The sequence below is a fragment of the Streptomyces sp. NPDC015125 genome, from assembly GCF_043080045.1.
In the GTDB taxonomy this organism is placed as follows: domain Bacteria; phylum Actinomycetota; class Actinomycetes; order Streptomycetales; family Streptomycetaceae; genus Streptomyces.
Genome location: NZ_JBIBVF010000001.1, coordinates 1 through 106,844 on the forward strand (window position 1 = coordinate 1; position 106,844 = coordinate 106,844).

The window sequence follows — 106,844 nt, forward strand, 5'->3', positions numbered from 1 at the left end:
ACCAGACGGAATAAGTCCGGTCGTTCACAGCGTCCTCGCTGTGTGTGCCACCCCGACCGCAGGGGCCGTGGTGGACTTTCAAAGGAACCTCATCCCCCGGAAGTTTCCGGTGGACAGGGTATCAACATATCTGGCGTTGACTTTTGGCACGCTGTTGAGTTCTCAAGGAACGGACGCTTCCTTTGTTCCTGTTTCACCAGGATCTCCGGGCGCTTCCCTTCGGTCTTGCGTTTCCGACTCTATCAGATCCTTGCGGGCCCGATTTTCGCCGGTGCGTTTCCGCCTTTCGGCTTCTTCGCGTTTCCAACCTTACCAGATCCGTTTCCGTCTCTGGCCCCCTGTTGGAGCGGGTCGGCCGTTCGGCTTTCGCTTTCCGGCCCTTCCGACTCTAGCAGATCCGATTTCGTTCCGTTGCCGGTTCTTATTCGGTCCGATTTCCCGTCGGAGGGGGTTTGCCTTTCGGCTGATCCGACTTTATCAGATTGCTCTGGGCCGGAATTCCCTCCGGTTTCGCGGGGCGCTCCGTACGCATGGGCGTGCGGTGCTTCCCGTTCAGGAGGAGACGTAAACGTACTGGAGCGGGGCGCCCGGATGCAAATCCGGGCGCCCCGCTCCTACTTGAGTACCTGCGTACGGCCCTGGGCGTCAGACCTCGACGACCACGGGAAGGATCATCGGTCGACGCCGGTAGTTGTCCGACACCCACTTGCCGACCGAGCGGCGGATCAGCTGCTGGAGCTGGTGCGCGTCCGCAACGCCGTCCTGGGCCGCCTTGGCCAAGGCCTCATCGATCTTGGGGGCCACGCCCGACAGGGCGGAGTCCTCGATGCCGGAACCGCGCGCATGCAGGTCCGGGCCTCCGACGATCTTTCCGGTGCTGCTGTCCACGACCACGAAGACCGAGATGATGCCCTCGTCGCCCAGGATGCGGCGGTCCTTCAGATGGGTTTCCGTGACATCGCCGACCGAGAGGCCGTCGACGTAGACATAGCCCGCCTGGACCTTGCCGACGATCTTGGCGACACCGCCGACCAGGTCGACCACGACACCGTCTTCGGCGATGACGATCCGTTCCTTCGGGACACCGGTCAGTGCCCCCAGTTCGGCGTTGGCGCGCAGATGGCGCCATTCGCCGTGGACCGGCATGAGGTTCTTCGGCTTACAGATGTTGTAGAAGTACAGCAGCTCGCCGGCCGAGGCGTGGCCCGAGACATGGACCTTGGCATTGCCCTTGTGGACGACGTCCGCGCCCCATCGGGTGAGGCCGTTGATCACGCGGTAGACCGCGTTCTCGTTGCCCGGGATGAGGGAGGACGCCAGGATCACGGTGTCGCCCTGGACGATCCGGATCTGGTGATCGCGGTTGGCCATCCGGGAGAGGGCGGCCATCGGCTCGCCCTGGGATCCCGTGCAGACCAGCACGACCTCGTCGTCGGGGAGATCGTCGAGCGTCTTGACGTCGACGACCAGGCCGGCGGGGACCTTCAGATAGCCCAGCTCGCGGGCGATGCCCATGTTCCGGACCATCGAACGGCCCACGAAGGCGACCCGGCGGCCGTACTCGTGCGCCGCGTCCAGAATCTGCTGGATGCGGTGCACATGGCTGGCGAAGCTGGCGACGATGATGCGCTTCTGGGCGTTCGCGAAGACCGTGCGCAGGACGTTGGAGATGTCCCGCTCGGGGGGCACGAAGCCCGGGACCTCGGCGTTCGTGGAGTCGGAGAGGAGAAGGTCGATGCCTTCCTCGCCGAGTCGCGCGAAGGCGGGGAGGTCGGTGAGCCGGCGGTCCAGCGGGAGCTGGTCCATCTTGAAGTCGCCGGTGTGGACGACCATGCCCGCGGGGGTGCGGATGGCGACGGCCAGGGCGTCGGGGATGGAGTGGTTGACCGCGACGAACTCGCAGTCGAAGGAGCCGATCCGCTCCGTGTGCCCTTCCTTCACCTCAAGGGTGTAGGGGCGGATGCGGTGCTCCTGAAGCTTGGCCTCGATCAGCGCGAGGGTCAGCTTCGAACCGATGAGGGGGATGTCCGGCTTCTCCCGCAGGAGGTAGGGGACACCACCGATGTGGTCCTCGTGGCCGTGGGTCAGCACGATGCCGTCGATGTCGTCGAGGCGATCCCTGATGGACGTGAAGTCCGGCAGGATCAGGTCGATTCCGGGCTGCTCCTCCTCGGGGAAAAGCACTCCGCAGTCGACGATCAGCAGTCGGCCGCCGTATTCGAAGACCGTCATGTTGCGGCCGATTTCACCCAGGCCGCCGAGGGGGGTGACGCGCAGGCCACCCTTGGGAAGCTTCGGCGGGGCGCCGAGCTCAGGATGCGGATGACTCAAAAGACTCTCCTCACCACACACGCCACGCTGCCGTCGAGGGCACGTGGCGCGCATGACATTCGTGCACTTGCTATGAGGCGGTTGTTGGTCCGTATTCAGTTGTGAAGTCTGTGATCAGAGCTGTACCCCGCCGGCGGCGAGATCGCGCGTGAGCTGTTCGGTCTCCTCGGGGGAGAGCTCCACGAGCGGCAGCCGCAGCGGACCGGCGGGCAGGCCCTGGAGGCCGAGGGCGGCCTTGGTCGTGATGACGCCCTGGGTGCGGAACATGCCGGTGAAGACGGGCAGCAGCTTCTGGTGGATCTCGGTGGCCTTGGTGACATCGCCGTTGAGGTGGGCGTCCAGCAGGGCGCGCAGCTCGGGGGTGACGACATGGCCGACCACGGAGACGAAACCGATGGCGCCGACCGAGAGCAGCGGGAGGTTGAGCATGTCGTCACCGCTGTACCAGGCGAGGCTGGAACGGGCGATGGCCCAGCTGGCGCGGCCGAGGTCTCCCTTGGCGTCCTTGTTGGCGACGATCCGGGGGTGCTCGGCGAGCCGGACGATGGTCTCGGTGTTGATCGGGACACCGCTGCGGCCGGGGATGTCGTAGAGCATGACCGGCAGGTCGGTGGCGTCCGCGATGGCCGTGAAGTGCCGGAGCAGGCCCTCCTGCGGGGGCTTGCTGTAGTACGGCGTCACCGCGAGCAGACCATGGGCGCCGGCGTCCTGGGCGGCGCGGGCCAGCTCCAGGCTGTGGCGGGTGTCGTTGGTGCCGGCTCCGGCGACGACAAAGGCGCGATCGCCCACCGCATCGACCACGGCGCGGACCAGCTGGGCTTTCTCCGCATCGCTGGTGGTCGGGGACTCTCCGGTGGTGCCGTTGACGACGAGGCCGTCATTGCCGGCGTCCACCAGGTGGGCTGCCAGCCGCTGAGCGCCGTCGAGATCGAGAGCGCCATCCGGCGTGAACGGCGTGACCATGGCGGTCAGCACCCGCCCGAAGGGGGTCTGCGGTGTGGAAGTCGGAGCCATGGGTCCCACGCTACTCGTAGCTCACCGCGGGATGCGCCTCTGGGGAGCAGGGATGTGGACTCCGGCACTGCCTGCTCGGGGGTTCAAGCAGTGCCGGGTCCGTCTGTTCAGCGTAGATGAACTTCTCAAAATGCCGCAATCCGGACACTTCGCACTTCTGTCCTGCGTGCTCCGGTATCCGGCCCGCAACCTGGGCCTTACGGGGCGATCCGGCCGTTCGCATTGAATGCGCCGTACGTGAGCGGCATGAGCTCGGCCCAGTGGGCCTCCATCTGCTCGCCGACCATTTCGATCTCGCGCTGCGGGAAGGAGGGCACCTTCGCCTGCTCGTGCTGGGTGCGCAGACCGAGGAAGTGCATCAGGGAGCGGGCGTTGCAGGTGGCGTACATGGAGGAGAACAGGCCGACCGGGAGCACCGCCCGGGCGACCTCGCGGGCGACGCCGGCGGCGAGCATCTCCTGGTACGCCTCGTAGGCCCGGCGGTAGGAGTCCTCCATGACGCGGCCGGTGAGCTCCTGCTGCGCCTGGGTGCCCTCGACGAATTCGTACTTCCCGGGGCGGCCCTGCTGGACGAGCTTGCGGGACTCACCGGGGACGTAGAAGACCGGATCCAGCTGGCGGTAGCGACCCGACTCCTCGTTGTACGACCAGCCGACGCGGTGCCGCATGAACTCGCGGAAGACGAAGATCGGCGCGCTGATGAAGAACGTCATGGAGTTGTGCTCGAAGGGGCTGCCGTGCCGGTCCCGCATCAGGTAGTTGATCAGGCCCTTGGAGCGCTCCGGGTCCTTCTGCAGCTCCTCCAGGGACTGCTCACCGGCCGTGGAGACCCGGGCCGCCCACAGTACGTCGCTGTCCGCGGCGCTGTGCTTGACCAGCTCGACCGTCACCTCGCTCCGGAAGCTGACGGCTGCACTGTCGGGGCTCTCAGTGCTCTCGGCGGGGGTCTGGGACACCGGCGGTTCCTTCCAATCGATCCTCGTGCGCGACCACCCTACGGCCCGCCACCGACAGTCCGGGAAACACCGTGTGATGCCGCGTTAGCCGCAAAACGGGCGCGCCGTAGCAGCGCGCGGAGCGGCCGTTGATATTTTTCACAGAAGTCCCTGAAAACGGGCACCAACTGCACGCCGCAGACGTCTAACCCTGTGACAGTGCCCACTTCGAGGTTCCTAGGAGAGCCCGCTCATGTTCCGCCGGCGAGAGCCCGTCCCGTTCGCCTTCGTTGCCGAGGCAGACCGGTTCCGCAGCAATGTCACTCCCCCGCCGCGGCAGCGCGCCTCGCGCGCGCAGCTCCTCGGCCAGTCTCTCATCACGCTGACAGTCGTGGGCGGCCTGGCCGGCGCCCTGCTGTTCGGCGTTCCCGCGCTACAGCAGGACAGCTCCGGGTCCAGCCGGGTGCATCAGTCCGAGGCGGCCCATCGCTGAACGGGCGGGCGGGGCGTGCCGCGAAGTGGTTCCGCTCCGCCGGTCCCGATAGCCTCACCGGTCACAGCTTCAGTCAGCGTGCCCATGAGTGAGGATCAGCCGTGCCCCTGCCCTTCCTGACGGCCGACCGCGACCTCGATCTCGACACCCGTGCCGCGGATTCGGCCGCGCTTGCGCATGACGAGCCCGACCACTGGCGCCGTCCCTACCGCCCCGGACCGTGGCGGGTAGGGGCGGCGGCGGTGTTTTTGCTGCTCGCCTCGTTCGTGCTGATCTCCGCATTGATCATCGCGATGGCCGGCTCGCTGCCCGGCGCCGCCGCCTGCGCGGTGGTGGGGGCGGCGATGATCACTCTGGCCCTGCGGCTGCTGCGGGTCGGGGTGTGGGTCAGTGCGCACGGGCTGCGGCAGGTGAATCTGCTGCGTACGACGACCGAGCCGTGGAGCGCGGTCGCCTCCGTGCGGACGCGCCAGCAGCCGGTGCGCTGGCTGGGGCTGCCGCGGACCGTGCAGGGACAGGCGCTGATCGTCGAGCGGGCGCAGGGCGATCCGCTGCGGGCCCTGCTCACGGACCACAACGGCGACTTTCTGTCCCGCCCGGAGGCGTTCGAGCGGGCCGCGGATGTGCTGGAGGCCTGGGCGGCGGAGTACCGCGCCTGAGGCCCGGCGCGGCGGCCCCGCCCGCCGCGCCGACCTCGTAGAACCGGATCCCGTCCCCATAGAACCGGATCCGGCCCCGTAGAACCGGATCCGGCCCCGTAAAGCCGGATAGCCGACCGGCCCGGAGCGGCTGTACCGGCCCCGCGGCCCTAGGCGGCCGGTACGGGCTTGTCGTCGTGCAGGGCGATGGCGCGCTGCATCGCCTTCCGGGCGCGCGGGGTGTCCCGGGCGTCGTGGTAGGCGACCGCGAGCCGGAACCACGTACGCCAGTCGCCGGGCGCATCCTCCGTCTCGGCCTGCCGCCGGGCGAAGACCGCGTCGGCGGCGTCCCGGTCGATCCGGCCGCCGGGGGTCCGCGCCGGCTCGTCGGCCGGCCGGCCGCCCTCGGCCTCCAGGGCGTGCGCCAGCCGGTGGGCGTCACGCGCGAAGCGGGTGTTGTGCCAGAGGAACCAGGCGCCGATGCACGGCAGCACGAAGGCCACCGCGCCCATGCCCATGGCAGCCGGCTCGCCGGTCATCAGGAGGAGTACGCCCTCCAGCGCCACCACACCGAAGACGAGGACCAGCACGGTGGCGAGGAAGAAGTAGGTGATCTTTCCGCCCATACCCGTCAGCCCAGGTCGAGGAAGTTTTCCAGGCCCACGGTCAGGCCCGGAGTGGTGACCACGCGACGCACCCCGAGCAGGATGCCCGGCATGAAGCTGCTGTGGTGGAGGGAGTCGTGGCGGATGGTGAGGGTCTCGCCCTCTCCGCCGAGGAGCACCTCCTGGTGCGCCAGCAGACCGCGCAGCCGTACGGAGTGCACGGGGATGCCGTCCACGTCCGCGCCACGGGCGCCGTCCAGCGCAGTGGTGGTGGCGTCCGGCTGCGGGGTGCAGCCAGCCTCCTCCCGGGCCTTGGCGATCAGCTGGGCGGTGCGGGCGGCGGTGCCGGACGGCGCGTCCGCCTTCTTCGGGTGGTGCAGCTCGACGATCTCGGCCGACTCGAAGAAGCGGGCCGCCTGCTGGGCGAACCGCATGGTCAGCACCGCGCCGATGGAGAAGTTCGGGGCGATGAGCACGCCCGCCCCGGGCGCGGCGGCGAGCGAGGTGCGCAGCTGCGCGAGGCGCTCATCGGTCCAGCCGGTCGTCCCCACCACCGCGTGGATGCCGTGCCGCACACAGAAGTCGAGGTTGCCCATCACGGCACCGGGGTTGGTCAGCTCGACCACGACCTGGGCGCCGGCCTCGACCAGCGTCTCCAGCTTGTCGCCCCGGCCGAGCCCGGCCACCAGTTCCATGTCGTCGGCGGCCTCGACGGCCCGTACGGCCTCGGAGCCGATGCGTCCCTGGGCTCCCAGTACGGCCACGCGCAGCTTGCTCATCGTTTCCCGTCTCTCTCTCGGTGGTGTCGCGGCAGGGCCTGGACGAGTAAGTCCTGTGCCGCTTCGGGCCAGAAACGACATCAGACTTACTCGTCTAGGCGACGATGTCGTCCAGCCGGGCCGCCTGCCGGTCCTTCAGGGGGCCGATGACGGACAGCGAAGGCCGGGTGCCCAGCACCTCGCGGGCCACCTCGCGCACCTCGTCCGGGGTGACGGCCGCGATCCGCGTGAGCATCTCGTCGACCGACATCTGTTCGCCCCAGCACAGCTCGCTCTTGCCGAGGCGGTGCATCAGCGCTCCGCTGTCCTCCAGGCCGAGGACGGTGGACCCGCGCAGCTGTCCGACCGCACGGCGGATCTCGTCGTCGGTGAGGCCGTGGGACGCCACCTGGTCGAGTTCGTCGCGGCAGATCTTGAGGACGTCCTGCACCTGGCTCGGACGGCAGCCGGCGTAGACGCCGAACAGCCCGCAGTCGGCGAAGCCGGAGGTGTACGAGTACACGCTGTAGGCCAGGCCGCGCTTCTCGCGGACCTCCTGGAAGAGGCGCGAGCTCATCCCGCCGCCCAGGGCGGTGTTCAGTACGCCCATGGCCCAGCGCCGGTCGTCGGTGCGCGCCAGCCCCGGCATCCCGAGGATCACATGGGCCTGCTCGGTCTTGCGGTTGTGCAGTTCGACGCGGCCGGTGGTCTTGATGGCGCGGGCGCCGGAGCGCGGAGCGATCGGGACGGCGTCCGTGCGGTCCAGGGCCCCGGCCTGCTCGAAGGCGCGGCGGACCAGGCGGACGACCTTGGCGTGGTCGAGGTTGCCGGCGGCCGTGACGACGAGGTGCGTGGGGTCGTAGTGCTTCTTGTAGAAGCGGCGGATGCGCTCGGGGGTGAGGGCGTTGACGGTGTCGACGGTGCCCAGGACCGGGCGGCCGAGCGGGGTGTCACCGAGCATGGTGTGCGCGAACAGGTCGTGCACACAGTCGCCCGGGTCGTCCTCGGTCATCGCGATCTCTTCGAGGATGACCCCGCGCTCGGCGTCCACGTCCTCGGCCTCGACCAGCGAGCCGGTGAGCATGTCGCACACCACGTCGATGGCGAGCGGCAGATCGCTGTCCAGCACCCGCGCGTAGTAGCAGGTGTACTCCTTCGCGGTGAAGGCGTTCATCTCGCCGCCGACCTCGTCTATGGCGGCGGAGATGTCCAGTGCGCTGCGCCGCTCGGTGCCCTTGAAGAGCAGGTGCTCGAGGTAGTGCGTGGCGCCGTTGAGTGTCGGGGTCTCGTCGCGGGAGCCGACGTGCGCCCAGATCCCGAAGGTGACGGAGCGGACCGTCGGCAGCGTCTCGGTGACGATCCGCAGGCCGCCGGGGAGGGTGGTCCGGCGGACCGTGCCGGCGCCCGCGGTGCCCTTGAGAAGCGTTTGGGTACGGGCGACGGCCCGCCCCTCCGAAGAGGTGCGGGCCGTCGTCGCGTGCGTACGGGACGTCACTTGGCGGCGTCGTCCTTCTCGTCCTCGGCCTTGTCCTCGTCCTCGATCACGGGGATGAGGGAGAGCTTGCCGCGCTGGTCGATCTCGGCGATCTCGACCTGGACCTTGGCGCCCACACCGAGCACGTCCTCGACGTTCTCCACGCGCTTGCCACCGGCGAGCTTGCGGATCTGCGAGATGTGCAGCAGGCCGTCCTTGCCCGGGAGCAGGGAGACGAACGCACCGAAGGTGGTGGTCTTGACGACCGTGCCCAGGTAGCGCTCGCCGACCTCCGGCATGGTCGGGTTGGCGATGCCGTTGATCGTGGCGCGGGCGGCCTCGGCGGCCGGACCGTCGGCGGCACCGATGTAGATCGTGCCGTCGTCCTCGATCGTGATGTCGGCGCCGGTGTCCTCCTGGATCTGGTTGATCATCTTGCCCTTGGGGCCGATGACCTCACCGATCTTGTCCACCGGGATCTTGACGGTGATGATCCGCGGGGCGTTCGGGGACATCTCGTCCGGAACGTCGATGGCCTCGTTCATGACGTCCAGGATGTGCAGACGCGCGTCACGGGCCTGCTTCAGCGCGGCGGCCAGGACCGAGGCGGGGATGCCGTCGAGCTTGGTGTCGAGCTGCAGCGCGGTCACGAACTGCTTGGTGCCGGCGACCTTGAAGTCCATGTCACCGAAGGCGTCCTCCGCACCGAGGATGTCGGTGAGGGCGACGTAGTGGGTCTGGCCGTCGATCTCCTGGGAGATCAGGCCCATGGCGATACCGGCGACCGGGGCCTTGAGGGGCACACCGGCGTTCAGCAGCGACATGGTCGAGGCGCAGACCGAGCCCATGGACGTCGAGCCGTTGGAGCCCAGCGCCTCGGAGACCTGGCGGATCGCGTAGGGGAACTCCTCGCGGGTCGGCAGCACCGGCACGATGGCGCGCTCGGCGAGCGCACCGTGGCCGATCTCACGGCGCTTGGGCGCACCCACGCGGCCGGTCTCACCGACGGAGTACGGCGGGAAGTTGTAGTTGTGCATGTAGCGCTTGCGGGTCACCGGGGAGAGGGTGTCCAGCTGCTGCTCCATGCGGAGCATGTTGAGGGTGGTGACGCCCAGGATCTGGGTCTCGCCACGCTCGAACAGTGCGGAGCCGTGCACCCGCGGGATGGCCTCGACCTCGGCGGCGAGCGTACGGATGTCCGTGACGCCGCGGCCGTCGATGCGCTTCTTCTCCTTGATGACGCGCTCGCGGACCAGGTTCTTGGTCAGCGAACGGTATGCGGCGGAGATCTCCTTCTCGCGGCCCTCGAACTGCGGGAGCAGCTTCTCGGCGGCGACGCCCTTGACGCGGTCCAGCTCGGCCTCGCGCTCCTGCTTGCCGGCGATGGTCAGCGCCCGGGAGAGCTCGTCCTTGACCGCGGCGGTGAGCGCCTCCAGGACGTCGTCCTGGTAGTCGAGGAAGACCGGGAACTCGCCGACGGGCTTGGCGGCCTTGGCGGCGAGGTCCGACTGGGCCTTGCACAGGACCTTGATGAAGGGCTTGGCGGCCTCGAGACCGGCGGCGACGACCTCTTCGGTCGGGGCCTCGGCGCCGTCCTTGACGAGCTGGATGGTCTTCTCGGTGGCCTCGGCCTCGACCATCATGATCGCGACGTCGCCGTCCGGGAGGACGCGGCCGGCCACGACCATGTCGAAGACGGCGTCCTCGAGCTCGGTGTGGGTCGGGAATGCCACCCACTGGCCGTTGATCAGGGCGACACGGGTGCCGCCGACCGGGCCGGAGAAGGGCAGGCCGGCGAGCTGCGTGGAGCAGGAGGCGGCGTTGATGGCGACCACGTCGTAGAGGTGGTCGGGGTTGAGCGCCATGACCGTCTCGACGATCTGGATCTCGTTGCGCAGGCCCTTCTTGAAGGAGGGGCGCAGCGGCCGGTCGATCAGCCGGCAGGTGAGGATCGCGTCCTCGGAGGGACGGCCCTCACGGCGGAAGAAGGAACCGGGGATCTTCCCGGCTGCGTACATCCGCTCCTCGACGTCGACGGTCAGCGGGAAGAAGTCCAGCTGGTCCTTCGGCGTCTTGGAAGCGGAGGTGGCCGACAGCACCATGGTGTCGTCGTCCAGGTACGCCACGGCGGAGCCGGCGGCCTGCTTGGCCAGGCGGCCCGTCTCGAAGCGGATGGTGCGGGTGCCGAAGGAGCCGTTGTCGATCACGGCTTCGGCGTAGTGGGTCTCGTTCTCCACCAGGAATATCTCCTCGTCTGCGTCTGCTGCCCGTGTGGCAGCAGACCGTCGTCGGTGGAGCGCCGGTACGGGCCGGTCTTCGATCGAAGCACCCGGAGTGATGACGCATGCCGTGCATGGATCGTCCGGGGGCCACTACCGAGGACCGGCGGCCAGGAGGCGCTCCTACCGCGTTCAGTTTTGCGATACGGCACCAGACTACAAAGGTTCCGTCCACCATGAGACGGCGTGAGTGTCCGGTGCATATGGCAAAGGGAGCGGCCCCCGGTAGGAACCGCTCCCTCTAAGGCGTCTTACTTGGCGCCCGCCGCGCCGCGGCGGATGCCCAGGCGCTCGACCAGCGCACGGAAGCGCGTGATGTCCTTCTTCGCCAGGTACTGCAGCAGGCGCCGGCGCTGGCCGACGAGCAGCAGCAGACCACGGCGGGAGTGGTGGTCGTGCTTGTGGGTCTTGAGGTGCTCGGTCAGGTCCGAGATGCGGCGGGAGAGCATCGCGACCTGGACCTCGGGGGAGCCGGTGTCACCCTCCTTGGTGGCGAACTCGGCCATGATCTGCTTCTTCGTAGCGGCGTCGAGCGACACGCGGTACTCCTCAGGGTTCCGGCCGGTGAGCGCCCCTGGTTTACCTCACAGGGAATCTTGGATGACTCGTCCGGGCCGTCACACAGCGTACCAGTTGAAAACGGCCCCCCGACCGGGTGGTCGGGGGGCCGCGGAGCAGGCCGGTGAGCGGGTGCCTCAGCTGCTGGTGAGGCCGCGCACCTTGCCGTACACGTCCAGGACCGCAAGGCACAGCGGCACCAGGGACAGCAGGACCAGGCCGTCGAAGATGTCGAAGATCCGGCCCCAGAAGGGGGTGACACCCTTCTGGGGGACGATCAGTCCGACGCCGACCAGGAGGGCGGCGCCCGCCGCGATGCTGCCGGAGAACCAGACGGTACGGATGTTCAGCGGACCGGAGTCCTGGTAGCGGGCCAGATCGACGAAGATCTCCGTCGGCGGGTTCAGCGCGATGCCCAGGATGAGCAGGACGATCGTGAGGATGCCGGCGATGGTCAGGCAGGCGACCTGCGCGGTGTAGTCGAAGAGCCGGGCGCGGAGCATGATCGTGATACCGGCGGTCAGTGCCAGCAGCTGGGCCCACACGCTGTCCGAGAAGCCGAGGACCACACCGGCCGAGCCGACGGTCAGGGCGGCGCAGCCGGCGACGAGGCCGAGCAGCAGCTCGTGCCCGCGCTTGGCCTGGTTGCCGATCTTGACGAAGTCGACGGACTCGGTCTCGCCGCCGTTGTCGTAGGAGCCCTTGGCGATCTGGTCGGGCGACTTGTAGCCGATGGGCAGCCGGGCGAAGCGCGCGGAGAGGCCGGGCAGCCAGGCGACCAGGGCGATGGAGACGACGGCGGTGACGGCGGCGACCTCACGGGGCGCGGCGTCGGTGAGGATCGCGGCGAAGACCGCGAGGGTTCCCATGGCGGACAGGAACGCGGCGGCGACGAAGGGCGCGTCACCGCGCGGCAGCAGGACCACCAGCAGCACGGAGGCGATCAGTACGGTCACACAGCCGACGAGGAGGTGCAGCCGGCCGGGGCTGTCGCCGGCGTCGACGGGGAAGATGCCGGAGCCGGCGAGCAGAAGATGCGGAAGCGAGGCCAGGCCCAGCGCGATGGAGGAGCCGTGGTCGTCGTAGACGCGGGCGCGGACGCCGGCCAGCGCGACCAGCACGATGCCGACGACACCGGCGATGATGCCGGGCAGGCGGTGCATGTCGCGGTGCTCGGGGTTGGAGATCCACAGGGCGAACGCCATCATGACGAGCAGCAGCACACCCGCGGGGAGGCCGACGACGCGCATGAGGTCGTCGCTCCAGCGACTGCGGTTGCGCTTGACCGCGGAGGCGACGGCGTCGGAGACGTCGTCGAAGACCGGGAGCGGCAGCGACTCGGCGAACGGCTTCAGCAGAAGAAGGTCGCCGTCCAGAATCTGCTGCTGCGCCAGCGACTGTCCGGCGTCAAGAACCGTGCCGTCGCGGCGCACTAGGTGATAGCCGGTCGGAGCACCCTCCGCCTGCGACTGACCGGAGAGCCTCAGGATCTCCGGATAAATGTCGACGAGTGCGACGTCCTCCGGCAGAGCCACGTCAATCCGTGCATCGGGCGCGGCGACTGTGACCCGGCAAAAGCCGGTGCCAGTACTCGTGCTCACCTGGCGGTTCCCCCTATCCGTTGGGCGTTTTGTCGCGTCGCGCACCTTCTATAGAGAGCCGTCACTTCGGGGCTGTGGGCACGCTCGCGAGGCGTCAGCGTACCGTCCAATTCAGCGGTCGCCCCACCCACCCCGAGACTTGACGGTTAACAGTAGGATCAACGCCTGGTTCGGGCCAAGCACTTGGTCCGGGGGGACCGTCGAATCCAACGGGGGCGGTCCGAGACTGCGAGATGCATGAAGGACTGATGCCTCGGTGAGCGTTGTCATCGTCAAGCGCCCGCCCCGCGCGCTGCCGCCCGAAGTTCCCTCCGAGGAGGTGACACTCGAGGCACCCCCGGAGCTTCCGCGTGAGGGCGAATCAGAAAACATGCTGATGACCCTTATGCCCATGATGGGTATGGCGTCTTCGGCGGGATTCTTGTTCATGGGCAACCAGCCGTTCATGAAAATCATGGGCGGCTTTATGGTGGCGTCCACCCTGGCAATGGCGATCGTGCAGATCGTCAAAGCCCGCCAAGGGCCTTCCGGGCAAATGCTCCAGGAACGCCAGGATTACCTCAAGTACCTTACGCAGAAGCGGAAAGAGGTACGGCGCACCGCACGCAAGCAGCGGGATGCCCAGTTGTTCACCCACCCCGATCCGAGCCAATTGTGGTCGGTCGTGGCCGAGGGCAAACGGGTATGGGAGCGCCGGGCGAGCGATCCGGACTTCGGGCAGGTACGACTGGGGCTGGGGCCGCAGCAGCTGGCCACTCCCCTGCGGGCCCCGGAGACCGCTCCGGTCGACGAGCTGGAGCCGCTCACCGCGCATGCGATGAAGGAGTTCCTCGACAAGCACGGGCAGTTGGACGATCTGCCGCTGGCGGTCTCGCTGCGCGCCTTCTACCACCTGACCGTCTCCGGCGAACCGGACACGGTCTACGGCGCCTCGCGCGCCATCATCGCCCAGCTGTGCACCCTGCACTCGCCCGAGGACCTGGTGGTGGCCGTCGTCGCCGCGCCCGGTGCGCAGGCGGAGTGGGAGTGGACCAAGTGGCTGCCGCACGTGCAGGACAAGACGACGGACGGCGCGGGCAACCGCCGGCTGGTCGTCGGTGACCTCGGTGAGATCGAGGAGCTGCTGGCGGACGAGCTGGAGGGCCGCGGCCGGTTCAACCCGCAGGGCACTCCGGTGACCGACACCCCGCATGTGCTCGTCGTGCTGGACGGCGGCGACGTGCCGATGGATTCGGTGATCGCCGGGGCCGAGGGCCTGCAGGGCGTCACCATCCTGGAGGTCGTCCCGGGCGATCTGGACGAGATCCGCGGCGGTCTGGCCGTACAGGTGTGGCCGGGCAAGCTGGTGCTGGAGTCGGCCGGCGGTGCGGTCTACCACGGTGTCTGCGACACCCTGTCGATCGCCGAGTCGGAGTCGCTGGCGCGCCAGCTGGCACCGCTGCGGGCGGGTTCCGGCGCGGACGGCGAGGAGCCGCTGCTGTCGAACCTGGACTTCACCGACCTGCTGAACCTCGGTGACGCCGGTTCCGTCGATGTGTCGCGTACCTGGCGGCCGCGCACGCTCCACGAGCGGCTGCGGGTGCCGATCGGTGTCGACAAGGACGGCCAGCCCGTCATGCTCGACATCAAGGAGGCCTCGCAGGAGGGCATGGGCCCGCACGGTCTGTGTGTCGGTGCGACCGGTTCCGGTAAGTCCGAGGTGCTGCGCACCCTGGTGCTGGCGCTCGCGGTCACCCACTCCTCGGAGACCCTCAACTTCATCCTCGCGGACTTCAAGGGTGGCGCCACCTTCACCGGTATGTCGGAGATGCCGCACGTCGCGGCGGTCATCACCAACCTCGGTGAGGACGTCACGCTGATCGACCGCATGCGCGACTCGATCACCGGTGAACTCCAGCGCCGTCAGGAGCTGCTGCGTTCGGCGGGCAACTACGCCAACATCACCGACTACGAGAAGGCGCGTGCCGCGGGTGCCCCGCTGGACCCGCTGCCGTCGCTGGTGATGGTGCTCGACGAGTTCTCCGAGCTGCTGACCGCCAAGCCCGACTTCATCGACATGTTCATCCAGATCGGCCGTATCGGCCGGTCGATGGGTGTGCACATGCTGCTCGCCTCGCAGCGTCTGGAAGAGGGCAAGCTGCGCGGCCTGGACACCTTCCTCTCCTACCGGCTGGGTCTGCGGACCTTCTCCGCGGCGGAGTCGCGGACCGCGATCGGTGTGCCGGACGCCTACCACCTGCCGAACGTCCCGGGTTCCGGCATCCTCAAGTACGACACCGAGACGATGGTCCAGTTCAAGGCCGCGTATGTCTCGGGCCCGTACCGCGGTCCCGGTGCCGGCGGCGGCCCCGGCGGCAGCCGGACGAACCGGCTGCCGGTGCCGTTCACGGCGGCCCCGGTCGTCGAGCAGATCATCGAGGACCCCACGCCGGTCGCGCCGGCCGAGCCGGAGCAGGACGACGCGCTGGCCGACACCGTGCTCGACGTCATCGTCCAGCGCATGCAGGGCCAGGGTCCGCCGGCGCACCAGGTGTGGCTGCCGCCGCTGGACGAGGCGCCCACGGTCAACCAGCTGCTGCCGACGCTCGCGGTCACACCCGAACGGGGTGTGCACGCGCCGGAGTACACCGCGCTCGGCAAGCTCGTGGTGCCGGTCGCGCTGGTGGACAAGCCGTTCGAGCAGCGGCGTGACGTGATGTACCTGGACTTCTCCGCCGGCGCCGGTCACGGGCTGGTCGTGGGTGGTCCGCAGTCCGGTAAGTCCACGCTGATCCGGTCCACCATCGCCTCGTTCGCACTCACCCACACCCCGGCCGAGGTGCAGTTCTACTGCCTCGACTTCGGTGGCGGCGGCATGCTGACCATGGAGGGCCTGCCGCACATCGGTGGTGTCGCCTCGCGTCTGGACGCGGAGAAGGTGCGCCGTACGGTCTCCGAGGTCGTCGGCATCCTCAACGAGCGGGAGGAGTTCTTCCGCGCCAACAGCATCGACTCGATCGGGACCTACCGCCAGCGGCGGGCCTCGGGCGCCTACCCCGACCAGAAGTGGGGCGACGTCTTCCTGGTCATCGACGGCTGGGCGACGTTCAAGACCGACTACGAGCAGATGGACCCGGTGATCCTGGACATCGCCGCCCGGGGTCTCGGTTTCGGTGTCCACCTGATCATCGCCGGTGCGCGCTACACCGAGGTGCGGCCCGCGTTGCGCGACCAGCTCCTCAACCGCGTCGAGCTGCGCCTGGGCGACCCGATGGAGTCGGAGTTCGACCGCAAGCGCGCGGAGAACGTCCCGATGGGCAAGCCCGGTCGCGGTATGTCCCCCGAGAAGCTCGACTTCCTGGCGGCGCTGCCGCGGCTGGACGGGATGAGCGACCCGGAGACGCTCAGCGACGGCATCGCGAATCTGGTGTCGACGGTCAGCGAGCACTGGCAGGGCGAGCCCGCCCCCGCGGTGCGGATGCTGCCGACGCTGCTCAACGTCAACGAGCTGCCCAAGGGCAACGACTACCCGGAGCACGGCATCGCGATCGGTGTCGACGAGACCACGCTGTCGCCGGCGTTCATCGACTTCGAGACCGACCCGCTGCTGGTCATCTACGGCGAGAGCGAGTCCGGAAAGTCCTCGCTGCTGCGCCTGCTGACCAAGCAGATCGCCGAGCGGTACCCCTCCGACAAGGCGCTGATGGTGGTTTCCGACTACCGTCGTGCGCTGCTCGGCGAGGTCCCCGAGAGCCATCTGTACAAGTACTGCGCCGCCGGGCCGCAGTTGCAGGAGGTCATCAGCGGTCTGGCCGGTTCGCTGGGCCGGCGGATGCCGGGCCCGGACGTCACGCCGGAGCAGCTGCGCAACCGCAGCTGGTACGACCTGCCGGACGCGTTCGTGATCGTGGACGACTACGACCTGGTGGCGACCAGCAGCGGCAACCCGCTGCAGCCGCTGCTGGAGTACCTGCCGTTCGCCCGTGACCTGGGTCTGCGCCTGATCATCGCGCGCAGCTCCTCGGGCGCCGGACGCTCCTCGTTCGAGCCGGTGATGCAGCGTACGAAGGAGCTCGGTGCGCAGGGGCTGATCCTGTCCGCCGACCCGTCCGAGGGCCCGCTGATGGGCAACGTCAAGGGCCAGAGCCTGACGCCCGGCCGGGCGACGTTCTTCACGCGTAAGCGCGGTGCGCAGCTGGTCCAGACGGGCTGGCTGCCGGCGAACAGCCGCTGAGGCGGTCCGTACGCCACAACGGCGGTGGGGCGTCCCTCCTGGGGGGCGCCCCACCGCCGTTTCGTCTGTGCGCCCGGTACGTCCGCGATACGTCTGCAGTACGTCCGCGATACGTCTGCGGTAGGTGAGGTACGTGAGCGGTACGTGCGCGCCGAGCGTGCCGGGCCGTAGGTGTCAGCCGAAGGCCCCGTGTCGGGTGATGTCGGGTCCGGGCCGGCCGGGTGCCTCGCCGTCGGGCGCCACGGGGGCCGCCTGGGGCTCGGGGGCGTCGGACGGGGCGGCGGGGGCTGCGTCCGGGGCGGCGGGGACCGCCGTTTCCTTCTTCTGCGGCCCGGTCTTCACGTCCCGTTCATGGCCCGGCTCCGGCTCCGTGCCGGGCGGCCGGCTCCGTACGCCCTTGGCGATGCCCTCGCCGCCCCGCGTCGTGGCCTTGCCGTCCCGCGTCGAGGCCTCGCCGTCCGGCGCCGGGCCGAACGGGTCGGGCCCCTGTGCCGCCGTGGAGGTGGCCCATTCGTGCCGCAGGGCCGGCCGCGAGCCCTGGCCGCCGCCACCACCGCGCTTGCCGAACGCGCCGCCGAGGCCGCCTGCAAGCTGGCCGAGCGCCATGAAGCCGTAGGCGATCTCGGGGCCGGACGACGACTGCGCGCCGTCGGCGGAGTGGTGCACCGGTGGTGCGCCGTGGTCCTTCTCGCCCTGGTCGTCGGCGGGCTGCGCGGCGGCGGTCTCCAGGTCGGCGGCGGCCAGTTCGAAGACCGGCAGGGATGCGTCGACGGACCGCTTGAGGCGGTGCCACTCCCCCGCGAACGCCTCACCCGCCGGGCCGTGCCAGTTGGCCGCGGCCGCGGTGCCGACGTGCCGGTCCAGATCGCGGACCAGGCCGTCGAGGTGCTTGCCCATCTCCCGCCAGCCGGCCGCCGCTTCGTGCAGGGCCTCGGGATTGCCTCGCTCGCTCACTGGACGCTCCGCATCATCTCGGCCAGCTCTTCCTCGGCCGCCTGCGCATTCGCGACGGTCTCCTTGATCCCTCCGCCGACCTCCGCGAGGCGCTGCTGCAGCTGGACGAGTGCCTGCTCGGCCTGCTCGTACAGCTCGCGGTAGGGACGGGCGGCCTCGTCGCTGCCGAATCCCTCCCGCAGGGCCTCGGCATCCGCCCGCCGCCTGAATGCGGCAAGCTGCCGGCTCAGTTCTTCCGCTCGTATCTCGAAGGTCGCACCGAGTCCCTGCAACTCCTCGGTACTGAGCCGGACTTCATCGGACATCATTTCTCCCCGAATTGCATGACGGCTACCTGCCGGCATCGCTTCAGGTCTAGCACACCCGCAATAGGCCCGAAGCCCTCTGCGGAGCGGGCGGGCGGGCGGCAAACCATGAATTCACCGTGGCGCAATATCCGGCAATACCGACAACCCCGCCTTGACGACCCGTTCACACCCGTCATTAGACTCGGGACGCCGGTGCCGCACACGCGGCCTGTGCCATCACGTTCAAGGGGGCAGACATGAGCAATGAGCGGCAGATCCAGGACGAAGACCTGATGGACGTCGCCCAGGATCCCGAGCAGGCGCACCGGCTGCGCAAGGCGCTGAAGGTCCTGGCGGACAACCCCAATGTCGGCGGCAAGCTCCAGGAGATGGCGCGGGAGGTGCTCTCCGGGCGTATCGGCATGAAGGACGCCATCGCGACGCCGGGGTACATGGACGCTCTGGGCGACCGGATGAACGAGATCCGGCGGGCCGCGGAGAACCAGACCATGGCCGAGCGCGAGGAGTCCCACGAGAAGTTCGCCGCGTGGCAGAAGGAGCAGGAAGCCAAGGAGGACGAGGAGCGCGCCGAGCGTGACGGCCCTTCCGGCAGCATCGTGACCGCCCCGCGGCGCGGTGGCCGGAGCGGCGGACACCGGAACTGACCAGGGCACCGCGCGGGCGGTCCGCGGTGCTCACCCCGGCGGCTCGGTAGTGCGGCAGGGCGGCAGGGCGGCAGGGCGGCAGGGCGGCAGTTGGGCAGCTCGGCAACGGTTCGCTCTTTCCTCCCGCCGAAATCCGTTCCCACCGCCCGGAAAGCCGCTGCGGAAGAAAGCAGATCGACCACATGATCATTCGTGCGGATCTGCTTTCTTTCCGCACACGGTGATCTCGTTTTCTCCACATCGGGCCCCTGGGACAACTCACTTCACTCTCCCCCCACCCGTCCTCCGGTACGACCACTGCACACCGGCCCCGGCCTGCCTGTTCCAGTTCCGGCACAGCCCACCCCGCACCATCCCCCGCGTACGGCACGGATCATAGGATCGAGCCGGAACACGCAGGAATCCACAAAGGTGGAGGCGGGATTGATGGGGGACGAGGAAGCCATGAGCGCCTCAGGCGAAGGAAAAGCCGCAGCGGCCGGATATGCACCGCATCCCTACGTCGGCGGCCGCACCGCTGTGCTCCGCGCGCTCGCGGCCTGGCGTATGCGGTGGCCGGGCGCGCCGCGCGTCATCGTGCTCACCGGCAACCCGGGCAGCGGGCGTTCGCGCCTGGTCACCGGCTTCCTGATGATGTGCGACCCCGGCTACCGCAAGCAGCTGCCGCTGGACGATCTGGACCCGGCCACGGTGCCCCCCGATCTCCCGGCGCCCGCCGTGCCGAGCCCCGCGGGGCGCACCGCGGCGCAGCTGTTGTGGCTCATCTCCGATCATTTCGGGCTGGCCGCCGACCGCGACGACGAGATCTTCACCGAACTCGCCGCTCGTGAAGAGCCGGTGACCCTTGTGGTGCCCGATGTCGACCGGGCCGGTCCGGTACGCGCCGCGAACGAGTCCGCGCGCGTCGTCCGGGACGTCCTCAAGCCGCTCGCCACCACCGAAACGGTGCAACTGCTCGCCGATGTGCCGCGCGAACTGGCCGCGGAGCTGGCCGGGGCGCTGCCGCCCGGCCAGGCGCAGATCATCGATCTCGACGCGCCCGAGTGGGCCGACCCCAAGGGCCTGGTACTGCACGCCGAGACCGCGCTCACCCCCGACGCGGGGGCGCAGGAACTCCCGTACGCCACCGACCCGTCCGCGCGCCGGGCGCTCGCCGAGGCCCTCGCGGCGCGCGCGGACGGCAGCCGGCTGACCGTCCAGCTCGCCGTGCAGTCGCTGATCGTGCAGCCCGAGGGCTTCGACCCGGCGGACGCCTCCCTGCTGCCCGGCAGCGTCGGGGAGGTGCTCGATCTGCATGCGCGCCGACTGGGCGCCGATCCGCAGACCCTGCGGCTGATGCTGGCGCCGCTCGCGTTCGCCGAGGGCGAGGGGCTGCCCGTCCAGCTGTGGGGTGCGCTGGCGAGCGCCGTCGCCGGACGGGACATGAGCCAGGACCTCGCCGACGGGATGCTGCTGGCCGCGCCGTTTATCGAGCCGGTCGAGCCGTCCCGGGGCACCGACGGCGACGGGAGCGGGGAGGGGAATGGGACGGGCGACGACGGGGCCGGCTCCGGGGCCGGCGACGGCCGTACGCTGCTGCGCCTGATGCACCCCGGCATCGCCGAGGCGATCCGCTCCGGCCTGCCCGACGTCCGCGACGCCCAGACCAAGATCGCCATGGCACTGCTGGAAGCGGTGCCGCAGCAGGACTGGGCGCAGGCCGATCCGTACATCCGCGACCATCTGGCGGCGCACACCCTGGAGGCCGGTCTCCTCCCCCAACTCCTCACCGACCCCGGCCTGTTCGCCCACGCCGACCCTTTGACGATGCGCGCCGCCATCGAAGCCGTACCGCTGGAGCAGCTGGGTGCGCCGGCCCGTACGTATCTGCGCATCGCCCCGCTGCTCACCCGCTCCCAGGCGCCGGCCGAATTGCGGGCGGCGTTCCTGGAATCCGCGTTCGTCGAGGACGGGCTGGCGCCGTACGCGGACGCGCTGCACACGCTCGGCTTCACCCTGCCGTGGCGGACGCTGTGGAGCGTGCCGTTGGTCGGCGTCCGCGCCGTGACCACGGGTTCTCTGCCCCCGCAGAGCGGGGACGGTGCGACGGCGGACCCGGCCGGGGACCCGGACGGGGACCCGGACGGGGACCCGGCGGAGACGGCCATCGGCTCCGGCGGCGCGGCGGCCCCGGCCCCCGACGGCAGTGCCGGGCCGGTACCGGTGTCCCCCGCCGCCGTTCCCCGCCCCGTGGCCGCATTCCTCGTCCCCGAGGGGACCCCCGGCTCCCGGACGGTTGCCGGCCCGGACGGCGACATCTCCGAGGCGGGCGGCCGGGCGCTCCTCGTCCACGATCTGCTGCGTCCGGGGTATATCGACGCCGATCCGGCGCAGGTGCAGCTGCCCTCGGCACAGGCCCTGGAGGCGGCGCCCTTCGGGCTCAGCCGCGGCGCCGACTATCTACGGGTATGGGCCCGCGCCGACGAGGAAGTGGTGGCCGCGCTGCTCTCCGACACCCCGTTCACCGGCGCCGACCTCTCGCCGGACGGTGTACTGGTCGTCGCCACCGCGCGCGGTGTGACCGCCCGGCAGATCCTCGCCGCGGCTCCCGCGCCCGCCCCCACCGTGCCGGCCCAGCGCACCGGCACCGCCGACTCCCTTTCGTCCGACGGCCTCGAAGGAGACCACTCGTGATCACCCAGGCGCAGGCCCACGCCACCGCGGCCCGCTGGCTCAACCCCGAGGGGCATCAGGGCCCGCCGCGGGAGGTGGCCATGCAGGAGTTCGACCTCGGCTGGGTGGTGTGGGCCGTACCGCCGGCCCCGGAGACCGACCCGCACACCGGTCGGCGCCGCCCGCCGGCCGAGGTCGGCGCCGCCTGCGGTGTGGTCGACCGGGCGTCCGGCGAACTGACGGTGTGGCCGTCGGTGCCGGTCGACGAGGTCGTACGGATGTACCGGCAGAAGCACGCCACAGGTGACACAGCGGCCCCGCCCGCCCCCGCCGAACGGCCGGTCACCGGCCCCGGCAACACCGCCGTCGCGACCTACAACGACCCGTCGACCGGCGAGGAGACCAGCCTCGCCCGGGTCTCGTCCCCCGGTCAGCCGCCCGCCGAATATCAGCTCCACGACGAGTTGCAACGGCTGGGCGTCAACCCCGCGGACATCCGCGCGGTCCACACCGACCTGCGGTCCGCCCTGCTCCCCGGCGGCTACCCCGGTGACTTCATCCTCCGCACCTTCCCGAACGCCACGTTCTCCTGCACCGAGGGCTACGGCATGCACGCCGAGGAGCGTGCCGAGGGCGTCGCCGGGCTGGTGCGGCACGTCGCAATGATGCACCAGCTTGCGGGCCGGCCCGCACCGCCGCGGCCGCACCGGCTGCCGGTGCCACAGCGGGTCGAGGCCGCGCCACAGATGCGGGACGTGGCCCTCGGCAAGCACCTCGTGGAGGTTTTCGGGCCCCAGGGCGTATACCGTCCGGACGCCGACGATCTCGCCGCGACCCAGCTCCCCGAGACGACGAAGAACACCCTGGTCTGGGCCGGACTGCCGGCCCGGGTCCCGTACTTCTTCACCGCCGACCGGCCCGACGCGCCGCCCGCCGGCGGACTGTTCACGGACGTGGCGGCCCACCTGAGGGAAACCGGCACCGAGGCCCGCGAGCAGAACCTGGCCACCCTCGCCGGCTATGTCCGGATCGGCACCGACGGGCTCTACACACTCGCCGTTCAGTGCACCGCTCCGGAGCAGAATCAGAGCCTGGTCGGCACCGTCTGGGCGGTCCAGCCGTCGTCGGGCGGCGGCCGGTTCGTCAACCGCACCGCGTCCGCATACCTGCGCTCGCTCGCCCTGCTGGTCACCACACGCCGGCAGATGCAGGGCATGGACCCGTACGCGGCAGGTGCGGCGGTCGCCGCCTTCCAGGAACAGATCGCGGCGATCGACTCCTGGGCGCTGGACGACGACGGCAACTGGTGGTCCCTGGTCATCGAGCAGATGTGGCACGGGTTGTTCTGAGGGCAGGGGGCAGCCCTCGGGGGGCGGGCCGACTCGGGGGGGGGTGTCTGTGGGGCTGCTCGTGGGAGGGCTGTGTGGGGGGGCTGTGCATGGGGGGCATAGGGGCATGGGGATGCGTGGGGGCTGTTTCCGGTGGAGCTACTTCCGGTGGAGCTACTTCCGGTTCGCCCGCTTCCCGGCGGTGATCCGAGGGACCGGGCGGCCTCACCACCGAAGGCTCACTGAAGCAATACGCCCGGCGCCCGCCCCTACCCCACCCTTAAGCAACCCTCAGGGCAGCAGCAGCCAGTCAGCCGCCAGTGCGGCCGCCAACCCGATGCCCAGCAACCAGGTGCCAAGGCGGGTGCGCCCGTTCCGGCTGAGTTCGATCACCACGCCACAGAGCACCAGCGCGGCCCCGTACACCCCGACCACCAGCACCGACGTGCGCGACGCCAGGCGCACCACGAGCACCCCCGCCATCGCGGCCATCAACACCGAGGCCAGGACGATGCGTATTCGCCTGGCCTGACGGGGCGTCAGCCCCACTCGGTTCTCGGGGAGGGGCTCTTCGGTGCCGGCTGCGTCCATGAGCGGGAATGCTACGGGACGAGTGATCGCCGGGCCGCCCCGCTCCCCCTGAGCAGCGCCAACGACCACTCAGCCGGGCTGATTCGGCTGCCGACCAGCGGCTGCCGACTGCCGACTGCCGACTGCCGACTGCCGACTGCCGACTGCCGACTGCCCGAACCCTCCCTCGACGCCCGACGGTCGACGCCCGATGGTCAACGGTCGAATTCCCTGCGTCCACACACGCCGGTCGCATTCCCTGCGTCCACGCACTCCCGACCATCAACATGCCAGGCCCACCCGTACGGCCCATTCCACAAGCCGCCCGATTGACGCCCCGTCACCTGTCATTGACGGCAATGCCACCTTTCGGCAACCACCGAGGCCAGCCCGGCCCCGCCCCCCGACCCCGGCACCCCCACCTCCACCTCCACCTCCAGGGCCAGAATGATTGACCGACCAGCGCACCCATACTTAACCTGCCCTTTCCATACACCGACCGGGAACATCCCCGCGCACCCCCTCACACAAGATTGGCCACTGCCGAAGGTGGGTCAATTCCAGTGAATCCGAACGCGGTTGAGACGCAGGATGCCCACGTTCCCTCCACACACCTCGCCTTGACATGCCTGCGCTCAGATCACCTAATGTGTGGTTCGTTGAGGATGCGACAAGTATCTGCGGGCGACGCACGACGGGGGCAAGGGTGGCAGGCAAGGCATTTGACGTCGATCCGGATGTGCTGCGCAAGCAGGGCGACGCATTCGTCCACATCGGCAGCGATTTCTCCAAGGCCTCGAAGAAGCTTCAAGACGATCTTGAAAGCCTCGGCAGCCCCTGGGAAAACTGCGACTTCGGCGACATCTTCGAAACGATCTACACACCCATCAGGGATGGCATGTTCGAATCGATGGACTCCCTGGGCGAGCGCCTCGAAGGCATCGGCGACAAGCTCCAGAACATGGCCGGCTCGTACACCGAATCCGACGAGCAGGGAATCCACACCATCAGCGCCGTCGGCCGCCCCGCCATCTGACGACCGGTGGACATCCCGGCCATGAACCCGGGCGCCGGGACACCTGAAAACCCCACCCGAGGCCCTTCCCGGGCGCATTCCCGCAGCGCCTCGAAGGCGAGGCCGCACAGCGGCGGGTCCTCCCCGGGGGCCACCGCCGCCACCCCTCTCACGCTTTCCTTCACCGACGCCATTGCACTCCACAATCGGCTACCACTGCACGGGGGACGATCACTGTGTCATTGACGCTGCCAAGCGAGGTTGCTTGGGTCCTGGATTTGCTCGGCTACAACTGGCCGGATGCCGACGAGGACAAGCTTCACGAGTGCGCCCAGACCTGGCGCAACTTCGCCGAGGCGGTCAATCAAGCGTCCTCCAAGGGCTCTTCGGCAGCCAATGAGGTCGTCTCCGCCAACTCCGGAGAGGCGATCGAGGGCTTTTCCCACGAATGGGGTTCCTATTCCGGCGGCGGGGACGGCGGCGACAACTACCTTCGTGATGCCGCCGCGGCGGCCGAGGTAATCGCCGTCGCCTTCGATGCTGCCGCCCTCGCCGTTCTCGCCGGCAAGATCGCCGTCATTGTCCAGCTCGTCATGCTGGCCACCGAGATCATCGCGGCACAGGCCGCTGCACCCTTCACCCTGGGCCTGTCCGAGCTCGGTGCCGCAGGCGCCACCCAGGCCACCCGCCTGATCGTCCGCCAGATCCTCGACAAGATCAAACGCGAGGTCATGGAGGCGGCCACCAAGGCCATGGAACACGCCACCATGGATGCCATCAAAAAGATGGCGAAGAAGGCCGTCTCGAAGGAAGCCCGCAAAATCGCGGCGGACTACGTCAAGAAGACGGTCAAGGAAACCGTCAAGGACAAGGTCATCGATCAGGCGAAGGAAATCGCCAAGGACAAGATCGTCGAAGAGGGCAAGGCAAAGGCCCAAGAGGCCGCCACGGAGATGGCCCAGAACGTCGCCCAGCAGGGCATCGAAAGCCACTTCGGCGCCCAAGACGGAATCGACTGGGGCGAAACCGCCGACATCGGCAAGGATAAAGCCGGCGAATACGTCGACGGCATCAAGGAAGGCGCCCAGGAGTACAAGGACGGCGTCACCAGCCTCGCCGACCCCACCACCTATGTCGACCACGCCAAGGAAGACCTCACCAACCGGGGCCTGGACCACGCACAGCGCCATGTCGACCGCCGCACGGGCGGCGCGGCCACCCGCCACCAGGACGTCACGGACGAGGTCCGCTCGGTCTTCGGCTGAGCCGGCACCGCACTGTCACAGCAAAGAACTGGGCCCACAGCCTCCTCGGCTGTGGGCCCAATCCACTTCCCCTGAACTGCAACTGCACAGTGGCGTGGCCGGTGGCTACACCAGGCGCATGCATCCCGCGCTGGACGAGCAACGCGCCCCGGGTGAAAAAGCTGCGCTCCGGCACCTACTCGCCACCTGGCATCTCTTCACGGGATGGCGCGCGACCTCACTGCCCCGGAGGCTGAGTGGGAGGTGCCGGCGGGTAGGCACCAGGGTTCCCCGGCTGCTGGTAGTAGCCGAACTGATGCTGCGGCGGAACTCCAGCTCCGCTACCCGGACCGCCGAAACCAGTGCCACCTGGAGGCGGACCGTTGCGGCGCTTCTTGTTGGCAAGGACCACACCCACGACAATCCCCAGAACGACCACCACGCCGAGAGCGATTCCGGCGACTGCAATGGGGCTCAGGCCGCTGCTCTTCCCCTCGCTCGCGCTCCCTGGAGCTTCACCGGCCGGAGCATCCGCACCAGCACCGGCAGAAGGCTCAGAATCCTTCGGCATGGTGAGCGGCCCGTTCTTCGATCCGGCAGGGATCTTCTCCGAGAGGGCCCGGTACGGACGAATCACTCCGTAGCCGTACTTGGGGTCAGGGGAAGAGATGCCCGTCTTGCCATCGGGGGTGATTGCCGTCTTCGTGAGCCGATTGGCCACCTGCCCCGCGGTGAGATCCGGGTACTTCGAGCGAACGAGGGCGGCGGCGGCCGATACGTAAGCCGTTGAGTCGGAGGTGCCCGTGGCCTGCCGATACTTCATGGAGGTACCAGCGGAGTAGATCTTCTCACCGGGAGCGATCAAACGGATGTGGGGGCCGTAGTTTGACTCGCCAAGGACGTTGCCGTCCTCGGCGACCGCGCCGACCGCCAACACACCGGGCGCTGCAGCTGGATAGGACGGCTTACTGGTGCCGTCGTTACCGGAACCAGCAACCAGCAACACGTCCTTCTTCACGGCATAGCTGATCGCGCTTTTTTCCTTGTCGGTCAGCGCGTAAGGCCCCGCAAAGGACATGTTGATGACCTTTGCACCGTGATCAACCGCGTACCGAATGGGACCGTCGACGTTGTTCGCGTCTCCACCGATCGATTCATTCCTCTTGATCGGAAGGATCTTCGCGTCTGGTGCCAGACCCATGATGCCGTCAGCGTGGCGGGCACCGTGCCCATGCCCCGCGATCAAGGCCGCCATTGCCGTGCCGTGGTCATCGCCAGATTCATGATCTGCTGTACCGCCCCCGTCGGCGAAGCTCTTCCCCGGGAGGACATTCCCCTTGAGGTCGACGTGATCCCCGTTCACACCGGAGTCAATGACCGCCACAGTGACGTTTTTACCGGTCGACTCTTTCCACACCTTCTGCGGATTGAACGCGTCAAGCGCCCACTGTCCGTCCCGGATGTAGTCTGCCGAAGCGGTCGGCGCGGCGGTGAAGAGCAGTGCCCCTGCCGCCGCCACGCTACCCACCGCACGCAGCGTCCGCGTGAAGCTCATGCTGTAAACGCCTCTCCTCAACAGGTTGCGGCCCGCAGCCCTAAGGCTGCGGGCCCCACTCGTTTCCGCCGCCGTCACACCCGAAGGCTAGCTACTCGATCACCTTCGGAGCCACATCTCGCTCGGGTGTCCAGGTCTCCTCATCCTCAACAAGGTAGTCCGGCCGCTCACCGTTCTGCCCCTTGTCATTCTTGCCCTTGGCACCATGGGCACCATGCATCCCGGGCATCCCTGCCGGACGCCGACTCCCGGATGCCCCGGAACCAGCCTGGGCACCACCACGGCTGCGGTGCAGACCCGAGCCCCCCTGGGAGCCACCGGCTCCCTTGCCTTCGGCAGCGCCGCCGACGAGGCCCCCCTTCTGGCGGGCGAGGGCACCGCCGCGACCTGCTGCACCAGCACCCTTGGCGCCGCCCTTGGCGCCCGCCGCGCCGGCACCGCCCATACCCGGCATGCCCGGACGGCCGGCACCGCGACCGGCTGCCCCGCCGCCGGTGGTCGCACCACCAGGGCGAGCACCAATGGTCCCGCCGGTACGTGCACCGGGCGTGCCTCGCCCGGCCATGCCGCCCGGCATGCCGGGAACGCCACCCGGGCCGCCACCGATGCCGCTGGGACCGCCACCACCACTCAGGCCCCCGGTACCAGGACCGCCACCGGTACCACCGGGGACACCGACGCCGCCGCCCGGACCACTGGGCGCTTGTGGCGGAGTGAAGCTGTCGAGGCCGGTACCCACGCTCGGCGGCGTGAAGGATCCCTTGCCCGGCATCGTGTTGCCGACACCGCCATTGATCCCCGGTGTCTTCAGGCCGTCGCTCGAGGCCCCCGGCCCCTGACCCAAGGGCTTCATCGACCCCCTACGCGTCCCCTTGGGCTTGGTGATGCTCCCCGGAAGGGGGTAGTGAACCGGCGGGATTCCCGGGTTGTCCGGCGGCGGGATGTTGTTCGGGTCGTCGACGTTCGGGGGCGTCGGCTTCCCGATCGCTGCCGCATTCGTCCGGTACGCAGCGCCCAGATATTCCATGGTCGCCGCAGCCTTCAGCTGCGTCTCCTTCTGCGCGGACAGGTCGTCTTCGTTGTCCTCAACGACCTGAGTCGCGCTCTTTCCGCCCGCCAGCTGCGCGTCGGCGTTCTTGTCCTGGCGGTCGATGTGGTCCGTCGCCCAGTCCCAGGCCCGGTCGCCCCAGTCGGGCATCTCCATGCCGTCGAGATGCTGCTTGTACGAGCTCAGAGCCTCGTGCGCGCGGCCCATGCCTGCGCTCACGTTCTTGGCATACAGAGCACCGTTCCCGATGCTCTCGCTGATCTTCTTGGCTCGCTCACGGAACGCCTTCGCCGCATCGCCGTCCCAGTGCTGCAAGACCTCCTCGATGGCCTTGTCGAAGTAGGCCCGGATGCCACCGCCACTGTCGACCACCATCGTGTCGTGCACCTGTTTCCAGGCGTGGGAGACGCCGGCGACCGTCTCCGGCTTCGCATCGGCCACCATGGCCTTCAGCGCCGTGAAGTCGATCTTGTAGAACTTCGTGGTGTTCTCGATGGCATAGCACTTGTCCTGTGGTGCGTACTTGTTGTCCGCGTAACTACCCACGCCCCTGCCCCCTTTTCCTCTGCGAGCTCGATGCCATCGTTCAGGAGTAGTTCTTGTGCGCCGAAGGCTGGCCGCTCTTCAACGCATTGCTCGTGCTCTGCTCCTGGTCCTGATAGGCACCATGAGTCTTCGTGGTCTTCTTCTGGAGATCATCGATCAAGTCCTCAAGCTTTTTGAGCACGTATTTCTCGATGAACTCCTTCATATCGCCATGCGTCTGCCGAAGTTCGCGCTCTTCCTCGAAGTCCTTGCCCAGCGCACCTTCCGGCAGATGCGTCCCGCTCTTGGCCTTGCCGGATGCGCCCTGCATGTCCTTGAGGACATTGTTGAGCTTCTTGACGACCTCATCGAGTCTGTCAAGATCAACGCGATAGGAGTTGTTGGCCATACGTCGTCTCCCCGTGTCTACTATGCGTTCTTCCGTCGCCAGTCGCGGAGCGCGATGGCCGAACCAACTACCGCAGCGACGACAAGAAGTCCGCCCCCGACAATGTAGATGGAGATGCGGGCGCGCCGATCTTCGGCGGATTCGCCGATGGTGACGGCGGCCGGCTGGATGTTGGAGCCGTCAGCCGTATTTTTCGGCGCGTCCGGCTTGGGTGAGGCGGTGGGCCTGGTGTCGTCGTTGAGGGCGGCCACCGGGTCGACGACACCCCAGCCGATGTTCTGGTCCGCCTTCGGGCGCACGCGCTCCGCGGTCTGTTCCAGATGCCAGATGACCTGCTCCGGGGTCCACTTCGGGACCTCGTTCTGGTGCTTCGCGATCAAGAGGGCAGCGGCGCCCGCGGCGTAGGGCGCGGCGAAGCTGGTGCCCTGGTCGACACAGTTGCCGCCGTCGGGGACGGTGGAGACCATGTTCACGCCTGGCGCGGCGATGTCGACCCAGTCGCCCGGCTGGGAGAAGGGGGCGCGCTCGTTGTTGCGGTCCGAGGCGGCAACGGACAGGACATTGTCGAATTCCTGGAACGCGGCCGGGTACATCTTCTTTTCCTTACCGCTCGCGCCGTCGTTTCCGGCCGACGCGACGATGAGGATGTCTTGTTGGGCGGCTCGCTGGATCGCCGCCTTCAGGGGGCCCAGCTTTTCCTCGCCGGCGTCCGTGCCCTGGGAGATGTTGATGATGTTGACCTTCAGCTGCACCGCGTAATTGATGGCGGCGGCGAGGCTGTCGGAGGTGCCGGCCTTCTCCTCGGTGGTCTGCTGCAGCGGAATGACCTTCGCCTCGGGGGCGATTCCATAGAAGCCGGAACCCGACTTCGGGTGGGCGGCGATGATGCCCGCCACTTTGGTGCCGTGGCCGACCTGATCGACGGTCGGCTTACCGGGGCCGGGGACGAACTTCTTGCCGCCGCTTCCGATGTTGGGCTTGATCTGCGAGTTGCCCTCGTCGATGCCGGTGTCGATGACGGCGACGCGGACGCCCTTCCCCCGGGTGTCAGCCCACATCTGGTTGGTCAGGAGGCGCTGCAGCGACCAGGGGGTCTCTTTGATGTCGTTGGTGCCGAACTTGCACTCACCACTGTTGAGCGGCACGTTCGGGTCCGCGACCGCCGGTGCGGCGGTGACACTCGACAGGCCGACGATGCACACCGCCGTGACCAGTGCACCCGCCGCTCGGCGACGGTGCCCGGCTCGGTGACCAATGGCGCGAGATCCCACGGGCTTTCTGCTCTCCATGTGTGGCGAAATGGGAAGGAACGAAGTGTGAGAGGAGGGAGACGAAAAAGTGAAGGAGTGGTGGACGGCAGAAGGGCGAGCGCACTGATGCAGCGCGCTCGCCCTCATGGACCACTGTGCGAGCAGCCGGGCTGCTCAGATCTAGCCGTCTCCGGCTCGACCGACCGGAGGTCAGCCTGCCCAGATGCCGGAGTTCTTGTGCTCGGTGGCCTGGTAGTTCTGGGCGGCCTGGTCCAGCGCCTTGGCGATGGCCTCAAGCGTCGAGTGCAGGGAGGCCGCGCGCTGGTCCCACTCGCGCTGGCGGGCCTGGTAGCCCTCCTGCGCGGCACCTTCCCAGCTGGCGGCGATCTTCTTGACGCCCGCCTCGAGGTCGTCGAGCTGCTGGCGGATGTTGTTGGCCGTACCGCGCACGTCGGAACTGGCCTGCGAGATCGTCGCGAAATTAACGAGGATCTGGCCTGACATGGTGTCTCCTCAGGAGTTGATAAAGCCTGGTCGATGCACGTGCCACGGTGGGCCGGCGGGGACTGCCCGGCCGGCCCGAGCCGAGGCCGCTGAGCCGCTGCGCCGCGGAATGCGACGCGGCTCCATCATCCGAACGGGGAAGCCGAGGCGGAGATGTGCGAGATCGACTGGGCCTGCTCCTCTTCGGAGGCCGAGTAGTTCTTCGTGGTCGCGTCGATCGCTTCCTTGATCTCACCCAGAAGCTGGTTGAGACGGGTGGCGTCCTCGTTCACCTGGGACTGGAGCTGGTTGTACGAGGAGGCCGCAGCACCCTTCCAACCAGACGTGATGGTGTCGACGACCGTGTTCAGGCGCGAGATCTCGCCCCGGATCGACTGGTTGACCGAGGAGATCTTGCCGCTGAACGCGACCATCTCCTCCTCGGTGGTTGTGTACTGCTGACCAGCCATAGTCAACGTCCCCCATGAGACTCGTACGTCGTACCGCACCGGGCAGCCACAGGCGCTCGCGCGGCAGGCATCTCCTGCTGACGCCTTTGGCTACTTTAACCACTCGATATGGCTGTCCCCAACAGGGGGCGGGCTGTTGTGACGGGATCACAACAATGTCAACTACCCGTTGGTGAAACGTTGTTCACAAGAAACGGACAGATGTACCACTATCGGTCATCCCCCAGCGGGTCGGACCGGCGAAGATCACACAAAGAAGGTTCTCGCGGCACCGGAGGAAATGCGGCGGCAGCGGAATCCCGGGTACACCGAAGGCCGCGCCGGAATGCCCGTTTTCCGGGACCCGGTACGGCCTTCGCTCACCCTCAGGACGACTGCGGCTTCTTGGCGCTCTGAATGTCCAGCGACGGGCCGGCCGAGAGGAGTTCGGACCAGGCCTTCAGGATCAGCGGCGGATGCGCGCCCTCGTAGCCGAGGTGGATCTTCGCCTTGTCCTGTTCGTCGTCGGCCTTGCCGGACTTGCCGTCGCTGTCGTTGTTCCTCGGCAGCGGATAACGCAGTCCGGTGTCGGTGATCAGGAACTGGCTGCCGGTCTTGTCCTGGGGAGTGCGCACCTGCGTGTAGAGCAGACCGCTGCCGGGCGTGACATACGAGTTGGCGCCGGTGGCGATTTTGACCGGGTAGTCCTTGCCGACCCACGTCTGCATGTCCGGCACACCGTTCGGGAAGTTGAGCTGCCTCTCCTCACCGCCCGGGAGCTTGATGTTCTTGCCGTTGTAGACGCTGCAGGACACCCCGTTTTGGGTGGGGCTGGTCAGTCCGCCGGTCTGGGAGCCCTCCGCGAAATTGTTGGCGACCGAGAGGCTCTCGGAGGGCCACGGGGAGGGGAACGCGCCGAACTGCCCCATGAACTTCGTCGGGTTCCCCGAGTCGTCCTTCTTCGGGGGGACGGCGTCGACGGCGATGGGTTCGGGCTTGATCGGCGTACCGTCGCCGTTCACCTTGTCCGCGTTCGCACCCTCCTCCAGGAGGTTCGCGACGAAGTCCGACACCTCCTCGACGCCGTCCTGCTCGACGACGAACTTCTGGCCGTGGCTGTCCTGGAGGATCGAGCCGATCTTCTTGGCCCGCGCCGGGATCTTCGGGTCGGTGCTCTGCCCGCCCGCCCCGGTGACCACGGGCATGCTGATGCCGACCTGGCGCGGGAGGACGATGAGGGTGTCCATGAACTGCTGCGACACCTGCTGCGGCCGGGCGGAGGAGAAGATGATGCGGCGCAGCCTGTCGTTGACCGCTTCACTCCCGCCGTTGAACGCGAAGGCCTTGCCCTCGCTGTCGACCAGCCAACGCTTCTTCTGGGGGTCCTCGACGTACAGCGCCTGGCGGAGGTCGAGCTTGCCCTTGTCCTCGACGGCCTGCTTGTCCTTGCCGCCCAGGACGAACACGGACTGCTGGGGCTTGCTGTTGAGGCCGCTGCCGGGGCGGTTGCACACCGCCCAGGTCTTCGGCTTGTCGGCGTCCTCCGAGGCGGGCAGCCGGTCGGGGGCGTAAGGAATACCAATGGCCGGTCCGTGTGGAATCTTTCCGTCCAGCTCGGATTCCTTGACCTTGACCACCTTGAAGTTCGGGTCGATAAGCAGCCGGGCGGAGGCAAGGTTAAGGATGGGATACAGCAGCTTCTCGCCGTGCTTGCCGTTGTTCAGGACGATATAGCGCGTGGTGGATTTATCCCCGACGATGACATTCTTCCCGGGATCGTCCCAGCCCTGCGGAGCAACCGGCTTGAGAATGCCGCAGGCACCGAATCCCACGAGGGCGATGACACCCATCATCACGCTGGGCACCACCGCCTTGAGCGGCTTGGGGGCACTCTCGATCGATCCGTTCGGCAGCGGCTTCAGAAATGCCGCATTCGTGCGCTTTCGAGCAAACGAATACGCATTCAGCTCGTCCCGACGTGATGCCATTGTTGCTTTCTCTCCCCGCCTGTTGGATCCACATCGACCGCCCCCGGCACTCACGCCGTAGCGCCCTCTACTATGCCGTGTGTCGATCGACCCGTACGGTACGGGTGCCACCTTCCAACGCACCAGTCTCAGCGGGCGACCGACGCGTCCAGAGGCCACACCACCAGTAGAGGAGCAGGCCGGGGGATGTCCAGCGCCACCAGGGCTCGACGCCGCAATGGGCGGCAACAGCAGCAACAGCCTTCCGCTGCCCCGCAATACGCGGGAAATGCTGACCAAAACGGTACAGCTTCGGGCAACAGAGGAAATGGCGGCGGGGATTCCGCGGCCCGTCCGGCCGGTCCGGTGGCACCGCGGCTGCGCCAACAGGCCGGCACCATCGGCGGGGTCCGCGTCCAGCAGCTGGCCATCATCGAACTCGCCGCGGCACTGGTGCTGGTGGGCTGGACGATCCACCCGGCCGCCCTGACCGCGGCCATCGTGATCGCGGCCCTTCTGGTCATTTTCGCGCTCGGCCGGCGGCGGAAGATTCCGCTGCCGGAATGGATCACGACCGTGCGCGCCATGAAGCGCCGCGGCAAGGACAGCAACTCCGCGCTCGCGGCGACGCAGGGCGTGGACCCCGCGTTCGCGCCGGTGGTGGAGTGCGAACCGGCGCTGCAGACCTACGAATTCACCACCGAATCGGACCAGCGCGCCATCGGGTTCGTCGGCGACGGGACGTTTCTGACGGCCCTCGTCCAGGTGGACGCCCGTGACGAGCCGCTGCGGCCGCAGCGCGGCAGCCACATGCTGCCGCTCGATGTGCTGCACACCGCGCTCGACGTCGAGGACATCCACCTCGAATCGGTGCAGTTCGTCCAGTACACCCAGCCCGCGCCGGCGCCGCACCTCCCCGAGCAGGCCGTTGCGGCCCGTTCGTACGAGCCGCTGCAGGCCCAGTCGCAGACGCCGGCGCTGCAGCTGACGTGGATCGCCCTCAAGCTCGACCCCGAGCTGTGCTCGGAGGCGATCGAGGCCCGCGGCGGCGGGATGGAGGGTGCCAAGCGTTCGCTGCTGCGCGCCGCCGACCAGCTCGTCAGCCGGCTGACCGCACACGGCGTACGGGCCAAGGTGCTCGCCGAGCGGGAGGTCGTGGCCGCGATCGGTACCGCGGTGTGCGTCAGCCCGCGGGCCGCCAACGGGGCGATGGGGCGCGACGGCCGGGCGGCCCGCCGCACCCAGGAGACGACCCGGGCCATGCGCTGCGACGACCGCTGGCACACCACGTACTGGATCGGCCGGTGGCCCCAACTGGGGCAGGGCGGTGCCCCGTTGGCGGCCATCACCCAGCTGCTGACCAGCACCAGGGCGATGGCCAGCACCTTCACCCTGACCGCCACGCACGGCGGTGGCCGCGCCCCGGCCATCTCGGGTTACGTCCGTCTTTCCACCCGCAGTGAGAACGAACTCTCCGCCGCACAGAGCGAGTTGGAGCGTCGTTCCGGTTCCGCGAAGGTCGGGCTCGTACGGCTCGACCGGGAACAGCTGCCCGGCCTGCTGGCCACGCTTCCCCTCGGAGGTACCCGCTGATGGCCTCTCCCACCTATCAGCCCCGCGTCAACACCAGCGGCAACGGCTGGCGCAATCCCCCCGTAGGGGGCGGCGGCACCGGCGGCCGCCTCTCGCACCAGCCACGCCCGGACGAGGGGCAGTCGGGTCCGAACGGCCCGAAGCCCCGGCCCGGTTTCGGCCTGCGCGGCCCGCGGCGGAGCCCGCACATCCTGACCGCGGAGTCGCTCGCCTCGCTGACCCTGCCGGTCGGTGACGACGGCGTGATCATCGGCATCGACCCGCAGAACCAGCCCGCCGTGCTGAGCCTGCTGCGACCGGCGCCCATGGAGATCGCGCTGGTCGGCAGCATGTGGATGGCGCAGGTGCTGGCGCTGCGTACGGTCGCCACCGGCGCGCGGGTCGCGGTCGAGACGGCGCGGCCGCCGGCCTGGGGGCAGATGGCGCAGGCCGCGGGCGGCGGGCAGCAGTGCGTCTCCGTCCACGATGTGCGTCAGATCGCGCCCCAGGGACCGTCGGTTTCCAGCCCGGTGCTGGTCGTACGGGACATGGGTGCACGACCGCCGCGCAATCAGCTCGCCCCGAGCCCCTGGCAGTCGGTGCTGACCGTGCTGCCGTTCCTGGGGCCGCGGTCGCCGCAGATGCTCGGCCGTGCCGATCTGGTCGGTCTGCAGCGGCTTTCGCCCGAGGAGGCGGAGGTTGTGACGCGAATCATGCGGCTGCCGGAGCAGGTCGGCGCGGTGCTGCCGACGCTCAGCGACAACGCCATGCTGTGGTGCTCGCGCGACGGCCACCAGTTCGTCATGACCCAGCCCACGGAAGCGGAGACCAACCTGCTCGGCGGCCCGCGCCGTATGGACTGACCACCCCTGCGGGCCGGTTGCCCCGCGGGGGGTCGCGCACGGCGCGTACTCCACCGGCCGCAGGCACCGTGTGACGGGCGCACCCACGGGTGCGCCCGTCAGCGTGCCCAGGGGCGGCCCTCCTAGGGACAGACATCCCCTAGGGACAGACACTCCCTAGGGGCTCGAAGACGATATGGCACCGACTGCCGCTAAGGGCCGAGTCTTGATTAGGCTGTGCAGGAGAGCCGCAGGAGCACAGCACGACGGCAGTCGATACGGGGACGGAGACAGTTAGTGTTGGCGCAACCCCGGGTGGTGTGTTCCGACTTCCGCTACATCCGATCGATCCGCCTGTATCCGGTCCTGCCGTTCAGGTGCGTTGCAGTACACCAGGAGGCACAGTGAACGAGCAGGAGGCTTTCCGTCCGGACGGAAACGATCCTGACGACGACCAGTCCGAGTTCGACCTGACCGGTGAGTTCAAGATCGATTTCGCCGCACCGGCCTGGTACGCGAGCAACGACACCAGTGGTGGGGGCACGAGTGCCGCCTCCCCCGCGACTCCTCCTGCGTCTTCGCCCACCACTCCGCCCGCCGCCGCCCAGCCCCCGCTCGGCCCGCCCACCGGCCAGCCGCTGCCCGGGCCCGCCCAGGGGGCGCCCGGAATGCCGCCGCAGCAGGGTGCGCCCGGGATTCCACAGCAGGGTGCACCGACGGCTCCGCCGCCCGTAGAGGCCGCACCGCCGAGCTTCCCCACCCTGCGCCCGCAGGACAGCGGCAATGACGTACCGGCCGCCGCACCGCCCGGCCCCGAGCCGACCGCGGAGGCCGCACCGGCCACGGACGACGGTGCGGACACCGGTGCGGACGCCGGCAATCGCCGCTCGGGCACGGGTGTCGACCCGTCGGTTTCCCTCTGGGGCGACGACGAGGACGACGAGCCGGAGGCAGCGAGTGCGTCCGAGCCCGAGCCCGAGGCCGCGCCCGCGGTGGTGCCGGAGACCGCACCCACCGCGGTGCCGCAGCCCGAGGCCGCACAGACGCCGCACGCCGCCGAGGGCGGAGCTCCGGCCCCTGAGGCCGTCACGCCCGTCACGCCCGTCACGCCCGTCCCGTCCGCCCCCGAGACCGCGGCGCAGGGCGGACAGCCCGCACCGGGCGGGCAGCAGCCGTACCAGGGCGCGCCCGAGCAGGGCGCGCCGCAGCAGGGCGTTCCCCAGCAAGGTGTGCCGCAGCAGGGTGTCCCCCAGCAGATGCCCCCGCAGGGCGCCCCCCAGCAGGGAATTCCTCAGCAGGGTGCTCCTCAGCAGGGCCTTCCCCAGCAGGGTGCTCCTTGGGGTGCCGCGGCGGAGGGGCAGCAGCAGGGTGTGCCGGGGCAGGGCGCACTGCCGCCGCTACCGGCGGAGTTCCAGCCGGCGGACCCGCGGACGGCTCAGGCCCAGGCCGGTCAACAGCCGCAGCAGGGGCAGCAGCAGACACCTGCCCCGCAGCAACAGCAGGCGCAGCCGTCACAGCAGCCCCAGCAGCCGCAGGTCGGCTATCCGCAGGGACAGCCCGCTCAGCAGGGTGGCTACCCGCAACAGCACCAGGGCGCGCCCGGGCAGCAGCAACAGCCCGCCTACGGCTACCCGCAGCCCGCGTACGGCTACCCCCAGCAGGGCCGGCAGCAGACGCCGCAGCAGCCGTACGCGGCCACTCAACAGCCCGCGTACGGCTATCCGCAGACGGGCGCACAGGGCTATCCGCAGCAGGGCCAGCAGGCCCCACACCCCCAGCAGGCCCAGCCCGGCTACGACCAGCAGCAGGCCGCCGCCCAGCAGGCGGCGCAGGCCCAGGCCGCTCAGGCTCAGGCGGCGCAGGCCCAAGCGGCACAGGCCCAAGCGGCACGGGCGCAACAAGCCCAGCAAGCTCAGCAGGCCCAGCAAGCGCAGCAAGCTCAACAGGCCCAGCAGGCTCAACAACCCCAGCAGGGCTACCAGCCGCTCCCCGGCCAGCAGGCCGGCGACCCGAACGCGGCGGCGAACTACGCGTCGTACTCGCAGCCGGGTCAGCAGCAGCCGCAGCAGCGGGCCGCTCCCGGCGCGCCGCTCGGCTACAGCGCCGCGGTGGAGCTGACCTCCGACCGGCTGCTGCGCAACCAGCCCAAGAAGCGCAAGCCGGGTGCCAATGCCCAGCCGTCCAAGTTCAAGCTGGGTGCCAAGAAGGAGGAGGCGGAGCGCCAGCGCAAGCTGGAGCTGATCCGTACGCCGGTGATGTCCTGTTACCGGATCGCGGTGATCAGCCTCAAGGGCGGTGTCGGCAAGACCACCACGACCACCGCACTGGGCTCCACCCTCGCGTCCGAGCGGCAGGACAAGATCCTGGCGATCGACGCCAACCCGGACGCCGGCACGCTCGGCCGACGGGTGCGGCGCGAGACCGGTGCGACCATCCGTGACCTGGTGGGCGCGATCCCGCATCTGCACAGCTACATGGACATCCGCCGGTTCACCTCGCAGGCCCCTTCTGGCCTGGAGATCCTCGCCAACGACGTGGACCCCGCGGTCTCCACGACGTTCAACGACGAGGACTACCGACGGGCGATCGACATCCTCGGCAAGCAGTACCCGATCATCCTCACCGACTCGGGTACGGGTCTGCTCTACAGCGCGATGCGCGGAGTGCTCGACCTCGCCGACCAGTTGATCATCATCTCCACCCCGTCCGTGGACGGTGCGAGCAGCGCGAGCACCACCCTGGACTGGCTGTCCGCGCACGGCTACGCCGACCTGGTGCAGCGGGGTATCACGGTCATCTCGGGTGTCCGCGAGACCGGCAAGATGATCAAGATCGATGACATCGTGTCGCACTTCGAGACCCGCTGCCGCGGTGTGGTGGTCGTCCCCTTCGACGAGCATCTCGCCGCCGGTGCCGAGGTCGACCTGGACATGATGCGGCCCAAGACCCGTGAGGCGTACTTCAACCTCTCCGCCCTGGTGGCCGAGGACTTCACGCGGGCACAGCAGGCGGCGGGGATGTACCCCCAGCAGCAGATGGGCGGCGACCCCTACGCCCAGCAGCAGTACGCCCAGCAGGGCCAGCCTCAACAGGGCCAGCCCGCACCGGCGCAGCCCCAACAGCAGCCGCAGCAGGGCCAGCCGCCGGCCGGTTACCCGCCCCAGCAGGGCGGCTGGACCCAGCAGCCCGCCCAGCCGCCGGCCCACTGGCAGCAGCAACAGCCCGCTCCGGACGCACCGCAGCCGGAACACCCGGGCCTGGCGCCGGGATGGCAGCAGCCGCCGCCTCCGCAGTGAGGCGGGCATAACGGCACGGCACAGCGCACTATGGGGCGGGGCCCGGCATCTCACACTGATGCCGGGCCCCGCCCCATAGCACGTCACCCCTCGGACGAGTGAACCGCTTTCGGCCGAACTCCGCCTGGAATCGGCCGAGTTGGCGATACCGCACCTCTACACCCGCCCACCCCCCGAAGGGGGGTGGGCGGCGGGGAAAAACATATGCGGGTAAGGCCGGAACAACCGGGAGGGGAAGAGCCGGTACCGCTGGAGGCGGGGCCGGTAACCGCTGGAGGGAAAGCACCGGTAACCGCGGGAGAGGGAGCACCGGTAACCGCGGGAGGTCTGGGCCGGCAAGCGCGAAAGGGGTAAGCCCGGGGAAAAACGGGAGCGGGCGGGGAAGGACCGGAAAATCGGAAGGGCAGGCAGAAGGCCGGGGAATCCGGAACAGCAGGAAGGCCGGGAAACCGGAACCGGAGGGCCCGGCGGCGGCGCTCAACCCCCGACCGACGGCGATCAACTCCAACCGGCGGCGATCAACCCGCCTCCGCGACCAGCCCCCGAGCCAGCTTCACATCGACCGCCATCCGCTCCAGCAACGCGTCGAGCGTGTCGAACTTCTCCTGGCCGCGAATGTAGGCGACAAAGTCCACCCCGACGTGCAGACCGTACAGATCCAGGCCCACCCGGTCGATGGCATATGCCTCGACGGTCCGCGCCGTGCCGTCGAACTGCGGGTTGGTGCCGACCGAGATGGCCGCCGGCATCGCCTCACCCTCGACCTGCAGCAGGCCGGCGTAAACGCCGTCGGCCGGGATCGCGGTGTGCGGCAGGGTCTCCACATTGGCCGTCGGGAAGCCCAGTTCACGGCCGCGCTGGGCACCGCGTACGACGACGCCCTCGACACGGTGCGGCCGTCCGAGGACCTCCATCGCGCCGGCCACATCGCCCTCGGCGACCAGGCGGCGGGTGAGCGTGGAGGAGAACGGCTCGCCGCCGCCCGCCGCCCCGCGCTCGTAGAGGTCGATGACCTCCACGGTGTAGTCGTAGGTGGTCCCGAGCTGCGCAAGGGTCTCGACATTGCCGGTCGCCTTGTGCCCGAAGCGGAAGTTGGGGCCCTCGACGACGACCTGGGCCTGCAGCTTGTCGACCAGCACCTTGACCACGAAGTCGGCCGGCGCCAGCTTCGAGAACTCCTTGGTGAACGGGAGAATCAGCACCGCGTCCACCCCCAGACCGGCCATCAGCTCCGCACGCCGGTCGTGCGGCGCCAGCAGCGGCGGGTGGGTGCCGGGCCGCACGACCTCGCTCGGGTGCGGGTCGAAGGTGACGACCACCGCGGGGACCCCCAGCTCACGGGCGCGCGCGACGGCCTTGCCGATGATCAGTTGGTGGCCGCGGTGCACTCCGTCGTAGGAGCCGATGGTGACGACGCTGCGTCCCCAGCCCTCGGGGATGTCCTCCAAGCCACGCCAGCGCTGCACAGTGCCCGCTCCTCGCCCGAACCCTTGTCCGTCCATTGCGCCAATTCGGCATGGCGCAGGTCTAAGACTGCCATGCCGCGGGTGATGCTCCGCGCGAAGGGTGGCTCGGGGCACCTGTCCGAGCGCCTGTCCCACCCTGATCGCATGGACGGTTTCGCGGTCGCGGAGGACGCTGCCCGGCCCGGACCGCGCCGGCCCCCGTCCGGCCCGCGCTGTTGTGCTGCGGCGGGCCCACCACAGCGCAACGACACTCCCCCGGGACGCGTTGGCAGCCCCCGAAGCCCCCAGAGCCCCCGGAGCCCCCGGAGAGCCCCGGCGGCCCTTTGGCTCGCCCCACAAGCCCCTGGTGCGCCTCGGCAGCCCCCGCCGGTCAGCCGGTCAGCTGTGACACCCGGCGAGCGTGGCACGGGCGCCGGGGCCCACCACTGCCGCCCACTCCCCCGGCTCATCCGTCACCCAGTCCTGCACCCGGCGGGCGAACCCGGGCACCCGCCGCCCCAGTTCCACCAGCCGACGGTCGAAGCAGGCCGCGCCCGCCGGCGTGCGCACCAGCAGCGTCCCGGTACGGTGCACCAGCTCCCTGGTGCGCTCCGCCGGCCGCCGCTCCGCGCCCTCGGCGGCGGCCTCCAAGAGCGCCTCCAGCACACGGGTGTCCCGGACCCCGCTCTCCTGGTAGGCGCGGTTCGGCGCCGCATACGTGGTCTCCTGCGCCAGCAGCGCATCGAGCAGTTCGCGGCGCAGCGCCACCGAATCGCCACGCCCCGTCTCGGCCACCACGGCCGCAAGCGCGCACCGGACCGACACGGGGGAACCGGTCAGCAGCTCCACGGCGAGCGGGCGGAGCGCGGCACGGGCGGCCGGGCCGCGTTCGAGGCGGCGGTCGATGAACTCCGCGACCGGCCGGGCGGCACGCTCCGGGCAGTGCCGGGCGCAGTCACGGACGAGGTCGGCGACGCGGGCGAGGAGGTCCGGTGCATCGGCGCGGGCGAGCATGCGCAGCAGGGCGGCCGCCACCGGCGGCCCCGCGCCGCCGATCAGCCGGGCCCGGAAGGCGGTCAGCACCGGGTCGGGGTGGTCGGCGAGGGCGGCCGTGAACACCGTGGGCGGCAGCTGCGGGTCCCCCGCGACAAAGCGGGCCAGCGCCCGGTCCAGGAAGCGGGAGCGGGTGGCCGGATCGCCCATCAGCAGGGCCAGCGCGGAGCCGTGGTGGGCGCTGTCGGCGCTCCGGGCGAGAAGACAGAGGGCCGCATAGCGCAGCAGGGCGCGGTCGGCTCCGGCGGTCACGTGCCGGGCGGCCCGCAGACCGTACGACACGGCGGCGGCCCGCCGCTCGGGACACTCGTCGTGCGCCCACCGGTCCACGGCCCGGCACACCGCGCCCGGCTCGTCCTCGGCGAGCGCGTCCATCAGCTCGTCGCCCTTGGGGTGCGCGGCCTGCACCAGCGCCTCCGTGAGGGCGTCGAGCGCCCGGTGACGGAAGGTGTGCAGCAGCGCCTGCGCGGCGGTGGCCACGGTGATCTCGCCGGGCACCACCTCTACGGGGCGGGCCGGACCGCCGTCCTCCGCGCCGGGGCGTTGCAGCGGGCGGGTGTCGTCGAACCAGGCGCACAGCAACGGCTGCATCCGCTCCGGATCCGCGCACAGCAGTGCGGCCGCGGCGTCGAGAAACCGTAGCGAACGTGGCGCGGCGGGCCGGGTCCCGGATGCGGCGGCGGCTGCGGACGCGCTGCCGCCGGTGTCCGCCCGGGCGGGGGTGGAGCGCGGGCCACCGGTGGCGTCCGGCCGGCCGGCGCCGTCCCGGTCGGACGCCGGGTCGTCGGCGGGGTGGACGCGTACCCGCGGCGGCGGGGCGAAGCGGTGGCCGGCACGCGGACCGTCGGCGGACACGACGGTGGACGACGGATCACCCGGCGCGGGATCGTCCGGCCCGGGCGGCGGCAACGGGTCGGACCACGAGGACGGAGCGGACGGCGACAACCGGTCGGGCAGCGCGGACGGACCGGACGACGACGGCCACGCGGGCCGTGACGGCCACACGGACCGTGACGGCGCACCGGACGGCGCACCTCCCGTGGCCCCTGCCCCCGCCCCCGCCTTCGCGTACCGCTTCGCGCCGACCGTCCCCGGCCCCGCCCCGCACGGGGGCCCATCGGCCGGCAACAGGCGGCGCAGCAGATCCATCCGGTCCTCGTCGGACAGTGCCAACCGCTCCCAGAACCACGGCCCGAAGGCCTCCAGCCCCGTATGCACGAAGCCGCCCGCCCGGAGGGAGCGTTCCGTGATCCGGTCGGCGAGCAGCCGCAAGACGCCCGTGTACGGCCTCGCGTCGGGGACCCGGAGCAGCACACCGGACAGCAGATGAGCGGCCCACCAGCGGCCGTCCACGGCGTGGGCGGCCGGTGAGCCGGCCGGGGCGGTCGCCATCGGCACCAACTCCGCCAGCCGGAAGGTCAGTTGTACCGTTCCCTCGCGTCTGCCGAGCAGCAGCAGCGCCTGGACGGCCGGCCCGACGCGGTGTCCGGGGACGGGCAGCAGGTCGAGGTCGACATGGGCGCCCTGCAGCCACTCCCCGAACTCCTCGTGGGCGAAGCGGAATCCGGTGCCGGCCGGGACCAGCAGCCCCTCGGCCAGCACCGCACGGGCCCAGCCGGGCTCCCGCGGGAACACCTCCTCGAAGGACGTACGGTCCAGCGCGCCCGGTCCGGGGCCGAGGCAGCGGCGGGCCGCCTCGTGCACCTGGCCGGCGACCTGGGCGGCCAGCCGGCGCACGGCGGTGCCGCGCAGCGCGGGCCGGTGGCCGGACGCGAGCCGTACGGCGATGCGCAGGCACACCAGGTCCAGGTAGGCGTCGAAGATCTGGTGGCGGTCGGGTGTGCCGAGGCCGGGCGGCTCGTCGGTACACCGCCCGGGCCCGTTCCCCTTGGGGAGCGCCGCGCCGACCTCCGCGAGCAGGCGCAGGGCCAGCGGATGGCGGGCGTCCGGCGTGGCCGGTGCGCCGGGCGGCAGGCCGTAGTGGCCACGGGCCCGCTCCGCCTCCTCTTCGGTGAGGTCGCCGAGCTCTACGCAGGCGGGCAGCGCGGGTGCCGGACGCAGCGGCCGGTGCAGCAGGCCGGGCGGGAAGAGCGCACCGGCCCGCTCCCAGTACTCGGGGCGGCAGGCGACCACCAGCCGCACACCGGCGGTACGCAGCCAGTCGGCCGTCGCCGCGGTCCACCCGGCCAGCCGCTCCCCCTGTGCCAGGGCCGGCGGCATCTCCTCCGGTCCGTCGAGGAGCACCAGCAGCGGACGGCCGGCCGCGGCCGCCGCCCGTGCGACGCCCTGGGAGGTGGTGTCCGCCGGGTCACCGGCCGTACGGCCCTCCCCGGCGACGATCCGGCCGGCGGATCGCAGCGCGCGCTCGACGGCGGTGCGTACCCCGTCGTCGTCGGGCCGCAGTTCCGCGCCGCGCAGCCAGATGGTCGCAGCGGGGCCGGGGCCCTGTGCCCGGCGTGCCGCGAGCCCGGCCAGTTCCGTGCTCCGGCCGCACCCCGGCTGCCCCACCAGCCCCAGCACGCATGCCTGTGTCGTCCCGTGGCCCTCCTCGAAGCGCGCGAACTCAGCGGCCGCCTCCGGCCGTTCGACCGGCTCCCGCCACAGCCGCAGCCGCTCGGCGGAGCCCATCGACAGCTCGGCAAGATGCCGCGCGCCGGCCGGGTTCAACTCGCTGCCGTAGGCCGGAACGGTTGCCGCATTGCGCTCCAGCAGCGCGGCCAGCGCGCCCTGTGGTGCGGCTTCGGCGACCGCGCGCAGCGGAATCGCGAAGCCGCCCGCCCGGCGCCCGAAGGGGCTCTCCCCCGGGCGGCCGCGGCCGGCAGCCTGGGGGTGCAGTGCGGTGCCGAGGACGCCGAGCACCGCACCGGTCCGGGCGTCCAGCACCGGCCCGCCGACCGCCAGGCCACGCAGCCGCAGCGCCTCCCGGCCCCCGGCGCAGAGGGCGAGCTCCAGCGTGTCGTCGAGGAGGTGGACGCGTTCGGTGGCCGTGTACATCACCCCTGAGCCCGGCCCGACGACCGTGCCGTCCAGCCAGCCGCCGGCCCAGAGCCGGGCGGCGGTGCCCGCGGCCGGCCGGGCCGCGGCGATGGGCAGCGGTGTGAGCCGGTGCGGTCCGAAGCCGCCGGCCCGTACGAGGGCCAGCCCGGCCTCCGGTAGGGGTGTCAGCGCATCGGCCGCCACCACGCACGTCCATCCGCCGCCCCCGGCCGCGCCGCCCCCGGCGCCGTCCGCCATGGGCTGCAGGACCAGTTGTGCGGCCCCGTCCACCACTTCGTGGCTGGTGATCACGGTGCCGTCGTGGTCCGCGAGAAACCCCGTGCCACGTGTCCGACCTGCCAGATCGCGGATCCGCACCAGTGCCGTGTCCGCATCGGCATCCAGCAATGCCATCGCCGGTCCTCTCACCCTGTGCCGTCCCCCGAACGGTAAGCAGGCGGTGATCGTCCCGACAGTGTCCCGTGGCAACGCGCCCCCGTCCGCGCCTTGATTCACTTCGAGCGCCTCACCGAATGAGTGAATAGCCGCCGGAGAACCGGAGAGACCGCAGGCGAGGAGGGTGCAGCAGGGGGTCCGCGCTCCGTGCCTGTCAGGGCGGCCAGGGCAACCAGGGCCGCCGGGGATCCCGCCGCCTCCCCCGGGGGGCCGCCGACAACCGCATGCGGGCGCGCAAAAGGCCGGGCCCGGAGCGCGTATGCGCGCCTCCGGGCCCGGCCCTACGGGTGCCTGATCACCGCACCGGCCCCTGGTGCTGCAACTGCGGCTCTAGACCGCGAACACCGCCAGACTCTTCGCCTTCCCGCCCTGGTTCTCCACCAGCGCGAGGAACCGGTCGTCCGGTCCGAACGCCGCGATCGGGCCGTTGCCCTCGAACAGCGGCATCGGGATCCGTGCGCCGTTGAGCAGCAGCCGGGCCTGCGGCTCGGCCACATCCCAGCGGGTGAAGGCCGCGGCGGCCGCGTCCCCGAGCGGCATGACCGGCAGGCCCTCCCCCTCGGTGTCGTCCACGGCGGCCTGGAGCTGTTCGAGGGTGCGTGCCCGGTCCAGCTTGTACGGGCCGACACGGGTACGGCGCAGCGCCGTCAGATGGCCGCCGACGCCGAGCCCCTCCCCCAGGTCGCGGGCCAGGGCGCGGATGTACGTACCGGACGAACACTCGACGGAGACCAGCAGATCGGTCACCGGGGTGCCGTCCTCGGCCTCGGCCTCGTGCGCGGAGTGCACCACGAACGAGGAGACCGTGACCGGCCGGGCCGGGATCTCCACGTCCTCACCGTCGCGGACCCGCGAGTACGACCGCTTGCCGTTGATCTTGATGGCGCTGACCTTCGACGGGACCTGCATGATCGCGCCGGACAGCCGGCCGACCCCCGCGTCGATGTCCTCGCGGGCAAGGCCGTGCGCCGCCTTCGACGCGGTGATCTCGCCCTCGGCGTCATCGGTGATCGTCGTCTGGCCGAGCCGGATCGTGCCGACGTACTCCTTCTCCGTCAGCGCGAGATGGCCGAGCAGCTTGGTGGCCCGCTCGAGACCCAGGACGAGCACGCCCGTCGCCATCGGGTCGAGCGTGCCGGCGTGCCCGACCCGGCGGGTACGCGCCATGCCGCGCATCTTCGCCACCACGTCGTGCGAAGTGAAGCCGGACGGCTTGTCGACGATGACAAGACCGCCCGGCTTGTTGCTCTCACGCTTCATTCTGCCGCGGTGCCCTCGTCGTCGTCTTCGTCTTCGCCCGGCTTGCGGTACGGATCGGCCTCACCGGCGTACTGGGCGCCGGAGGAGACCTCGCGCACCTTGGCGTCCGAGGCCCGTGCCTTGTCGAGCAGGTCGTCGATCGTCTTGGCGTTCTCCGGCAGGGCGTCCGGCACGAAGGCCAGGGTCGGCGTGAACTTCGTCCCCGCCGCAGCCCCGACCGCGGAGCGCAGGATGCCCTTGGCGCTCTCCAGCCCGGCGGCGGCGCTGGCACGCTCCTCGTCATCGCCGTAGACCGTGTAGAAGACCGTAGCCTCCCGCAGGTCGCCGGTGACCCGGGTGTCCGTGATGGTCACATGCGAACCGAGCCGCGGGTCCTTGATACCGCGCTGCAGCTTCTGGGCGACCACCTCCCGGATGAGGTCCGCCAGCTTCTTCGCCCGCGCATTGTCGGCCACTGGTCCGTCTCCTTCTTTCTTCCACAATTGTGCTTCCACCGGCGGCGGCCTGCCCGGTTCCCGGGTCAGTCGTCGTCGCCGTGCAGCCGTCGGCGTACCGACAGCAGCTCCACTTCGGGCCGTGCGGCGACCAGGCGCTCGCAGCGGTCCATGACATCGGTGAGATGTCCCGTGTCCCCGGAGACCACCGCCAGGCCGATGGTGGCCCTGCGGTGCAGATCCTGGTCCCCGACCTCCGCGACGCTCACCGCGAATTTGCGGTGCAGCTCGGCGACGATCGGGCGGACGACGGAGCGCTTCTCCTTCAGCGACCGTACGTCGCCGAGAAGCAGGTCGAAGGACAGCGTCCCTACGTACATGCAAGACGGGCTGAGCCACCCGTGGGGCCTTAGGTGTCCGTGTCATTTCGAACCGTACACGGAACGGCCGGGGCCGATCGACGGAAATACCTTCCGCCGACCGGCCCCGGCCGGTCGCCCGCCCGTCGCCCGACCACCACACCGGGTGGACCGCGCTACGCGCGGGCTACTGCACGATCAGCCGCGCGGCTTCTCGCGCATCTCGTACGTCGCGATGACGTCGTCGATCTTGATGTCGTTGAAGTTTCCGAGGTTGATACCGCCCTCGAAGCCTTCGCGGATCTCGGTGACGTCGTCCTTGAAGCGGCGCAGACCCTGGATGTTGAGGTCCTCGGCCACGACCTTGCCGTCGCGGACCAGGCGCGCCTTGGTGTTGCGCTTGACCTCGCCGGAGCGGATGAGCACACCCGCGATGTTGCCGAGCTTGGACGAGCGGAAGATCTCGCGGATCTCCGCGGTACCGAGCTCGACCTCCTCGTACTCCGGCTTCAGCATGCCCTTCAGGGCCGCCTCGATCTCCTCGATCGCCTGGTAGATGACCGAGTAGTACCGGACGTCGACGCCCTCGCGGTCGGCCATCTGCGTGGCACGGCCTTCGGCGCGCACGTTGAAGCCGATGACGATCGCGTCGGAGCCGGACGCCAGGTTGATGTCGGACTCCGTGACCGCACCGACGCCGCGGTGCAGCACCCGGATGTCGACCTCTTCGCCGACGTCGAGCTGGAGCAGCGAGGACTCCAGGGCCTCGACGGAACCAGAAGCGTCACCCTTGATGATGAGGTTGAGCTGCTGGACCTCGCCGGCCTTGAGCACCTTGTCCAGGTCCTCGAGGGACACCCGGCGGGTGCGCTTGGCGAAGGCCGCGTTGCGCTCGCGTGCCGCGCGCTTCTCGGCGATCTGACGGGCCGTACGGTCCTCGTCGACCACCAGGAAGTTGTCGCCGGCACCCGGGACGTTGGTCAGACCCAGGACCAGGACCGGGGTCGAAGGACCGGCCTCCTCGACGTGGTTGCCCTTGTCGTCGAGCATGGCCCGGACCCGGCCGTACGCGTCGCCGACCACCATCGTCTCGCCGACGCGGAGCGTGCCGCGCTGGACCAGGACGGTCGCCACGGCGCCGCGGCCACGGTCGAGGTGCGCCTCGATCGCGATGCCCTGCGCGTCCTGCTCCGCGTTGGCGCGCAGGTCGAGCGAGGCGTCCGCGGTCAGGACCACGGCCTCGAGCAGCTGCTCGATGTTCAGACCCTCACGGGCGGAGATGTCGACGAACATGGTGTCGCCGCCGTACTCCTCGGCCACCAGACCGAACTCGGTGAGCTGGCCGCGCACCTTGGTCGGGTCGGCGCCCTCGACGTCGATCTTGTTGACCGCGACCACGATCGGCACATCGGCCGCCTTGGCGTGGTTCAGCGCCTCGATCGTCTGCGGCATGACACCGTCGTTGGCCGCCACCACGAGGATCGCGATGTCGGTCGACTTGGCACCACGGGCACGCATGGCGGTGAACGCCTCGTGACCCGGGGTGTCGATGAAGGTGATCCGACGCTCTTCGTCGTTGACCTCGGTCGCGACCTGGTAGGCACCGATGTGCTGGGTGATGCCGCCGGCCTCGCCCGCGATGACGTTCGTCTTGCGGATCGCGTCCAGCAGTCGCGTCTTACCGTGGTCGACGTGACCCATGACGGTCACCACCGGCGGACGCGCGACGAGCATGTCCTCGCCGCCCTCGTTCTCACCGAAGTCGATGTCGAAGGACTCGAGAAGCTCGCGGTCCTCCTCCTCCGGGCTGACGATCTCGACGACGTAGTTCATCTCGTCGGCGAGCAGCTGCAGCGTCTCGTCGGTGACCGACTGGGTCGCGGTGACCATCTCGCCCAGGTTCAGCATGACCTGGACCAGCGACGCCGGGTTGGCGTTGATCTTCTCGGCGAAGTCCGTCAGCGAGGCACCGCGCGACAGGCGAACCGTCGCACCGTTGCCACGGGGCAGCATGATGCCGCCCACCGACGGGGCCTGCATGGCCTCGTACTCCTGACGCCTCTGCCGCTTCGACTTGCGGCCACGACGCGCCGGACCGCCGGGACGGCCGAACGCACCCTGCGTGCCACCACGGCCGCCGGGACCGCCGGGACGGCCACCGAAGCCGGGACGACCGCCGAAGCCGCCGCCACCACCGGGACCGCCGCCACCGGGACGACCGGCGAAACCGCCGCCGCCACCCGGACGACCGCCGCCGCCACCGCCACCGGGACGACCGGCGAAACCGCCGCCGCCACCCGGGCGACCGCCGCCGCCACCGGGACGACCGGCACCGCCGGGACCGCGACCGCCGCCACCGCCGGGGCCCGGACGCGGGCCGGCAGCGGGACGCTGCGGCATCATGCCCGGGTTCGGGCGGTTACCGCCGCCACCGCCGGGACGCGGGGCGCCACCGGGAGCGGCACCCTGCGGACGGGGCATACCACCGGGGGTGGGACGCGCACCGCCCTGGCCGCCCTGGGGACGGGGACCGCCCTGGCCGCCGCCCTGCGGACGCGGACCGCCGGGACCACCCTGGCCGCCGGGACGCGGGGCGCCACCGGGACGGGGGGCCTGCGGACGGGCCATGCCCGTGGAGCCACCGGACGTGAAGGGGTTGTTGCCCGGACGGGGGCCGGACGGACGGCCACCGGGACGCGGGGCCGGACGCTCGCCACCGGGACGCGGAGCGTTACCGCGGCCCTGACCGCCCTGACCACCCTGGCCGCCCTGGCCGCCCTGGCCGGACGCCGGACGGGCCGGACGCGGGCCGGGGGCACCGGGACGGGGAGCCGACTGGCCGGCGGCGGGAGCGGCCGGCGCGGACGGCGGAGCCTGGAACTCGGGCTGCGCGGGGGCGGCCGGAGCGGGCTTGGGTGCCGGAGCCTTCGGGGCCGGCGTGGGCCGCGGTCCCGGGGTGGGGCCGGCGGCGGGAGTGCTCTTGGGAGTCACCGGGGCCTCGGGGGCCTTCGGTGCCTCGGGGGCCTTCGGCGCCTCGGGGGCTGCCGGAGCCGCGGGGCCCGGCTTGGGGGCGCCCGGCTTCGGGGCAGCAGGACGCTCCCCCGCTGCCTTGGCGGCAGGGGTACTGCCGCCGGCCTGCGCCGGAGACGGCGCGGACGGCTTCGCGGGGGCCGACTTGCGCGGCGCCGCGGGCTTGCCGGAGGCGCGGCCGTTGCCGCCGCCTGCCTGGAAAGCGTCGGTCAACTTGCGAACAACCGGCGCCTCGATCGTCGAGGACGCCGAACGGACGAATTCACCAAGTTCTTGGAGCTTGGCCATGACGACCTTGCTCTCAACGCCGAACTCCTTGGCGAGTTCGTATACCCGGACCTTAGCCACTTCGCTCCTTCTAGGTCCGGGTTTGTCCACCGGACCGTCGCTACTTCATGGGCGTACTCATCGCGTACTCATCGAGTGCTCATCGCAATCTCGACCTACTTCCGACTCGCGAGGTACCTGACCGCACGGTTTTCCGTGCGCTGTGCGTTTCGTGCTGCTGTGCGTTACTGCAACGGCGCCTGCTCGACGGGCGTCCGCTCGATGAACCGACGCAGCTCCGTCGTCTCGAACGGTCCCCGGGCCCGGTAGGCCCGGTTGAACGCCCGGCGGCGAACCGCCAGGTCGAGGCAGACCGGTGTCGGGTGCACGTAAGCACCCCGGCCGGGCAGCGTACCGCGAGGATCGGGGACACACTCACCCTCGATCTCCACGATGCGCAGCAAATCGCCCTTGGCCGCTCGCTCCCGGCATCCCAGACAGGTGCGCTCAGGGCATGCGCGGGCATGCGTCCGGCCAGACACTGCTTAAGTCTACCTCCCCGCGCCGGCCCGACCCCTATGGGGTAAAGGCGGAACGGCTGCTCAGAATTCCGGTCGGAGCGCCGCGGCGCCAGCGATTTTCGCCGGGCCGCGGCGTCACCGTCCGTAGTGGACGGTCTCAGTCCTGCGGTGCGGGCTGCTCGGTGTCCGGACGGATGTCGATCCGCCAGCCCGTGAGACGGGCGGCGAGCCGGGCATTCTGCCCTTCCTTGCCGATGGCCAGTGACAGCTGGTAGTCGGGAACGGTGACCCGGGCGGAGCGTGCCGCCAGGTCCACGACCTCGACCTTGCTGACCCGGGCCGGCGACAGCGCGTTCGCCACCAGTTCGGCCGGGTCGTCCGACCAGTCCACGATGTCGATCTTCTCGCCGTGCAGCTCGGCCATCACCGCGCGCACCCGGCCGCCCATCGGGCCGATGCAGGCCCCCTTGGCGTTCAGGCCGGAGCGGGTGGACCGTACGGCGATCTTGGTGCGGTGGCCGGCCTCGCGGGCGATGGCGGAGATCTCCACCGAGCCGTCCGCGATCTCCGGGACCTCCATGGCGAAGAGCTTCTTCACCAGATTGGGGTGGGTGCGCGACAGCGTCACGGACGGGCCGCGCACGCCCTTGGCCACCCGTACGACGTACGAACGCAGCCGGGTGCCGTGCGCGTAGTCCTCGCCGGGGACCTGCTCCTGCACCGGCAGCATGGCCTCCATCGGGCCGATGTCCACCAGCACGTTCTTGGGGTCCTTGCCCTGCTGGACGACGCCGGTGATGACATCGCCCTCACGCCCGGCGAACTCGCCGAAGGTGATCTCCTCCTCGGCGTCCCGCAGCCGCTGCAGGATGACCTGCTTGGCGGTGGTCGCCGCGATCCGCCCGAAACCGGAGGGGGTGTCGTCGAAGTCGCGGGGCTCGGCGCCCTCCTCCAGGTCCTCCGGATCCTCCTTCGCCCACACCGTCACATGGCCGGTGTTGCGGTCCAGCTCCACCCGCGCCCGCCGGCGGCTGCCGTCGGTGCGGTGGTAGGCAATGAGGAGGGCCGACTCGATCGCCTCGACCAGCAGGTCGAACGAGATCTCCTTCTCCCGCACCAGTCCCCGCAGGGCACTCATGTCGATATCCACGGCTACGCCTCCTCCTTGTTCTCGTCGATCTTGTTCTCGTCGATCTTCTCGTCGTGCTGCGCGTCGCGCTTGTCTGCCTTGTCGGCCTTGTCGGCCTTGCGGTTGAACTCCAGCTCGACACGCGCCTTGGCGATCTCGTCGAAGGAGAGCCGGCGGGCGGTCGGCTTGCGGCCCTTGACGCCCGGCACCTCAAGATCCAGACCGTCCTCGTCCACGGCGGTGATCCGGGCCACCAGCTCGTCGGCGCCTGCCTCGGCGGTCAGTTGGGCCTTGACCAGGCGGCCGACGGCGCGGCGGTAGTGCCGCAGCTCGGTCAGCGGGCGGTCGGCGCCGGGAGAGGTCACCTCAAGGGTGTACGGGGCGCCGCCCATCACATCGGAGTCGTCCAGGACCTGGGAGGCCTCGCGGCTCAGCTCGGCGCACTCGTCCAGCTGGACGCCCTCGTCGGAATCGACCACGATCCTCAGCACCCGCCGCTTGCCTGCCGGTGTCACCTCGATCTCTTCCAGATCCAGGTCTCGCGCGGCGACGAGCGGTTCAAGCAATCCGCGCAGCCTCTCGCTCTGGGTCGTGCTCATCCGGGTGACTCCTCGGCCGCGTGTGCTGTTGTGGGTGGGTCGCGTGTCGGCTCAAAGCCTATCGGTTCCGGCGGGGTACTGACGATTCGGTGGGTGGTCACGGATACTCTCGCCTGCGGTGATCACTACGAAAGACCCCGGGAAGTGCAACGTGCCGAAAGTGGCGCTCACACGCAGAAGGACCCTGCTGGCCGGCGCCGCCCTCGGGGGCGTGGCGCTGCTCACCGGCTGCGCCGAGGACGACGGCCCCGGCCGGACCGAACACTCCCTTGCCGCCGACCGGCTGCGCGAGCGCTCCGCCCGCGACAGTACGACCCTGCTGGCCCGTTACGACGCCACGCTGGCCGCGCATCCGGCACTGGAGTCGCGGCTGCGCCCGCTGCGCTCCGAAGTCGCCCGGCACGCCGCGGCGTTCACCGACGAACGGGCCGCCCCCTCCCCCGGCGGGGCCACCGACGGCCCGGCGCGCGATGCCGGTGCGCCCGCTTCCGGTCCCGCGCCGCACGGCTCCCGGCGGCCGTCCGGTCCCCGGGTCCCGCGGGACGAACGGGCCGCACGCGCCGCCCTGGCCGACGCCGAGCGCAAGCTCGCAGACGTCCGCACCAAGGCCCTGACCACCGCGCCCCCGGAGTTGGCCCGGCTGCTCGCCTCGGTCGCGGCGGCCGGTGCGGCGCATGCGTATCTGCTGGCGGAGCCGGCCGGATGACGGGTACGGCAGCACGGCCAGGAGCGAGGACCGGCGAAGGGGTGAGCACATGAGGGCCACAGCGGTGCACGGCAGGAACGGGCGCGAGGACGCGGGCAGCGGGCACGACGAGCTGACCGCGGTGCAGGCGGCGCTGGCCGCCGAGCATGCGGCGGTGTACGGCTACGGCGTGGTCGGCGGGCGGATCTCCGGCGACCGGCGAACGGAGGCGCAGGCCGCGTACGACGGGCATCGTGCGCGCCGGGATGCGCTGCGCCGCGAGGTGCGCGACCTGGGCGGTACCCCGCGTGCCGCGGCCGCCGCCTACGAACTGCCCTTCCCGGTCCCGGACGCGGCCGCCGCGGTCCGGCTGGCGGCGGAGCTGGAGGACCGGCTGGCCGCCGTCTACGCGGATCTCGTCCGGGCCGGCGGCACGGCCCGGCGTACGGAGGCGGCGACCGCGCTGCGCGAGGCAGCGGTGCGGGCGGTGCGCTGGCGCGGCAGCGGCGTAGCCTTCCCTGGGCTCGTGGAGCGGGCCGCGGCCGCCACCGGGTCCGGCGCCGCGAACGCCTCCGCGGGCGCGCTCTGAACGACCGGCCGCGGTGCGGTCACGGCCCCAGGAAGGGGACAGCTCAAGCATGGCAACGGCACCCATCGAACCGCCGCAGCGGTTGGTGAGTTCGCTGAGCGGCAATCCGGAAAGTCCCGTGCGCGAGTGGCTCGATGCGCTGCCGACGCTGGTTCAGCAGCGGCTGGAGGCCTGGGATCTGACGCTGGAGCGGGTGCAGGCCCCCGGTGGCCGCAGCAGTCTGGTCGCCCTCGTACGGCAGAAGGACCAGGCGCCCGCTGCACTGAAGTTCCCGGTGCCCGGGCGGGTGTCCGCGCACGAGGGGACGGCGCTGGAGACGTGGGACGGCTGGGGCGCGGTGCGACTGCTGCGGTCCGATGCCACGAGCGGGGCGCTGTTGCTGGAGCGGCTGCAGGGCGGTGTGTCGCTGCGGTCGCTGCCGGAGGCCAAGGCGCTGCTGGAAGCGGCCGGTACGGTGCGGCGCCTGTGGGTGCCGGCGGCCCCGGAGCACTCCTTCGAGACGCTGGCCGGGCGTACCGAGGAGGCCGCGGAGGCGCTGCGGACGGCCGGAGCGCTGACCGAGGCGGCCGGGCCGCTGGTGGATCAGGCACTGGAGCTGCGACGCGCCCTTCCGGACGGGTCCGACGAGCGGTTTCTGCTGCACGGTGCGTTCCGGCAGGGCAAGGTGCTGGCCGGTGAGCGGGCACCCTGGCTGGCGGTCGGCCCGTCGCCGGTGGTGGGCGAGCGGGCGTACGACCTGGCAGCGCTGGTGCTGGACCGGTTCGAGGATCTGGCGGCCGGGTCGGGCGCGGCTGCCGCGGCCCGCCGCAGGGTGGCCAAGCTGGCCGACTCCCTGGAGGTGGACCGGGACCGGCTGCGCGACTGGACGCTGTACCGGGCGGTGGACACCGGGGTACGGGAGGTGGCGGTGGGCGACCGGCAGCGCGGCGAGCTGCTGCTGGAGTTCGCCGCCTGGCTGTAGGGGGTGTCTCCCCCTGGTTGGACGGACGCTGGACGGACGGACGCTGGACGGACGGACGCTGGACGGACGGACGCTGGACGGACGGACGCTGGACGGACGGACGGGCCGGCCGCCGGGGTGTGCACCCGGCGGCCGGCCCGTCGGCCGTGCGGTGGTTACGCGCCGAGGCGGGCGACGGCCTCCTCGACCGTCAGCTCCTCGCGCTCGCCGGTGCGGCGGTCCTTGACCTCGACGACGCCCTCGGCGGCGCGGCGGCCGGCGACGACGACGGTCGGGACGCCGAGCAGTTCGGCATCGGTGAACTTCACGCCGGGCGAGACGCCGGCCCGGTCGTCGACGAGGACCCGCAGACCGGCGGCGCCGAGCTGTTCGCCGACCTCCAGGGCGAGCTCGGTCTGCTTGGCCTTGCCGGCCGCGACGACATGCACATCGGCCGGGGCGACCTCGCGGGGCCAGCACAGGCCCTTCTCGTCGTGGGTCTGCTCGGCGAGGGCGGCCACCGCGCGGGAGACGCCGATGCCGTACGAGCCCATGGTCACCCGGGCGGGCTTGCCGTTCTGGCCGAGCACATCGAGCCCGAAGGCGTCCGCGTACTTGCGGCCGAGCTGGAAGATGTGGCCGATCTCGATGGCGCGGTCGATCTTCAGGCCGGTGCCGCACTTCGGGCAGGGGTCGCCGGGCTCGACGACGACCACGTCGAGGTGGTCGTCGACCTCGAAGTCCCGGCCGGCGACGACGTTCTTGGCGTGCTTGCCCTCCTTGTTGGCACCGGTGATCCAGGCGGTGCCGGGGGCGATACGCGGGTCGGCGATGTAGCGGAACGCCTTGCCGGCCAGGCCCTGCGGGCCGACGTAGCCGCGGACCAGCTCGGGGCGGTCGGTGAAGTCCTCGGCGGTGACCAGCTCGACCGTGGCCGGCGCGAGGTGCTCGCCGAGCTTGCCGAGGTCGACCTCGCGGTTGCCGGGGACACCGACCGCGACGATCTCGCCGTCGACCTTGACCAGGAGGTTCTTCAGGGTCGCCGAGGCCGGTACGCCGAGGTGCTCGGCGAGGGTCTCGATGGTCGGGGTGTCGGGGGTGTCCAGCTCCTCGACGGGGCCGTGTGCGGAGCCGTCGGCGGGCTCGACCTTGACCGTGACGGCCTCGGTGTTGGCGGCGTAGTCGCAGGCCGGGCAGTCCACGAAGGTGTCCTCACCGGCGGCGGCGGGGGCCAGGAACTCTTCGGAGGCGGAGCCGCCCATCGCGCCGGAGACGGCGGAGACGATGCGGTAGTCCAGGCCGAGCCGCTCGAAGATCTTGGTGTAGGCCTCGCGGTGCAGGGCGTACGACTGCTCCAGCCCCTCGTCGGTGGTGTCGAAGCTGTACGAGTCCTTCATCTGGAACTCGCGGCCGCGCAGCACACCGGAGCGGGGGCGGGCCTCGTCACGGTACTTGGTCTGGATCTGGTAGAGGATCACCGGCAGGTCCTTGTAGGACGTGCACTGGTCCTTGACCGTGAGGGTGAAGATCTCTTCGTGGGTGGGGCCGAGGAGGTAGTCGGCGCCCTTGCGGTCCTTGAGGCGGAAGAGCAGGTCGCCGTACTCCTCCCAGCGGCCGCTGACCTCGTAGGGCTCCTTGGGCAGCAGGGCCGGCAGCAGGACCTCCTGGCCGCCGATGGCGTCCATCTCTTCGCGGACGATGCGGGAGACGTTCTCCAGGACCTTCTTGCCCAGCGGCAGCCACGTCCAGATGCCGGCGGAGGAGCGGCGGACGTACCCGGCGCGGACGAGCAGCTTGTGGCTGGCGGTCTCGGCGTCGGCCGGGTCGTCGCGCAGTGTCTTGATCATCAAGCGGGACATGCGCTGGACCTGTGCGGCGTGGGCCATGGAGTTTCTCCTGCGTAAGAAAGGGGACTCCCTGGAGGTTAGCCGTAGGGGTGTGGCGCACGGAAATGGATACCGTCCGCTGCGCCTGATCGGGCTTCCCACGTTGTCGGCCTTCCCGCCGTGGGGGCTGCTCGCCGTTTGTCGCCCGCTGCGCGGTGCGCCCGCCGTGGCGCCTGCGGCGGCCGGGTCCGCTGCGCGGGGCTGTGGGTGCGGGGACCAGTAAAACGTGGGTGGGGGCGGGCCACTCGTGGTGAGTGGCCGGAAGGAAGGCCGGTGGCGGTGTGCCTCTGCGGCCTGGCGGCTCGTTCAGGGGCGCTTCAGCGGGAGCGGGGCCCCCATCACCGCGTACGGGGTCGGGGCGCTCGGGAAGAGGACGCGGCGGGCGATGTCCTGGTAGCCGAGGGAGCGGTAGAGGCGGCGGGCGGGGCTTTCGGTGTCGATGGCCGAGAGGATGGAGCGTGGCTGGGCGGCTCCGTCGGTGATGCGGGTGATCAGTGCCCGGCCGAGGCCGCGGTGCTGGTAGTCGGGGTGGACGTGCAGCTCGGTGATGGTGAAGGAGTCGTCGAGCCAGTGGTCGAGACCCTCGCCTCGGAGGTAGGGCTCGACGACGGTGGACCACCAGTGGGCACGGTCGTTGGGCATGCCGTAGACGAAGCCGACCAGCCGGCCTGCGGGGGTGGTGGCGCCGAGGGCGCGGGCGCCGGGGCTGGTGAGGTGACGCAGCACGATGTGCCGGCGGACGGCCGTCTCCTCGGCGCTCAGGCCGAACGCGACCGCCTGGACGGCCAGCGCGTCGTCGACGCGGGCAGCGAGATCAAGCGGGCCGACCGCGACGTCATCCATGCTCGGAGCGTACAAGGCGGCGGGTCAGAACAGTACGCTCATGAACGCGCCGACTTCCTCGAAGCCCACCCGCCGGTAGGAGGCCCGGGCGGCGGTGTTGAAGTCGTTGACGTAGAGGCTGACGATGGGGGCGACGTCGCTGAGGGCATAGCGCAGCACGGCGGCCATACCGGTCTCGGACAGGCCCTTGCCGCGATAGGCGGGGTCGACCCACACGCCCTGGATCTGGCAGGCCCGCTGGGTGGCGGCGCCGATCTCGGCCTTGAAGATGACCTTGCCGTTCTCGATACGGGCGAAGGAGCGGCCGGAGCCGACGAGTTCGGCGACCCGGGCCTGATAGAGGAGCCCGCCGTCGCCGGCCATCGGGGAGATGCCGACCTCTTCGGTGAACATGGCCACGCACGCGGGCATGATCAGGTCCATCTCGTTCTTGCGGATCCGCCGGACGTACGGGTCGGGGGCGATCTCGGCGGCCGGTGCGGTGGTGACCATCAGCGGCTGATGGGCGCGGATCTCGCGGGCCGGTCCCCAGGAGGGCTCCAGGAGCGACCACAGCTCGGCGGTGGACTCCGCGGGGCCGACGATGGAGGAGCAGCGGCGGCCCTGGCGGCGGGCGCGTTCGGCGAAGCCACGGACGGCTTCGGGGGTGGCACAGACCGGGACGAGGTTGGCGCCGGCGTAACAGAGCGACTCCAGGCGGCCGCTGACGTACCAGCCCCACATCTCGCCGCCCAGCCGCCAGGGGTCGAGGCCGGCGACCTGGACGCGGGCGGCGACGAACGCGTTGGCCACCGGGTCGCGGTCCAGGACCGCGAGCGCATCGTCGAGGTCCCCGGGCTCGAGGACCTTGATGGTGGTGGTCGTCAGCACGTGTCGGAAAGCCTCACCGTTACGGGCCTGGGAGGCCAGGCGGGAGCAGGTCTTGGCACTTTACCTCCACCTGCGCGGGAGCACCCGGGCACCGGGGACGGACGGGTCCGGGCAGCTGCGAGCCCCGCGGCCCTCTGCGGGCGGCGGGGCTCGGGGGCCGCGGGCGGCGCCGGGTCAGCCGGCGACGGCCACGGTCGGCTCGCCGGAGACGATGCCGTCCTTCTCCATCTGCTCGGCGATCTTCATGGCCTCTTCGATGAGGGTCTCCACGATCTTCGACTCGGGGACGGTCTTGATGACCTCGCCCTTGACGAAGATCTGGCCCTTGCCGTTGCCGGAGGCGACACCGAGGTCGGCCTCGCGGGCCTCACCGGGGCCGTTGACGACACAGCCCATGACGGCGACGCGGAGCGGCACCTCCATGCCGTCCAGGCCCGCGGTGACCTCGTCGGCGAGCTTGTAGACATCGACCTGGGCGCGGCCGCAGGAGGGGCAGGAGACGATCTCCAGCCTGCGCTGGCGCAGGTTGAGCGACTCCAGGATGGAGATGCCGACCTTGACCTCTTCGGCGGGCGGCGCGGAGAGCGAGACGCGGATGGTGTCGCCGATGCCCTCGCTGAGCAGGGCGCCGAAGGCGACGGCGGACTTGATGGTGCCCTGGAAGGCGGGGCCGGCCTCCGTGACGCCGAGGTGGAGGGGGTAGTCCGACTGGGCGGCGAGCTGGCGGTAGGCGTTGACCATCACGACCGGGTCGTTGTGCTTGACCGAGATCTTGATGTCGCGGAAGCCGTGCTCCTCGAAGAGGGACGCCTCCCACAGCGCGGACTCGACGAGCGCCTCGGGGGTGGCCTTGCCGTACTTCTGCAGCAGGCGGCGGTCCAGGGAGCCGGCGTTGACGCCGATCCGGATCGGGGTGCCGGCGTCGGAGGCCGCCTTGGCGATCTCCTTGACCTTGTCGTCGAACTGCTTGATGTTGCCGGGGTTGACGCGGACCGCGGCGCAGCCGGCGTCGATCGCGGCGAAGACGTACTTCGGCTGGAAATGGATGTCCGCGATGACCGGAATCTGCGACTTCCGGGCGATCACCGGCAGCGCGTCGGCGTCGTCCTGCGTCGGGCAGGCGACCCGGACGATCTGGCAGCCGGAGGCCGTCAGCTCGGCGATCTGCTGCAGCGTGGCACCGATGTCGGACGTCCGCGTGGTCGTCATCGACTGCACCGAGACCGGTGCGTCTCCGCCCACGGCGACCGTGCCGACCTGGATCTTGCGGCTGACCCGGCGGTCGGCAAGCTTGGTCGGTACGTCCGGCATTCCCAGTGAAATGGCAGTCATCTGGCGAGCAACCCCAAGGTGTGGATCTAGGCCCCGCAGCGGCGGGCTCCGGTCTTCGAGATTACGGCACCGGGGTTGCTATGAGCACATCGCGCCCCTGTGGCGCCACGAAAGGAGACGGCCGGACACCTCCAAACGCCACGGAGGTGTCCGGCCGCCGCCAAACGTACTTTCTAGGTCAGCTTCACCGGATTCACCACGTCGGCGACGAGCACCAGCAGCGTGAAGCAGATGAAGATCCCGGCGACGACGTACGCGACCGGCATCAGCTTGGCGACGTCGAAGGGGCCGGGGTCGGGGCGCCGGACGATCTTGGCGAAGGCCCGCCGGACCGACTCCCACAGGGCGCCGGCGATGTGCCCGCCGTCCAGCGGCAGCAGCGGCAGCATGTTGAACAGGAAGAGCGAGAGGTTGAAGCCGGCGACCAGGAAGAGCATGGTCGCCACCCGCTGCTCGGGCGGGATGTGCAGGGAGAAGACCTCGCCGCCGACCCGGGCCGCGCCGACCACGCCCATCGGGGAGTCCTGCTTGCGCTCGCCACCGTTGAAGGCCGCGTTCCACAGGTCCGGGACCTTCGCGGGCAGGTTTATCAGCGAGGAGACCCCCTGCTCGACCATGTTGCCCATGCGGTCGACGGACTGGCCGAAGGACTGCTGGACGACGCCGCTGGCCGGGGTGAAGCCGAGGAATCCGGCGGTGACGAACTCTCCGGGGACATAGCCGCCGTGGCCGTCGGTCTTGGCGACCTTGTTCTCGATCAGGTCGGCGTGCAGCGTCTGCCGTGCGCCGTGCCGCTCGACGACGAGGGTGGCGGGCCCCGTGGTGTCGCGGATCTGCTGCTGCAGGGCGCCCCAGTTTGGGACGGCGTGGCCGTTGAACGAGACGATCTTGTCGCCGGCCCGCAGGCCCGCGGCCTCGGCCGGGGAGTCCTTGGCGCCGTGCGGGCACTTGTCGGTCTTGGCGGCGGCCGAGATGACGCACTCCGAGACCGAGCCGACCTGGGTGGTCTGGGTGTTGATGCCGAAGCCCATCAGCACGCTCATGAAGATCACGACCGCCAGGATCAGGTTCATGAACGGCCCGGCGAACATCACGATGACGCGCTTCCAGGGCTTGCGGGTGTAGAAGAGCCGCTCGTCGTCACCGGGCTGCAGCTCCTCGAAGGCCGCCGAACGGGCGTCCTCGATCATGCCGCGGAACGGCGAGGTGGAGCGGGCCTGCAGCTTTCCGTCGTCGCCGGGCGGGAACATCCCGATCATGCGGATGTAGCCGCCGAGCGGAACGGCCTTGATGCCGTACTCGGTGTCGCCCTTCTTACGGGAGAAGATCGTCGGACCGAAGCCCACCATGTACTGCGGCACGCGGATACCGAACAGCTTGGCCGTGGAGAGATGGCCGAGCTCGTGCCAGGCAATGGAGAACAGCAGACCGACGACGAAGACGACTATGCCGAGGATGGTCATCCAGGTCGTCATGCGCGAGCCTCCGAAGGTGTCCGTGCCGCACGGGCGGCCAGTTCGCGGGCGCGGGCGCGCGCCCAGGTTTCCGCCTCCAGGACGTCGGCAACGGTCAGGGAAATTCCCCTGGCCGGCGTCCCGTGCTCGGAGACCACTGCGGCGACCGTATCCACAATCCCTGTGAAGGGCAGCCCGCCCTGGAGGAACGCATCGACGCATTCCTCGTTCGCGGCGTTGAAGACGGCGGGGGCGGTGCCGCCGAGATCACCGACCTGGCGGGCCAGCGGGACGGAGGGGAAGGCCTCCTCGTCCAGCGGGAAGAACTCCCAGGTCTGCGCCTTCGTCCAGTCCACGCCCGGTGCGGCGTCCGGGACCCGCTCGGGCCAGCCGATGCCCAGCGCGATCGGCATCCGCATATCGGGCGGGCTGGCCTGGGCGAGCGTGGAGCCGTCGGTGAACTCCACCATCGAGTGGATGTAGGACTGCGGGTGGACGACGACCTCGATGCGCTCGAACGGGACGTCGAAGAGCAGATGCGCCTCGATGACCTCCAGGCCCTTGTTGACCAGGGTCGCGGAGTTGATGGTGACGACCGGGCCCATCGACCAGGTGGGGTGGGCCAGCGCCTGCTCGGGCGTGACACCGGCCAGCTCCCGCTTCGTACGGCCGCGGAACGGGCCGCCGGAGGCGGTGACCACGAGCTTGCGGACCTCGGCACGCTCGCCGCCGGCCAGCGCCTGGAAGAGCGCGGAGTGCTCGGAGTCGACGGGGATGATCTGGCCGGGCGCGGCGAGGGCCCTGACCAGCGGACCGCCGACGATCAGCGATTCCTTGTTGGCGAGGGCCAGCACCCGGCCCGCCTTCAGCGCGGCCAGGGTCGGGGCGAGTCCGATGGAGCCGGTGATGCCGTTGAGGACGGTGTGGCAGGGGGAGGCGGCCAGGTCGGTGGCCGCGTCGGGGCCGGCCAGGATCTCGGGCAGCGGCTCGCCCGCGCCGTAGCGGTCGGCCAGCGCCGTCCGCAGCGCCGGCACCGCATTCTCGCGCGCCACGGCCACGGCGCTCACCCGCAGCTGATGCGCCTGGTCGGCGAGCAGCTCGACCCGGCCGCCGGCCGCGGAGAGCGCGGTCACCCGGAACCGGTCGGGGTTGCGCAGCACGATGTCGATCGCCTGGGTGCCGATCGACCCGGTCGAGCCGAGGATGACCAGGGAACGGGGGCCGCTCGGGCCGTCGGGATCGGCGGCGGCCGACTCGAAGCGCAGATGCGGGTGGGCGAGGGAGTCCGTCATGTGGTCCATTGTGGCCGGTCGCCGAGGGGCCGCGGACACCCAGGGCGTGTCCTACCGATCAAGGGTGGGTCCTACCGAGCATGGGGCCCCTGACCGCTGCGGGCCGCACGCCCCGGGGGCCGGTCCGGACCGTCGGACCGGCCCCGGGGGTGCGGGCAGCCGGGGGGCCGCTCAGCGAACGGGCCGCCGGACGTTGTCCGTCCGGCTCGGGCCCGGGGTGGCGTCGGCGATCCAGGGGCCGTCGCCGCTGGGGTCGATCATGCCCTCCTCCAGCCAGGTGTAGCTGCCGTCGAGGACCCCGTCGACGACCTTGCGGTCGAGCTCGTCGGTGTTGGTCCACAGCCGGCCGAACAGCTCCTCGATACGGATCCGCGCCTGCCGGCAGAACACATCGGCCAGCTGCTGCGCCTCGCGGCCGTGGTCACCGGTCTCGGTCAGGTACTCGGCCCGTACACAGGCGGCGCTCATCGCGAAGAGTTCGGCACCGATGTCCACGATCCGGCCGAGGAAGCCCTGTTTGGTCTCCATCCGGCCCTGCCAGCGGGACATCGCGTAGAAGGTGGAGCGGGCGAGCTTGCGGGAGGTCCGTTCGACATAGCGCAGATGACCGGCCAGCCGCCCGAACTCCTGGTAGGTGCTGGGGAGTTGGCCGGGGCCGGCGACGAGCTTGGGCAGCCAGCGGGCGTAGAATCCGCCGGCCTTGGCCGCCGCCCGGCCCTTGTCGGCGAGCGACTTGTCGGGGTCGATGAGGTCGCCGGCGACCGACAGATGGGCGTCCACCGCCTCGCGGGCGATCAGCAGGTGCATGATCTCCGTGGAGCCCTCGAAGATCCGGTTGATGCGCATATCGCGGAGCATCTGCTCGGCGGGGACGGCGCGTTCGCCGCGGGCGGCGAGCGAGGGGGCGGTCTCGTAGCCGCGGCCGCCGCGGATCTGGACCAGTTCGTCGGCCATCAGCCAGCCCATTTCCGAGCCGTACAGCTTGGCGAGGGCGGCTTCGATGCGGATGTCGTTGCGGTTCTCGTCGGCCATCTGGGAGGAGAGGTCGACGACCGCTTCGAGGGCGAAGGTGGTGGCGGCGATGAAGGAGATCTTGGCGCCGACGGCCTCGTGCTTGGCGACCGGCCGGCCCCACTGCTCACGGGCCGCGGACCACTCGCGGGCGATCTTCAGGCACCATTTGCCGGAGCCGACGCACATCGCGGGCAGCGAGAGCCGGCCGGTGTTGAGGGTGGTGAGGGCGATCTTCAGGCCGGCGCCCTCGGGTCCGATGCGGTTGGCGGCGGGGACCCGTACCTGGTGGAAGCGGGTCACCCCGTTCTCCAGGCCGCGCAGGCCCATGAAGGCGTTGCGGTTCTCGACCGTGATGCCCGGGGAGTCGGCCTCGACGACGAAGGCCGTGATGCCTCCCCTGCTCCCCTCGGAGGCGGGCACCCGCGCCATCACCACCAGGAGGTCGGCGACCACGCCATTGGTGGTCCACAGCTTGACCCCGTCGAGGAGGTAGTCCGTGCCGTCCGGGACCGCCAGGGTCGCCAGCCGGGCCGGGTCCGAGCCGACATCGGGCTCGGTCAGCAGGAACGCCGAGATGTCCGTACGGGCACAGCGCGGCAGGAAGGTCTCCTTCTGCTCCTTGGTCCCGAACAGCTTCAGCGGCTGGGGCACGCCGATCGACTGGTGCGCGGAGAGCAGCGCGCCGATGGCGGGGCTGGCGGTGCCGACCAGGGCCAGGGCCCGGTTGTAGTAGACCTGGGTGAGTCCGAGGCCGCCGTACTTCGCGTCGATCTTCATACCGAACGCGCCGAGCTCCTTGAGCCCGTGCACGGTCTCGTCCGGGATCTTTCCCTCGCGCTCGATCCGGGCGCTGTCGATCTCCGTCTCGCAGAAGTCGCGCAGCGTGGCGAGGAACTTCTCGCCGCGGCGTACGTCGTCGACCGCGGGGGTGGGGTGCGGATGGATGAGATCGAGCCGGAAACGCCCCAGGAACAGTTCCTTGGCGAAGCTGGGCTTGCGCCAGTCCTGCTCGCGGGCCGCCTCGGCGACCTGGCGTGCTTCGCGCTCGGAAACGTTGCGGATGGATGGAGCGGTCATCAGGAGCTCACCTCGCCGCGGGATCGGGAGTTCAGCGCCGGCGGGCCGGTCGGCCGCTGGACAGCGCTACTTGTGAGAGTTACCCGATCCGCGCGGGTTGCACCACGGGAGGTGACGGGAGAGGGCCACCCGGAGGGCCACTCCATACCAAGTGGGACATACCCCCCTGGCACCGGTCCGGAACCGCCCGCCGCCCTCCGCCGTTCGGGGGGTGCGGCATACCGCGCTGGTTGTACACAGGGCCCCGGCTCCTCCCCCGGGGGACGGCCGCGGCTCCGCCTCAGACAGGAGGAAGGGAGGGGCCCGTGCCGCTTACCGTCAAGATCCGGCATGACGGGAGAGGTGATGCCGGAAACGGGGGACGCGGCGCGCTCCGGAAACAGGGTGCCGGAGCGCGCCGCGTCGAGGGCCGGCACCGGGGGCGCCGGCCGGGTCCGGTTGGTGTGACGGCCCCAGGGACGGCCGCCGCTGTCCACCGGTCCGGACCGGGTCGGGCGGAGGTTACAGCGCGAGGCCGGTGAGGACCAGCACCCGCTCGTAGGTGTAGTCGTCCATCGCGAAGCGCACGCCCTCGCGGCCCACACCGGACTGCTTGACGCCGCCGTACGGCATCTGGTCGGCACGGTAGGACGGCACATCGCCGACGATCACACCGCCGACCTCCAGGGCACGGTGGGCGCGGAAGGCAGCCTGGACGTCGTGCGTGAACACACCCGCCTGGAGGCCGAACTTGGAGTCGTTGACGGCCGCGAACGCCGCCGCCTCCCCGTCGACCTTCTTGAGGGTGAGCACCGGGCCGAAGACCTCTTCGCAGGCGAGGGTGGCGTCGGCGGGCACGTTCTCCAGGACGGTCGGCGCGTAGGAGGCGCCGTCGCGCTTACCGCCCGCGAGCAGCTTCGCGCCGCGCTCCACGGCCTCGTCCACCCAGCTCTCGACGCGCTGGGCGGCGTTCTCGTCGACCAGCGGGCCGACCTCGGTCGCGTCGTCCGACGGGTCGCCGGTGACCTGCGCCTCGACGGCCGCCACGATCTTGGGCACCAGACGGTCGTAGACGGAGGCGTCGGCGATCACCCGCTGCACCGAGATGCAGGACTGGCCGCCCTGGTAGTTGGAGAAGGTGGCGATGCGCTGCGCCGCCCAGTCCAGGTCCGCCTCGGAGGAGAAGTCCGGCAGGACGACGGCCGCGCCGTTGCCGCCGAGCTCCAGGGTGCAGTGCTTGCGCGGCACCGAGTCGAGGATCGCGTAGCCGACCTTCTCGGAGCCGGTGAAGGAGACGACCGGCAGCCGCTCGTCCTGGACCAGCGCCGGCATCCGGTCGTTGGGCACCGGGAGGATCGACCAGGAGCCGGCCGGCAGCTCGGTCTCGGCCAGCAGCTCGCCGAGGATCAGGCCGGAGAGCGGGGTGGCCGGCGCCGGCTTGAGGAGGATCGGGGCGCCGGCCGCGATGGCCGGGGCGATCTTGTGGGCGCAGAGGTTCAGCGGGAAGTTGAACGGGGCGATGCCCAGGACCGTGCCGCGCGGGAAGCGGCGGGTCAGGGCGAGCCGGCCGGCGCCGCCCGCATCGGTGTCCAGGCGCTGCGCCTCGCCGCCGTTGAAGCGGCGGGCCTCCTCGGCGGCGAACCGGAACACCGAGACGGCCCGGCCGACCTCGCCGCGTGCCCACTTCATGGGCTTGCCGTTCTCCGCGGAGATCAGCCGGGCGATCTCCTCCGTACGCTCCACCAGCCGGCGGTGGACGTGGTCGAGCGCTGCGGCGCGCACATGCGCAGGGGTGGCGGCGAGCTCGTCCGAGGCCGCGACGGAGGCCGCGATGGCCTCCTCGACCTGTGCCTCGGTGGGGACGCTCACCGTGCCGACGAGGCGTCCGTCCCAGGGAGAGGTGACGTCGAAGGTGGCCTCGCCGTGGGCCTCGCGGCCGGCGAGCCAAAAGGCGGTGGGGGCTGCAGCAGTGGGGATCGGCACAGTGGAACCCGGCCCTTCAGAAGTGGTGGGTGATGCGCATGGCTCAGGGAGCGGCTCTGCGGTTTTGACTCTGGACCCACGGTAGGGGTGCGGCGGCGCCGTGGCGTTTGTCCGAAGCGTAGTAATCGGTGGGGCCGTCTCTCCGTGGTGGAGGGGAGGGTACGGACCGCGGTGTTGGGGGCGTGCGGAGCGGCGGGCGGAGGGGCTTCGGGCGCGTGCGGGGCGGGCCCGGCCGCTCGCCTCCCGGGGCGGCCCACTCCCCGGGGACGGCCTTACTCCCCCGACACCCCCGGCGCCCCCGACGCCCCCGGCGCTCCCGAGGTCGCCTTGAGCGCCAGCCACAGCTCCATCCGGACGTCCGCATCGTCCAGCGAGCGGCCCAGGATCTCCTCCACCCGCCGCATCCGGTAGCGCAGGGTGTGGCGGTGTACGCCCAGGTCGGCGGCGGCCGCGTCCCACTGGCCGTGCCGGGCGAGCCAGGCGCGCAGCGAGGCCACCAGATCACCGCGGCCCCGGGCGTCGTGCTCCCGCAGCGCCCGCAGCAGCCCGTCCGCGAAGGCGCGGACGGCGTCGTCGGCGAGCAGCGGCAGCACGGAACCGGCCGCCACATCCTCGTGCTCGACCAGCGCACGGCCGCGCCGGCGGGCCACCGACAGCGCCTGTTCGGCCTGGCGGTAGGCGTTCGCGGCGGCCGTCGGCCCGGTCGGCGCCGACAGCCCGACGGCCACCCCTTCGCCATTGCCGCCTTCGCCATTGCCCCCTTCGGCCCGCCCCGCCCGGCCACGGGACCGCGGCCGTGCACCGGCGCGGACCTCGGCCGCGGCGGCGTACGCCGCACAGGCCTCCGCGGCCGCCCCGCCGTCCGTCACCAGCACGATCAGCCGGCCGCCGTCCGGCACCGCGAGCACTGCCTCGCCGGTCCGCGCGGCCGCGGAGTCCATCGCATCGGCAAGCCCGTCGAGGACACCCGACGCCCCGCCGCCCACGGCCGCCGGGGACGCCGGCTCCTCGCCGGCCACCGCCTCCGCGACCACCATCCGGAACGGCGCGTCCAGCAGCCCGCCGTAGAGCCGGCCCGCCACCGCCCGCGCATGGTCCGGCTCCCCCGCGAGCAGCATCTTGAGCACCGCGGCGCCGAGCCGCTGCTCGGCGTCCTGCAGCGCCCGGGACCGCTCGGTGGTCAGGGTGAGCAGCGCGACCGCGGAGTGCACGGCATAGCGCTCGGCCGTGCCGAGCGGCGCAGCGGTCCCGACCGCGAGCACACCGCGCGCCCGGCGCCCGGTGCCCAGTGACTGCAGTTCTACCCGGTCGTCGCCGTCGGTGTCGCTGACGACCGAGCTGGCGGGAGCGGGCCGCTCGCGCAGCCGCCCGACGTCGTCGGCGAGCCGGGCCGCGCGGCGGGCCGCCCAGTCGGGGGCGGCGGCCACCACCGCACCCGACGCGTCGTAGAGCGCGGCCCAGCCGTCCAGGTGCGCCGCGAGCCGGGCCAGCAGCTCGGCCGGTCCCTCGGCGCTGAGCGCCGCCCGGGTCAGCTCCCGCTGCGCCTCGAACCCCGCGGTCACCGCGCGGTACTGGTCGGCGGCGACGGCGGCCGAGACCGCCTTGCTGATCGCGATGAACGGCGTCCTGCGGGGCACCCCGAGCAGTGGCAGCCCCTGTTCCCCGGCCGCCTCGACCAGCGCCTGGGGAACGCCCTCGTAATTGACCCCGACCGCGAACCCCAGCCCGACGACCCCGGCCTCCGCGACCCGCCGCACATACCTGCGGGTCGCCTCCGCATCCTCCGCGTCCAGCTTGAGCGCGGTGATCAGCAGCAGTTCCCCGCCCTCCATGTACGGCACCGGATCGATCAGCTCACTGGCGTGCGCCCAGCGCACCGGCACGTCCAGCCGCCCCTCGCCCGCGAGCACGGTCAGCTTGAGCGCGGTGTGGTTGACCAGGGAAGCGAGGGTGTGCGGCATGGGACCTTCATGACGTCGACGACTGCGAGGGACGACCGGACGGCAACCGGTCACCGACCGACCGGTCGGCCCATGACCGGCCGATCAAGAGCCGGCCGATGAACGGTCGACTGCCGACGACTGCTGATGACTGCCGACGACCGTTCGCTGACCGAATTTTTGCGCCGCCTCGTATGAACGGCCAGTGTCGATTCTGCCTCAGCGGAGGAATCCGGGGGAGCTCCGCTCCGGACAAATCCGCTCGACCCTGGAGCACGGGCCCACGACAAGGGGGCGACGGGCACCCCTGCCGCCCCCGTCGCCCCCGTCATCCCCGTCGCTCCCACCGACCCCCGTCGCTCCCACCGACCCCCGCCGCTCCCACCGACCGACCGACGCCGCCGCCGACCACCCTCAGGACCGCAGATCCACCAGCACCGGCGGCGCATGGTCCCCAGCCACCGAGGTCACGGAGAGGACCGCATGGCCGGGCGGGACGGAGTTGGCGAGATCGGAGGCGGACCAGCGCTCACGTTCCACGGTGCGCACGGTGACGGCCTTGGCGGTCACATTCTTCCCCGTGACCAGCCGCCGGATCGAATGCATGACTTTGGTGAACGGCTCGTCGGAGACAATCTGCCGGTCGGTGACGTCCCGCGTCTCCACCCAGGCCTTGCCCCATACCTCAGCGAACCGGGCTCCATCCCAGGTCGTCACGCCCGCGAACGCCATCCGGCAGCCGACCGTGCCGAGCAGCCCACTACGCAATGACTCAGGTACGTCATCCAACGCCCTCAGCGTCAGCACCACGCCCGCATTCGCCGACCGCAGGCGCTGCAGCCCACGCAAAGCCTCCTGCGTGATCGCATGTGACGCATCGTCAAGCACCAGGCAGGCGAAGACCGATCGGTCCGACCGCGCAACCGCGCACTCCGTGAACTGCGCCAGCACCAACCGCGCCAGAATCCGCGAAGCCTCTGCGTGACCGCGCTCGGGCAGATCGATCCGCACCCGCAGCGGATGGTCCAAGGAGCGCAACGACACCTGACGCGAGCGCCCGGTGGGGTCGAAGAACCCTGCGAACGCCGTCCGGTCCAGCAGTGCGATCCGGTCCGCGAGCAGCACCCCGACGTCCCCGGACCGCTCCGCCTGTCGCTCCCGCGCATCCAACTCCCGCAGCGCGCTGTGCTCGCCGGCCTCCTCTAGTGCGGTCCGCAGCCCCGCCAACGCCTCCTGCGACCCGTCCAGCAGTTCCCGAAGCTCCGCGACCCCGGGAAACCTCCCATGCGCCACCCGAAACGGTCCCAACAACTGCCCCAGCACGGTCGTCGCTCTCCGACCGTTACCTCCAGGCAATGTCGCCGCCACATCCCCCACCAGTGCCTCGGCCAGAATCCCGGCCGCCTCATCCGGGTCGATCGTGCCGCCGTACAGGTCCAGGTCGCAGTCCGAGTCGCGGTGACCGACCCTGATCACAGCGTCAAAGGCGTCATCGGGCGCGGGCAACGTTGCAGCCGTCCCGACGGACACAATGGCGGCACGCCCCGCGAGTGCCTGCAGGCACAAGGCCTCAACCAGCGGGCGCACCAGGTGCGTTGTCTTTCCCGACCCGGGCGGGCCGACCGCCAGCAGCGAGGTACCGAGCACATCCGGCTCGAGCGCAAAACCCGTGCCGCGCCGGTCATACGGGTTGCGCACATCTTCGGATGCCGTGCCGATACGGACCTGGGAGGTCAGAAGGTCATGCTGTGCGGTGCGCGTCACCAGATCGCGTGCACCGGAGGGATGCAGGCATGCGGCGGCACCGCTTTTCTGGACGCTGTCGACGAATGCCCGGAGCCGACTCGGCTGCACACGTACGGACTGCCAGGCACGGCTGATCCGTGCATGATCGACGTCGTTCATGAGCCCGGACCGCGCCTCGTGTGCCAAGCGGTCGGCGGCCGCCGGAGCGCCGGCAGTTCGAAGGTCGGCCCACTCGGCCTGGTCCACCTCAAGCAACCGGGCAGTTGTCTCCGCAGTCTTCGCGTCACCTGATGTGCCGCGAAGACTCGGCGAGCCGTAACGACGCCGTAGTTCCGACAGGCATGCGAACCTGCTGAAGACGATCAGCAGCACACCGAGGTCGAAAAGCGAATAGCTGGTGGCGTAGTAGAAATACGATTCCTGCTGGCCCGACACCGGCGTCAGATTCTCCAGCTGAAGCATCAGGACCGACGAGTCGGTCGTCTTGTCGATGCACCATTGCCAGAGAAACCACACGAACGCCAGGGTCAGGACCGCACGTGCGACCAATTGAACGCTGGTGAGCGAGCCGGGGTCCTTGGGCGCCAGCCACGAAGGAAGCTTGTCCCATACGCGATTTGCCGACGGAACGAGCAGTCGGCGGAACAGCATGGGCCATCGCCCCACCCGCCCGAAGACGATGACGATCGCGCCGAGAACGAGAGCCATGTACACGTAGGACGAGACGATGTTGGAATTGCCCGTCTTCCATGAATCGGGCAGCATCACCTCGCGCGGCCACTTCCAGTAAGGGCCGAGGTAGCCGTTCATCAGCAATGACCAGATCAGCCATGCACACAGGAACGAAATAACTGCCCCGGCGATGAGCTGCGGCACCGCGATCTTGTGCGGCTCGTCCTTCGGTTTGGGTTTGTGCCCGAACGCCCAGATACCCGGCCCCGCCAGTACACGCGGAGTGCCCAGCCAGGCCATGAAAGAAGACTGCGGCGCATCGCCGCTTCGCGCGGAGGGTCCAGCCCCCGCAACCCGACCACCCGCGACGGAGGGATCGGTGAAGCGCGGCGGCGCACTGGGCCGCGGCGGCGCATCTGAGGGTGCCGCTGGTCGCGGGACCTGGTCGGAGCGGGTGTCGTGTGCGTCGTGCGTGCCCTCGGTGTCCATCCGGTGCCCTTGTCCCCCTTGAGCCGTGGCCTGCTGCGTCATGGCGCCGGCGGCCGCGTCGTGCGGCCGCGGTGTCATTGTCATGCCCGCGTGGGTGTCCGCCGCCGCCGGGCGCGCCGCCGCACAATCTACTGGCCGGGGGCCGCCGCTATGTCCGGTGCGGACAACGCAACACGCGCACTTCTCCCGAACGGAACATGCCAGACCCGCCCGGCCGCCCCTAGCCTGCGAGAACAACACCTTTGTACGTCCCCCGTTCCACTCCAGGAGACTGCCATGACCGAACTGTCCGGAGGCCCGACCCTCCCCCAGGAGCGTCGCGTCGTCACCGCGATCCCCGGCCCGAAGTCGCAGGAGCTGTGGGCCCGTAAGCAGGCCACGGTGGCCGCCGGCGTCGGCGCCGTGCTGCCCGTCTTCGTCAAGCGCGCGGGCGGCGGCGTCCTGGAGGACGTGGACGGGAACTCCCTGATCGACTTCGGCTCCGGCATCGCGGTGACCTCTGTGGGCAACAGCGCGGAGGCGGTCGTCCGCCGGGCCACCGCGCAACTCCAGGCGTTCACCCACACCTGCGCCATGGTGGCGCCGTACGAGCCGTACATCGAGGTCTGTGAGCTGCTGGCCGAGCTGACGCCGGGCGACCACGCGAAGAAGTCGGCGCTGTTCAACTCCGGAGCCGAGGCGGTCGAGAACGCCGTCAAGATCGCCCGCGTGCACACCAAGCGCCAGGCGGTCGTCGTCTTCGACCACGGCTACCACGGCCGCACGAACCTGACGATGGCGCTCACCTCCAAGAACATGCCGTACAAGCAGGGCTTCGGACCGTTCGCGCCCGAGGTCTACCGCGTCCCGGTGGCCTACCCCTACCGCTGGCTGACCGGCCCGGAGAACTGTGCGCAGGAGGCCGCCGACCAGGCCATCTCGCAGATCACCAAGCAGATCGGCGCGGAGAACGTCGCGGCGATCATCATCGAGCCGGTGCTCGGTGAGGGCGGCTTCATCGAGCCGGCCAAGGGCTTCCTCCCGGCGATCGCGAACTTCGCCAAGGAGAACGGGATCGTCTTCGTCGCGGACGAGATCCAGTCCGGCTTCTGCCGTACGGGCCAGTGGTTCGCCTGTGAGGACGAGGGCATCGTCCCGGACCTGATCACCACCGCCAAGGGCATCGCGGGCGGTCTGCCGCTGGCCGCGGTCACCGGCCGCGCCGAGATCATGGATGCCGCGCACGCGGGCGGCCTGGGCGGCACCTACGGCGGCAACCCCGTGGCCTGCGCCGCGGCGCTCGGCTCGATCGAGACCATGCGCGAGCAGGACCTGAACGCCAAGGCCCGCCGGATCGGCGAGGTCATGAAGACCCGGCTGACCGCGCTCGCGGAGAAGTACGACATCATCGGCGAGGTCCGCGGCCGCGGCGCGATGATCGCGATCGAGCTGGTCAAGTCCGGTTCCAAGGACCCGGACCCGGAGGCCACCGCCGCGCTGGCCAAGGCCTGCCACCAGGAGGGCCTGCTCGTCCTGACGACCGGTACGTACGGCAATGTGCTGCGCTTCCTGCCGCCGCTGGTCATCGGCGAGGACCTGCTGGGCGAGGGTCTGGACATCCTCGAAGGCGCCTTCGCCTCGCTCTGAGCGGCACGCGCGGGACACCGTTTCGCGGCAAGAACCCCGGCACGGCCCGGGACACGGCTCCTACCGTGTCCCGGGCCGTGCCCGTTCGTCCGGCGGGAACACCCTGCGCCGTGGTGCGCCGTGGTCATCGGTACCCACTGGCACGCCGGGGCCGCGCCCCGCTTCGCACCCGCGTACGAAACCGTTCTGTACCCATTTCTCTGCTCATTTCCGTGCGGACGCGCGTAACTGGAGGCATGGCGTGAAGAAGATGTGCGGGGCCGATGGCGGCCGGGTAATGCGACTGTCGGGGGCGCTCGCGGTGCCGTACGGTTCCTGCAGATGAGAGAAACACCCCGCTCGCAGGGGACTGCGGGCGACGCCCGGTCGGCACTTCCCCGGTTCCGATCAGGCCGTGCCCTCGCGCACGACACCGGGGCCCCTGGCAAAGGGGGTTCCGGGAATCCTCACCGATCGGATGTCCGCCCGCCCCATACCCCCCGGGGCGCGCGGGACACCGGTCAGCGCGGCCGCCTCGGAACCACCCCCCCTGTTCCGAGGCGGCCGACTCTTTTTCCCTCCGCGGACCCGTCGGGTCGCGGCTTTCGTCGTTTCTCGCCCCTGTCGGCCGGTCTGCTCAGTGCGTTGCTCTTCGCCGCGCTCACCTGGCAGGTGGCCGGTCACGGCCCGCTGCGCCTCCTCGACGAACGGCTCGGCCGCATCCTTGCCACCGGGAACATCCCTTCCGGGCCCGCCGAATTCTTCGCCGATCTCGGCAATACGGCCGTGGCGCTGCCGGTGCTGTTGGTGGTCATGGTGTGGACGGGGTGGCTGGGCCGGCAGGGGCGGTGGGGCCGGTGGGACCCCGGAGCCGACGGGGGCGGCGACGGGGGCGGCGGCGACGACGTTGCGGGCGTCAGGAGCGTCGAAAGCGGCGGGGACACGGTCCACGGCCCGGCTCCGGTGCGCTGGTGGCTGCCGCCGCTCGCCGCCGGCCTCGCACTGGCCGCGGTGCCGGCGCTGGTCGTCCCGCTCAAGCTGTGGCTCGCCCGGCCGGGTCCGCCGCAGATGGCCGGCGCGGCGCCCGCCTTCTATCCGTCGGGCCATGGCGCCACGGCGGCCGTGGCGTACGGCGTGGCCGGGCTGTTGTTGATCCGCGGCCGGCGAGGGGCGCGGGGCGCGGCCGCCCGTCCGCACCCTCCGGCGGCCACGGCCACGGCCACGGCCACGGTCACGCCCACGGCGCCGGTCGCCGTCGTGGTCGTCGTGGTCGTCGTGGTCGTCGCTCTGCTCAATGCCGGTGTCGGCATCGGCCTGGTACGCCGGGGCTATCACTGGCCGCTGGACGTCCTCGGCAGCTGGTGTCTGGCCGGCCTGCTGCTCGCCGGGTGGTGTGCGGTGTGTGACCGGTGGGACGGTGGCGGGGGCCGGGCGGTGCGCCGGGAGGCGTCCGACGGGGCGGGGCCGGTCGGCCCCTGACCCCGGCCGAGGCGGGCCGTCCGGCCGCACGAGGGGGCGCGCAACGCCTCGTCGCCCGCCCCCCGTTGGGCGTCAGCTGTCGAGTCCCGCCGTCGCCCGCCCCCCCCCCGGTTGATCGTCAGCTGTCGAAGCCCAGCCCCACCTTGTCCATGGCCTTCAGCCACAGATTGCGGCGTCCGCCGTGGGTGTCGGCCCGGGTCATCGACCACTGGGTGATCCCGATGCCGGCCCATCGCAGCGGCTCGGGCGGGAACGGCAGCGGCTTGCTGCGGACCATCTCCAGCTCCGTACGCTCGGTGCGCTCACCGGCGAGCAGATCGAGCATCACCTCGGCACCGAAGCGGGTGGCGCCCACGCCGAGGCCGGTGTAGCCGGTCGCATAGGCGACCCGGCCGGCGTGTGCGGTGCCGAAGAAGGCCGAGAAGCGGGAGCAGGTGTCGATGGCGCCGCCCCAGGTGTGGGTGAAGCGCAGCCCCTCCAACTGCGGGAAGCAGCGGAAGAAGTGCCGGGCGAGCTTCTCGTAGGTGGCCGGGTGGTGGTCGAACTCGGCACGGATACCGCCGCCGTAGCGGTAGACGATGTCGTAGCCGCCCCACAGGATGCGGTTGTCCTCGGTGATGCGGAAGTAGTGGAAGTGGTTGTTGGAGTCCGAGAGGCCCTGGCGGTTCTTCCAGCCGATGGCGGCGAGCTGTTCGTCGGTCAGCGGCTCGGTCATCAGGGCGTGGTCGTAGACCGGGACGACGTACGGGCGGACCCGCTTGACCAGCGACGGGAAGGCGTTGGTGCCGAGCGCCACATGGCGGGCGAAGACCCGGCCGTAGGGCGTTCGGACGGCCATGCCCATGCCTTCGGAGGCGAGGTCGGTGGCCCGGGTGCGCTCGTAGATGCGGACGCCCAGCCCCAGGCAGGCCTGCTTCAGGCCCCAGGCGAGACGGGCCGGGTTGAGCATGGCGACGCCGTCGCGGTCCCACAGGCCGGCGAGGAAGGTCGGCGAGTCGACCTGGGCGCGCAGTGCGTCCTGGTCGAGGAAGGTGTGCCGGTCGAGCCCGAGCCCCGCGGCGTCCTCGGCGAACTCTTCGAGTTCGGCGATCTGGTGGGGCTCGGTGGCGATGTCGATCTCGCCGGTGCGCTCGAAGGCGCAGTCGATGTCGTAGCGGGCGACGGCCTCCTGGATGGCGTCGAGGTTGCGGATGCCGAGCTCTTCGAGGGTGGCCAGTTCGTTCGGCCAGCGGGCCAGGCCGTTGCCGAGGCCATGGGTGAGGGAGGAGGCGCAGAAGCCGCCGTTGCGCCCGGAGGCCGCCCAGCCGACCTCGGCGCCCTCGATGAGGACGACATCGCGCTCGGGGTCGCGTTCCTTGGCGATCAGCGCGGTCCACAGCCCCGAGTAGCCGCCGCCGACGACGAGCAGATCGCAGGTCTCGTCGCCGACGAGGGCGGGCCGGGCGGCCGGGCGGTCCTTGTCGGCCAGCCAGAAGGGGGTGGGTTCGGCGTCCGCGAGCGCATGCGCGGCGGACGGGGTCATGGCAGCTCGTGCCATGGTTCTCAGCTCCTTTTGCTCCTCTTGCGGCGGGCCCCGGCCAGCTGGCCCATGACTACGCACAGCACGGCGACCAGGAACATCGCGGTGCCGATGACATTGATCTGAACGGGAGTGCCCCGCTGCGCCGATCCCCAGACGAACATGGGGAAGGTCACGGTGGAGCCGGCGTTGAAGTTGGTGATGATGAAGTCGTCGAAGGACAGCGCGAAGGACAGCAGGGCGCCTGCCGCGATGCCGGGGGCGGCGATCGGCAGCGTCACCCGCAGGAAGGTCTGGACGGGTGAGGCGTAGAGGTCCTGGGCGGCCTGTTCCAGTCGCGGGTCCATGCTCATCACCCGGGCCTTGACGGCGGTGACCACAAAGCTCAGGCAGAACATGATGTGCGCGATGAGGATCGTCCAGAAGCCGAACTGGATGCCCATGTTGAGGAAGAGGGTCGCCAGCGAGGCGGCCATGACGACCTCGGGCATCGCCATCGGCAGGAAGATCAGGGTGTTGACGCCGGAGCGGGCGCGGAAGCGGTAGCGGGCCAGCGCGAACGCGATCATCGTGCCGAGGACGGTCGCGCCGACGGTGGCCCAGAGCGCGATCTGCAGGCTCAGGCCCAGCGAGCCGCACAGGTCGGCGACGCCGCACGGATCGCTCCAGGCGTCCGTGGAGAAGCGCTGCCACTGGTAGTTGAAGCGGCCGTTGGGCTTGTTGAAGGAGAAGACCATCACCACGATGTTGGGCAGGATCAGATAGCCCAGCGTGCACAGGCCCGCGATCACGATGATGTTGCGGCGCAGCCAGCGCAGGCCCCGGTTCGGGGTGCGGGCCGCGGCGGCTTCGGTGGTCTCGTGGACGGCCATCAGACCAGGTCCTCCGTCCCGGACTTGCGGATGTAGATCGTGACCATGGCGAGGATGGCCGCCATGAGGAGGAAGGAGAGGGCGGCGGCGGTCGGATAGTCCAGGACCCGCAGGAACTGCGACTGGATGACGTTGCCGATCATCTTCTGGTCGGTGGAGCCCAGCAGTTCGGCGTTGATGTAGTCACCGGCGGCCGGGATGAAGGTGAGCAGGGTGCCGGCGACCACACCGGGCATGGACAGCGGGAAGGTCACCCGGCGGAAGGTGGTGGACGGGCGGGCGTAGAGGTCACCGGCGGCCTCGTGGAGGCGCGGGTCGATGCGCTCCAGTGAGCTGTAGAGCGGCAGGACCATGAACGGCAGGAAGTTGTAGGTCAGTCCGCAGACCACCGCGAGCGGGGTGGCCAGCACCCGCTGGCCTTCGGTGAGGCCGAGCCAGCTGGTGACGTCCAGGACGTGCAGCGCGTTCAGGATGCCGACGACCGGTCCGCCGTCGGCCAGGATGGTCTTCCAGGCGAGCGTACGGATCAGGAAGCTGGTGAAGAACGGGGCGATGACCAGGATCATCACGACGTTGCGCCAGCGCCCGGCCTTGAAGGCGATGAGGTAGGCCAGCGGGTAACCCAGGAGCAGGCAGAGCGCGGTGGCCACGGCGGCGTAGCCCACCGAGCGGACGAACTGCGGCCAGTATTCGCCCAGCGCGTCCCAGTAGGTGGCGAAGTGCCAGGTGACCTTGAAGCCCTCTTCGAGGGAGCCGGTCTGGATCGAGGTCGACGCCTGGTAGACGAGCGGGGCGGCGAAGAACACGATCAGCCACAGGATGCCGGGCAGCAGCAGCCAGTAGGGGACGAGCCGTTTGCGGGCGGGGGTCTTGCGCACCTCCAGGGAGGCGGCCCCGGCCTGCCCGTCCGGTGGCGCGGGCGTTGCGGTGGTGGTCACGCGGCCTCCTCGTCGAGGTCCGCGCCGGCCTGGATGTCCTGGGTGGCGTCCAGCCCGAAGGTGTGCGCCGGGCTCCAGTGCAGGACGACCTCGGCGCCGGGGACCAGACGCCCGTCGCGCTCGATGTTCTGCTCGTAGACGGCGAGTTCGCCGAGCCCCGGAGCCTCGATCACATACTGCGTGGAGACCCCGATGAAACTGGCGTCCTTGATCCGCGCGGGCAGCCGGTTGCGGCCTTCGGCGAGGGACCCGGCGTCGTCGGCGTGCGCCAGGGTGACCTTCTCGGGCCGGAATCCGGCGAGCACCTTCTCGCCGGTGCGGGCCGTGGCGCTGCACCGGGCGGCAGGAAGCCGCAGCGTGGCGTCACCGGCCTTGAGGAGCAGCTCCTCGCCGCCGGCCTCGACGACCTCGGCCTCGATGAGGTTGGAGGTGCCCAGGAAGTTGGCGACGAAGGTGCTGGCGGGGTTCTCGTAGAGGTCGGCGGGCGCGCCGAGCTGTTCGACCCGCCCTCCGTTCATCACGGCCACGGTGTCGGCCATCGTCATGGCCTCCTCCTGGTCGTGGGTGACATGCACGAAGGTGATGCCGACCTCGGTCTGGATGCGCTTGAGCTCCAGCTGCATCTGGCGGCGCAGCTTGAGGTCGAGGGCGCCCAGCGGCTCGTCGAGCAGCAGCACCTGGGGGTGGTTGATCAGCGCGCGGGCGACCGCGACGCGCTGCTGCTGGCCGCCGGAGAGCTGCTGGGGCTTGCGGCGCGCCAACGGGCCGAGCTGGACGAGGTCGAGCATCTCCTCGACCTGCTTCTTGACGGACTTGATGCCACGGCGGCGCAGCCCGAAGGCGACGTTCTCGTAGATGTCCAGGTGCGGGAAGAGGGCGTAGTTCTGGAAGACGGTGTTGACCTGCCGCTTGTAGGGCGGCAGGGCGGTGACGTCCCGGCCCGACAGCTGGACGGTGCCGGTGGTGGGCTCCTCCAGCCCGGCGATCATGCGCAGGGTGGTGGTCTTGCCGCAGCCCGAGGCGCCCAGCAGCGCGAAGAAGGAGCCCGCGGGGACGGTCAGGTCGAGGGGATGGACGGCGGTGAAGGAGCCGTAGGTTTTGCTTATCCCGTGGAGGCGGACGTCGCCGCCACTGCTCTGGGGGGTCGCGGTGTGGGTCATGTCGGTCGTCCCGTGGGTCGGAGGGCGAAACGGCTCGGGCGGGCCCGGCAGGCGGGGGATCAGGCGCCGGTGAGGTCGGAGAACTTCTGGGCGAACACCTTGTTCTCCTTGGCGCTCAGGGCACGGAAGGAGTGGGACCGGGCCGCCATCTCCTTGTCCGGGAGGATCAGCGGGTTGTCCGCCGCCTTCTTGTCGATCTTGGCGAGTTCGTCGCGCACACCGTCGACGGGGCAGGCGTAGTTGATGTACGCCGCGAGCCGGGCCGCCGCCTTCGGCTCGTAGAAGTAGTCGATGAGCCGTTCGGCGTTCTGCTTGTGGCGGGCTTTGTTCGGCACCATGAGGTTGTCGGTGGACACCATGTAGCCGGACTTGGGGACGGCGTAGGCGATGTCCGGGTTGTCGCTCTGGAGCTGGACGACGTCACCGGCCCAGGCCACACAGGCGGCGAGGTCGCCCTTGTCCAGGTCGTTGGTGTAGTCGTTGCCGGTGAAGCGGCGGATCTGCTGGGAGTCGACGCCCTTCTGGAGCCGGGCGAGGGCCGCGTCGTAGTCGTCCGCGGTGACGTCCTCGGGCCGCTTGCCCATGTCCAGCAAGGTCAGGCCGACGCTGTCGCGCATCTCGGAGAGAAAGCCGACCCGGCCCTTGAGCTGCGGGTCCTCCAGCAGCTGGCTGATGGAGTCGACCTTCTTCCCGCCGGTGGCCTTCTTGTTGTACGCGATGATCGCCGGGATGCCCTGCCAGACGTAGGAGTGTGCCCGGCCCGGGTCCCAGGCGGGGTCGCGGTACTGCGCCGACAGGTTGGCGTAGGCGTGCGGCAGGTTGGCCGGGTCCAGCTGCTGGATCCAGCCGAGGGAGATCATGCGTGCGCACATCCAGTCGGTGAGCACGATCAGATCGCGGCCGGTGTCCTGGCCGGCCGCGAGCTGGGCCTGGATCTTGCCGAAGAACTCGTCGTTGTCGTTGATGTCCTCGGTGTATGTGACGGCGATGCCGGTGCGCCGGGTGAAGCGGTCCAGGGTCGGCCGGTGCTTGCCGTCCTTGCTGACGTCCATGTACTCGGTCCAGTTGGAGAAGTTGAGGCGCTTCTCCGCCCTGGAGTGGTCCTCGGAACGGCCGGCGTCCGTACGGCCCGCGGGCGGGATGCCGCAGGCTCCCAGGACGCCGAGGCCGCCGGCCGCGGCCGCCATGGCGCCGCCCGCGCGCAGCAGGGAGCGGCGGGTCATGGCGAGCCGGCCGTCGGTCGCACTGCGGCGCATGGCGGTGAGCTCGGCCGCGGACAGGGGTTCGGGCTGCTCGTGGTGCTCCATGCGCAGTGCCCTTTCAGGGGATGAGCCCGGCGCTCGGCCGGTGGTGACGAGGCCCGCGGCGCCGGCCGCAGGGGAAGGGCCCCAGGGGCCCGGGCGGGACGTCCCTTACGGGCGGTCCCCGAAGACCGTGCGGTGCCAGTCCTTGTGCGCCACCGCGGTGTTGTCGTACATGACGTGCTTGACCTGCGTGTACTCCTCGAAGGAGTAGGCCGACATGTCCTTGCCGAAGCCGGAGGCCTTGGCCCCGCCGTGCGGCATCTCGCTGATGATCGGGATGTGGTCGTTGACCCAGACACAGCCCGCGTTGATCTCGCGGGTGGCGCGGCCGGTGCGGTAGACGTCCCGGCTCCAGGCGGAGGCGGCCAGCCCGTAGGGGGTGTCGTTGGCCAGCGCGATGCCCTCGTCGTCACTGTCGAAGGGCAGCACGACCAGCACCGGACCGAAGATCTCGGACTGCACGATCTCGCTGTCCTGGGCGGCCCCGGCGATCAGTGTGGGCCGGTAGTACGCGCCCTTGGCCAGCTCCCCCCGGGGCGCCTCGCCGCCGGTGACGACGGTGGCGTACGCGCGTGCCCGGTCGACGAAGCCGGCCACCCGGTCGCGCTGGGCGTGCGAGATCAGCGGGCCCAGGTCGGTGGACGGGTCGAAGGGGTCGCCGAGCCGTACGGTCGCCATCAGCTCGGCGACACCGCTGACGAAGGCGTCGTAGAGCGGGCGCTGGACGTAGGCGCGGGTGGCGGCGGTGCAGTCCTGGCCGGTGTTGATCAGCGAGCCGGCGACCGCTCCGTGGACGGCGGCCTCCAGGTCCGCGTCGTCGAAGACGACGAAGGGGGCCTTGCCGCCGAGTTCGAGATGCAGCCGCTTGACGGTGCCGGTGGCGATCTCGGCGACGCGCTTGCCGACGCCGGTCGAGCCGGTGAAGGAGGTCATCGCGACGGAGCGGTGGCCCACCAGGTGCTCACCGGCGTCCCGGCCCGCCCCGGAGACGATGTTGATGACGCCGTCCGGCAGGCCCGCGCGCTGCGCGGCCTGCGCGAACAGCAGCGAGGTGAAGGGGGTGATCTCGGCGGGCTTGAGGACGATGGTGTTGCCCGCGGCGATGGCCGGCAGCACCTTCCAGGCGGCCATCTGCAGCGGATAGTTCCACGGCGCGATGGAGCCGACGACGCCGATGGGCTCGCGGCGGATGACGGAGGTGTGATCGGCGCTGTATTCGCCGGCCGCCTTGCCTTCCAGATGGCGGGCGGCGCCCGCGAAGAACGCGGCGTTGTCGACCGAACCCGGTACGTCGAACTCCTTGCTGAGCTTGATCGGCTTCCCGCAGTTCAGCGATTCGGCGCAGGCGAGGTCGGCGGCGTCCTCGGCGAGCGCGGCCGCGAAGCGGTGCAGGGCGTCGGAACGCTCGCCCGGCGTGGCACCTCCCCACTCCGAAAATGCCCGCTGCGCGGCCTGTACGGCGGCGTCCACATCCGCTGTGCCTGCGAGTTCATAGGAGTACACCGTCTCGCCTGTCGCCGGGTCCACGACGGCCTGGGTACGTCCGGAACTGCCGCTCCGGAGACTGCCTGCGATGAATTGGGCGCCCGCGGCGAACCGCTCGGTGGCATCGAATCGGTGATCCATGGTGTTCTCCTCCGCCGGGCACCGAGGCCGCTCAGCGGCACTGCCTGGCGTAGCTATTTCCGGAATCGATGGCCGATCTTGACAGAGTAGAAGGGTCTCAACAAGGGATTCCGTTGTTGCCTTTTGGTTACGCGACGAATTCTGTGATTCTCGCCGTTCAAGCCCCGACACGTTGTCAGTGCCCGCTGACAGAATCCCGGCATGATGCACGACCACACGGGGATCATGAACGGGCGCGCCGAGGACGGGCCGCGCTCGGTCGAGGAACTACACCGCGCCACCGCCGCCGGTAAGCGCGTCAAATACGTCCATTTCTGGGGCCACGGCCCCCGGCGCGACGGCAGCCTCGGCGCGAGCTGCTTCAGCCAGTGGTGGCCCTCCCCTTTCACCGTCGACGGGGTCCGGTACGCCACCGCCGAGCACTGGATGATGGCCGGCAAGGCCCGGCTGTTCGACGACGCGGAGGCGGAGCAGCGCGCGATCGCGGCACGGCACCCCCAGCAGGCCAAGGACGCCGGGCGCCGGGTCCGCGGCTTCGACGAGGAGACCTGGCAGCGGCACCGCTTCGGCCTGGTCGTCGAGGGCAGTGTCCAGAAATTCGGCCAGGACGCCGCGCTGCGGGAGTTCTTGCTGGGCACGAACTCCCGGGTGCTGGTGGAGGCCAGTCCGGTGGAACCGCATATGGGGCATCGGACTCGCCGCCGACGACGAGCGGGCCGCGGACCCGGCCCGCTGGCGGGGGCTGAATCTGCTGGGCTTCGCGCTGATGGCGGCACGGCAGATACTGCGGGAGGGGACCGGCCCCAAGCCGTAGGCCGGGCCCCCGGGGCGGCCGGTACCGAGGCCGGTCCGCAGACCTGCACCCCGCGGCCGCCCGCGCCCCGCCTAGCATGACGGGGCCCCTCCGCGCACCCTGCGCATCCCTTGACCAGGAGGAACCGTTGTCCGATCTCGATGCCTTCATCGCGGGCCTGCCCAAGGCGGAGCTGCACGTCCACCACGTCGGATCGGCCTCACCGCGCATCGTCGCCGAACTGGCGGCGCGGCACCCCGACTCCGCCGTCCCCACCGACCCCGAAGCGCTGGTCGACTACTTCACCTTCCGCGACTTCGCGCACTTCATCGAGGTGTATCTCTCCGTCGTGGACCTGATCCGCGACGCCGAGGACGTCCGGCTGCTGACCTACGAGGTCGCCCGGGACATGGCCCGCCAGCGCATCCGCTACGCCGAGCTGACCGTCACCCCCTTCAGCTCGACCAGCCGTGGCATTCCCGACGCCGCATTCGTCGAGGCCATCGAGGACGCCCGCAAGGCGGCGGAGTCGGAGCTGGGCGTGGTGCTGCGCTGGTGCTTCGACATCCCCGGTGAGGCGGGCCTGGCGGCCGCCGAGGAGACCGCCCGTATCGCCTGCGACCTGCAGCCCGAGGGTCTGGTCTCGTTCGGTCTCGGCGGCCCCGAGATCGGCGTCGCCCGCCCGCAGTTCAAGCCGTACTTCGACCGCGCCATCGCCGCCGGTCTGCACTCCGTGCCGCACGCCGGGGAGACCACGGGCCCCGGCACCATCTGGGACGCGCTCAACGACCTCCGCGCCGAGCGCATCGGCCACGGCACCAGCGCCCCCCAGGACCCGGCGCTGCTCGCCCATCTCGCCGAACACCGCATTCCGCTGGAGGTCTGCCCCACCTCCAACATCGCCACCCGCGCGGTGCGCACCCTGGAGGAGCACCCGCTCAAGGAGATGGTCGACGCGGGCCTGCTGGTCACGATCAACAGCGATGACCCGCCGATGTTCGGTACGGACCTCAACACCGAATACGGCGTCGCCGCCCGGCTGCTGGGCCTGGACGCCGACGGTGTGGCCGGCCTCGCCCGGAACGCCGTCGCCGCCTCCTTCATGGACACCACCGCCAAGAAGCGGCTGACGGCCGAGATCGACAGCTACACGGCGGTGTGGCGCGGGTAGCCGCGACGGCCGCCGGGTCGTGACCGCCCGCCGTCGCCTCGTCGCCCGCCCGCACCGGGGCCCGCGAGGGACAGCGGGCGGCGTGCGGCACGAGGGCCGCCGCCCCTCCCCTACAACCCCACGATCGCGTTCCACTCCTTGGCGAATGCGGTCCGCTCCTTGGACGTGATGTCGCGGGCGATGGCCAGCCGCTTGCGCATCGCGTCATCGGGGAAGATCAGCGGATCCTCGGCGAGGGCGGCGCGCTCCTTGTCCTTGGACGAGGCCAGCACCTCGCGCGCGGCCGGTACGGGACAGACGTAGTTGACCCAGGCGGCCAGCTCCGCGGCGACCTCCGGCCGGTAGTAGTGGTCGATCAGCCGCTCGGCATTGCGCTTGTGCTCCGCGAGGTTGGGGATCAGCAGGCTCTCCGCCCAGAGTTCGGCGCCCTCCTGCGGCACCACGAACTCGATGTCCGGGTTGTCCGCCTGGAGCTGGATCACATCGCCCGAGTAGGCCTGCGCGGCGAGCACATCCCCGGAGTCCAGGTCCTTGATGTAGTCGTTGCCGGTGAACCGCCTGATGTGGCCCCGGCTCACCAGGCGGCGTATGCGGTCGGTCATCCGGTAGAAGTCATCGGCCTTCCAGCGGGTGATGTCCACCCCGTCGCCCTGCATCAGCAGCGCGAACGACTCGTCGAGCCCGGAGAGCAGGGTGACCCGGCCGCGCAGATCGTCCTTCCACAGGTCGGAGGTGTGCTTGATCTCCCGGCCGAGCTTCTTGCGGTTGTAGGCGATGCCGGTGATCCCGGACTGCCAGGGCACGGAGTGCGTACGGCCCGGGTCGAAGTGCGGGGTGCGCAGCAGCGGATCGAGATGCGCGGCGACATGCGGCTGGGCCGCCCGGTCCATCTTCTGGACCCACCCCAGCCGTACGAACCGGGCGCACATCCAGTCGCTGATGACGATCAGGTCCCGGCCGGTGCTCTGGTGGTTCATCAGCGCGGGGCTGATCTTGCCGAAGAACTCGTCGTTGTCGTTGATCTCCTCGGTGTACGTCACGGAGATCCCGGTACGCCGCTCGAAGGCGTCGAGGGTGGGCCGGCGCTGCTTGTCGTGGTCGTCCACGTCGATGTAGAGCGGCCAGTTGGCGAAGACGAGCTTGTGGTCCCGCGCCGACCGGTCCGCTCCCCCGCGGTCCGCCTCCTTGACGTACGCGGGCGGCACCCCGCAGCCGGTCATGGCGGCCAGCGCCCCCGTCACACCCATTCCGCCCATACCCCGGAGCAGCGCACGCCGCGAAAGATCAGCCATGGCGTGCACTCTCACGTGCCACGGGCGGAGGCGGCAAGAGACAGAGCGTCCATTGCCGGGCCTCCGCCCGCGACGGTGTGTCGAGCGTTCCGCGCCGCCCGACGGTGAAGATCCCCGGATCGGTCGGGCCGGACCGGCCCGGCCGCCCGGCTCAGCCGTCCAGCGAGGTCATCACGTGCTTGATCCGGGTGTAGTCGTCGAAGCCGTACGCCGAAAGGTCCTTGCCGTAGCCGGACTTCTTGAATCCGCCGTGCGGCATCTCGGCGACCAGCGGGATGTGGGTGTTGATCCACACACAGCCGAAGTCGAGGGTCTTGGACATCCGCATGGCGCGGGCGTGGTCCTTGGTCCACACCGAGGACGCGAGCGCGTACTCGACGCCGTTGGCCCACTCGACGGCCTGCTTCTCGTCGCTGAAGGACTGGACGGTGATGACCGGGCCGAAGACCTCCTGCTGGACGATCTCGTCGTCCTGCTTGAGGCCGGAGACGACGGTCGGGGCGAAGAAGTAGCCCTTGTCGCCGACCTGTTCGCCGCCCGCCTCGATCTTGGCGTGCGCGGGCAGCCGCTCGATGAAGCCCTTGACCTGCCGCAGCTGGTTGGCGTTGTTCAGCGGGCCGTAGAGCACGTCCTCGTCGTCGACCGCGCCGGTCTTGGTCTCCGCGGCGGCCTTGGCCAGCGCGGCGACGAACTCGTCGTGGATGGACTCCTGGACGAGGACGCGGGTGGCGGCCGTACAGTCCTGGCCGGCGTTGAAGTAGCCGGCCACCGAGATGTCCTCGACGGCCTTGGCGATGTCGGTGTCCTCGAAGACGACGACCGGCGCCTTGCCGCCCAGCTCCAGGTGGACCCGCTTGAGGTCCTTCGCCGCGGACTCGGCGACCTGCATACCGGCCCGCACCGAGCCGGTGATCGAGGCCATCGCGGGAACCTTGTGCTCGACCATCAGCCGGCCGGTCTCGCGGTCACCGCAGATGACGTTGAACACGCCGCGGGAGTGGCCCAGTTCGTCCAGCACGCTGCCGATGATGTCGGCGATCAGCACCGTGGAGGCCGGGGTGGTGTCGGAGGGCTTGATGACGACGGTGTTGCCCGCGGCCAGCGCCGGGGCGAACTTCCACACGGCCATCATCATCGGGTAGTTCCACGGCGCCACCTGGGCGCAGACGCCGACCGGCTCGCGGCGGATGATGGAGGTGAAGCCCTCCATGTACTCGCCGGACGCGCGGCCCTCCAGCATCCGGGCGGCACCCGCGAAGAAGCGGATCTGGTCCACCATCGGCGGGATTTCCTCGGAGCGTACGAGCGCGATCGGCTTGCCGCAGTTCTCGGACTCGGCGGCGATCAGCTCCTCCGCCCGCTCCTCGAAGCGGTCGGCGATCTTGAGCAGGACCTTCTGGCGCTCGGCCGGGATCAGGTCGCGCCAGGCGGGGAAGGCGGCCTCGGCGGCAGCCATCGCCGCGTCCACGTCGGCGGCGGCCGAGAGCGGGGCGGTGGCGTACGCCTCACCCGTCGCGGGGTTGACCACCTCCGTGGTCCGCCCGTCGGCGGCGTCCCGGAACTCCCCGTCGATGTAGTTGCGCAGACGACGCAGTGCGGTGGTCACTGTGCGCCCCCTTCAGTCAGATATCCGGTGATGTGGCTCCAGCCTAGCCATGGAACCCACGTTTTCGACACACCCGCCACTCAGGAACAACGGAATCAGTGAAATTTCGATCGCGACACGACTAATTTCATCGTCCGGGGGTTGCACGACAGACGAGGCTCGTGCACAGTGAACGGCGTGGCGGCCTCTCGAAACAGTCATGACAGAACCGGAACCCCGTCGATCGACTCCGTCTCCCTGGCGATCATCGAGCAGCTCCAGGAGGACGGGCGCCGTCCGTACGCCGCGATCGGCAAGGCCGTCGGCCTGTCCGAGGCGGCGGTACGCCAGCGCGTACAGAAACTGCTCGACCAGGGCGTGATGCAGATCGTCGCGGTCACCGACCCCCTCACGGTCGGTTTCCGTCGGCAGGCAATGGTCGGCATCAACGTCGAAGGTGACCTCGACCCCGTGGCCGACGCCCTGACGACCATGGAAGAGGTCGAGTACGTCGTCATGACGGCAGGCTCCTTCGATCTCCTCATCGAGATCGTCTGCGAGGACGACGACCACCTTCTGGAAATGATCAACAAGCGGATCCGCACGCTTCCCGGCGTCCGGACCACCGAGAGCTTCGTGTACCTCAAGCTCCGGAAGCAGACCTACACCTGGGGAACGAGATAACGATGAGCGGCGACCTCTCCAAGACGGCCTACGACCACCTGTGGATGCACTTCACCCGCATGTCGTCGTACGAGAATGCCCCCGTGCCCACGATCGTGCGCGGTGAGGGCACCAACATCTACGACGACAAGGGCAAGCGCTACATCGACGGCCTGGCCGGCCTCTTCGTGGTCAACGCCGGCCACGGCCGGGTCGAGCTCGCCGAGACCGCCTACAAGCAGGCGCAGGAGCTGGCCTTCTTCCCCGTGTGGTCCTATGCCCACCCCAAGGCCGTGGAGCTTGCCGAGCGCCTGGCCCACCACGCCCCGGGCGACCTCAACAAGGTCTTCTTCACCACCGGTGGCGGCGAGGCCGTCGAGACCGCCTGGAAGCTGGCCAAGCAGTACTTCAAGCTCACCGGCAAGCCGATGAAGCACAAGGTGATATCCCGCGCGGTGGCCTACCACGGCACCCCGCAGGGCGCCCTGTCCATCACCGGTCTGCCCGGCCTGAAGGCCCCCTTCGAGCCGCTGGTCCCCGGCGCGCACAAGGTGCCGAACACCAACATCTACCGCGCCCCGATCCACGGCGAGGACCCCGAGGCCTTCGGCCGCTGGGCCGCCGACCAGATCGAGCAGCAGATCCTCTTCGAGGGCCCCGAGACCGTCGCCGCGGTCTTCCTGGAGCCGGTGCAGAACGCCGGCGGCTGCTTCCCGCCGCCCCCCGGCTACTTCCGGCGGGTCCGCGAGATCTGCGACCAGTACGACGTACTGCTCGTCTCCGACGAGGTCATCTGCGCCTTCGGCCGCCTCGGCACCATGTTCGGCTGCGACAAGTTCGGCTACGTCCCGGACATGATCACCTGTGCCAAGGGCATGACCTCGGGCTACTCCCCGATCGGCGCCTGCATCATCTCCGACCGCCTGTCCGAGCCGTTCTACAAGGGCGACAACACCTTCCTGCACGGCTACACCTTCGGCGGCCACCCGGTCTCCGCGGCCGTCGGCGTCGCCAACCTCGACATCTTCGAGCGCGAGGGCCTCAACCAGCACGTCCTCGACAACGAGGGCAACTTCCTGAGCACCCTGCAGAAGCTGCACGACCTGCCGATCGTCGGCGACGTCCGCGGCAACGGCTTCTTCTACGGCATCGAGCTCGTCAAGGACAAGGTCACCAAGGAGTCCTTCAACGACGAGGAGACCGAGCGCGTCCTGTACGGCTTCCTCTCCAAGGCGCTGTACGACAACGGTCTCTACTGCCGCGCCGACGACCGTGGCGACCCGGTCATCCAGCTGGCCCCGCCGCTGATCGCCGACCAGCCGGTCTTCGACGAGATCGAGCAGATCCTGCGCTCCGTCCTCACCGAGGCCTGGACCAAGCTCTGATCCCCGGCGCACCATCCGGTGCGGCCATGCACAACTGAACATCCAGCGGCTCAGATTCACTCACTTCAAGCCATACGAGTGAATCTGGGCCGTTGTGCTGCCAAGCGTCGAATACCGGGGGTCACCAGTCCTTACCGTGCTGGTGACCGATACCCTCCATGGTCGTTCACCCGGTCGGGGGAACGATCCGACGCCTACAACAAGAGGTGCGCAGATGGTGGCCCCGCCTGACAACGACGTTCTCTGGGCCCGCGGCCTGCACCACACGCACGGCGGCACCTCGGCCCTCGCCGGAGTCTCCGTCGGCGTCCGCGAAGGCGAGATCCTCGCCGTCACCGGCCCGCGTGGCAGTGGCAAGACCACCCTTCTGAAATGTCTCTCCGGTCAACTCGTCCCGTCCGAGGGCGAGGTCTGGTTCAACAGCGCCCCCGTGCACACCCTCTCCTCCCCCAGCCGCGAACGGCTGCGTCTGGACCGGTTCGGCTGGATCGACACCGAACCGCAGCTCGTCCCCGAACTCACCGCCTGGGAGAACGCCGCCCTCCCCCTCCTCCTCCGCGGCACCGGCACCCGCTCCGCCAAGCACACCGCCGTCGAATGGCTGGACCGCCTCGACGTCGGCATGTGCGCGAACCGCCGTCCCGCGCGGCTCGACCAGTCCCAGCGCCAGCGCATCGCCATCGCCCGCGCGCTCGCCACCACCCCCCAGGTGCTGTTCGCCGACGAGCCGACCGCCCCCCTGCACCGCTCCGACGGCACCCAGGTGCTGCGCACCCTGACCACCGCGGCCCGCTCCCACCAGATCACCGTCGTCCTGGCGACCCACGACCCCGAGGTCGCCACGCTCGCCGACCGGTCCGTGGCGCTCCTCGACGGCCGCCCGTCGAACGCCGCGCCCGCGGCCGCCGGTTCCTCCGATGAGGAAAGCAGGGCAGCGTGCTCGCTCTCCGTCTAGCCCGCGGCTCTCACCCCCTCGTCCTGCTGCGCCGCCTCTGTGTCGCCGTCGCGGCGGCCGGCACCGGCTTCCTGCTGCTCTCCACCGTCGGCCATGCCGCCGGCCACCCGTCCGCGGCCGACGAGTCACTGGTACGCCTGCTGTGGTGCACGGCCCCGCTCGCCGCCACGGCCCAGTTCGCGGTGTCCACGGCCCGGACGGATCCCGCCGCCCGCCTCCAGCGCGGTATGACCGCCGCCGGTCTGGGCCCGCTCCGTCTCACCCTCCTCGCCACGGTCTCCACCACGCTGACCTGTGTGCTCGGTGTCCTCCTCGCGCTGCTGGTCTTCCTGCGCCTCCGCGGCGACCTCGGCGGCCCGTCCGCTGTCCGCTTCGACGCCGACCTGCTGGGCGCCGGCCATCCGGTACCGCTCGTCGGCGCCCTCATGCTGCTGGCCACCGTTCCGCTGACCGCCGCGGCGGCCACGGCCGTCGCCCTGCGCCCCCGCCACGAGGCCGGCGCCCCCGAGGACGGGTGCCGCCCCAGGATCGCCCCGCCCTCCGGTCTCCCCTGGGGCATTGCCCTGGCCGCCGCCGGCCTGGCCATCGAGGCGTACACCAGCCGCGCTCCCGGCGCCCACAGCGGACTGCTGCCCCTCCCCGGCCGGCTGATCGGCAGCCCGCCGGGAGTCCTGGCCGGCTGGGCGCTGTCGGCCTTCGGCCTGGTGCTGGCCGGCCCGGGTCTGGTGCATCTGTGCGGCCGGCTGCTGTGCGCCGGCCGGCCCGGCGCACTGCGCCTGCTGTCCGGGCGGGTGCTGCAGGAGGAGTCACACCGCCTCGGGCGCCCGCTCGGCGTCCTGTGCGCGGTCGGCTCCGCCGCGTACGCCGCCCTGAAGGTGTACGAAGCCTCGCCCGCCCGTCCTTTCGGACCGCTCACCGCCGTCGGCGCGGCGGTCGTCCTCGCCTGCGTCACCGCCAGCGCGCTCACCGCCGCACTGGAGTCCCGCTCGGCCCGCGCCCACACCACGGCCGCCCTCCGCCGCCTGGGCGCCTCGGCCTCCGTCCTCCACCGGGCCGCGGCCCTGCGCGCCCTGGCGCTGCTGGTCGTCCTGGCTCCCCTGACCTGGACCGTCGCAGAGATGGCCACGCTTCCGCTGGTGCATTGAGGGGGTGGACGGGGCGGGGGAGGCCGGCGCACCGAAGGGCGCGACGGCTCCCGCCCCGCCCCCCCCTGCACGCCGCACACGGCACGGCGACGGCGGACGGGCACCTCGGCCCCCTCCCCCCTGGTGGCAACACCGCGGTCCTAACATGACCGACGTGCAGTCGAATCCCGAGCCCTCAGCATCCCGCCGCTTCCCGGCCCACGACGACAACCACGACCACGAAATCGAATCCCTGGCGGAGTTCGACCGGGTGGTCGCCGCCGGCAGCCTCGCCGGACACCGCGTCCAGTCGGTCGATCTGACGGACCGTACGTTCGCGCTGCTCGGCACGGACACCACGGAGTCGGTGTTCCTCGGCTGCGTCATGGAGCCGGACGCCGCCGCCAAGATACGGGCCGGTGGCTCCCTGGTCTTCCCGCCCGTACCGGACCTGCCGTTCGATCCCTACCGTGGCAGCCTGTACGGCCCGGACGAACTCTTCGCGCAACTGGCCGAGGCCGGCTACGACGCCACCCCGGACGCCCGCGCCTACCGCTGGTACCAGGAGACCAAGTCGGACGGCGACATCTTCGCCTCGATGCTGCGCAGCATCCACGACGACGCCGTCTCGGACGCCCTCGACGAACACCTCGCCGGTGCCCGGGTGGTGGGCATCATGGGCGGCCACGCCCTGCGGCGCGACGGTGCGGACTACGCGGGCGCGGCCCGGCTCGGCCGCCGGCTCACCCGGGACGGCCTGACCGTCGCGACGGGTGGCGGCCCCGGCGCGATGGAGGCGGCGAACCTCGGGGCGTACGCCGCGCCCTTCGAGGACGGCATGCTCGACGCGGCGCTGGAACGTCTCGCCAAGGCACCGCACTTCACCGAGTCGATCACCGAATGGGCCCGGGCCGCCTTCGACCTCCGGCGCAGTTGGCCGGGCGGCGGGGCCTCGGCCGGCATCCCCACCTGGTTCTACGGGCATGAGCCGCCGAACGTCTTCGCGTCCCACATAGCGAAGTACTTCGTCAACGCGGTGCGCGAGGACGGCCTGCTGGCGCGCTCCAATGCGGGCGTCGTCTTCCTTCCGGGCGCGGCCGGGACCGTACAGGAGATCTTCGACAACGCGACGCCCAACTACTACGGGTCGCGGGGCGAGCCGACCCCGATGGTGCTGGTGAACCGCGAGCACTGGACCGAGAGGCTCCCCACCTGGCCCCTGCTCCAGGCACTCGCGGCGGACCGCCCCATGGCGGCCAGGATCGCCCTGGTCGATTCGGTGGACGACGCTCCGGAGGCGCTGTCCCGCCTCCGGTCCGGGGTCGTCTCCTGACCGACCGGCGGCCCCTCGCCTGCGCCCCGCCGCGCCGTGCCAAGGCCCCGGGCGCCGGGCGCCCGGCGCCGGTGCTGCCTCCCCCCGGCCGGCCGGATCACGGGTTCGCCCGGCGAGGCAACTCCCGTCCCGAAATGCGCGTCTGCCAGGCCGGGCACGCAACAGCTGGTCCACGTAACAGACGGTTTGAGACAGCGGGCGAACGGAGCTCTTGGTGATCATCGGTCTTCTCACGGCCGTGGCGGCGTCGGTCTGCTACGGCACGGGATCGGTCCTACAGGCGGTGGGCTCCCGCAAATCCGCCCGCCGGGAGGCGGCCGAGGCCTCCGCCACCGGTGTCACCCAGCACGGCGGCCCCAGCCTGTCGTCGACCGCGAAGGCGGCCGTGACCTGGGAGTTCATGGTCGGCACGGTGCTGGACTTCATAGGGTTCGGGCTCGGCGCGCTGGCCGCCCGGCTGCTGCCGCTGTTCCTCTCCCAGACCGTGATCAGCGCCAATCTGGTGATCACGGCCGTGCTGAGCATCAAGCTCCTCGGTATCCGGCTCTCCCGGGCCGAGTGGAGCTCCATCGGCGTGGTGTGCGGGGCATTGGTGCTGCTGGCCACGGCCGCCGGGCCGGAAGGCAGCGGCCACACACCGATCGCCGCCCACTGGTGGCTGCTCGCCGCTTCCGTCGTACTCATCCTTGGCGGCACCCTGATCGTACGGCTGCTCGGTGGACGGGCCGCGATCCTCGCGGGCCTGCTCTCCGGCCTGGGCTTCGGGGCGCTCGGGGTCGGCGTACGCGTGCTGAACGGCGTGGACCCCTTCCATCTGCCGTCGCTGCTCGGCGACCCCGCCCTGTACGCGATTCTCGTGGCCGGAATCGGGGGCATGTACCTGCACACCGTCGCCCTGCAGATCGGCTCGGTGAACGGCGCCACGGCGGCGCTGGTGGTGGGCGAGACGGTGGTCCCGGGCATTCTCGGGGTGCTGTGGCTGGGCGACTCCTCGCGTCCGGGCTTCGCCTGGGTCGCCGTCCTGGGGTTCGTGGTGGCCGTGGCGGGCGCCGTCGCGGTCGCCTGGTTCGGCGAACCGGAGCCGGGGGACGAGTCCGGCGCACCGACGGCGGGTCAGACGAAGACGGAGGTGGCGGCACGCTGAGCCACCGCGCCCCGCGCCCCCCGGAGCCCGGAGCCCGGAGGCTCTCTCCGCGTGACCGGCCCGCGGTATCCGGCGTGCTCGGCCGGTCGGCTCCGGCATGATCAGCACGCCGCATCCGAGGTGATCAGCCCGCCGTATCCGCGGTGATCAGCCGGCCGCATCCGGCGCGCCCAGCACCACCACGTCCTGGGCCGCGAAGGAGATGCCCACCCGCTCGCCCACCTCCGGCGCCTCCCGCAGTGCGCAGGCCGCCTCCACCTGCGGTCCGGCGGCCGGCTGGAGCAGCAGCGCGACATGGGTGCCGCGGAAGGTACGGCCCGTGACCGTACAGGGCAGGCCCTCGGGGGCGGCGGTCGGCCGTACCCCGGCCGGGCGTACGAGCAGGCGGCACGGCCCGTCCGCCGTACCGTCCGGGACCGGCACCTTGCCCCAGGGGGTGGCGGCGGCCTCGCCCTGCACCGTCGCCGCGACCACATTGTCGAAGCCGAGGAAGCGGGCGACGAACTCGGTGGCGGGGCGCTGCCAGACCTCCAGCGGGGTGCCGGTCTGTGCGATCCGGCCGTCCTGCATCACCACGACCCGGTCGGCGAGCGCAAAGGCCTCGCCCTGGTCGTGGGTGACCGCCAGCACGGTGGTCCCCAGTTCCCGGAAGAGGCGGCGGAGCTCGACGACCAGCCGTTCGCGCAGCCCGCGGTCGAGCTGGCCGAGGGGCTCGTCCAGCATCAGCAGGCGGGGGCGGGGGGCCAGCGCACGGGCCAGCGCGACCCGCTGCTGTTCACCGCCGGACAGGGAGGCCACGGCGCGCCGCTGGGCGCCCGGCAGTCCGACGAGGTCCAGCAGTTCGGCGACCGTACGCTCCCGCTCGGCGCGTGCGGAACGCCGCATCCGCAGCCCGAAGGCGACATTCCCCTCGACGTCGTGCTGCGGGAAGAGCTGGTGGTCCTGGAACATCAGGCCGACCCCGCGCCGGTGGGCCGGCACGCCGGACTGCTCCCGCCCCTCCAGCAACACCTGTCCCGCGTCGGCTTGTTGGAGCCCGGCGACCACCCTCAGCAGGGTGGACTTGCCGCTGCCGCTCGGCCCCAGGACGCACACGATTTCGTGCGCGGCGACGTCCAGGTCCACCGCGTCCAGGGCGGGGCGCCCCGCCGTGCCGAAGCGGACGGTCACCCCGCCCAGCCGCAGCAGCTCCTGCGCCGTGGTCCCGGCCCCTGTCGTCATCTAGAACTCCCCGGAGTGGTCGAGGGGGCGCAGGCGCTCCAATACCAGCAGGGCACCGGCGCACACCACCATCAAGAGGGTCGACAGGGCCATCGCCTGCCCGTAGTTGAGCTCTCCCGCACGTCCCAGCAGGCGTGCCACGGCGACCGGCAGCGTCGGCTGGTCCGGCCGCGCGATGAAGACCGTCGCGCCGAACTCACCGAGCGAGACGGCGAAGGCGAAGCCCGCGGCGATCAGCAGGGCCCGCCGCACCATCGGCAGGTCGACCTCGCGCCACACCCGCCACGGCGAGGCGCCGAGCACGGCGGCCGCCTCCCGCAGCCGGCCGTCGACCGCCCGCAGGACCGGCAGCATCGTCCGCACCACGAACGGCACCCCCACCAGCGCCTGAGCGAGCGGCACCAGCCACCACGAGGCGCGCAGGTCGAGGGGAGGCGTGTCGAGACTGATCAGAAATCCGAAGCCGACGGTCACCGCGGACACCCCGAGGGGCAGCATCAGCAGGGCGTCGAAGCCCCGGACGAACCGGCTGGCCAGGGGCGTCCGCCCGGACGGGCCCCTGCGGAGCCGGGGGAGGGTCAGCGCGGCGGCCGCCAGTCCGCCCACCACCAGCGCGATCGCCGTGGCGGCGGCCCCGTAGGCGAGGGAGTTCCACAGCGCGTCGAGGGGCGCGACGGCGAAGGTGCTGTCGGCGCTCGCGGCCGACCGCAGCGAGGTGTAGAACACCGCTCCATAGCCGTCCGGTCCGGCGAACGACCGCTCCACGAGCACCAGGAGCGGCACGAGGAGCAGGACGGTGATGACGGCGAGCGTCCCCCACAGCAGCGTCCACTGCCCGCGGCCGCGCGGCCGGTGTGCGGTCTGTGAGGCCGGCACGAGCCGCAGGGCGGTTTCCCGGCGGCGCACCGTCCAGGCATGCAACGCCAGCACGCCCAGCACCGCCGCGAATTGGACCATGGTGAGGACGGCGGCCGTCGGCAGATCCAGGAACTCCGCGGTCTGCCGGTAGATCTCCACCTCCAGCGTCGCGAAGGTGGGCCCGCCCAGAATCTGCACCACCCCGAAGGAGGTGAAGGTGAAGAGGAAGACCATCAGCGCGGCGGCCGCGACGGCGGGCCCCAGGGCCGGCAGGGTCACCCTCCGCCAGGCCGCGAACCGTCCGGCCCCCAGCATCCGCGCCGCCTCTTCCTGACGCGGGTCGAGCTGGGCCCAGAGTCCGCCGACGGTCCGGACGACCACGGCGTAGTTGAAGAACACATGCGCGAGCAGGATCGCCCACACCGAGGTGTCCAGGCGCAGGCCCCACAGCTCGTCCAGCAGTCCGCCCCGCCCGGCCAGCGCCAGGAAGGCCGAGCCGACGACGACGGTGGGCAGCACGAACGGCACCGCCACCACCGCCCGCAGCAGCTGTTTGCCCGGGAAGTCGAAACGCGCGAAGACATACGCACCGGGCAGCGCGATCAGCAGCGTCAGCCCGGTCGAGGCCGCCGCCTGCCAGACGGTGAACCACAGCACATGCACGACGTCCGGGTCGCTCAGCACGGTCCCGAACCGGCCGAATTGCCACTGTCCGCCGTCCTTCAGCCCCCGCCCGACGATCGCCACGACCGGATAGGCGAAGAACAGCGCGAAGAAGGCGAGCGGCACCGCCATCAGGCCGAGCCGCGCCGCCGTTCCCCGCACGGGCCGCGGGCGCCGGCTGCGGACTACTTCAGAACGAGCGAGGACCACTGCTTGATCCACTGTTCGCGGTTCTTGGTGATCGTCTCGGGAGGCAGCGTCGTGGGCTTGCCGATCGTCGTGCCGTACTTGGTGAACAGCTCCGGCACCTTGGCGTCCTCGCGTGCCGGGTTGACGAACATCTGCAGCGGTACGTCCTCCTGGAACTTCTTGCTCAGCAAAAAGTCCAGCAGCGCCTTACCGCCCTTCTCGTTCTTCGCTCCCTTGAGCAGGCCGCCGAATTCGATCTGGCGGAAGCAGGTGCCCGTCGCGACCCCGGTCGGCGCCTCCTTGGGCGCGGGCTTCTTGCCCAGCACCTCGGCCGGCGGGCTGGAGGCGTAGGAGACCACCAGCGGCTTGTCGCCCTTGCCCTGGCCGGCCGCGGAGCCCGAGAACCGGTCGTTGTAGGCCTGTTCCCAGCCGTCGACGACCTCGACGCCGTTGGCCTTGAGCTTCTTCCAGTAGCTCTGCCAGCCGTCCTGCCCGTACTTCGCGATGGTGCCGAGCTGGAAGGCGAGCCCCGGGGAGGACGTGGCGGAATTCTCCGTCACGAGCATGCCCTTGTACCGGGGCTTCAGCAGATCATCGAAGCTCTTCGGCGGCGCGGTCTTGTGGCGGGCGAAGTACCCGCGGTCGTAGTTGACGCAGATGTCGCCGTAGTCGAGCGGGGTGACGCGGTGCTCGCCCTTGTCGAGCTGCAGCCCGGCCGGAACGTCCGCCAGCCCCTTGGCCCGGTACGGGCTGAAGACTCCCTCGTGCAGACCGCGCGAGAGCAGCGTGTTGTCGATGCCGAAGAACACATCGCCCTGCGGATTGCCCTTGGACAGGATCGCCTGGTTGACGGCCTTCCCGGCATCCCCGCCCTTGAGGATCCTGACCTGGTAGCCGCTCTCCTTCTCGAAGGCGCTCAGGACGGACTTGGAGACGTTGAACGAGTCATGGCTGACGAGCGTGACGGTCTTGGCGTCCGCACCCCCGCCGCCCGGGGCACCGCATGCGGCCAGCGCGGACATGCCGACCGCGGCGGCGACCGCCGTGGCGGTGATTCTGCTCGTGGTGCTCACTGATTTCCTCCTGGCTGGCCAGGAAGAGACGCGGCCCCGCCCGGTGTCCACGGCTCCCGGCGTCCGAAGACGTACGGAGGGGACTCGGGGCGGGGCGCAACAGCATGAGTGACGACCGAACTTCCTACCCGGAATGACCCGGGCGAGGTTCAAGGGTCTGCGGGCGCCGTAGGTCTACGACGCTTCCGCACTCTCAGCGCTGTGGCGCTCCCCTGTCGGATGGTGCATTTGTTCGATCACACAGTACCAGCGGGCGGTCAACGTTCCGAGGCCGCGAGCTGCCCGCAGGCGCCGTCGATCTCCTGGCCGCGGGTGTCGCGGACGGTCACCGGCACACCGTGTGCCTCGATGGCCTGGACGAACGCCCGCTCGTCCTCGGGACGCGAGGCGGTCCACTTCGAACCGGGCGTCGGATTCAGCGGAATGAGGTTCACATGGACGCGCTTGCCCTTCAGCAGCCGTCCCAGCAGGTCACCGCGCCACGCCTGGTCGTTGATGTCCCGGATCAGCGCGTACTCGATCGAAATCCGGCGCCCGGACTTCTCCGCGTACTCCCACGCCGCGTCCAGCACCTCACGCACCTTCCAGCGCGTGTTGACGGGCACCAGGGTGTCGCGCAGCTCGTCATCGGGCGCATGCAGCGACACCGCCAGCCGGCACTTGAATCCTTCGTCGGCGAACCGCAGCATCGCCGGCACCAGCCCGACCGTCGAGACGGTGATGCCCCGCTGGGAAAGCCCCAGCCCGTCGGGCTCGGGGTCGGTCAGCCGCCGGATCGCCCCGACCACCCGCTTGTAGTTGGCGAGCGGCTCGCCCATCCCCATGAAGACGATGTTGGACAGCCGCGCCGGCCCGCCCGGCACCTCGCCGTCGCGCAGCGCTCGCATCCCGTCGACGATCTGGTGCACGATCTCGGCGGTCGACAGATTCCGGTCCAGGCCCGCCTGCCCCGTCGCGCAGAACGGACAGTTCATTCCGCACCCGGCCTGCGAGGAGATGCACATGGTGACCCGGTCCGGGTAGCGCATCAGCACGGACTCGACGAGCGTGCCGTCGTGCAGCTTCCACAGGGTCTTGCGCGTGGTGTCGTCGTCACACGAGATGTGCCGCATGACCTTCATCAGGTCCGGCAGCAGCTCGCTCGCCAGCTTCTCGCGCGCCGCGGCCGGGATGTCGGTCCACTGCGCCGGGTCGTGCGCATAGCGGGCGAAGTAGTGCTGCGACAGCTGCTTGGCGCGAAACGGCTTCTCCCCGATCGCGGCCACCGCTTCGCGACGCTCGACGGGAGTGAGATCGGCAAGGTGCCGCGGAGGCTTCTTGGCCCCACGCGGCGCGACGAAAGTAAGTTCTCCGGGTGCAGGCATGGTGCGTCCAGTGTGGCAGATCGTCCAGGGAGCCCCAGGCCGGAGCGGTGAGGGGTCCATCACCCACGGTGGCCTTCTGCCCTTGACGGCCCGCCTCGCACGGCCCGGGGACGGCCCGGGGACGACCCGGGGACGCCCCGGGGACGGCCGGATCATCGGCTCGACCTCGGCCTTGGCGCTCAACTGTGATCACTCCGTGTGGCGGGGAAACCGGGTGAGCAGTGGCCGCCGAAGAGATCTCGGCTTGGTTGCGTTAGCCGGCGGGTTGGGGGGCAGCTCGCTCACCAGGCGCATACTGCTCGTAATGACAAAACCTGCCGTAGCCCGGCGCCATCTGCCGTCCAGCCCCTTCAAGCCCCCGGTCACGCGTCCTCCCAAGCAGTTCGCGATGGGCGACCGGGTCACACACGATGAGTACGGCCTCGGCCGCGTGATCTGTATCGAGGATGAGATCGCGGTACTTGTCGACTTCGGTTCGCAGCAGGCACGGATCATGACTCCGTACGCCAAATTGTCCAAGCTCTGAGCCCTCGCGACGTCCGGGGCATCCGCACGCTCGGCCACGACGGCGGGATGCCCGGCGGAGCACCCACACTGCGCCACGCCACATCGCGGCAGCAGCCGCTCCCCCGACGGACGGCCCCCGCCGAGGCGGGGGCCGCGAGGCGTCGGATGAGCCGTCAGGGCCGGGGGTGCCGGCCTGCTTCGTGACGGCTGATCCCCCTGCGCATCACGGTGAGGACCTGGTCGAGGTCGTCGCCCTGGTGGGGATCGTCGGCCATGCGGTTGCGACGGCGGACGCCGCAGCCGGTGCAGCGGTGGACGATCATGTAGCCCTTGGCGGAGTGGTGGTCGACGGCCACCGGGCGCATCAACGCCCGGCAGTCGCCGGCACGGTCTCCGGGCCTGACGTCCACATGAAGCGAATGCAGACACTGCGGGCAGTGGTTGCGGTAGCTCCCGTTGACGAGGGGTGCGACCTCTTCACCACAGTTGCTGCACGTGAAGCCGGTGTTCTCGGTGGTTCTGCTGATGTGCTGCTCCTCAGCGAGTCGAAGGGATCTTCAACTCGGAGGCGCAGGGTTCCGTTGGCTCTCCCCCTTTTCAGGGGTCTCAGGCTCGGCTGGGGAGGGACGCGGTTCACCGCCCGCTTCTCGGGCGGGCGATTACTTCCGGCTCCAGCTTCATCAGGGCGTGCTCGCAGCCCTGAATCCGGACCACGACCGGGTTTGTCGGTTTGTCCCGGCCACTGTCACGCGGGCATCGCCACGTGCCGCCGGTAGGTGTCGGTCCAGCCTCACTGACGTCGGCGCCGTCCCCCGTCAGGCAGCACCGGCAGCGGTACAGCGCTTCTTGATCACGCCACCTCCTTGTTCGTGTCGCGTCGGGTTCCGCAAACCGCCTGAACGGCTTCGGAGGGTGAGGCCTATTTTAAGGCGGTACGGCACCCGGCCGACGGTGGCGGAAGAAGACCTGCAAAGACGCGAAGAGGGGGCTCCCGCTCGGTGCGGGAGCCCCCTCATACAGTCCGTGCGGTCAGCCGGACCCCACGAAGACCACGAACAACAGCCACACGACGGGCGCCGTCGGCAGCAGGGAGTCGAGGCGGTCCATGATCCCGCCGTGGCCGGGGAGCAGGGTGCCCATGTCCTTGATGCCGAGATCGCGCTTGATCATGGATTCGCCGAGGTCGCCGAGGGTGGCGCTGGCCGCGACCGCGAGGCCGAGCACCAGGCCCTGCCACCAGGCCCCGTGCACGATGAGGAATTCCATGCACAGTGCGCCGGCCACCATCGCGAAGAGCACCGCGCCGACGAGCCCCTCACGGGTCTTGCCGGGGCTGATGCGCGGTGCGAGCTTGTGCCTGCCGAACCGCCAGCCGACCGCATACGCGCCGGTGTCGCTGACGACCGTCAGCATCAGGAAGGTCAGCACCCGCTCCGGCCCGTCGGGCTCGGCCGCGAGCATCAGCGCCACGAACGTCGCGAGGAAGGGCACATAGAACGCCGCGAAGACACCGGCGGTGACATCCCGCAGATAGTTCTCGGGTGCCTCGGTCATCCGCCAGACGAGGACGGCCAGCGCGGTGAGCGCCATCGCCACCCAGGCGCCCTCGGCACCGCGGATATATCCGGCGGCCACCATGGCGGTCCCACCGACCGCGAGCGGCACCAGCGGCACCTTGATGTCCTTGCGCTCCGCCAGCCGCGAGGTCAGCTCCCACAGGCCCACCACGACGGCGATCGCTATCACGCCGATGAAGACAGGCTTGTAGACGAAGAGCGACGCAACGATGATCGCGCCGAGGCCGATACCGACCCCTATCGCGGCGCGCAGATTGCGGCCCGCGCTCTTCTTCTTCGGCTTCTCTGAGTCCGGCGAGCTGTCGGACCCGGAAAGAGAGGTGGGCATGGGCTCCTGCGGCTTTTCGTCGCGGAACAGGGGGCCGCTCGGTCGAGCAGCCCCCCGGTCGTCCAGGTGATCCCGGCTATCCCGGATGTCCCGGTATTCCCGGTCGTCGTCCTGGTGTCCGCCTGGCCCGGGCACGAAGGCCATGGGCCGAGTCCGGGCCGGCTCGCCCCAGTCGTGGACGGGACCCGCCGGGGCGGGGGGCGCCACCCCGCGAAGCGAAGAGGCCGGTCCGTGGTCGGGCGGTGCCCAGTGTCCGGCGCCGGGCGGGGCGGCCCCCCAGGAAGACTCGTTCATCAGACCTCGAGGAGCTCGGATTCCTTGTGCTTGAGCAGCTCGTCCACCTGCGCGACGTACTTCGCGGTGGTGTCGTCGAGCTCCTTCTCGGCGCGGCGCACCTCGTCCTCGCCGGTTTCCTTGTCCTTGACGAGCTTGTCGAGCGTCTCCTTGGCCTTGCGGCGGACGCTGCGGATCGAGATCTTCGCGTCCTCGCCCTTGTTCTTCGCGACCTTGATGAACTCCTTGCGGCGCTCCTCGGTCAGCTCGGGGAACGTCACCCGGATGATATTGCCGTCGTTGCTCGGGTTGACGCCGAGGTCGGAGTCGCGGATGGCCTGCTCGATGTTGCGCAGCGCGCTCTTGTCGAACGGGGTCACCACGGCCATCCGCGGTTCGGGAACCGAGAACGACGCCAGCTGGTTGATCGGCGTCATCGCACCGTAGTAGTCCGCCACGATCTTGTTGAACATCGCCGGGTGCGCACGCCCGGTGCGAATCGCGGCGAAGTCCTCCTTGGCGACCACGACGGCCTTCTCCATCTTCTCCTCGGCCTCGAGGAGGATCTCTTCGATCACCACTTGCTCCTGGTCTTTTCGGTAAGAAGCAGAGCCTCGCCCCTGCCGCGCGTCTTCTCCTGCACGGTGTCCGACCGGCAGGCCGTTGTCCATCCCCGTACCGGGGTCTTCCCCCGGCCGGGAGCTGCCGCCCGTACCGGCCGATGCCCGTACGGAATCACGGCAGTTGGGGCCGTCAGGCCCGGGTGCCCTGATCGCTGACGAGCGTGCCGATCTTCTCACCCTTCACGGCGCGCGCGATGTTGCCCTCGGCGAGCAGCTCGAAGACGAGGATCGGGAGCTTGTTGTCCCGGCACAGCGTGATGGCGGTGGCGTCGGCGACCTTCAGGTCCCGGGTGATGACCTCGCCGTATTCGAGGGCGTCGAACTTCACCGCGTCGGGGTTCTTCTTGGGGTCGGAGTCGTAGACCCCGTCCACCCCGTTCTTGCCCATCAGCATGGCCTCGGCGTCGATCTCCAGGGCGCGCTGGGCGGCGGTGGTGTCGGTGGAGAAGTACGGCATGCCCATGCCGGCGCCGAAGATGACGACCCGGCCCTTCTCCAGATGGCGCACCGCACGCAGCGGAATGTACGGCTCCGCAACCTGGCCCATGGTGATCGCCGTCTGGACGCGGGAGTCGATGCCCTCCTTCTCCAGGAAGTCCTGGAGGGCCAGGCAGTTCATGACCGTGCCCAGCATGCCCATGTAGTCGGAGCGGGCCCGGTCCATGCCGCGCTGCTGGAGTTCGGCGCCGCGGAAGAAGTTTCCGCCGCCGATCACGATGGCGATCTCGTAGCCGTCGCGCACCACGGCGGCGATCTCGCGGGCCATCGCGTGCACGACGTCGGGGTCGACGCCCAGTCCGCCGCCGCCGGCGAATGCTTCGCCCGACAGCTTCAGCAGGAAGCGTCGCCTGCCGCCGTGGCCGGCATGGTCTGCGTGCGCGCCGTCGGCACCGTGAATCATTGAGCTCTCCTCGTGCACATACGAAGAAGGCCATTGCCGTGGGTCTGGTTCAGATCCCTGTGCGGCAATGGCCTCCTCGTCACATCTGCGGCCGGCCGTTGAGCGGCCGACTGCCTACGACCCTAGCGGGGTCGCAGGTCATTCGCTGCCTTCGCGACAGGCTCAGATGCCGACCTTGATGCGCGCGAAGCGCTTCAGGGTGACACCGGCCTCCTGCAGGACCTTCTCGACGGACTTCTTGTTGTCGAGCGCGTACGGCTGGCCGAGCAGCGTCGCGTCCTTGAAGAAGCCGTTGAGGCGACCCTCGACGATCTTCGGCAGGGCAGCCTCGGGCTTGCCCTCCGCACGCGTGGTCTCCTCGGCGACGCGGCGCTCGGCCTCGACGACCTCGGCCGGGACGTCGTCCTTGGAGAGGTACTTCGGGGCGAACGCGGCGATGTGCTGCGCGACGCCCTTGGCGACCTCGGCGTTCTCCTTGTCGAGCTCGACAAGGACACCGATCTGCGGCGGCAGGTCGGGCATGGTGCGGTGCATGTAGACCGACACGTAGCCGTCGGAGAACTGCGCGAAGCGGTCCAGGACGATCTTCTCGCCCAGGGTGGCGTTGGCCTCGTCGACGAACGCCTGGACGGTCTTGCCGGCCTCGATCTCGGAGGCGAGCAGGGCCTCGATGTCGGCCGGAGAGGTCTTCGCGATGTGCGCGGCGATCTCGTTGGCGACGGCCTGGAACTTCTCGCCCTTGGCGACGAAGTCCGTCTCGCACTTCAGCTCGACGATGACACCGGAGGCGTTGTCGTCGGCGATCAGGGAGACCACGGCGCCGTTCTCGGCGGAGCGGCCCTCGCGCTTGGCGACGCCCTTCTGGCCCTTGATGCGCAGCGCCTCGACGGCCTTGTCGACGTTGCCCTCGGCCTCGTCCAGGGCCTTCTTGCAGTCCATCATGCCGGCGCCGGTGAGCTCGCGGAGCTTCTTGACGTCAGCGGCGGTGTAGTTCGCCATGGTCTGTGAATCTCTTCTCGAAATCTCGAAGTCGAAAGATCTACGGGTGGACGGCGGGGGCGGCGCTTGTGGCGCCTCCCCCGCCGTCATCAGCCGGATGCTGCGGGTCAGGCCTGCTCGGCGTCCGCGGCCGGCTTCTCCTCGGCCTCAGCCTCGGCGGCGGGGGCCTCGGCGGCCGGGGCGGCCTCCTCGGCGGGCTTCTCCTCGGCCTTGGGGGCCTCGTCGTCAGCCTTCTTCTCGCCCTCGAGCAGGTCGCGCTCCCACTCGGCCAGCGGCTCGGCGGCAGCAGCCTTCTCGCCGGGCTTCTGGTCGCCGGTGGCGGCACCGGAGCGGGCGATGAGGCCCTCGGCGACGGCGTCGGCGATCACGCGGGTGAGCAGGGTGACGGAGCGGATCGCGTCGTCGTTGCCCGGGATCTTGTAGTCGACCTCGTCCGGGTCGCAGTTGGTGTCGAGGATCGCGACGACCGGGATGTTGAGCTTGCGCGCCTCACCGACGGCAATGTGCTCCTTCTTGGTGTCCACGATCCAGACGGCGCTGGGCACCTTCTGCATCTCGCGGATACCGCCGAGGGTCTTCTCCAGCTTGGCCTTCTCGCGGGAGAGGACCAGGAGCTCCTTCTTGGTGAGGCCGGAGGCGGCCACATCCTCGAAGTCGATCTGCTCGAGCTCCTTCAGGCGCTGCAGGCGCTTGTAGACGGTCGAGAAGTTGGTCAGCATGCCGCCGAGCCAGCGCTGGTTCACGTAGGGCATGCCCACGCGGGTCGCCTGCTCGGCAATGGCCTCCTGGGCCTGCTTCTTCGTGCCGACGAACATGACCGAGCCGCCGTGGGCGACGGTCTCCTTGACGAACTCGTAGGCGCGGTCGATGTACGACAGCGACTGGAGCAGGTCGATGATGTAGATGCCGTTGCGCTCGGTGAAGATGAAGCGCTTCATCTTCGGGTTCCAGCGACGGGTCTGGTGCCCGAAGTGGACGCCGCTCTCCAGCAGCTCCCGCATCGTGACGACGGCCATGGCCGTACTCCTTGTTTTGCTCGGTTCCACTGCGGCCGGTCGGCCGCGGTGCCTGACGCCCCGACGCGCCTGCCGGGGAAAGCACCTTGCGGGGCCGTCCGAGGACCGAGGAGCGCGGCCGTCGTGCTGCCCGAAAAGGGACTGGTGCACTGACGGCGGGGCGTGCGAAGTCGATCCGGTGACCCGGATCGCCATCAGAAGTGTACGGGACGGCTGATGCACCGGGCGACACACACCATTTCGATCCCCGAGCGGGTGACACCGTTGTCCACAACCGCCCCCTGATCCACAGCTTCAGACCAAGATCCCCACGCCGCGGCGGACTGCGCCACCGTCGGGACATGCGACGGAACCCGCAACAGAACCCGCAATCGACCCCACGACCGGACACCCGACGAAGCCCTGGACACCACTCGGGCTCGGCCACGCCCCGCCACACCTTCAGCCGCTCTCGCGGACACCAGCCCGGACCGGCCGACAGCGAGCGGCCAGGCACGGCCCACACCAGGTGGCTCGGGCCGGAACGCAGCCGACCACAGCACCCGCCGGGCCACTTCCCGTCTCCGGCCCCATCCCCGTCCCCGGCCCCATCTCCATTCCCTTCCTCGCCCCTGTTCCCCTCTCCCTCTCCTTCTCGGTCTTCTCCTCCTCCGCCTCCTTCTTCTCCTCCGCCTCGCTCTCCTCTCCCTGCCCCGGCCCTCCCTCGCCGGCCACGCTTCCGGCCGTCGTCGCCCTTACCGCCGACGCCGCACGCAGAACCGACCGGATATGGGCCGGGCTGCTTCTTCCCGGCTCGTGCTCTGGCAGCACTCCTGGCCCCCGCCGCGACAGCGGCGCTCACCGCTCTGTTTCCCGTACCGGCGAGTGCTGCCGCCGCTCCGCCCTTGGTCGTGGGGGCGGAGCGCGGGACGGAGCACAGGGTGGAGCAGGCGGCGGATGGGCCTGCGGGGGCGGCACGTGACGACGGAGTGAGGCCACCGCAGAGCGGAGCACGCACCCCGGAGGTGCCGGAAATGCCCCATGGCGGGCCGGTGGCACGTCCCGGAGCGGCGGCACATCGCGAGGCAGTCGCGCGGGCCGGCCCCGCTGCTGGGGACCGAGCGTGGCCGGTGGGAAGGCCCGGGAGCATAGGGCCCGCGGTGGTACGCGGCTGGGATCCGCCTCCTTCGCCCTGGGCGGCCGGGCACCGGGGTGTGGACCTGGGTGCGCCCACCGGCGCACTGGTGCGGGCAGCGGCACCCGGCCGGGTTGCGTATGCCGGGACCGTCGCCGGCCGTGGCGTCCTGACCATCGAGGTATCCCGCTCGGGCCGCCCTCCCTTACGCACCACCTACGAACCCGTACAGCCCACGGTCCACAAGGGCCAGCGCGTCACCGCAGGTCAGCCGGTCGCCGTCCTACAGCGCGGCCCGTTCCACTGCCGGGCGCCATGCCTCCACTGGGGTCTGCGCCGCGGCAAGAACTACCTGGATCCGTTGTCCCTGCTGCCTCGCAGCATGCTCCGCGGCGGCCCCTCGCGGCTGCTGCCGGTCTTCGGGGTTCCCGTACCGGCGGGCGACCGCACGGTCCCCCGGCATGCGGGACCGGCGGAACCGGCGGAACCGGCGGAACCGGCGCATTCAGCGGTACCGGCGAAACCAGCAGCTCGGCTGCGAACGCCGGCACCGGCAGGAGCCGCCCTCGCGGGAGCAGCCGGACTCGTGGCAGCGGCCTTCTGGGCTCTCCGCCGGCTCCATCGGGCTGGGCCGCCCGAGGCCGAACAGGACGTGCCGAGGCAGCCGGATGGAAAATGGCCGACCTCCGGCGGGGCGGTGGGTGGGTGATGGCAACGCAGCCCTGACATCCGGGAGCGGGAGCGGGAGCAGAGCATGGACGCGGTGGCACTTCGCACGGAGTGCCGGCCTGCCGCACAGGCAGCTCCGCAGAGCGAGGCGCGCCATCGCTGCACGACGAGGCCGACGACCGACCGGCTGC

General features: G+C 70.4%; 81 protein-coding genes, 1 pseudogene and 1 riboswitch. Of the genes and pseudogenes, 26 read left to right on the forward strand and 56 right to left on the reverse strand.

Features of this window, described 5'->3' with window-relative positions:
- Window positions 1-645 precede the first annotated feature (645 nt).
- The 3 genes from ACF088_RS00005 to thyX form a co-directional block, all read right to left on the reverse strand.
- Entirely contained in the window at window positions 646-2,331 is a 1,686-nt protein-coding gene (locus ACF088_RS00005) for a ribonuclease J (RefSeq protein ID WP_392373030.1), read from the reverse strand.
- 114 nt (window positions 2,332-2,445) lie between these two features.
- On the reverse strand, window positions 2,446-3,345 hold the full coding sequence (gene dapA / locus ACF088_RS00010; RefSeq protein WP_392373031.1) for a 4-hydroxy-tetrahydrodipicolinate synthase: 900 nt from the start codon (window positions 3,343-3,345) through the stop codon (window positions 2,446-2,448).
- Between the two features lie 197 nt (window positions 3,346-3,542).
- Window positions 3,543-4,301, reverse strand: a complete 759-nt coding sequence (gene thyX / locus ACF088_RS00015) for an FAD-dependent thymidylate synthase (RefSeq protein ID WP_392373032.1) — start codon at window positions 4,299-4,301, stop codon at window positions 3,543-3,545.
- A 232-nt stretch (window positions 4,302-4,533) separates the two neighbouring features.
- On the opposite strand from thyX, the gene ACF088_RS00020 reads away from it, so the two are divergent.
- Both ACF088_RS00020 and ACF088_RS00025 read left to right on the forward strand, forming a co-directional pair.
- Window positions 4,534-4,773 carry a hypothetical protein gene (locus ACF088_RS00020; protein ID WP_159469538.1) on the forward strand — a complete coding sequence of 80 codons (240 nt, stop codon included), beginning with the start codon at window positions 4,534-4,536 and terminating at the stop codon, window positions 4,771-4,773.
- 101 nt (window positions 4,774-4,874) lie between these two features.
- Window positions 4,875-5,432, forward strand: coding sequence for a PH domain-containing protein (locus ACF088_RS00025; protein WP_392373034.1), 558 nt, complete (start codon window positions 4,875-4,877; stop codon window positions 5,430-5,432).
- A 149-nt stretch (window positions 5,433-5,581) separates the two neighbouring features.
- Here ACF088_RS00025 and ACF088_RS00030 read toward each other — a convergent pair whose 3' ends face one another.
- The 6 genes from ACF088_RS00030 to eccD form a co-directional block, all read right to left on the reverse strand.
- Entirely contained in the window at window positions 5,582-6,037 is a 456-nt protein-coding gene (locus ACF088_RS00030; protein ID WP_392373035.1) for a hypothetical protein, read from the reverse strand.
- Between the two features lie 5 nt (window positions 6,038-6,042).
- The gene (gene dapB, locus ACF088_RS00035; protein ID WP_392373036.1) at window positions 6,043-6,795 is read right to left on the reverse strand and encodes a 4-hydroxy-tetrahydrodipicolinate reductase; all 753 of its coding nucleotides are present in this window, start codon (window positions 6,793-6,795) and stop codon (window positions 6,043-6,045) included.
- Between the two features lie 94 nt (window positions 6,796-6,889).
- Window positions 6,890-8,269: a M16 family metallopeptidase gene (locus tag ACF088_RS00040; RefSeq protein ID WP_392373037.1), complete on the reverse strand. Its 1,380-nt coding sequence runs from the start codon at window positions 8,267-8,269 to the stop codon at window positions 6,890-6,892.
- Window positions 8,266-10,485 (reverse strand): polyribonucleotide nucleotidyltransferase, encoded by a 2,220-nt coding sequence (locus ACF088_RS00045; RefSeq protein ID WP_392373038.1) that lies wholly within the window; start codon window positions 10,483-10,485, stop codon window positions 8,266-8,268. Before ACF088_RS00045 ends, ACF088_RS00040 begins: the two co-directional genes overlap by 4 nt.
- A gap of 293 nt (window positions 10,486-10,778) precedes the next feature.
- Window positions 10,779-11,066, reverse strand: coding sequence for a 30S ribosomal protein S15 (rpsO, locus tag ACF088_RS00050; protein ID WP_006602744.1), 288 nt, complete (start codon window positions 11,064-11,066; stop codon window positions 10,779-10,781).
- 156 nt (window positions 11,067-11,222) lie between these two features.
- Window positions 11,223-12,686: a type VII secretion integral membrane protein EccD gene (gene eccD / locus ACF088_RS00055; RefSeq protein ID WP_392373039.1), complete on the reverse strand. Its 1,464-nt coding sequence runs from the start codon at window positions 12,684-12,686 to the stop codon at window positions 11,223-11,225.
- Between the two features lie 256 nt (window positions 12,687-12,942).
- Between eccD and eccCa the strand changes: the two genes are divergently transcribed.
- Window positions 12,943-16,899, forward strand: coding sequence for a type VII secretion protein EccCa (gene eccCa / locus ACF088_RS00060; RefSeq protein ID WP_392373040.1), 3,957 nt, complete (start codon window positions 12,943-12,945; stop codon window positions 16,897-16,899).
- Between the two features lie 174 nt (window positions 16,900-17,073).
- Here the strand turns inward: eccCa and ACF088_RS00065 are convergent, their stop codons facing one another.
- Together ACF088_RS00065 and ACF088_RS00070 are read right to left on the reverse strand one after the other, a co-directional pair.
- Window positions 17,074-17,853, reverse strand: coding sequence for a WXG100 family type VII secretion target (locus ACF088_RS00065; RefSeq protein ID WP_392373041.1), 780 nt, complete (start codon window positions 17,851-17,853; stop codon window positions 17,074-17,076).
- Window positions 17,850-18,158, reverse strand: a complete 309-nt coding sequence (locus ACF088_RS00070; RefSeq protein ID WP_392373042.1) for a hypothetical protein — start codon at window positions 18,156-18,158, stop codon at window positions 17,850-17,852. Before ACF088_RS00070 ends, ACF088_RS00065 begins: the two co-directional genes overlap by 4 nt.
- 239 nt (window positions 18,159-18,397) lie before the next feature.
- Between ACF088_RS00070 and ACF088_RS00075 the strand changes: the two genes are divergently transcribed.
- The 3 genes from ACF088_RS00075 to ACF088_RS00085 all read left to right on the forward strand — a co-directional run bounded on the left by ACF088_RS00075 (window position 18,398) and on the right by ACF088_RS00085 (window position 22,806).
- Window positions 18,398-18,805, forward strand: coding sequence for a hypothetical protein (locus ACF088_RS00075; RefSeq protein WP_392373043.1), 408 nt, complete (start codon window positions 18,398-18,400; stop codon window positions 18,803-18,805).
- A gap of 444 nt (window positions 18,806-19,249) precedes the next feature.
- Window positions 19,250-21,478, forward strand: coding sequence for an ATP-binding protein (locus ACF088_RS00080; RefSeq protein ID WP_392373044.1), 2,229 nt, complete (start codon window positions 19,250-19,252; stop codon window positions 21,476-21,478).
- The gene (locus ACF088_RS00085) at window positions 21,475-22,806 is read left to right on the forward strand and encodes an SUKH-4 family immunity protein (RefSeq protein WP_392373045.1); all 1,332 of its coding nucleotides are present in this window, start codon (window positions 21,475-21,477) and stop codon (window positions 22,804-22,806) included. Before ACF088_RS00080 ends, ACF088_RS00085 begins: the two co-directional genes overlap by 4 nt.
- Window positions 22,807-23,076: 270 nt before the next feature.
- Here ACF088_RS00085 and ACF088_RS00090 read toward each other — a convergent pair whose 3' ends face one another.
- Complete coding sequence (locus tag ACF088_RS00090) at window positions 23,077-23,376, reverse strand: hypothetical protein (RefSeq protein ID WP_392373046.1); 300 nt, start codon at window positions 23,374-23,376, stop codon at window positions 23,077-23,079.
- 685 nt (window positions 23,377-24,061) lie between these two features.
- On the opposite strand from ACF088_RS00090, the gene ACF088_RS00095 reads away from it, so the two are divergent.
- Both ACF088_RS00095 and ACF088_RS00100 read left to right on the forward strand, forming a co-directional pair.
- Window positions 24,062-24,391 (forward strand): WXG100 family type VII secretion target, encoded by a 330-nt coding sequence (locus tag ACF088_RS00095; protein ID WP_392373048.1) that lies wholly within the window; start codon window positions 24,062-24,064, stop codon window positions 24,389-24,391.
- Window positions 24,392-24,606: 215 nt separating this feature from the next.
- Window positions 24,607-25,635 (forward strand): PE-PGRS family protein, encoded by a 1,029-nt coding sequence (locus tag ACF088_RS00100; protein WP_392373049.1) that lies wholly within the window; start codon window positions 24,607-24,609, stop codon window positions 25,633-25,635.
- A 217-nt stretch (window positions 25,636-25,852) separates the two neighbouring features.
- On the opposite strand, the gene ACF088_RS00105 is transcribed toward ACF088_RS00100, so the two are convergent.
- The 7 genes from ACF088_RS00105 to ACF088_RS00135 all read right to left on the reverse strand — a co-directional run bounded on the left by ACF088_RS00105 (window position 25,853) and on the right by ACF088_RS00135 (window position 33,321).
- Entirely contained in the window at window positions 25,853-27,169 is a 1,317-nt protein-coding gene (locus tag ACF088_RS00105; RefSeq protein WP_392373050.1) for a S8 family serine peptidase, read from the reverse strand.
- Between the two features lie 91 nt (window positions 27,170-27,260).
- Window positions 27,261-28,763, reverse strand: coding sequence for a hypothetical protein (locus ACF088_RS00110; protein WP_392373051.1), 1,503 nt, complete (start codon window positions 28,761-28,763; stop codon window positions 27,261-27,263).
- A 40-nt stretch (window positions 28,764-28,803) separates the two neighbouring features.
- Entirely contained in the window at window positions 28,804-29,151 is a 348-nt protein-coding gene (locus ACF088_RS00115) for a hypothetical protein (protein WP_392373052.1), read from the reverse strand.
- Window positions 29,152-29,171: 20 nt separating this feature from the next.
- Window positions 29,172-30,296, reverse strand: a complete 1,125-nt coding sequence (gene mycP / locus ACF088_RS00120) for a type VII secretion-associated serine protease mycosin (RefSeq protein WP_392373945.1) — start codon at window positions 30,294-30,296, stop codon at window positions 29,172-29,174.
- Window positions 30,297-30,611: 315 nt separating this feature from the next.
- Window positions 30,612-30,905 carry a WXG100 family type VII secretion target gene (locus tag ACF088_RS00125; protein ID WP_006602760.1) on the reverse strand — a complete coding sequence of 98 codons (294 nt, stop codon included), beginning with the start codon at window positions 30,903-30,905 and terminating at the stop codon, window positions 30,612-30,614.
- Window positions 30,906-31,030: 125 nt separating this feature from the next.
- The gene (locus ACF088_RS00130) at window positions 31,031-31,354 is read right to left on the reverse strand and encodes a WXG100 family type VII secretion target (protein WP_392373053.1); all 324 of its coding nucleotides are present in this window, start codon (window positions 31,352-31,354) and stop codon (window positions 31,031-31,033) included.
- 365 nt (window positions 31,355-31,719) lie between these two features.
- Window positions 31,720-33,321, reverse strand: a complete 1,602-nt coding sequence (locus tag ACF088_RS00135; RefSeq protein ID WP_392373054.1) for a type VII secretion protein EccB — start codon at window positions 33,319-33,321, stop codon at window positions 31,720-31,722.
- A 345-nt stretch (window positions 33,322-33,666) separates the two neighbouring features.
- Between ACF088_RS00135 and eccE the strand changes: the two genes are divergently transcribed.
- From eccE to ACF088_RS00150, 3 genes are all read left to right on the forward strand, one after another.
- Entirely contained in the window at window positions 33,667-34,893 is a 1,227-nt protein-coding gene (eccE, locus tag ACF088_RS00140) for a type VII secretion protein EccE (protein ID WP_392373055.1), read from the forward strand.
- Window positions 34,893-35,735 carry a hypothetical protein gene (locus ACF088_RS00145; protein ID WP_392373056.1) on the forward strand — a complete coding sequence of 281 codons (843 nt, stop codon included), beginning with the start codon at window positions 34,893-34,895 and terminating at the stop codon, window positions 35,733-35,735. The genes eccE and ACF088_RS00145 overlap by 1 nt, the downstream gene beginning before the upstream one ends.
- A gap of 383 nt (window positions 35,736-36,118) precedes the next feature.
- Complete coding sequence (locus ACF088_RS00150; RefSeq protein ID WP_392373057.1) at window positions 36,119-39,010, forward strand: SCO5717 family growth-regulating ATPase; 2,892 nt, start codon at window positions 36,119-36,121, stop codon at window positions 39,008-39,010.
- Window positions 39,011-39,528: 518 nt separating this feature from the next.
- Here the strand turns inward: ACF088_RS00150 and ACF088_RS00155 are convergent.
- The 9 genes from ACF088_RS00155 to rimP all read right to left on the reverse strand — a co-directional run bounded on the left by ACF088_RS00155 (window position 39,529) and on the right by rimP (window position 52,539).
- Window positions 39,529-40,476: a bifunctional riboflavin kinase/FAD synthetase gene (locus ACF088_RS00155; RefSeq protein WP_392373059.1), complete on the reverse strand. Its 948-nt coding sequence runs from the start codon at window positions 40,474-40,476 to the stop codon at window positions 39,529-39,531.
- 378 nt (window positions 40,477-40,854) lie between these two features.
- Window positions 40,855-44,898, reverse strand: a complete 4,044-nt coding sequence (locus ACF088_RS00160) for a hypothetical protein (protein WP_392373060.1) — start codon at window positions 44,896-44,898, stop codon at window positions 40,855-40,857.
- A 372-nt stretch (window positions 44,899-45,270) separates the two neighbouring features.
- Window positions 45,271-46,200, reverse strand: coding sequence for a tRNA pseudouridine(55) synthase TruB (gene truB, locus ACF088_RS00165; protein ID WP_392373061.1), 930 nt, complete (start codon window positions 46,198-46,200; stop codon window positions 45,271-45,273).
- A complete protein-coding gene (gene rbfA / locus ACF088_RS00170; protein WP_392373062.1) occupies window positions 46,197-46,655 on the reverse strand; it encodes a 30S ribosome-binding factor RbfA in 459 nt (152 codons plus the stop codon). Before rbfA ends, truB begins: the two co-directional genes overlap by 4 nt.
- A 65-nt stretch (window positions 46,656-46,720) precedes the next feature.
- Window positions 46,721-47,014, reverse strand: a complete 294-nt coding sequence (locus ACF088_RS00175; protein WP_033269483.1) for a DUF503 domain-containing protein — start codon at window positions 47,012-47,014, stop codon at window positions 46,721-46,723.
- Window positions 47,015-47,191: 177 nt separating this feature from the next.
- Window positions 47,192-50,371: a translation initiation factor IF-2 gene (gene infB / locus ACF088_RS00180; protein ID WP_392373063.1), complete on the reverse strand. Its 3,180-nt coding sequence runs from the start codon at window positions 50,369-50,371 to the stop codon at window positions 47,192-47,194.
- A gap of 164 nt (window positions 50,372-50,535) precedes the next feature.
- Window positions 50,536-50,832, reverse strand: coding sequence for a YlxR family protein (locus tag ACF088_RS00185; protein WP_392373064.1), 297 nt, complete (start codon window positions 50,830-50,832; stop codon window positions 50,536-50,538).
- Window positions 50,833-50,968: 136 nt separating this feature from the next.
- The gene (gene nusA, locus ACF088_RS00190; RefSeq protein ID WP_392373065.1) at window positions 50,969-51,961 is read right to left on the reverse strand and encodes a transcription termination factor NusA; all 993 of its coding nucleotides are present in this window, start codon (window positions 51,959-51,961) and stop codon (window positions 50,969-50,971) included.
- A 2-nt stretch (window positions 51,962-51,963) separates the two neighbouring features.
- Window positions 51,964-52,539, reverse strand: coding sequence for a ribosome maturation factor RimP (rimP, locus tag ACF088_RS00195; RefSeq protein ID WP_392373066.1), 576 nt, complete (start codon window positions 52,537-52,539; stop codon window positions 51,964-51,966).
- A gap of 160 nt (window positions 52,540-52,699) precedes the next feature.
- Between rimP and ACF088_RS00200 the strand changes: the two genes are divergently transcribed.
- The 3 genes from ACF088_RS00200 to ACF088_RS00210 are packed head-to-tail and all read left to right on the forward strand — an operon-like array spanning window position 52,700 to window position 54,774.
- Window positions 52,700-53,245, forward strand: a complete 546-nt coding sequence (locus tag ACF088_RS00200) for a hypothetical protein (RefSeq protein WP_392373067.1) — start codon at window positions 52,700-52,702, stop codon at window positions 53,243-53,245.
- Between the two features lie 49 nt (window positions 53,246-53,294).
- The gene (locus tag ACF088_RS00205) at window positions 53,295-53,813 is read left to right on the forward strand and encodes a ferritin-like domain-containing protein (RefSeq protein WP_392373068.1); all 519 of its coding nucleotides are present in this window, start codon (window positions 53,295-53,297) and stop codon (window positions 53,811-53,813) included.
- A gap of 49 nt (window positions 53,814-53,862) precedes the next feature.
- On the forward strand, window positions 53,863-54,774 hold the full coding sequence (locus ACF088_RS00210; RefSeq protein ID WP_392373069.1) for an aminoglycoside phosphotransferase family protein: 912 nt from the start codon (window positions 53,863-53,865) through the stop codon (window positions 54,772-54,774).
- 155 nt (window positions 54,775-54,929) lie between these two features.
- Here the strand turns inward: ACF088_RS00210 and ACF088_RS00215 are convergent, their stop codons facing one another.
- The 10 genes from ACF088_RS00215 to ACF088_RS00260 form a co-directional block, all read right to left on the reverse strand.
- A complete protein-coding gene (locus ACF088_RS00215; RefSeq protein WP_392373070.1) occupies window positions 54,930-56,639 on the reverse strand; it encodes a proline--tRNA ligase in 1,710 nt (569 codons plus the stop codon).
- Window positions 56,640-56,945: 306 nt separating this feature from the next.
- Window positions 56,946-57,482 (reverse strand): GNAT family N-acetyltransferase, encoded by a 537-nt coding sequence (locus tag ACF088_RS00220; protein ID WP_392373071.1) that lies wholly within the window; start codon window positions 57,480-57,482, stop codon window positions 56,946-56,948.
- A gap of 24 nt (window positions 57,483-57,506) precedes the next feature.
- Complete coding sequence (locus ACF088_RS00225) at window positions 57,507-58,352, reverse strand: GNAT family N-acetyltransferase (RefSeq protein WP_392373072.1); 846 nt, start codon at window positions 58,350-58,352, stop codon at window positions 57,507-57,509.
- 174 nt (window positions 58,353-58,526) lie between these two features.
- Window positions 58,527-59,684 carry a flavodoxin-dependent (E)-4-hydroxy-3-methylbut-2-enyl-diphosphate synthase gene (ispG, locus tag ACF088_RS00230; protein ID WP_392373073.1) on the reverse strand — a complete coding sequence of 386 codons (1,158 nt, stop codon included), beginning with the start codon at window positions 59,682-59,684 and terminating at the stop codon, window positions 58,527-58,529.
- A 173-nt stretch (window positions 59,685-59,857) separates the two neighbouring features.
- Window positions 59,858-61,159 (reverse strand): M50 family metallopeptidase, encoded by a 1,302-nt coding sequence (locus tag ACF088_RS00235; RefSeq protein ID WP_392373074.1) that lies wholly within the window; start codon window positions 61,157-61,159, stop codon window positions 59,858-59,860.
- Window positions 61,156-62,430: a 1-deoxy-D-xylulose-5-phosphate reductoisomerase gene (gene dxr / locus ACF088_RS00240; RefSeq protein WP_392373075.1), complete on the reverse strand. Its 1,275-nt coding sequence runs from the start codon at window positions 62,428-62,430 to the stop codon at window positions 61,156-61,158. Before dxr ends, ACF088_RS00235 begins: the two co-directional genes overlap by 4 nt.
- Window positions 62,431-62,601: 171 nt before the next feature.
- Complete coding sequence (locus ACF088_RS00245) at window positions 62,602-64,521, reverse strand: acyl-CoA dehydrogenase family protein (protein WP_392373076.1); 1,920 nt, start codon at window positions 64,519-64,521, stop codon at window positions 62,602-62,604.
- Between the two features lie 501 nt (window positions 64,522-65,022).
- Entirely contained in the window at window positions 65,023-66,483 is a 1,461-nt protein-coding gene (locus ACF088_RS00250; RefSeq protein ID WP_392373077.1) for an aldehyde dehydrogenase family protein, read from the reverse strand.
- Between the two features lie 272 nt (window positions 66,484-66,755).
- On the reverse strand, window positions 66,756-68,444 hold the full coding sequence (locus tag ACF088_RS00255; protein WP_392373078.1) for a PucR family transcriptional regulator: 1,689 nt from the start codon (window positions 68,442-68,444) through the stop codon (window positions 66,756-66,758).
- Window positions 68,445-68,837: 393 nt separating this feature from the next.
- Window positions 68,838-71,330, reverse strand: a complete 2,493-nt coding sequence (locus tag ACF088_RS00260; protein WP_392373946.1) for an ATP/GTP-binding protein — start codon at window positions 71,328-71,330, stop codon at window positions 68,838-68,840.
- A gap of 276 nt (window positions 71,331-71,606) precedes the next feature.
- Here ACF088_RS00260 and gabT point away from each other — a divergent pair, with 276 nt between their 5' ends.
- Together gabT and ACF088_RS00270 are read left to right on the forward strand one after the other, a co-directional pair.
- Window positions 71,607-72,956, forward strand: a complete 1,350-nt coding sequence (gabT, locus tag ACF088_RS00265; RefSeq protein WP_392373079.1) for a 4-aminobutyrate--2-oxoglutarate transaminase — start codon at window positions 71,607-71,609, stop codon at window positions 72,954-72,956.
- 624 nt (window positions 72,957-73,580) lie between these two features.
- Window positions 73,581-74,414, forward strand: a complete 834-nt coding sequence (locus ACF088_RS00270) for a phosphatase PAP2 family protein (protein WP_392373080.1) — start codon at window positions 73,581-73,583, stop codon at window positions 74,412-74,414.
- 118 nt (window positions 74,415-74,532) lie between these two features.
- Here the strand turns inward: ACF088_RS00270 and ACF088_RS00275 are convergent, their stop codons facing one another.
- The 6 genes from ACF088_RS00275 to ACF088_RS00300 form a co-directional block, all read right to left on the reverse strand.
- On the reverse strand, window positions 74,533-75,951 hold the full coding sequence (locus tag ACF088_RS00275) for an NAD(P)/FAD-dependent oxidoreductase (protein ID WP_392373082.1): 1,419 nt from the start codon (window positions 75,949-75,951) through the stop codon (window positions 74,533-74,535).
- Window positions 75,952-75,956: 5 nt separating this feature from the next.
- Window positions 75,957-76,805 (reverse strand): ABC transporter permease, encoded by an 849-nt coding sequence (locus tag ACF088_RS00280; protein ID WP_392373084.1) that lies wholly within the window; start codon window positions 76,803-76,805, stop codon window positions 75,957-75,959.
- Window positions 76,805-77,743, reverse strand: coding sequence for an ABC transporter permease (locus ACF088_RS00285; RefSeq protein ID WP_392373086.1), 939 nt, complete (start codon window positions 77,741-77,743; stop codon window positions 76,805-76,807). Before ACF088_RS00285 ends, ACF088_RS00280 begins: the two co-directional genes overlap by 1 nt.
- Entirely contained in the window at window positions 77,740-78,903 is a 1,164-nt protein-coding gene (locus tag ACF088_RS00290) for an ABC transporter ATP-binding protein (protein WP_392373088.1), read from the reverse strand. Before ACF088_RS00290 ends, ACF088_RS00285 begins: the two co-directional genes overlap by 4 nt.
- A 59-nt stretch (window positions 78,904-78,962) precedes the next feature.
- Window positions 78,963-80,210, reverse strand: a complete 1,248-nt coding sequence (locus ACF088_RS00295; protein WP_392373090.1) for a spermidine/putrescine ABC transporter substrate-binding protein — start codon at window positions 80,208-80,210, stop codon at window positions 78,963-78,965.
- Window positions 80,211-80,315: 105 nt separating this feature from the next.
- Window positions 80,316-81,833 (reverse strand): gamma-aminobutyraldehyde dehydrogenase, encoded by a 1,518-nt coding sequence (locus tag ACF088_RS00300; protein ID WP_392373092.1) that lies wholly within the window; start codon window positions 81,831-81,833, stop codon window positions 80,316-80,318.
- A gap of 225 nt (window positions 81,834-82,058) precedes the next feature.
- On the opposite strand from ACF088_RS00300, the pseudogene ACF088_RS00305 reads away from it, so the two are divergent.
- Together ACF088_RS00305 and ACF088_RS00310 are read left to right on the forward strand one after the other, a co-directional pair.
- Window positions 82,059-82,647: pseudogene (locus ACF088_RS00305) on the forward strand (NADAR family protein).
- 76 nt (window positions 82,648-82,723) lie between these two features.
- Window positions 82,724-83,797 carry an adenosine deaminase gene (locus ACF088_RS00310; RefSeq protein ID WP_392373093.1) on the forward strand — a complete coding sequence of 358 codons (1,074 nt, stop codon included), beginning with the start codon at window positions 82,724-82,726 and terminating at the stop codon, window positions 83,795-83,797.
- Window positions 83,798-83,907: 110 nt separating this feature from the next.
- Here the strand turns inward: ACF088_RS00310 and ACF088_RS00315 are convergent, their stop codons facing one another.
- Together ACF088_RS00315 and ACF088_RS00320 are read right to left on the reverse strand one after the other, a co-directional pair.
- Entirely contained in the window at window positions 83,908-85,089 is a 1,182-nt protein-coding gene (locus ACF088_RS00315) for a PotD/PotF family extracellular solute-binding protein (protein ID WP_392373095.1), read from the reverse strand.
- A gap of 151 nt (window positions 85,090-85,240) precedes the next feature.
- A complete protein-coding gene (locus ACF088_RS00320) occupies window positions 85,241-86,695 on the reverse strand; it encodes a gamma-aminobutyraldehyde dehydrogenase (protein WP_392373096.1) in 1,455 nt (484 codons plus the stop codon).
- A gap of 168 nt (window positions 86,696-86,863) precedes the next feature.
- On the opposite strand from ACF088_RS00320, the gene ACF088_RS00325 reads away from it, so the two are divergent.
- The 6 genes from ACF088_RS00325 to ACF088_RS00350 all read left to right on the forward strand — a co-directional run bounded on the left by ACF088_RS00325 (window position 86,864) and on the right by ACF088_RS00350 (window position 93,278).
- Window positions 86,864-87,358 (forward strand): Lrp/AsnC family transcriptional regulator, encoded by a 495-nt coding sequence (locus ACF088_RS00325; RefSeq protein WP_392373098.1) that lies wholly within the window; start codon window positions 86,864-86,866, stop codon window positions 87,356-87,358.
- A gap of 2 nt (window positions 87,359-87,360) precedes the next feature.
- Window positions 87,361-88,722: an aspartate aminotransferase family protein gene (locus ACF088_RS00330; RefSeq protein ID WP_392373099.1), complete on the forward strand. Its 1,362-nt coding sequence runs from the start codon at window positions 87,361-87,363 to the stop codon at window positions 88,720-88,722.
- A 214-nt stretch (window positions 88,723-88,936) separates the two neighbouring features.
- Window positions 88,937-89,677, forward strand: coding sequence for an ABC transporter ATP-binding protein (locus ACF088_RS00335; RefSeq protein ID WP_392373100.1), 741 nt, complete (start codon window positions 88,937-88,939; stop codon window positions 89,675-89,677).
- Entirely contained in the window at window positions 89,659-90,822 is a 1,164-nt protein-coding gene (locus ACF088_RS00340; RefSeq protein ID WP_392373102.1) for a hypothetical protein, read from the forward strand. The genes ACF088_RS00335 and ACF088_RS00340 overlap by 19 nt, the downstream gene beginning before the upstream one ends.
- A gap of 145 nt (window positions 90,823-90,967) precedes the next feature.
- Window positions 90,968-92,134, forward strand: coding sequence for an LOG family protein (locus ACF088_RS00345; RefSeq protein ID WP_392373104.1), 1,167 nt, complete (start codon window positions 90,968-90,970; stop codon window positions 92,132-92,134).
- 214 nt (window positions 92,135-92,348) lie between these two features.
- A complete protein-coding gene (locus ACF088_RS00350) occupies window positions 92,349-93,278 on the forward strand; it encodes a hypothetical protein (RefSeq protein WP_392373105.1) in 930 nt (309 codons plus the stop codon).
- A gap of 147 nt (window positions 93,279-93,425) precedes the next feature.
- Here the strand turns inward: ACF088_RS00350 and ACF088_RS00355 are convergent, their stop codons facing one another.
- The 4 genes from ACF088_RS00355 to rlmN all read right to left on the reverse strand — a co-directional run bounded on the left by ACF088_RS00355 (window position 93,426) and on the right by rlmN (window position 98,646).
- On the reverse strand, window positions 93,426-94,499 hold the full coding sequence (locus tag ACF088_RS00355) for an ABC transporter ATP-binding protein (RefSeq protein WP_392373106.1): 1,074 nt from the start codon (window positions 94,497-94,499) through the stop codon (window positions 93,426-93,428).
- Window positions 94,500-96,230: an ABC transporter permease gene (locus tag ACF088_RS00360; protein ID WP_392373947.1), complete on the reverse strand. Its 1,731-nt coding sequence runs from the start codon at window positions 96,228-96,230 to the stop codon at window positions 94,500-94,502.
- A complete protein-coding gene (locus tag ACF088_RS00365) occupies window positions 96,206-97,282 on the reverse strand; it encodes a thiamine ABC transporter substrate binding subunit (protein ID WP_392373107.1) in 1,077 nt (358 codons plus the stop codon). The genes ACF088_RS00360 and ACF088_RS00365 overlap by 25 nt, the downstream gene beginning before the upstream one ends.
- 103 nt (window positions 97,283-97,385) lie before the next feature.
- Window positions 97,386-97,506: riboswitch (TPP riboswitch) on the reverse strand.
- Between the two features lie 33 nt (window positions 97,507-97,539).
- Window positions 97,540-98,646, reverse strand: coding sequence for a 23S rRNA (adenine(2503)-C(2))-methyltransferase RlmN (rlmN, locus tag ACF088_RS00370; RefSeq protein ID WP_392373108.1), 1,107 nt, complete (start codon window positions 98,644-98,646; stop codon window positions 97,540-97,542).
- Window positions 98,647-98,950: 304 nt separating this feature from the next.
- Between rlmN and ACF088_RS00375 the strand changes: the two genes are divergently transcribed.
- On the forward strand, window positions 98,951-99,172 hold the full coding sequence (locus ACF088_RS00375) for a hypothetical protein (protein ID WP_392373109.1): 222 nt from the start codon (window positions 98,951-98,953) through the stop codon (window positions 99,170-99,172).
- Between the two features lie 154 nt (window positions 99,173-99,326).
- On the opposite strand, the gene ACF088_RS00380 is transcribed toward ACF088_RS00375, so the two are convergent.
- The 6 genes from ACF088_RS00380 to rpsB all read right to left on the reverse strand — a co-directional run bounded on the left by ACF088_RS00380 (window position 99,327) and on the right by rpsB (window position 104,870).
- Complete coding sequence (locus ACF088_RS00380; RefSeq protein ID WP_392373948.1) at window positions 99,327-99,680, reverse strand: RNHCP domain-containing protein; 354 nt, start codon at window positions 99,678-99,680, stop codon at window positions 99,327-99,329.
- A gap of 502 nt (window positions 99,681-100,182) precedes the next feature.
- Window positions 100,183-101,352, reverse strand: a complete 1,170-nt coding sequence (locus tag ACF088_RS00385) for a phosphatidate cytidylyltransferase (RefSeq protein WP_392373110.1) — start codon at window positions 101,350-101,352, stop codon at window positions 100,183-100,185.
- Window positions 101,352-101,909 carry a ribosome recycling factor gene (gene frr, locus ACF088_RS00390; RefSeq protein ID WP_030087489.1) on the reverse strand — a complete coding sequence of 186 codons (558 nt, stop codon included), beginning with the start codon at window positions 101,907-101,909 and terminating at the stop codon, window positions 101,352-101,354. The genes ACF088_RS00385 and frr overlap by 1 nt, the downstream gene beginning before the upstream one ends.
- Before the next feature lie 175 nt (window positions 101,910-102,084).
- Window positions 102,085-102,855 (reverse strand): UMP kinase, encoded by a 771-nt coding sequence (pyrH, locus tag ACF088_RS00395; RefSeq protein WP_088800294.1) that lies wholly within the window; start codon window positions 102,853-102,855, stop codon window positions 102,085-102,087.
- A 162-nt stretch (window positions 102,856-103,017) separates the two neighbouring features.
- Window positions 103,018-103,854, reverse strand: coding sequence for a translation elongation factor Ts (tsf, locus tag ACF088_RS00400; protein ID WP_392373111.1), 837 nt, complete (start codon window positions 103,852-103,854; stop codon window positions 103,018-103,020).
- Between the two features lie 107 nt (window positions 103,855-103,961).
- Window positions 103,962-104,870, reverse strand: coding sequence for a 30S ribosomal protein S2 (rpsB, locus tag ACF088_RS00405; RefSeq protein WP_392373112.1), 909 nt, complete (start codon window positions 104,868-104,870; stop codon window positions 103,962-103,964).
- 1,013 nt (window positions 104,871-105,883) lie between these two features.
- Here rpsB and ACF088_RS00410 point away from each other — a divergent pair.
- Entirely contained in the window at window positions 105,884-106,693 is an 810-nt protein-coding gene (locus ACF088_RS00410) for a murein hydrolase activator EnvC family protein (RefSeq protein WP_392373113.1), read from the forward strand.
- Window positions 106,694-106,844: the final 151 nt, after the last annotated feature.

Bases quoted from the DNA above. Each gene is read 5' to 3' on its own strand.
- dapA (WP_392373031.1), bottom strand. From the start codon at position 3,345: ATGGCTCCGACTTCCACACCGCAGACCCCCTTCGGGCGGGTGCTGACC.
- ACF088_RS00020 (WP_159469538.1), top strand. From the start codon at position 4,534: ATGTTCCGCCGGCGAGAGCCCGTCCCGTTCGCCTTCGTTGCCGAGGCA.
- ACF088_RS00030 (WP_392373035.1), bottom strand. From the start codon at position 6,037: ATGGGCGGAAAGATCACCTACTTCTTCCTCGCCACCGTGCTGGTCCTC.
- dapB (WP_392373036.1), bottom strand. From the start codon at position 6,795: ATGAGCAAGCTGCGCGTGGCCGTACTGGGAGCCCAGGGACGCATCGGC.
- ACF088_RS00070 (WP_392373042.1), bottom strand. From the start codon at position 18,158: ATGTCCGATGAAGTCCGGCTCAGTACCGAGGAGTTGCAGGGACTCGGT.
- ACF088_RS00075 (WP_392373043.1), top strand. From the start codon at position 18,398: ATGAGCAATGAGCGGCAGATCCAGGACGAAGACCTGATGGACGTCGCC.
- ACF088_RS00080 (WP_392373044.1), top strand. From the start codon at position 19,250: ATGAGCGCCTCAGGCGAAGGAAAAGCCGCAGCGGCCGGATATGCACCG.
- ACF088_RS00090 (WP_392373046.1), bottom strand. From the start codon at position 23,376: ATGGACGCAGCCGGCACCGAAGAGCCCCTCCCCGAGAACCGAGTGGGG.
- ACF088_RS00105 (WP_392373050.1), bottom strand. From the start codon at position 27,169: ATGAGCTTCACGCGGACGCTGCGTGCGGTGGGTAGCGTGGCGGCGGCA.
- ACF088_RS00115 (WP_392373052.1), bottom strand. From the start codon at position 29,151: ATGGCCAACAACTCCTATCGCGTTGATCTTGACAGACTCGATGAGGTC.
- ACF088_RS00125 (WP_006602760.1), bottom strand. From the start codon at position 30,905: ATGTCAGGCCAGATCCTCGTTAATTTCGCGACGATCTCGCAGGCCAGT.
- ACF088_RS00130 (WP_392373053.1), bottom strand. From the start codon at position 31,354: ATGGCTGGTCAGCAGTACACAACCACCGAGGAGGAGATGGTCGCGTTC.
- ACF088_RS00135 (WP_392373054.1), bottom strand. From the start codon at position 33,321: ATGGCATCACGTCGGGACGAGCTGAATGCGTATTCGTTTGCTCGAAAG.
- ACF088_RS00145 (WP_392373056.1), top strand. From the start codon at position 34,893: ATGGCCTCTCCCACCTATCAGCCCCGCGTCAACACCAGCGGCAACGGC.
- ACF088_RS00160 (WP_392373060.1), bottom strand. From the start codon at position 44,898: ATGGCATTGCTGGATGCCGATGCGGACACGGCACTGGTGCGGATCCGC.
- truB (WP_392373061.1), bottom strand. From the start codon at position 46,200: ATGAAGCGTGAGAGCAACAAGCCGGGCGGTCTTGTCATCGTCGACAAG.
- ACF088_RS00175 (WP_033269483.1), bottom strand. From the start codon at position 47,014: ATGTACGTAGGGACGCTGTCCTTCGACCTGCTTCTCGGCGACGTACGG.
- rimP (WP_392373066.1), bottom strand. From the start codon at position 52,539: ATGAGCACGACCCAGAGCGAGAGGCTGCGCGGATTGCTTGAACCGCTC.
- ACF088_RS00205 (WP_392373068.1), top strand. From the start codon at position 53,295: ATGAGGGCCACAGCGGTGCACGGCAGGAACGGGCGCGAGGACGCGGGC.
- ACF088_RS00210 (WP_392373069.1), top strand. From the start codon at position 53,863: ATGGCAACGGCACCCATCGAACCGCCGCAGCGGTTGGTGAGTTCGCTG.
- ACF088_RS00215 (WP_392373070.1), bottom strand. From the start codon at position 56,639: ATGGCCCACGCCGCACAGGTCCAGCGCATGTCCCGCTTGATGATCAAG.
- ACF088_RS00220 (WP_392373071.1), bottom strand. From the start codon at position 57,482: ATGGATGACGTCGCGGTCGGCCCGCTTGATCTCGCTGCCCGCGTCGAC.
- ispG (WP_392373073.1), bottom strand. From the start codon at position 59,684: ATGACTGCCATTTCACTGGGAATGCCGGACGTACCGACCAAGCTTGCC.
- ACF088_RS00235 (WP_392373074.1), bottom strand. From the start codon at position 61,159: ATGACGACCTGGATGACCATCCTCGGCATAGTCGTCTTCGTCGTCGGT.
- dxr (WP_392373075.1), bottom strand. From the start codon at position 62,430: ATGACGGACTCCCTCGCCCACCCGCATCTGCGCTTCGAGTCGGCCGCC.
- ACF088_RS00245 (WP_392373076.1), bottom strand. From the start codon at position 64,521: ATGACCGCTCCATCCATCCGCAACGTTTCCGAGCGCGAAGCACGCCAG.
- ACF088_RS00255 (WP_392373078.1), bottom strand. From the start codon at position 68,444: ATGCCGCACACCCTCGCTTCCCTGGTCAACCACACCGCGCTCAAGCTG.
- ACF088_RS00260 (WP_392373946.1), bottom strand. From the start codon at position 71,330: ATGGACACCGAGGGCACGCACGACGCACACGACACCCGCTCCGACCAG.
- gabT (WP_392373079.1), top strand. From the start codon at position 71,607: ATGACCGAACTGTCCGGAGGCCCGACCCTCCCCCAGGAGCGTCGCGTC.
- ACF088_RS00275 (WP_392373082.1), bottom strand. From the start codon at position 75,951: ATGGCACGAGCTGCCATGACCCCGTCCGCCGCGCATGCGCTCGCGGAC.
- ACF088_RS00280 (WP_392373084.1), bottom strand. From the start codon at position 76,805: ATGGCCGTCCACGAGACCACCGAAGCCGCCGCGGCCCGCACCCCGAAC.
- ACF088_RS00290 (WP_392373088.1), bottom strand. From the start codon at position 78,903: ATGACCCACACCGCGACCCCCCAGAGCAGTGGCGGCGACGTCCGCCTC.
- ACF088_RS00295 (WP_392373090.1), bottom strand. From the start codon at position 80,210: ATGGAGCACCACGAGCAGCCCGAACCCCTGTCCGCGGCCGAGCTCACC.
- ACF088_RS00300 (WP_392373092.1), bottom strand. From the start codon at position 81,833: ATGGATCACCGATTCGATGCCACCGAGCGGTTCGCCGCGGGCGCCCAA.
- ACF088_RS00310 (WP_392373093.1), top strand. From the start codon at position 82,724: ATGACGGGGCCCCTCCGCGCACCCTGCGCATCCCTTGACCAGGAGGAA.
- ACF088_RS00315 (WP_392373095.1), bottom strand. From the start codon at position 85,089: ATGGCTGATCTTTCGCGGCGTGCGCTGCTCCGGGGTATGGGCGGAATG.
- ACF088_RS00330 (WP_392373099.1), top strand. From the start codon at position 87,361: ATGAGCGGCGACCTCTCCAAGACGGCCTACGACCACCTGTGGATGCAC.
- ACF088_RS00335 (WP_392373100.1), top strand. From the start codon at position 88,937: ATGGTGGCCCCGCCTGACAACGACGTTCTCTGGGCCCGCGGCCTGCAC.
- ACF088_RS00345 (WP_392373104.1), top strand. From the start codon at position 90,968: ATGACCGACGTGCAGTCGAATCCCGAGCCCTCAGCATCCCGCCGCTTC.
- ACF088_RS00355 (WP_392373106.1), bottom strand. From the start codon at position 94,499: ATGACGACAGGGGCCGGGACCACGGCGCAGGAGCTGCTGCGGCTGGGC.
- rlmN (WP_392373108.1), bottom strand. From the start codon at position 98,646: ATGCCTGCACCCGGAGAACTTACTTTCGTCGCGCCGCGTGGGGCCAAG.
- ACF088_RS00375 (WP_392373109.1), top strand. From the start codon at position 98,951: ATGACAAAACCTGCCGTAGCCCGGCGCCATCTGCCGTCCAGCCCCTTC.
- ACF088_RS00385 (WP_392373110.1), bottom strand. From the start codon at position 101,352: ATGAACGAGTCTTCCTGGGGGGCCGCCCCGCCCGGCGCCGGACACTGG.
- pyrH (WP_088800294.1), bottom strand. From the start codon at position 102,855: ATGATTCACGGTGCCGACGGCGCGCACGCAGACCATGCCGGCCACGGC.
- tsf (WP_392373111.1), bottom strand. From the start codon at position 103,854: ATGGCGAACTACACCGCCGCTGACGTCAAGAAGCTCCGCGAGCTCACC.
- rpsB (WP_392373112.1), bottom strand. From the start codon at position 104,870: ATGGCCGTCGTCACGATGCGGGAGCTGCTGGAGAGCGGCGTCCACTTC.
- ACF088_RS00410 (WP_392373113.1), top strand. From the start codon at position 105,884: ATGCCCCATGGCGGGCCGGTGGCACGTCCCGGAGCGGCGGCACATCGC.